96 protein-coding genes, 1 tRNA gene, 1 other RNA gene, 5 pseudogenes and 1 CRISPR repeat array (1 of these 104 running past the window's edge) are annotated in these 115,343 nt (G+C 45.4%); of the genes and pseudogenes, 49 read left to right on the plus strand and 54 right to left on the minus strand.

What is annotated here, in order from left to right; translation table 11 throughout:
• Positions 1 to 176: 176 nt before the first annotated feature.
• On the minus strand, positions 177 to 1,655 hold the full coding sequence (locus tag QT984_RS03885; RefSeq protein WP_333373242.1) for a bifunctional orotidine-5'-phosphate decarboxylase/orotate phosphoribosyltransferase: 1,479 nt from the start codon (positions 1,653 to 1,655) through the stop codon (positions 177 to 179).
• A 269-nt stretch (positions 1,656 to 1,924) separates the two neighbouring features.
• Between QT984_RS03885 and QT984_RS29725 the strand changes: the two genes are divergently transcribed.
• From QT984_RS29725 to QT984_RS03900, 5 genes are all read left to right on the plus strand, one after another.
• Positions 1,925 to 2,002, plus strand: coding sequence for a pentapeptide repeat-containing protein (locus QT984_RS29725; protein ID WP_445305855.1), 78 nt, complete (start codon positions 1,925 to 1,927; stop codon positions 2,000 to 2,002).
• 12 nt (positions 2,003 to 2,014) lie between these two features.
• On the plus strand, positions 2,015 to 2,200 hold the full coding sequence (locus QT984_RS29730) for a pentapeptide repeat-containing protein (protein ID WP_445305854.1): 186 nt from the start codon (positions 2,015 to 2,017) through the stop codon (positions 2,198 to 2,200).
• Between the two features lie 91 nt (positions 2,201 to 2,291).
• Positions 2,292 to 3,002 (plus strand): DUF547 domain-containing protein, encoded by a 711-nt coding sequence (locus tag QT984_RS03890; protein ID WP_333373245.1) that lies wholly within the window; start codon positions 2,292 to 2,294, stop codon positions 3,000 to 3,002.
• 67 nt (positions 3,003 to 3,069) lie between these two features.
• Positions 3,070 to 3,234, plus strand: a complete 165-nt coding sequence (locus QT984_RS03895; RefSeq protein ID WP_333373248.1) for a hypothetical protein — start codon at positions 3,070 to 3,072, stop codon at positions 3,232 to 3,234.
• A 399-nt stretch (positions 3,235 to 3,633) separates the two neighbouring features.
• The gene (locus QT984_RS03900; protein WP_333239944.1) at positions 3,634 to 4,092 is read left to right on the plus strand and encodes a hypothetical protein; all 459 of its coding nucleotides are present in this window, start codon (positions 3,634 to 3,636) and stop codon (positions 4,090 to 4,092) included.
• A gap of 164 nt (positions 4,093 to 4,256) precedes the next feature.
• On the opposite strand, the gene QT984_RS03905 is transcribed toward QT984_RS03900, so the two are convergent.
• From QT984_RS03905 to QT984_RS03915, 3 genes are all read right to left on the minus strand, one after another.
• Positions 4,257 to 4,409, minus strand: coding sequence for a hypothetical protein (locus QT984_RS03905; RefSeq protein ID WP_265237021.1), 153 nt, complete (start codon positions 4,407 to 4,409; stop codon positions 4,257 to 4,259).
• Positions 4,410 to 4,952: 543 nt separating this feature from the next.
• Complete coding sequence (locus QT984_RS03910) at positions 4,953 to 5,588, minus strand: Uma2 family endonuclease (RefSeq protein WP_333373252.1); 636 nt, start codon at positions 5,586 to 5,588, stop codon at positions 4,953 to 4,955.
• 80 nt (positions 5,589 to 5,668) lie between these two features.
• The gene (locus QT984_RS03915; protein WP_333373255.1) at positions 5,669 to 5,908 is read right to left on the minus strand and encodes a ribbon-helix-helix protein, CopG family; all 240 of its coding nucleotides are present in this window, start codon (positions 5,906 to 5,908) and stop codon (positions 5,669 to 5,671) included.
• Between the two features lie 49 nt (positions 5,909 to 5,957).
• On the opposite strand from QT984_RS03915, the gene QT984_RS03920 reads away from it, so the two are divergent.
• The 4 genes from QT984_RS03920 to QT984_RS03935 all read left to right on the plus strand — a co-directional run bounded on the left by QT984_RS03920 (position 5,958) and on the right by QT984_RS03935 (position 10,756).
• The gene (locus tag QT984_RS03920) at positions 5,958 to 7,118 is read left to right on the plus strand and encodes a transposase (RefSeq protein ID WP_333373259.1); all 1,161 of its coding nucleotides are present in this window, start codon (positions 5,958 to 5,960) and stop codon (positions 7,116 to 7,118) included.
• A 79-nt stretch (positions 7,119 to 7,197) separates the two neighbouring features.
• On the plus strand, positions 7,198 to 8,598 hold the full coding sequence (locus QT984_RS03925; protein WP_333373262.1) for a DUF2157 domain-containing protein: 1,401 nt from the start codon (positions 7,198 to 7,200) through the stop codon (positions 8,596 to 8,598).
• Between the two features lie 98 nt (positions 8,599 to 8,696).
• On the plus strand, positions 8,697 to 9,395 hold the full coding sequence (locus QT984_RS03930; RefSeq protein ID WP_333373265.1) for a GDYXXLXY domain-containing protein: 699 nt from the start codon (positions 8,697 to 8,699) through the stop codon (positions 9,393 to 9,395).
• Between the two features lie 236 nt (positions 9,396 to 9,631).
• Positions 9,632 to 10,756, plus strand: coding sequence for a hypothetical protein (locus QT984_RS03935; protein ID WP_333373267.1), 1,125 nt, complete (start codon positions 9,632 to 9,634; stop codon positions 10,754 to 10,756).
• A 143-nt stretch (positions 10,757 to 10,899) separates the two neighbouring features.
• Here the strand turns inward: QT984_RS03935 and QT984_RS03940 are convergent, their stop codons facing one another.
• Positions 10,900 to 11,088: a hypothetical protein gene (locus QT984_RS03940; RefSeq protein WP_333053671.1), complete on the minus strand. Its 189-nt coding sequence runs from the start codon at positions 11,086 to 11,088 to the stop codon at positions 10,900 to 10,902.
• Positions 11,089 to 11,180: 92 nt separating this feature from the next.
• Here QT984_RS03940 and QT984_RS03945 point away from each other — a divergent pair, with 92 nt between their 5' ends.
• Both QT984_RS03945 and hemH read left to right on the plus strand, forming a co-directional pair.
• Positions 11,181 to 11,396, plus strand: coding sequence for a hypothetical protein (locus QT984_RS03945; RefSeq protein WP_333231801.1), 216 nt, complete (start codon positions 11,181 to 11,183; stop codon positions 11,394 to 11,396).
• A gap of 113 nt (positions 11,397 to 11,509) precedes the next feature.
• Complete coding sequence (gene hemH / locus QT984_RS03950; RefSeq protein ID WP_333373270.1) at positions 11,510 to 12,673, plus strand: ferrochelatase; 1,164 nt, start codon at positions 11,510 to 11,512, stop codon at positions 12,671 to 12,673.
• Positions 12,674 to 12,881: 208 nt separating this feature from the next.
• Here hemH and QT984_RS03955 read toward each other — a convergent pair whose 3' ends face one another.
• Positions 12,882 to 13,493: a DUF4126 domain-containing protein gene (locus QT984_RS03955; RefSeq protein WP_333053673.1), complete on the minus strand. Its 612-nt coding sequence runs from the start codon at positions 13,491 to 13,493 to the stop codon at positions 12,882 to 12,884.
• A 420-nt stretch (positions 13,494 to 13,913) separates the two neighbouring features.
• Between QT984_RS03955 and QT984_RS03960 the strand changes: the two genes are divergently transcribed.
• A complete protein-coding gene (locus QT984_RS03960) occupies positions 13,914 to 15,200 on the plus strand; it encodes a Glu/Leu/Phe/Val dehydrogenase (protein WP_333208160.1) in 1,287 nt (428 codons plus the stop codon).
• 82 nt (positions 15,201 to 15,282) lie between these two features.
• Here QT984_RS03960 and nrdJ (QT984_RS03965) read toward each other — a convergent pair whose 3' ends face one another.
• From nrdJ (QT984_RS03965) to QT984_RS04025, 14 genes and pseudogenes are all read right to left on the minus strand, one after another.
• Entirely contained in the window at positions 15,283 to 16,356 is a 1,074-nt protein-coding gene (nrdJ, locus tag QT984_RS03965; RefSeq protein WP_333231792.1) for a ribonucleoside-triphosphate reductase, adenosylcobalamin-dependent, read from the minus strand.
• Positions 16,357 to 16,361: 5 nt separating this feature from the next.
• Positions 16,362 to 17,396: an NUMOD3 domain-containing DNA-binding protein gene (locus QT984_RS03970; protein WP_333053676.1), complete on the minus strand. Its 1,035-nt coding sequence runs from the start codon at positions 17,394 to 17,396 to the stop codon at positions 16,362 to 16,364.
• Between the two features lie 104 nt (positions 17,397 to 17,500).
• Positions 17,501 to 18,745, minus strand: a complete 1,245-nt coding sequence (nrdJ, locus tag QT984_RS03975) for a ribonucleoside-triphosphate reductase, adenosylcobalamin-dependent (RefSeq protein ID WP_333338486.1) — start codon at positions 18,743 to 18,745, stop codon at positions 17,501 to 17,503.
• Positions 18,746 to 18,953: 208 nt separating this feature from the next.
• Positions 18,954 to 19,241 (minus strand): hypothetical protein, encoded by a 288-nt coding sequence (locus tag QT984_RS03980; protein ID WP_333053679.1) that lies wholly within the window; start codon positions 19,239 to 19,241, stop codon positions 18,954 to 18,956.
• 422 nt (positions 19,242 to 19,663) lie between these two features.
• Entirely contained in the window at positions 19,664 to 21,826 is a 2,163-nt protein-coding gene (locus QT984_RS03985; RefSeq protein WP_333053680.1) for a DUF4394 domain-containing protein, read from the minus strand.
• A gap of 822 nt (positions 21,827 to 22,648) precedes the next feature.
• The gene (locus QT984_RS03990) at positions 22,649 to 24,343 is read right to left on the minus strand and encodes a hypothetical protein (protein WP_333053681.1); all 1,695 of its coding nucleotides are present in this window, start codon (positions 24,341 to 24,343) and stop codon (positions 22,649 to 22,651) included.
• A gap of 193 nt (positions 24,344 to 24,536) precedes the next feature.
• Complete coding sequence (locus QT984_RS03995; protein WP_333053682.1) at positions 24,537 to 25,490, minus strand: ABC transporter ATP-binding protein; 954 nt, start codon at positions 25,488 to 25,490, stop codon at positions 24,537 to 24,539.
• 667 nt (positions 25,491 to 26,157) lie between these two features.
• Positions 26,158 to 26,661 (minus strand): annotated as a pseudogene (locus tag QT984_RS29735) (DUF6745 domain-containing protein); the annotation flags it as partial.
• A gap of 561 nt (positions 26,662 to 27,222) precedes the next feature.
• Positions 27,223 to 27,936: pseudogene (locus QT984_RS29740) on the minus strand (leucine-rich repeat domain-containing protein); the annotation flags it as partial.
• Positions 27,937 to 27,997: 61 nt separating this feature from the next.
• Positions 27,998 to 28,573 carry a hypothetical protein gene (locus QT984_RS04005; RefSeq protein ID WP_333271980.1) on the minus strand — a complete coding sequence of 192 codons (576 nt, stop codon included), beginning with the start codon at positions 28,571 to 28,573 and terminating at the stop codon, positions 27,998 to 28,000.
• Positions 28,574 to 28,782: 209 nt separating this feature from the next.
• Positions 28,783 to 28,983: a hypothetical protein gene (locus QT984_RS04010; RefSeq protein ID WP_333208170.1), complete on the minus strand. Its 201-nt coding sequence runs from the start codon at positions 28,981 to 28,983 to the stop codon at positions 28,783 to 28,785.
• Positions 28,980 to 29,279 (minus strand): BrnT family toxin, encoded by a 300-nt coding sequence (locus tag QT984_RS04015; RefSeq protein ID WP_333208171.1) that lies wholly within the window; start codon positions 29,277 to 29,279, stop codon positions 28,980 to 28,982. The genes QT984_RS04010 and QT984_RS04015 overlap by 4 nt, the downstream gene beginning before the upstream one ends.
• Before the next feature lie 94 nt (positions 29,280 to 29,373).
• Entirely contained in the window at positions 29,374 to 30,414 is a 1,041-nt protein-coding gene (locus tag QT984_RS04020) for an ABC transporter permease (RefSeq protein WP_333053685.1), read from the minus strand.
• A 232-nt stretch (positions 30,415 to 30,646) separates the two neighbouring features.
• A complete protein-coding gene (locus QT984_RS04025; protein ID WP_333040475.1) occupies positions 30,647 to 31,159 on the minus strand; it encodes an adenine phosphoribosyltransferase in 513 nt (170 codons plus the stop codon).
• A 237-nt stretch (positions 31,160 to 31,396) separates the two neighbouring features.
• Here QT984_RS04025 and QT984_RS04030 point away from each other — a divergent pair, with 237 nt between their 5' ends.
• On the plus strand, positions 31,397 to 32,563 hold the full coding sequence (locus tag QT984_RS04030) for a pyridoxal phosphate-dependent aminotransferase (protein WP_333231777.1): 1,167 nt from the start codon (positions 31,397 to 31,399) through the stop codon (positions 32,561 to 32,563).
• 123 nt (positions 32,564 to 32,686) lie between these two features.
• On the opposite strand, the gene QT984_RS04035 is transcribed toward QT984_RS04030, so the two are convergent.
• Positions 32,687 to 33,460, minus strand: a complete 774-nt coding sequence (locus QT984_RS04035) for an RNA polymerase sigma factor SigF (protein WP_333053793.1) — start codon at positions 33,458 to 33,460, stop codon at positions 32,687 to 32,689.
• A gap of 462 nt (positions 33,461 to 33,922) precedes the next feature.
• Entirely contained in the window at positions 33,923 to 34,765 is an 843-nt protein-coding gene (locus QT984_RS04040; RefSeq protein WP_333053687.1) for a photosystem II manganese-stabilizing polypeptide, read from the minus strand.
• A 401-nt stretch (positions 34,766 to 35,166) separates the two neighbouring features.
• Here QT984_RS04040 and QT984_RS04045 point away from each other — a divergent pair, with 401 nt between their 5' ends.
• The gene (locus QT984_RS04045) at positions 35,167 to 35,529 is read left to right on the plus strand and encodes a hypothetical protein (protein ID WP_333053688.1); all 363 of its coding nucleotides are present in this window, start codon (positions 35,167 to 35,169) and stop codon (positions 35,527 to 35,529) included.
• Positions 35,530 to 35,596: 67 nt separating this feature from the next.
• Here QT984_RS04045 and QT984_RS04050 read toward each other — a convergent pair whose 3' ends face one another.
• The 4 genes and pseudogenes from QT984_RS04050 to QT984_RS04065 form a co-directional block, all read right to left on the minus strand.
• Positions 35,597 to 37,267, minus strand: coding sequence for a calcium-binding protein (locus tag QT984_RS04050; RefSeq protein WP_333053689.1), 1,671 nt, complete (start codon positions 37,265 to 37,267; stop codon positions 35,597 to 35,599).
• A gap of 355 nt (positions 37,268 to 37,622) precedes the next feature.
• Positions 37,623 to 39,419: pseudogene (locus QT984_RS04055) on the minus strand (GAF domain-containing sensor histidine kinase); the annotation flags it as partial.
• A 456-nt stretch (positions 39,420 to 39,875) separates the two neighbouring features.
• Positions 39,876 to 42,704 (minus strand): annotated as a pseudogene (locus QT984_RS04060) (ATP-binding protein); the annotation flags it as partial.
• Between the two features lie 161 nt (positions 42,705 to 42,865).
• Complete coding sequence (locus tag QT984_RS04065; RefSeq protein WP_333373285.1) at positions 42,866 to 43,849, minus strand: AEC family transporter; 984 nt, start codon at positions 43,847 to 43,849, stop codon at positions 42,866 to 42,868.
• 359 nt (positions 43,850 to 44,208) lie between these two features.
• Here QT984_RS04065 and QT984_RS04070 point away from each other — a divergent pair, with 359 nt between their 5' ends.
• From QT984_RS04070 to QT984_RS04080, 3 genes and pseudogenes are all read left to right on the plus strand, one after another.
• Positions 44,209 to 45,165: a hypothetical protein gene (locus QT984_RS04070; protein ID WP_333312637.1), complete on the plus strand. Its 957-nt coding sequence runs from the start codon at positions 44,209 to 44,211 to the stop codon at positions 45,163 to 45,165.
• A 128-nt stretch (positions 45,166 to 45,293) separates the two neighbouring features.
• Complete coding sequence (locus tag QT984_RS04075; RefSeq protein ID WP_333231769.1) at positions 45,294 to 46,883, plus strand: hypothetical protein; 1,590 nt, start codon at positions 45,294 to 45,296, stop codon at positions 46,881 to 46,883.
• Positions 46,884 to 47,311: 428 nt separating this feature from the next.
• Positions 47,312 to 47,446, plus strand: a pseudogene (locus tag QT984_RS04080) (IS630 family transposase); the annotation flags it as partial.
• A 73-nt stretch (positions 47,447 to 47,519) separates the two neighbouring features.
• On the opposite strand, the gene ssrS reads toward QT984_RS04080, so the two are convergent.
• Positions 47,520 to 47,707, minus strand: a non-coding RNA gene (ssrS, locus tag QT984_RS04085) — 6S RNA.
• A gap of 50 nt (positions 47,708 to 47,757) precedes the next feature.
• Positions 47,758 to 49,020, minus strand: coding sequence for a 5-(carboxyamino)imidazole ribonucleotide synthase (locus tag QT984_RS04090; protein WP_333231766.1), 1,263 nt, complete (start codon positions 49,018 to 49,020; stop codon positions 47,758 to 47,760).
• Between the two features lie 338 nt (positions 49,021 to 49,358).
• On the opposite strand from QT984_RS04090, the gene purD reads away from it, so the two are divergent.
• Both purD and QT984_RS04100 read left to right on the plus strand, forming a co-directional pair.
• A complete protein-coding gene (purD, locus tag QT984_RS04095; protein WP_333208178.1) occupies positions 49,359 to 50,639 on the plus strand; it encodes a phosphoribosylamine--glycine ligase in 1,281 nt (426 codons plus the stop codon).
• Positions 50,640 to 50,809: 170 nt separating this feature from the next.
• Positions 50,810 to 52,975, plus strand: coding sequence for an ATP-binding protein (locus QT984_RS04100; RefSeq protein WP_333053697.1), 2,166 nt, complete (start codon positions 50,810 to 50,812; stop codon positions 52,973 to 52,975).
• Positions 52,976 to 53,095: 120 nt separating this feature from the next.
• On the opposite strand, the gene QT984_RS04105 is transcribed toward QT984_RS04100, so the two are convergent.
• Complete coding sequence (locus tag QT984_RS04105; RefSeq protein ID WP_333053698.1) at positions 53,096 to 54,451, minus strand: O-antigen ligase family protein; 1,356 nt, start codon at positions 54,449 to 54,451, stop codon at positions 53,096 to 53,098.
• Between the two features lie 33 nt (positions 54,452 to 54,484).
• Between QT984_RS04105 and QT984_RS04110 the strand changes: the two genes are divergently transcribed.
• The gene (locus QT984_RS04110) at positions 54,485 to 55,915 is read left to right on the plus strand and encodes an SLBB domain-containing protein (RefSeq protein ID WP_333053699.1); all 1,431 of its coding nucleotides are present in this window, start codon (positions 54,485 to 54,487) and stop codon (positions 55,913 to 55,915) included.
• Between the two features lie 21 nt (positions 55,916 to 55,936).
• Entirely contained in the window at positions 55,937 to 58,168 is a 2,232-nt protein-coding gene (locus QT984_RS04115; protein ID WP_333373289.1) for a polysaccharide biosynthesis tyrosine autokinase, read from the plus strand.
• A 349-nt stretch (positions 58,169 to 58,517) separates the two neighbouring features.
• Here QT984_RS04115 and QT984_RS04120 read toward each other — a convergent pair whose 3' ends face one another.
• From QT984_RS04120 to QT984_RS04140, 5 genes are all read right to left on the minus strand, one after another.
• Entirely contained in the window at positions 58,518 to 59,417 is a 900-nt protein-coding gene (locus QT984_RS04120; RefSeq protein WP_333053701.1) for a S1 RNA-binding domain-containing protein, read from the minus strand.
• Between the two features lie 181 nt (positions 59,418 to 59,598).
• Positions 59,599 to 60,843, minus strand: coding sequence for a transposase (locus tag QT984_RS04125; protein ID WP_333053702.1), 1,245 nt, complete (start codon positions 60,841 to 60,843; stop codon positions 59,599 to 59,601).
• Between the two features lie 83 nt (positions 60,844 to 60,926).
• Entirely contained in the window at positions 60,927 to 61,685 is a 759-nt protein-coding gene (locus QT984_RS04130; protein ID WP_333312626.1) for a dienelactone hydrolase family protein, read from the minus strand.
• Positions 61,686 to 62,876: 1,191 nt separating this feature from the next.
• Positions 62,877 to 64,904: a CRISPR direct-repeat array (repeat unit 37 nt; unit sequence GCCGGAAAAAACCTAAAACCCTATCAGGGATTGAAAC).
• 86 nt (positions 64,905 to 64,990) lie between these two features.
• A complete protein-coding gene (locus QT984_RS04135) occupies positions 64,991 to 66,217 on the minus strand; it encodes a glycosyltransferase family 4 protein (RefSeq protein ID WP_333373292.1) in 1,227 nt (408 codons plus the stop codon).
• Positions 66,218 to 66,636: 419 nt separating this feature from the next.
• Positions 66,637 to 68,955, minus strand: a complete 2,319-nt coding sequence (locus tag QT984_RS04140; RefSeq protein ID WP_333208181.1) for an IMS domain-containing protein — start codon at positions 68,953 to 68,955, stop codon at positions 66,637 to 66,639.
• A gap of 507 nt (positions 68,956 to 69,462) precedes the next feature.
• On the opposite strand from QT984_RS04140, the gene QT984_RS04145 reads away from it, so the two are divergent.
• The 4 genes from QT984_RS04145 to QT984_RS04160 all read left to right on the plus strand — a co-directional run bounded on the left by QT984_RS04145 (position 69,463) and on the right by QT984_RS04160 (position 72,651).
• The gene (locus QT984_RS04145) at positions 69,463 to 70,650 is read left to right on the plus strand and encodes an RNA-guided endonuclease TnpB family protein (RefSeq protein ID WP_333053707.1); all 1,188 of its coding nucleotides are present in this window, start codon (positions 69,463 to 69,465) and stop codon (positions 70,648 to 70,650) included.
• A gap of 84 nt (positions 70,651 to 70,734) precedes the next feature.
• Positions 70,735 to 71,772: a pyruvate dehydrogenase (acetyl-transferring) E1 component subunit alpha gene (gene pdhA / locus QT984_RS04150; RefSeq protein ID WP_333053708.1), complete on the plus strand. Its 1,038-nt coding sequence runs from the start codon at positions 70,735 to 70,737 to the stop codon at positions 71,770 to 71,772.
• A 242-nt stretch (positions 71,773 to 72,014) separates the two neighbouring features.
• The gene (locus QT984_RS04155; protein WP_333053709.1) at positions 72,015 to 72,266 is read left to right on the plus strand and encodes a hypothetical protein; all 252 of its coding nucleotides are present in this window, start codon (positions 72,015 to 72,017) and stop codon (positions 72,264 to 72,266) included.
• Positions 72,267 to 72,357: 91 nt separating this feature from the next.
• Positions 72,358 to 72,651: a hypothetical protein gene (locus tag QT984_RS04160; RefSeq protein WP_333231758.1), complete on the plus strand. Its 294-nt coding sequence runs from the start codon at positions 72,358 to 72,360 to the stop codon at positions 72,649 to 72,651.
• Between the two features lie 249 nt (positions 72,652 to 72,900).
• Here the strand turns inward: QT984_RS04160 and QT984_RS04165 are convergent, their stop codons facing one another.
• The 3 genes from QT984_RS04165 to QT984_RS29745 form a co-directional block, all read right to left on the minus strand.
• A complete protein-coding gene (locus QT984_RS04165) occupies positions 72,901 to 73,116 on the minus strand; it encodes a hypothetical protein (protein ID WP_333053711.1) in 216 nt (71 codons plus the stop codon).
• Between the two features lie 122 nt (positions 73,117 to 73,238).
• Entirely contained in the window at positions 73,239 to 73,886 is a 648-nt protein-coding gene (locus QT984_RS04170; RefSeq protein WP_333053712.1) for an IS607 family transposase, read from the minus strand.
• A gap of 609 nt (positions 73,887 to 74,495) precedes the next feature.
• Positions 74,496 to 74,636 (minus strand): MrcB family domain-containing protein, encoded by a 141-nt coding sequence (locus QT984_RS29745; protein ID WP_445243015.1) that lies wholly within the window; start codon positions 74,634 to 74,636, stop codon positions 74,496 to 74,498.
• A gap of 345 nt (positions 74,637 to 74,981) precedes the next feature.
• Between QT984_RS29745 and QT984_RS04175 the strand changes: the two genes are divergently transcribed.
• The 7 genes from QT984_RS04175 (at position 74,982) to QT984_RS04205 (ending at position 79,920) form a co-directional block, all read left to right on the plus strand.
• Positions 74,982 to 75,125, plus strand: coding sequence for a hypothetical protein (locus QT984_RS04175; protein ID WP_333272014.1), 144 nt, complete (start codon positions 74,982 to 74,984; stop codon positions 75,123 to 75,125).
• Positions 75,126 to 75,134: 9 nt separating this feature from the next.
• Complete coding sequence (rpmI, locus tag QT984_RS04180) at positions 75,135 to 75,332, plus strand: 50S ribosomal protein L35 (protein ID WP_006634164.1); 198 nt, start codon at positions 75,135 to 75,137, stop codon at positions 75,330 to 75,332.
• A 19-nt stretch (positions 75,333 to 75,351) separates the two neighbouring features.
• Positions 75,352 to 75,708: a 50S ribosomal protein L20 gene (rplT, locus tag QT984_RS04185; RefSeq protein ID WP_333053713.1), complete on the plus strand. Its 357-nt coding sequence runs from the start codon at positions 75,352 to 75,354 to the stop codon at positions 75,706 to 75,708.
• Between the two features lie 272 nt (positions 75,709 to 75,980).
• A complete protein-coding gene (locus tag QT984_RS04190; RefSeq protein WP_333231755.1) occupies positions 75,981 to 76,511 on the plus strand; it encodes a tetratricopeptide repeat protein in 531 nt (176 codons plus the stop codon).
• Positions 76,512 to 76,748: 237 nt separating this feature from the next.
• Positions 76,749 to 77,126: a response regulator gene (locus tag QT984_RS04195; protein WP_333053715.1), complete on the plus strand. Its 378-nt coding sequence runs from the start codon at positions 76,749 to 76,751 to the stop codon at positions 77,124 to 77,126.
• The gene (locus QT984_RS04200) at positions 77,123 to 77,731 is read left to right on the plus strand and encodes a chemotaxis protein CheC (protein ID WP_333053716.1); all 609 of its coding nucleotides are present in this window, start codon (positions 77,123 to 77,125) and stop codon (positions 77,729 to 77,731) included. The genes QT984_RS04195 and QT984_RS04200 overlap by 4 nt, the downstream gene beginning before the upstream one ends.
• The gene (locus QT984_RS04205; RefSeq protein WP_333272019.1) at positions 77,728 to 79,920 is read left to right on the plus strand and encodes a diguanylate cyclase domain-containing protein; all 2,193 of its coding nucleotides are present in this window, start codon (positions 77,728 to 77,730) and stop codon (positions 79,918 to 79,920) included. The genes QT984_RS04200 and QT984_RS04205 overlap by 4 nt, the downstream gene beginning before the upstream one ends.
• Positions 79,921 to 80,271: 351 nt before the next feature.
• On the opposite strand, the gene QT984_RS04210 is transcribed toward QT984_RS04205, so the two are convergent.
• The 4 genes from QT984_RS04210 to QT984_RS04225 form a co-directional block, all read right to left on the minus strand.
• On the minus strand, positions 80,272 to 80,754 hold the full coding sequence (locus tag QT984_RS04210; RefSeq protein WP_333053718.1) for a hypothetical protein: 483 nt from the start codon (positions 80,752 to 80,754) through the stop codon (positions 80,272 to 80,274).
• A gap of 580 nt (positions 80,755 to 81,334) precedes the next feature.
• The gene (locus QT984_RS04215) at positions 81,335 to 81,493 is read right to left on the minus strand and encodes a hypothetical protein (RefSeq protein ID WP_333211215.1); all 159 of its coding nucleotides are present in this window, start codon (positions 81,491 to 81,493) and stop codon (positions 81,335 to 81,337) included.
• Positions 81,494 to 81,638: 145 nt separating this feature from the next.
• Positions 81,639 to 83,357, minus strand: coding sequence for an ATP-binding protein (locus QT984_RS04220; RefSeq protein ID WP_333053720.1), 1,719 nt, complete (start codon positions 83,355 to 83,357; stop codon positions 81,639 to 81,641).
• Positions 83,358 to 83,448: 91 nt separating this feature from the next.
• Positions 83,449 to 83,862, minus strand: coding sequence for a hypothetical protein (locus tag QT984_RS04225; RefSeq protein ID WP_333053721.1), 414 nt, complete (start codon positions 83,860 to 83,862; stop codon positions 83,449 to 83,451).
• Between the two features lie 102 nt (positions 83,863 to 83,964).
• On the opposite strand from QT984_RS04225, the gene QT984_RS04230 reads away from it, so the two are divergent.
• Both QT984_RS04230 and QT984_RS04235 read left to right on the plus strand, forming a co-directional pair.
• Positions 83,965 to 85,011, plus strand: coding sequence for a M42 family peptidase (locus tag QT984_RS04230; RefSeq protein WP_333373298.1), 1,047 nt, complete (start codon positions 83,965 to 83,967; stop codon positions 85,009 to 85,011).
• A gap of 87 nt (positions 85,012 to 85,098) precedes the next feature.
• Positions 85,099 to 85,171: transfer RNA gene (locus QT984_RS04235), tRNA-Glu, on the plus strand.
• 242 nt (positions 85,172 to 85,413) lie between these two features.
• Here QT984_RS04235 and QT984_RS04240 read toward each other — a convergent pair.
• Complete coding sequence (locus QT984_RS04240) at positions 85,414 to 85,905, minus strand: helix-turn-helix domain-containing protein (RefSeq protein ID WP_333373301.1); 492 nt, start codon at positions 85,903 to 85,905, stop codon at positions 85,414 to 85,416.
• A 326-nt stretch (positions 85,906 to 86,231) separates the two neighbouring features.
• Here QT984_RS04240 and QT984_RS04245 point away from each other — a divergent pair, with 326 nt between their 5' ends.
• The 3 genes from QT984_RS04245 (at position 86,232) to QT984_RS04255 (ending at position 88,431) form a co-directional block, all read left to right on the plus strand.
• Positions 86,232 to 86,591: a hypothetical protein gene (locus tag QT984_RS04245; RefSeq protein ID WP_333373304.1), complete on the plus strand. Its 360-nt coding sequence runs from the start codon at positions 86,232 to 86,234 to the stop codon at positions 86,589 to 86,591.
• A gap of 178 nt (positions 86,592 to 86,769) precedes the next feature.
• Positions 86,770 to 87,648 (plus strand): GTPase, encoded by an 879-nt coding sequence (locus tag QT984_RS04250; protein WP_333373307.1) that lies wholly within the window; start codon positions 86,770 to 86,772, stop codon positions 87,646 to 87,648.
• 48 nt (positions 87,649 to 87,696) lie between these two features.
• Positions 87,697 to 88,431, plus strand: a complete 735-nt coding sequence (locus QT984_RS04255; RefSeq protein WP_333373311.1) for a GTP-binding protein — start codon at positions 87,697 to 87,699, stop codon at positions 88,429 to 88,431.
• 173 nt (positions 88,432 to 88,604) lie between these two features.
• On the opposite strand, the gene QT984_RS04260 is transcribed toward QT984_RS04255, so the two are convergent.
• From QT984_RS04260 to QT984_RS04285, 6 genes are all read right to left on the minus strand, one after another.
• Positions 88,605 to 89,723, minus strand: a complete 1,119-nt coding sequence (locus QT984_RS04260) for a beta-glucosidase (RefSeq protein WP_333373314.1) — start codon at positions 89,721 to 89,723, stop codon at positions 88,605 to 88,607.
• Positions 89,724 to 90,068: 345 nt separating this feature from the next.
• Positions 90,069 to 91,952, minus strand: a complete 1,884-nt coding sequence (locus QT984_RS04265) for a glycoside hydrolase family 2 TIM barrel-domain containing protein (protein WP_333373317.1) — start codon at positions 91,950 to 91,952, stop codon at positions 90,069 to 90,071.
• A 199-nt stretch (positions 91,953 to 92,151) separates the two neighbouring features.
• Complete coding sequence (locus QT984_RS04270; protein ID WP_333053731.1) at positions 92,152 to 92,508, minus strand: STAS domain-containing protein; 357 nt, start codon at positions 92,506 to 92,508, stop codon at positions 92,152 to 92,154.
• 104 nt (positions 92,509 to 92,612) lie between these two features.
• Complete coding sequence (glf, locus tag QT984_RS04275; RefSeq protein WP_333053733.1) at positions 92,613 to 93,842, minus strand: UDP-galactopyranose mutase; 1,230 nt, start codon at positions 93,840 to 93,842, stop codon at positions 92,613 to 92,615.
• A 129-nt stretch (positions 93,843 to 93,971) separates the two neighbouring features.
• Positions 93,972 to 95,273 (minus strand): glycosyltransferase family 1 protein, encoded by a 1,302-nt coding sequence (locus QT984_RS04280; protein ID WP_333053735.1) that lies wholly within the window; start codon positions 95,271 to 95,273, stop codon positions 93,972 to 93,974.
• A gap of 831 nt (positions 95,274 to 96,104) precedes the next feature.
• Positions 96,105 to 97,142 (minus strand): aldo/keto reductase, encoded by a 1,038-nt coding sequence (locus QT984_RS04285; protein ID WP_333053736.1) that lies wholly within the window; start codon positions 97,140 to 97,142, stop codon positions 96,105 to 96,107.
• A 422-nt stretch (positions 97,143 to 97,564) separates the two neighbouring features.
• Here QT984_RS04285 and QT984_RS04290 point away from each other — a divergent pair, with 422 nt between their 5' ends.
• The 3 genes from QT984_RS04290 (at position 97,565) to dtd (ending at position 100,264) form a co-directional block, all read left to right on the plus strand.
• Entirely contained in the window at positions 97,565 to 97,966 is a 402-nt protein-coding gene (locus QT984_RS04290) for a fasciclin domain-containing protein (protein WP_333053794.1), read from the plus strand.
• A 535-nt stretch (positions 97,967 to 98,501) separates the two neighbouring features.
• Positions 98,502 to 99,653 carry a GTP-binding protein gene (locus QT984_RS04295; RefSeq protein WP_333053737.1) on the plus strand — a complete coding sequence of 384 codons (1,152 nt, stop codon included), beginning with the start codon at positions 98,502 to 98,504 and terminating at the stop codon, positions 99,651 to 99,653.
• 155 nt (positions 99,654 to 99,808) lie between these two features.
• The gene (gene dtd, locus QT984_RS04300; protein ID WP_333053738.1) at positions 99,809 to 100,264 is read left to right on the plus strand and encodes a D-aminoacyl-tRNA deacylase; all 456 of its coding nucleotides are present in this window, start codon (positions 99,809 to 99,811) and stop codon (positions 100,262 to 100,264) included.
• Between the two features lie 225 nt (positions 100,265 to 100,489).
• On the opposite strand, the gene QT984_RS04305 is transcribed toward dtd, so the two are convergent.
• On the minus strand, positions 100,490 to 100,741 hold the full coding sequence (locus QT984_RS04305; RefSeq protein WP_333053739.1) for a hypothetical protein: 252 nt from the start codon (positions 100,739 to 100,741) through the stop codon (positions 100,490 to 100,492).
• A 43-nt stretch (positions 100,742 to 100,784) separates the two neighbouring features.
• On the opposite strand from QT984_RS04305, the gene QT984_RS04310 reads away from it, so the two are divergent.
• The 4 genes from QT984_RS04310 to QT984_RS04325 all read left to right on the plus strand — a co-directional run bounded on the left by QT984_RS04310 (position 100,785) and on the right by QT984_RS04325 (position 104,946).
• Positions 100,785 to 102,020 (plus strand): HetZ-related protein, encoded by a 1,236-nt coding sequence (locus tag QT984_RS04310; protein WP_333053741.1) that lies wholly within the window; start codon positions 100,785 to 100,787, stop codon positions 102,018 to 102,020.
• An 895-nt stretch (positions 102,021 to 102,915) separates the two neighbouring features.
• Positions 102,916 to 103,827, plus strand: a complete 912-nt coding sequence (locus QT984_RS04315; protein WP_333270929.1) for a DUF2382 domain-containing protein — start codon at positions 102,916 to 102,918, stop codon at positions 103,825 to 103,827.
• A gap of 88 nt (positions 103,828 to 103,915) precedes the next feature.
• A complete protein-coding gene (locus QT984_RS04320) occupies positions 103,916 to 104,131 on the plus strand; it encodes a hypothetical protein (protein ID WP_333240660.1) in 216 nt (71 codons plus the stop codon).
• On the plus strand, positions 104,128 to 104,946 hold the full coding sequence (locus QT984_RS04325; RefSeq protein WP_333053743.1) for an ion transporter: 819 nt from the start codon (positions 104,128 to 104,130) through the stop codon (positions 104,944 to 104,946). The genes QT984_RS04320 and QT984_RS04325 overlap by 4 nt, the downstream gene beginning before the upstream one ends.
• Before the next feature lie 18 nt (positions 104,947 to 104,964).
• On the opposite strand, the gene QT984_RS04330 is transcribed toward QT984_RS04325, so the two are convergent.
• The 5 genes from QT984_RS04330 to QT984_RS04350 form a co-directional block, all read right to left on the minus strand.
• Positions 104,965 to 105,933: a TIGR03885 family FMN-dependent LLM class oxidoreductase gene (locus tag QT984_RS04330; RefSeq protein WP_333053744.1), complete on the minus strand. Its 969-nt coding sequence runs from the start codon at positions 105,931 to 105,933 to the stop codon at positions 104,965 to 104,967.
• Between the two features lie 238 nt (positions 105,934 to 106,171).
• Entirely contained in the window at positions 106,172 to 107,026 is an 855-nt protein-coding gene (locus QT984_RS04335; RefSeq protein ID WP_333053745.1) for a DUF1206 domain-containing protein, read from the minus strand.
• Between the two features lie 212 nt (positions 107,027 to 107,238).
• Positions 107,239 to 108,291, minus strand: coding sequence for an AI-2E family transporter (locus QT984_RS04340; protein WP_333270925.1), 1,053 nt, complete (start codon positions 108,289 to 108,291; stop codon positions 107,239 to 107,241).
• A gap of 13 nt (positions 108,292 to 108,304) precedes the next feature.
• Positions 108,305 to 109,168: an HAD hydrolase-like protein gene (locus QT984_RS04345; RefSeq protein WP_333373322.1), complete on the minus strand. Its 864-nt coding sequence runs from the start codon at positions 109,166 to 109,168 to the stop codon at positions 108,305 to 108,307.
• 264 nt (positions 109,169 to 109,432) lie between these two features.
• Positions 109,433 to 110,854 (minus strand): Nramp family divalent metal transporter, encoded by a 1,422-nt coding sequence (locus tag QT984_RS04350; RefSeq protein WP_333373325.1) that lies wholly within the window; start codon positions 110,852 to 110,854, stop codon positions 109,433 to 109,435.
• A 69-nt stretch (positions 110,855 to 110,923) separates the two neighbouring features.
• Between QT984_RS04350 and QT984_RS04355 the strand changes: the two genes are divergently transcribed.
• The 5 genes from QT984_RS04355 to QT984_RS04375 form a co-directional block, all read left to right on the plus strand.
• Positions 110,924 to 111,046: a hypothetical protein gene (locus QT984_RS04355; protein ID WP_333053750.1), complete on the plus strand. Its 123-nt coding sequence runs from the start codon at positions 110,924 to 110,926 to the stop codon at positions 111,044 to 111,046.
• 572 nt (positions 111,047 to 111,618) lie between these two features.
• A complete protein-coding gene (locus QT984_RS04360; RefSeq protein WP_333373328.1) occupies positions 111,619 to 112,479 on the plus strand; it encodes a formate/nitrite transporter family protein in 861 nt (286 codons plus the stop codon).
• 239 nt (positions 112,480 to 112,718) lie between these two features.
• Positions 112,719 to 113,333, plus strand: a complete 615-nt coding sequence (locus QT984_RS04365) for a hypothetical protein (RefSeq protein ID WP_333053753.1) — start codon at positions 112,719 to 112,721, stop codon at positions 113,331 to 113,333.
• Between the two features lie 247 nt (positions 113,334 to 113,580).
• Entirely contained in the window at positions 113,581 to 114,621 is a 1,041-nt protein-coding gene (locus QT984_RS04370; RefSeq protein ID WP_333211187.1) for a hypothetical protein, read from the plus strand.
• 347 nt (positions 114,622 to 114,968) lie between these two features.
• A protein-coding gene (locus QT984_RS04375) for a hypothetical protein (protein WP_333373331.1) crosses the window boundary here: on the plus strand, positions 114,969 to 115,343 show its 5' end (the start). The gene runs 465 nt beyond the window's last position; only the first 375 of its 840 coding nucleotides appear in the window; the start codon lies at positions 114,969 to 114,971; its stop codon lies beyond the right edge, outside the window.

Here is a 115,343-nt window from a genome sequence, read left to right on the forward strand (position 1 = left end):
GTGAATTATTCGTTGGTGGGGGCGGGTTTATGATGATTTTTTGTGAGTTTTATAGATCCGGGCGAACCCGCCCCTACTGGAATTGATGTGAATTATTCGTTGGTGGGGGCGGGTTTATGATGATTTTTTGTGAGTTTTATAGATCCGGGCGAACCCGCCCCTACAGGAATTGGGGTTTAATGTTCCGCTGTCAAAAGATTGAATTGCTCGGTATCAATGCGATTTGCTCGATACAAAACTTCAGCTATTTCCGAAAGCGCTAACACAGAATGTGCGCGATAACCATTAGCCTGCATCTTATCTTTGACTCCCTGTTCGTGGTCGATTAATACCACGATATCTTCCACATTCAAGCCAGCCGATTTTAACTTAGCCGCGCCTTCCATCACGCTTTTGCCACTAATCAAAATATCATCGACTACGACAATCGTTTCTCCTGCCTGAAAATGCCCCTCAATCAATTTGCCCGCCCCGTAAGTTTTCACCTCCTTGCGCGGGAAAATCATCGGGCGTTCCATCCGCAATGCTAAACCCGTTGCTGTGGGTAAAGAACCGTAGGGAATTCCGGCAATGCGATCGAATTTTAAATCCTTGAGAATGTCTGCATAAGCGCTGACAATTTGATGGAAAATTTGCGGAATAGAAATTATTTTCCGCAAGTCGATGTAATATGGAAATACGGCTCCCGATGCTTGTACGTGGTCGCCAAAAACTACGCAGCCGATGTCATAAAGTTGCAAGATTAAATCGCGGTGAGGTTCCGGTTGCAAAAAGCAAACATCGGGCAGCCACAATTCGCAAGTGGGACTACCTTCGATCGCCCGCAGCCTCTGTTGATTAATACTATCCCGCAATTTCTCAATTTCTGGGCGTGGCTCTTTTCCCGCTAATAAACTTGGGGGGACTGGCAGCAGCAAACCGTCACCATTTGTGCTTAAACCGGCCGCCAGCAGTTGTGCGAGGTCGTTTTCTTCTGTGAGGTCATTTTCTTCGGGGATGTCTCCTTCGACTAAAATTAGGCGTTCAGGAGCTTCTTTGCGGATGCGGGCTAACATATCCGGCATTACTCCTACTTCTAAACCGACTTTTTCGGGAGTTCCCCAAGTTTGAGAGAGTCGGACTAATTGCAAGTAAAAAGGGTTGTTTTGCGTCGGATATTCTTGCAAAGCAGCCCCTGACGGGTTGGCGGTGGCACAGAGGACAAAAACAGTTTTTCCAGCGTATAACAAAAATGGCGCTACTTGGTCGAATCCGGCATAGGGACTTAAAGTAATAGCGTCCACGCGCCAGTCTTGAAATACAATTTTGGCAAACACTGTGCTGGTATTTAAATCGCAGTGTTTGGCATCTAAAATTACTGGCAGGTGAGGGGGAATAATTGTTAAAATTTCTTGCAGCAATGCCCAACCGGGAATACCGAGAGATTGGTAAAAACCGAGGGTGATTTTGCAGGCACAGATTAAATCTGCTGTTTGGTCGATCGCACTTTTTAGCTTAGCAAACAAATCAGTTACAAAACTTTGAGTTTCTTCCCCAGTCATGGAAACCTGCGGGGGCAAGGTTTCTGGGTCGGGATCGAGGGCTAAATACAGCAAACTTTGATTGGTTTCAACAGCCGCTAACAGTTTATCGAAAAAGTTGGTTCGATCCGTCATAGTGTGTTATGGAGGTAAGGGGAATTTAAAAAATTGCAGGTCAAAGTGGGATTGGTGTTGTGCCGGAAGAAACCGATCCCCGTTGAAATTGAAAGTAAGAATCTTTTAAGATTGTAGAATGTAAAGAGCAGGAAATCTGTAACTTTGGGAGCAGTTTTATGAGGAATGATTTTCGGGTTGGCTACACCGGTGATTGCACCTAACCTGCAGCAAATCAATTAGTTGCGGTAAACTAACCAGTGTCCGGGCGGCGATTTGAGCGGCATTCCGTGGGGAAGGCGAGTTTAGCAAATGCGGATTTGAGAGAAGCAAATTTTAGGGAAGCTAATTTATCGGGGGCAAATTAGAGTGGCGCTTCTTTGTGGCAAGCTAATTTACAAGGCGCTAATTTGACTCCAGTTAATTTAATCCAGAGCCCGTTTGACGGGGTTAATTTAAAAAATACTACCGTTGCAGGTGTTATTTCGATTGAGGCTAGTATTAAATATAGAAATCCTTGCAGGAGTCGTAAATTTTTTACCCCACCCCAACCCTCCCCTTGCTAAGGGGAGGGAGTAAGAAATTCACAAATGATTTAGGATTGCTATAGAAGCAGAAGTTAAAGCAATGCCGGCCTTATATTATGGATAGTAATAAATGAGCGCTACGATCGACTTTACGATTTGGGACGAGTTGCTGCAACGCTACGTTGACGATTTGGGCCGCGTCAATTATCGGGGCTGGAAAGCTGAGGGGGCTGATGTTTTGAGGGGGTGGCTGGAAAGTTTGGCCGATGTGGATTTGGCGGATGGTACTGATGCGGATGCGCGGCTGGCGTTGTGGCTGAATGCGTATAATGCGATCGCAATTTCTCAAGTTCTGGAAGTATATCCGATCGCGTCCATCCGTCCCAAAGTTTTGGGAATTCCCAACTGGCTGAGTTTTTTGGATTTTTTCACTCGTTCAAATGTGATTATTGGCGGCAAAAAGTACAGTCTCAATCAAATCGAACACGCAATATTGCGGCCGGAATTTGCGGAACCGCGCATCCATTTTGCATTAGTTTGCGCTTCTGTCGGGTGCCCGCTGCTGCGCCGGGGGGCTTATTTCCCGGAGTCGGTACGGACTCAACTAGAAGCGGATGCCAACCGTTTTATTCACAATCCTGATAAGGTGCGATCTGATGCCGAGAAAAAGACGCTTTATTTGAGCAAGATTTTTAAGTGGTACGGCGAGGATTTTGTAAAAGCGGCGGGTTCGGTGGCTGAGTATGTGGGCGGTTATTTGGGGCCGGAGGCGGCTGTGGGTGATGGATGGGCGATCGTTTTTTTGCCTTACGACTGGAATTTGAATCGGGTTGAAGGTTGAGATTTGCGCCTGTGGGTAGGTGTTTTTTTGAGGGGTGATTTTTTTCGGCTGTCGTTACCCCTTCAAATTGCCAGATTCAACAGGGCGATCGGATGACTCCGAGGCAACACGGCGATCGGACGGCTGGCACGATCGGACGGCTGGCACTGGCAAGCTGGCAAAATACAGCTATCTAGAGCGTTGTGGGGAGTTTTGGGGTGATTGGATGTCTGGCACGGCTGGTACTGCCTAAATCGCATCACAGGCACGGCTGGCAAGGTGGCAACGTCGCATGGTCGCAGCGCTGGCACGGTCGCAAGATCGGAGCGGTCGCACTGGCTGGCACGGTTGGAGCGGTCGCACCTTGTTACGGTCGGAGCGGTCTAGATTTTTTGCGTCACACTCGCACCTGAGAACCCACAGCTTTTTAAAAACTGGATGTGAGGGGGTGAGGTTGCACGGTCGGAGAGCGGTGAGAGCGGTGAGGGCGGTGAGAGTGGTCACAGACAGATAAAACCTTACATAATTAAGGTTTTGAGACTTTTAAGCTGTGTTTTATGTAAATAGTTTACGTTTACCCTTGCACATCTCTTTGTGTGTGGGTAAGAATGAAATTGAGACAAGTTACTTAATTTTTTGGGTAAATAATATAATGGATCAATTACAAGCATTAATGAATCAATTACAAGCATTCTTTATTCTTGGTGCTTTTTTGTATTTTATTGGAGTGGTTTTATATCTCACGCTATGGTCACTTAATGAGGGTTTAAAGGCTGCTGGTAAGAGTAAATATTCTTTTTTTATATATGATGATGATCCAAGGACAGATAAAGAACTACTAAAGAGTGAAATCATCCATATATTGTTTTTATTTCTACGTAAGGTAGTAGGTTTTTTCTGGACAATTTTTTGGTATAGTATAAAACATATTTTTGTTTTTTTTACTTACTTTGCAATAACTTATTTTATATTTCTTTATTTACCAAGTCGAATCATACCCCCACAATTTTTAATCAATATGAATACCATAAGTATTCTAATGATTGTCAATACAACACTACTTCTTCAGAGTACAAAAGAAAACGATGATAGTCCAAAATTAAATGATTAGTATCTTTTTTTTTTCGATGTATCGGTAAGGTTTACAGGGCTTAGGCGGGGAAATGTGACTATCCCCGCCTATCTTTATTTGAGGCTCTAAATCAGGAAATGAGCGAATCCTAATGAAGTTACAACATTGTAAGCTGTAGATGGGAATCCCTCGCCTATCTACGATTAATCCTCTTTATCTAGGAGTTTTTTCACATATTCAACTAGAGTTATACTCAGTGCTGCCTTTTCTAGCTGAATACTGCTTGAAGAAGCGGGCAAGAAGTTCAACGCAGCAGTTAGAGTAATAGTAGAGATTAAGTACAGACTTTTGTTCATGGTTTAATTCTTCTAGTTTGATTGTGCAACACACTCTCCTTTCGTTTGGAAACAAGCAAAAAAAAAAGGCGCTCCTTGAGGAACGCCGGCTAAGCTTATTCTTGTATTTTGAGAGAGTATAATTGCTGGTTTGATACAGCCGTTCTTACTTTGTAGAAAACAGCAAAAGCTATATTTTTACAAGTGGTTGGCTGACTCTTAGATTATAACGTAATAAAATTGAATCTGCAATCGAGCGAGATCTGCCCCTTCTCCAAATGTTGGCTCAGGATATGGGCGTTTTCTGATGTGTAAGGGTTGCAGCCTTTAGGTAGGCTGGGAAATAGAATTTTCCCCGCCTAGATTTATTTAGCAAAGTAAGGTTGGTGATATTCTCACGTCACTATCTAAAAAGGGTGTGACTGTTAGCGAAACTTACAGGTTGCAATCAACCTAAATCCCTATCAGGGATTGAAACATGGCCTCAATCAGGTTGAGGGTGGAGATTTTCACTAATCGGTAGGTGGTTAGATGAATGCTAACCAATTAGCTATTGATCCGCCATTAAACCTCTCCACTCAAAATCTGTTGAACCGTCAAACTTAGCTGTGGAAACATCGGAGATACGATCGCCTCTCCATCCCGAAACACCCCAACCTCAACATATTGCCCATCCTCAAGCCGCAAAACTGTCACTACTTCTTCAATTGGATCGATAACCCAATACTCTGCGATGCCCCGCGCTGCGTACTGAGCTCGTTTGCGTTGGCGAAGCCCTCGAAGAGGATCGTAATCCCGATCGCTGCCCACTCTACCCGGACTCACTACCTCCACAACAAACCGAGGAGGCAGCATATCGAAAGTGATAGTTAGCCTGATTGCTGTCAGCGGAATATGTTCAGGTTCCAGAATTATCAAATCGGGGTAGCGGTTGGCGGCATCTCCCGATCCTCTTCGAGGGCTTCGCCAACGCAAAACGGCAACTTGAACCTCGCAATTATGCGTTTTAATCAGTCTGAGTGGCACTAGCCCGCTGCTAGCAAGATAGAAAAATAGATAATTAGCAATGAAATTATTAGGTTCAGATTCTGGTGGCAAAGCTATTAACTCCCCATCAATTAACTCATAGCGTTGACCCGTATCATGTGAGTAATTAAGGTACTCGTCAAAAGTTAATTTTTTAGAGTGAGCTTGTACCATAATATTACATTCCTTAATTTATTCGTTCCTTTCTGCTGGGAGTTTGTTTATCTAGAAACGGTTTCAACAGCCGAAGGATATCAATCAAATCTGCTGTGCAAGTTCAGCAGGTGTCCCAGCCTCCATCGACAATCGAGCCACAAATGACCAAAACTAATGGGACACAAGCCCCGTCCTTCGCTCGACGGCTTTTTCTTCGTTTTCAGGCTTCTAATTAACTCTCTCAATACATCAGACTTTGTTCGTTTGGTTTGCTTGCAGTAATTTTCGATTTCCGCAAACTCCTCGTCAGTCAGTCGAAAAAATATGCTCTTTTTCATGGCTATTGTGTATCTATATGATATACAATGATAGCAGGAGGATTGAATAATGAAAGCAAGGTATCAGTACAGATTCTACCCAACAAACCAGCAACAACAGAGTTTAGCTCGGTTGTTTGGTTGCGTCCGTGTTGTGTATAACGATGCTTTGGCTATCTGCAAGCAATCCGAAAAGAAGCCTAAATCCGCTGAACTCCAAAAGATTGTTATCACTCAGGCAAAAAAGACTGAAGAAAGGGCGTGGTTAAGTGAAGTTTCAAACATTCCATTACAGCAGTCTGTAGCCGACTTAGAGATAGCTTTTCAGAACTTTTTCGATTCCTGCAAAGGCAAGAGGAAAGGGAAGAAAATTGGTTATCCCAAGTTCAAAAAACGAACTAATAGCCAGTCAGCAAGGCTTACCCGTGGGGGATTCTCTATTAAAGGGGATGGAGTATATCTAGCAAAAATTGGTCTTGTTAAGCCAATCTGGTCTAGAGAATTGCCGTATGAACCTAGTTCGGTCACAATTATCAAGGATTGTGCTAATCGCTACTTCCTAAGCTTTGTTGTAGAAGTAGAACCTATTCAAGTTTGCGCCAAAAACCAAAGCGTTGGAATTGATTTAGGGATTAAAACTTTTGCCGTGATGAGCAATGGCGAGAAAGCGGTGAGTCCTTCCTACAAAGCCTTAGACCGTAGGGTGCGTAAGCTGCAAAAGAAGTTAGCCCGTCAACAAAAAGACTCAAAACGACGAAACCGAACCAGGATTCAGATGGCTACGCTACACAACCAAATTGCTGATACCCGTAAGGACTTCTTGCACAAATTGTCCACCAAAATCGTTAGTGAAAACCAAACTATCGTTTTGGAAGATTTAAACGTGTCAGGGATGGTTAAAAACCGTAAGCTGTCTAGGGTGATTAGTCAACAAGGTTGGAGAGAGTTCAGAGTCTTGGTTGAAGCAAAGTCTCAGAAGTATGGGAGAAAGTTTGTAGTTATCAGTCGATGGGAGCCAACAAGCCAAAGCTGTTCTGATTGTGGGTTCAAGTGGGGCAAAGTTGATTTGTCTGTTCGTTCGATACTTTGCTTAGGCTGTGGTAGCGAACACGACCGAGATGAAAACGCCTCAGTAAATATAGAAAAAGTCGGGATAGGGCATTGCCACGACTCTAAACGCACGTCGAGACAGAGTAAGACTACCTCGGTAGCGTCAGTCAATGAAGCGTGAAGAATCCCCGTTGCTTCAGCGCGGGGAGTATGTCAAATATTAAAAACTATCACAGTTCAAATCCTCTGGAATATTAACAATGATTTCAGATAAATTTCGGCGCGAGTTGCGAGAACAAGCCAAACTCTGGCAAGCAGAAGGACTCATCGAGACTTCATTCTACCAACAACTTTCCGAACGCTACCAATTCAACACACTCGAAACCGCCTCCCGCAACCGATTCCTCAGCATTCTGATGAGTCTCGGCGGCATTCTCCTCGGTATAGGAGTCATCACCTTTGTAGCCGCAAACTGGCAAGTTTGGTCGCGCGAAGTGAGAGTTGCACTGCTGCTAAGTCTTTTCGTAGCAGTCAATGCAGCAGGTTTCTATCTGTGGCGAATTCCCCCATCCCGAAGTCAAAACTCCAATCCCAATATGCCCGCAACAAAAGGGCGAAACAAACTCCTAGGTGAAGGATTGTTGCTATTAGGAGCTCTGATTTTAGGAGCAAATATGGCATTGATGGCGCAAATGTTCCACATTGGCGGTTCTTCCTACGGACTTTTCCTTGCTTGGGGAATCGGCGTGCTCGGAATGGCTTACAGTTTGCGGTTGACTTCCTTGGGCGTTTTGTCCGCACTTTTAGTCGGTTTAGGCTATTGGGTTGCCGGGTTAGATTGGTCTTCCAAAGTCGAGTTTTCTTGGCTGGAACTTTTGGTGCGGCAAATGCCGATCGCAGCGAGTATAATGTTTGTGCCGCTGGCTTATTGGTGTCGATCGCGTGCTATTTTTGCCATAAGTGCGATCGCGATAATTTTTTCCCTACAAGTTTCTATCGTCCAAGGGTTAAATCAAACCTGGGCTGCTGCAATTTTTTGTGCCCTACCGCCCGCTTTGCTGTGGGGATACGACGATGCAATCTGGCCCAAGGTACGCAGCAAGCTGTTTCAACCTACCGCCCGCAGTTTAGCCCTGCTGTTTCTCGCCGGTGTGTTTTATGTTCTTTCTTTCCACTGGTTTTGGCAAGATTTGCCGAATCCTGCGCCAACGGAGTCGGATTGGGTTTTGCTGGCAAATGTGGCTGTTTTGGGCGGTTTCACGGTGTTTGAGTGGCTGCGCTTGGGACGTTTGGAACTGCGGCGACCAAGACAAAAAGCAGTGGATTTGACTACAAGTGCGATCGGCATTTTAATCCTCGCCAGCGCCTTAATACCGCTTATTCACCTCAATTTTACTCCCCTTCCTCAATTAGCAACTTTTCTGTTCAATGTTTTATCATTTTTGCTCGCTGTCGGCTTAATCCGAGAAGGTTTAGCATTAGGAAACCGCCGGACTTTTTGGGGAGGCATGGTATTAATCACCCTGCAAATTATCAGCCGAGTCTTTGAATATAACACAGGATTGTTGCTCAAATCTTTTGTATTTGTTTTGTGCGGAATAGGCGTAATAGCTGCTGGTTTGTGGTTCGAGCGCCACTTCGCAAAAATCCCCGATGAATAGAAATTATTCATCTCTCTCTTCTCTCACTCAGCGCCCTCTGCGGTCTCTGTGGTTTAATCCTTCCGAAACAACGGTAAACAATAGAACCCATACATAACATGAACACAAACAACATGGACTTATTAGTTAACAATCCAGATACAACAAATGTGTTTCAGCTTCCCCCGGAAGCAAAACGCCTTCCTGCGTGGAGGCTGTGGGTTCCTTTACTCTTGCAAATCGGACTAATTGCCGCCGTACCCGCGACCGCAGTTTACACTTTTATTACTGGCAAAACAGTTGTCCTGCAAACAGCACCAGTAGACCCTTACGACTTTTTGCGCGGATATTACCAAGTTTTGAGATATGATATTTCCGATCTCACAAATCTCCAAAAACTCCCCGACTGGAAAGATTTACCTACCGAAAAAAAACCTTGTCCGCCCGGAATTGTTTGTCCAAAAAATACGCACAATCTCAAACCACAAACCAGTTTTTATGTAATCTTAGAAGCGCCAAAAGCCGCGACTAATCCCGGCCGCCCCCAAGCTTGGAAACCCGTCCGCGTCAGTCTGGAAAATCCCGTTAATTTGCCCGCCAACCAAATCGCAATTAAGGGCAAATATAACGGTTGGCAGATGGAATACGGCTTAGAAACTTATTATATGCCAGAGGATGAAAGGGAAAAAGTCAATCAGGAGATTAGCGAAGCTCAAAGGAAGCAGCGACAATCATTTTTGGTAGAAGTAAAGGTTGACAAAACAGGCCATGCTGTGCCTGTGAGTTTGTGGGTGCGCGATCGCAATTATCGATTTTAGCCAATTTAGCCAAAAGGTCGATCGGTCTTTTGCCCTTGTTTTGAGTATTTGGGCTTAGGGAGGGGGCCGAGGTTGGGCGATTCCCTACCGCAACGGGCCCGCAGGCGCAATGGGGTAGCTTCGCTCGCGCGGACATTTCAATTGCCGACAACCCAGAAGAATCTATTAAGATATATAAGACTTGCAAAAATCTTGCCAGTTCAAGGGCGCAAGTCATGACTCTACTGGAGCTTCTCATGTTAGCCGAGCTAATCTCTGCCAGACGAATACTCAAGACCAAACTCCTCGACTTCTTAGGACTTCCCGAAAATTGCCAAGACCAAACAGATCATCTCGTCAACCGAATTGTATCCCTGCTGGAAGCAAATCCCGCCGAACAAGAAAGATTTTGGGAGACATTCAAAAGTGAATTAGCGGTCGATCCGGTAGAATTAGAAAAAATACTCAAGTGTTCGCCAGCAGAACGCCAGCAGTGGATTGAACAAGACAAACTTCCTATTTTAGAATACCGCTCTTTCCGCAAATCAGGAATCCATCTAGAATATCCCGTTCACGACCGAAGATTCATCTTAAGTCTAACGCCAACCGATATTAATAATTGGCGCAAAGAGCCCAAAGGGCTGATTAAAAATAATCGCGAAATACCCACCCCAATCAATACAGAAAAGCCTGAAGAAAACGAACAATCACGAGTAGCTTTTAGTTCCGAGTGGGAAAAAATCATTGCCGACTGGAAAGAACAAGGTTCGGCGGAAATTTCAGCAACCTTCCAGCTAGCTTACTGGACAGTTTGGGCGTCGCGCTGGGCCAAAGAAAATCAGCTCAACAGCTTTAAAGCAATTAATAAATATAAGGAAGTCTACGAGACTCACCAGCAGGAATGGTATCAGCGAAAAAATCAAGCAGTCAAGTTACTGATTGAAATGCCCTACGCCATGCTTTACTTCTACCGTCCGGCGGATTCTGACAAATTATATCTCGAACTGTGCGACGACCACCAGGAAATGATGAAAGATGGCTACTATTGGGATAAGTGGGACTTTTTCTATCAGAACCGCAAATTGGTAAATAAGTGTCGCGAATGCGTGTACTCCGACATCAAAGATTATTACTCGCTTTACTATCTCGAAATCAAAAGCGACAAGTTTCCCGATTTTAGTTTTTCTTTCCACACGCCGTACCCAATCGGCAGAAAATTTTTGCCGCATCCAGAAACGCTGCCTTATGTAGACCACGTAGAACAGGACGGCATTTTTCGCTTTGGCCGCCCGCTGCTGGAACAAGAGAAAGCTATTCACACAGAAAAGGATGTATTGCTCAAGTTTGAGGCGGCTTTGGCAGAAGCGAAAAAGTTTGTTTAGTCATTAGTCATTAGTCATTAGTCATTAGTCATTAGTTGACAAGTATAGTAAGATGCGCGCGCCGACCTCAGAAACCGGGTTTCTCCCGATATTTATCGTCACTCAACCCAAAATTCGTAGAAACCCGGTTTCTTCCCCGCGCGCTAATGACAACTGTCAACTGTCAACTGACAACTGTCAACTGACTTTTGAACTTGGATTACTTGAATGCTGCCGTCAGCATAAAGTTTTGGTTGTGGAGTTCCTTCGGAATTGTACGATCGCCATCCCACCTCTGCCAACAAACTCCCCAAGTCAGTTTCAGTCTCAAACAACCACAAAAATACAGCCAACCCTGACCTAAATACCGGATTTGTATGCAGAGGAAAATCTACCCAAATGAATAGACCACCGGACTTGACCGCGCGGTATACTTCCTGAAAGATTGTCGCAATTGCGCCAGTTGCATTTCGTGCATCGCAACGCTGCTGTGTACTCCTGTCAAACTGACAGTCGGCAAAAGCTTCTAAATAATAATTGGCTGATGGTACATTTTTCCTTGGCCGTTGTGACCCAAACGAGCATTGCCGCCTACGCTCAAAGCAGCCAGAGGTGCGATCGCAATCCTAGAGACACTGATACCGATAACTTAAATCTCTAAAAATTGTTGCTATAGTCAAAATTATGTATACCTTGCTATCGACTTAAGATATTATTAAGTTATATCATAAAGATAAGTAACAGAACTGAGACGATGGGAGAGCTGTAACCGCTATGGGTCGTGTGGGAGTATTGCTATTAAACTTGGGCGGGCCAGATCAAATCGAGGATGTCCGTCCTTTCCTGTTCAACTTGTTTGCTGACCCGGAAATCATTCGCATTCCGTTTCCGTGGATGCAAAAACCGCTCGCCTGGTTGATTTCGACCCTGCGCTTTCAAAAATCCCAGGAAAACTACCGCCAAATCGGTGGCGGCTCTCCTTTGCGGCGAATTACCGAGGAACAAGCCGCTTCCCTGCAAGAACTCTTGCAAGAAAAGGGACAAGATGCTCGAGTATACGTGGGGATGCGCTACTGGCATCCTTTTACCGAAGAGGCACTCGCCAAAATTAAGCGCGATCGCATCGAACATTTGACAATCTTGCCGCTGTATCCTCAATTTTCCATCAGCACCAGCGGTTCTAGCTTCCGGCAGCTAGAAGAAATGTGGGGCAAAGATCCAGCCCTCAAGGATATACAATATACCGCGATTCCTTCTTGGTATCAGCGGCCTGGTTACATTCAGGCAATGTCGGAATTGATAGCCCAACAACTAGACCACAATCCCGATCCCGATCGAGTTCACATCTTTTTCAGCGCCCACGGCGTCCCCCTCAGCTACGTAGAAGAGGCTGGAGACCCCTATCAGCGCGAGATTGAAGATTGCACTCGTCTGATTATGGAACATTTGGATCGATCGAACGAACACACTCTAGCTTATCAAAGTCGGGTTGGCCCGGTGGAATGGCTCAAGCCTTACACCGAAGACGCCATTACCGAATTGGCAGAAAATGGAGTCCAAGATTTGTTGGTAGTTCCGATTAGTTTCGTTTCCGAACACATCGAGACTCTTCAAGAAATTGACATGGAGTATCGAGAATTAGCAGAAGAATCGGGGATTAAAAATTTCTACCGAGTGCCCGCACTGAATACTCATCCGGTGTTTATTGAAGCCTTGGCTGATTTAGTCATCGAGTCGATCGAATCTCCCAGCGTTAAATTCTCCGATGTTATACGCCCTTCCAAAAAAGTGAAAATGTACCCTCAAGAGCAGTGGGAGTGGGGCTTGACCACGGGGGCGGAAGTCTGGAACGGTCGTGTGGCGATGATTGGTTTTGTGGCACTATTGCTAGAGTTAATTACGGGTCAGGGCCCGCTACACTCGATCGGATTGCTTTAAATTGACAGTTGACAGTTGACAGTTGACTGTTGACTGTTCACTGTTGTTAAAAAGGACTAATGATATAAAATCCGTTGGTATCGGAATTATTCATCTCTCTCTTCTCTTCCTCTGCGCCCTCTGCGCCCTCTGCGGTTAAATCATTCCGAAACAACCGTAAACGATATGACTAATCACCAATAACTAATCACCAATAACTAATCACTAATTAATCAGGATCGCGCTTGCGGCGGCGGGGATTTCCCCTGTCGCCCGGTATTCCCTGACTTTTATACCATCGATACCACTCTTTTGAACTGCGAATTGCCAGCCACAGCAGCATCATCGCCACTAACCCTCCCTGCCGCGGTGCGTCAAAGGCAAACAAAACCAAGGAAATGCACAGAACATCTTGGAGGAAAATCACCCAAATCGGCAAACCCCGCAGCCGATAAAACCATCCTGCTTGTACCAGTTGCAGCACTAAAGCCAACAAACCTCCGACAATACCAATTATCCACAGCATCCAAGGGTGAGCAATAATTTCCTCGATCGAACTTACTTGAGCGATCGCAATTCCCATAATTGCTCCTACAATAGGGCTGAAAATAATTTGCACAATTTGCAGTACCCGCTGTCCTACAAAGGTTTTAGAAGCAAATAACTCTAACAGCGACCAACTCACTAAAATTGCTATCACCACCTGGGGGTGAAGCCCAGACAATAGAGGTATTTCCGACCAAAGTTTGTCAATCCGCAACAAACCAATTAACAGCAGGGGCATGGCAATTCTCATACCCCCTGCCGCAGACGCAGAGAGTGCGGCTAGGAGTCCAAGCATAATAATAATAATTCAGTTTCTAACGTCAGCTAAAGCCTCGATATATTTCAGAATTTAATTCCCCTGATGGCTGGCACTGATTTGAGCGATCGAACTCAAATTGTGGCTTGAGCTTAAATATCACCCTCTATTGTAAGTGTATCTGCTTAATAGCTGCTTGGCACTGCTCGAAAAGTCGATCGACACAAGGCAGTTTGTAAACAGTTAACCATTGACAGTTGACAGAATTCAACCTGGATTGTGATTAAATTAAAATGTATAGGAAAACCAGTAGATCAGCAGAGACACTTAAAATTAAGATGTCAGCTATTCTTGCTTCTTCCCTCTGACTTCAAAATCTGACGGACACTAAATAATTAATCCGTGTATCCGTGTATCCGTGTCAAAATCCGTGTCGTGCTTTCCTTCTTCCTTCCAATTATGTCTGAATCATTATTTGCCGATGCCAGCCGCCGATTAGAACGAGCCTTAAAATATGTGTCCCTTTCCGAGGATACGATCGAAAGGCTGAAACACCCCAAATCCAGTTTAGTGGTATCGATTCCCGTGCGGATGGACGACGGTTCCCTGCGAATTTTCCAAGGTTATCGAGTGCGCTACGACAATACCAGAGGCCCGTCTAAAGGAGGAGTGCGCTATCATCCGGGAGTAACCCTTGATGAAGTGCAATCCTTAGCATTTTGGATGACGTTTAAATGTGCAGTTTTGAACTTGCCATTTGGAGGAGCCAAGGGCGGAATTACTCTCAATCCCAAGGAATTGTCCAAACTGGAATTGGAACGTTTGAGCCGGGGCTATGTCGATGCGATCGCAGATTTCATCGGCCCCGATGTCGATATTCCCGCGCCGGATGTCTACACCAATCCCATGATTATGGGTTGGATGATGGATCAGTACAACATTATTAAGCGACAGCTTTCTCCAGCGGTTGTGACTGGAAAACCAGTGACAATCGGCGGCAGTTTGGGCAGAGATACGGCCACAGCAATGGGTGCTTTTTTTGTAGTACAAACTATTTTACCCAAATTTGAGCTAAATCCTCAAGATACAACTGTAGCAGTACAAGGTTTTGGTAATGCCGGTGCAGAAATAGCAGAACTGCTCTGGAAAGCAGGTTACAAAGTTGTTGCTGTCAGCGATTCCCAAGGGGGAATTTATGCTAAACAAGGGCTGGACATCCCCAGTATTCGAGGTTTTAAAGATTCTAACAAAGGTATCAAAGCTCTTTACTGCGAAGGTTCGGTTTGCAATATTATCGAACACGAAATCTTGACAAATGAACAGCTTTTAGCATTAGATGTAGACGTGCTGGTTCCAGCAGCTTTGGAGAATCAAATAACAGAAGCCAATGTTAATGATATTAAGGCTAAGTTTATTTTTGAAGTAGCTAACGGGCCGATTGATTCTGCTGCTGATTTAATTTTAGAATCGAGGGGAATTCAGGTAATTCCTGATATTTTAGTCAATGCCGGAGGCGTAACGGTTAGTTATTTTGAGTGGGTGCAAAACCGCAGCGGACTTTATTGGACGCTGGAGGAAGTCAACCAGCGGTTGAAGCATAAAATGGTCGAAGAAACTGAGGCAATTTGGAAAAAATCTCAGGAATTGTCAGTTTCCATGAGAACTGCTGCTTACGTGTACGGGTTAAATCGACTCGGAGAAGCGATGAATGCGAAGGGAACGCGGGATTATTATGTGAAGGGTTGAGAAATAAAATCCCCGACTTCTTCTGGTTATTTTCGTGAAATATCGAAGTAATTTCAGAAGTCGGGGATTTGGCTATTGGCTATTACATAGCCTTAGTCTCCGGCATCAAACACTTATCGGAATCGCAGCCCGCCGGCCCCGAATCCATCATTTCACCTAAGTCATAACGACTTAGTGCCGCATGAAAAACATCTATTTGGCGACGCGCTAAAGTCTCTTCCACCATCTTGGTGTAAGTTTCCTTGCTTATCGGTTCAAAGGGCAGACGCGGGAAAGTTTCAAGAGCATCAAACCGAGCTAAAAGCGCTGCGGAAATGTAGCCTTCATCATCGCGAATCGCTTCATAAATCCGAGTCCCCAAACTTTCCACTTCATTTTCGCGCAGTTCAATCGTGGCAGAAGTGTTATGTCTGACATAGAACTTTTGCACTTGCATATAAAAGTCCATTTGTGCCGCCGCTGAGAATTTGTTAATGTCAATTTCATCAGCACCGGGCAAGTCAGCCCAACTTACCGCAACAGGTATTTCTACCAGCCATTCTGTACAGCGTTCATCGAAGGGATTGTTCAGCAAATTGCCGTTTTCATCTTTGTCAGATTGAGACGGAATCACGTTGTATCCGTAGTCGATGCAGGCGAGGGCTACGGGGTCGTTTTTGCCGAAAGTGATTCGGCGAATGAAACGCTGGGCTTTCGGCGGATGCCAGCCGGGAGAAGCACCTGTCAGCAGAGATTTAGTACCCGATGGTTGAACCGTTGTGCAGCGATTTGGGCGTTTTAAGGAATGGCGATCGCAATAATCCCATACTACCCGATTCACAATCTCGCGCCAACCACTCAAATACTCTTCTTCCCGCTGTTTAAAAGCGATTCCTTGCGGAGTTTGCGGGCGACCTTCCACCCACCAGCGCAGCCACTCAACGCCAAAAGCGTGAACGAAGAAATCGAACAATCCCGTGAAAGAGACGCCGACAATCGGGTCGAGTTCGCGGCTGTATTGATAGCGGGGTTCAAGAAATTTGTGATTGAGAAGTACCGCCACAGATAGAGCCGCAGCCTTGAAAGCTTCCTCCTGTTCTTTGAAGTTGTAAGGGTCAATTTGATTGAGGTGAACCTCCGCCAAATTACAGTGAAAGTTAGAACCGATAATTTCCATTTTTGTTATCCTAAAGGCTTTTTATCCTCTAGTTCTACTGCTTTATTTTTCGCAGTAGCTCCGCGTACCTTTTGCGCGTATTCCCTCAAATAATAGAGGAGTTCCTTTCTGCTACATGGTTTACCTGTAACAATCTGACATATTGTTCGGATATCCAGAATGTTATTTTCTTTTTGTATTGAGTCCTGTAAAGCTTGAAAAAGCTCTTTTAGGTTATTCAACTTTACAGATAAGAGTGTCTCATAATTATCCAAGGCAAAAGCATGAGCTAATGTTTGAATATCAGAATTAGTTGTTGAAGTTTTTCCATGCTGTGCCTGAACAGAGCAATTTTTGGAGCAAAAACGACGCTTCGATACTTTGTGTTGTATAACTTCAAAACTGTTCTGACAAAATTCGCAAGTAAGAATAAATCTAGGTACTAATGCACCTGTTTTCTTGCCCTTGCGTGACTCATGGTATGCTTTTCGCTTGGCACTATTGACAAACTTTTCCTTGAAACTAGGATCTGCAAATCTTGCCTTCGCCTTAGCTTTGATTTTGGCTTTGGTGGTTTCAGATTGAGTAACGCCATACATAGGGTTTCTCTTTCCGAAATTATCCATGCCTCTTACCTTAGCATGAGATTTCCATTCCTGTTTCAAATGCTCAAATACAAAAGGAGTATCCTTAATGAGTTGTCTTAGATCTTTTTCTTGAAAAATAGTAACTTTTACATTGTACTCAGACTCAAATCGCTGAATTTTTGGCAAGTCGCTTTGATAATTAAAAACGCCTTTAATTTCGACATACTCACCATTTTCTAGAAGGAAGTCTGGTTTGTACCGAACTTCATTCGAGAGTAGATAGGTTTTATCTTCGTATGTCCAGCCAATTTCCATGTAGTCCAGGTATTTCGCGTAAATGTACTCAAGACTTGACCTTAAACAATGCTCACCGTAGAAACCTGAGTAGCCATAAAAGGTGCTTGTCATACGCGCCCCCACACTCTTGGAGAGATTATATTCTAGATTGCTTTTTTCATTGTAATCTAGCTTCACTCTCTACGCTGTACGGTGTCAAAAGCTTTTTAGTTCTTCTGATTACCACGGGATTAGCATTTCAGCTTTCCCCGTATTTGCGAGGTTTTTAACGTGAGGCAAAATTACTTACCACACGGGTTTAAGCCCAAACGAACTGACCGGTGTTCTAATTCTTCCGCAGTCATGTCAGGATAGCGTTCCTGGAACCACTGTTTAGCTTTTCCTTCGTCGTAAGCTTTCAAAAACTCAAGTTTAAGACTCGGTGTTGAAAGTAAATCAACGTTAGCTCTAGCTACAGCTTCACCAGCCCATTGAATTGCACCTTCACCAGAATAATACTGTTGGCGAACGGCATCAATACACTCTTCCCGCGTCGGTTTATGATGAAAAACGCGAGAGTGATTTGCCATTCTCAAAGCATCTCGATCGGGGTCGATTTTCCAGTTGCCATTTTCATCTTGCTGCCACAAATTATTTTTAGCATTTGCGCCCAGTTCATCACTCGAATCAAATTGACGAATCCCCGCGCTGCGCCTAATGTTGCCGGCGACGATCGTGACCGCCGCTTCATCAATCAACACGCAGCATTCAACTGAATTTAACTGCCGCCCTAAAGCTTTATTCAAAATTGCCGCGCAGCGCTGATAAAGGTCGGGCAATTTCACCGGATTTGCTACTCCGCCAAAACCTTTTAAAGGTTCTCCCACCGGGCGAACGTCGCTCAAATCGATGAAAACTTGAACTTCTCCGGCAAATCTTTCATCTGTGGATAATTCCAGCAAACTTTGATAGGAGCTTACCCAACCTTGGCGAGAATCTCCGACATAAATAGTTGCGGTTTTTTCTGCTATTTTTACTTCTGTTTCTTGACGGCGCGACTGGGCGGGTGTGGAGCCGATTTCGCCTTGCATGGTTAGGGTTAAACGGTTGCGGATAGGTGGCAGTTGGTTGATATATTGTGGTTCCAATACTGCCCCAGTGCCGCAGCCCATCATTGCCAAATCCATTAACAAACCAAAGGAACGCCAGTCGAGAATATTTGTTGAGGAGCAATTATATGCGCCGGAAAAATTCTCTGGTTGCTCGATCCATTTGCTGCCACCTACCCACAGCCAGCGGCCTGAAGCGAGGGTTTTGAGCTCGTTTTGCATCCGGTGCAGGAGTTGTGTTTCTTCGGGGGTGAGGTTTCCCAGCTTTTGCAGCCCTTTGACTGTTCGATCGCACACTTCGGCCCAAGTCTCCCTTCCCGTCTCGGTACGGCGGCTGTAAGTCCTAAAAAATACGGGATTGGCGGCGGGTGCTGTTTCGGGGAAATCGGACAGGTTGCGTTTCTCGTTGGCACTCGATCGCTCTAATTCTCTAACCATAGGTTGTGTACTGACGTGTCGGAATAAATCAACAGACTACGAATATACAACAGGATTCAGATTTAGGGTAAAAGGTTAATATATTTGACAATTTGCACTAGATATGGGGCACAGAACTGTACAAACTCGATCGGGCGATCGGCTCAAAACTTGACAAAAAAACCCGATTTCTTCCAGAAACCGGGTGAAGCGCAAATCTTGTCAATTGTCAATTATTTGTCAATAAAAACTCAATATTCGGTAACAGCGGGTCTTGAACAACCCCCACGCCGTTAAAGCCCCAACGTTCGAGTAGCTTTTTTACCTGAGAACCGGAAATCGATTCTACTCCGAATCGATCGGCAACATCAGCAGCGTGGGCATTGAGATAGCTCAAAGCGTCATAGTCTTCGCGAAACATCAGCAGGTAACTCACTGCCGCATCTGGATTGGGATTCGCGGACAGATATTTGCCGTCACTGCGGGAACGTAGCAAGTAAAAAACTTGAGATAACATTTTATGTTGTGTCCGATCGATTAGTGTTGCTATGGGCGGGGGCGGGTTGATGAATTTGTTGGTTTTGAGGGAGAGAATACTGGTGAACCCGCCCCTACAAGATATGGCATTATATTATAATGGATCGACCCGACTTGATATTATTATCAAATTAACGATGAATTTATTTGATAGCGGATTGCGTGCGTGTGAGGTACATTCTCGATACCTTCCAACTTTCCTGAAGAAAAAAGGCTGTTCCATTCTCCCGAAACCCGCCAGGGAATGAATTCCCTGGCTAATAGCAAAAGTCGGTTAAAAACCGACTCAAATTCTAATTTTTAGTTGCTAATTTTTAGTCCTCTTTAGAGGACTTTCGCTATGAGACAGGGGTTTCAACCCCTGTCGGACTGTTGGACTGCGGGACTGTCGGACTGCACCATTTAAATCAAAGTTAGTGCTAAGCCTTTAATCCCTTGCCCGTCACCAATTTGACCGACAATCGAAGCTTGACCAGTCGTCAAATTGATATTGTATAGACTGGAAACTCCGCCAACATCGATCGCAGCCAAAGCCGTCTCGTTACCGTCAACACTCCTGATATCAAAGCCGAGAACAGTACCAGCATCAATTCCCAAAGATCCGATCGTATTCAACACCCCATTATTCGGCGGATCTTGCCGCACCAAAATGTCTAAATTGGTGTCAATTGCAAACAGTGTCGTCGAAGCTGCCCCTGCAAAGTTATTCACATACGCAGCAGCCGCCGCCGCGCCGGGATTGCCAAAATTGCGATCGCCCGCAGCATAAGCCAAATTCCCGTCGAGTTGAACTCCCCCCGTCAGCGTGTCAACATCGACAATTGCCCCCGTATCCGGGTTGAGGCGGGCGTTTTGACCGGCTTGATTGACAAAGCGAATTCGATCGACTGTCGGATTGAAATCAAAACCCGCAGCCCCCGGAGTTAGGGGAACAGCAAACTGCCCGCTACCGACGGCACTGGCTTGCCCAGTAACTGGATTAATCGCGTACAAGCGATTGCTAGAACCCACACCGTATAGCACACCGTTAGCGGGGCGAAAATCAATTCCCAGCAAACTTTCTCCGGGCTGCAACCCTGTAACTGACACGTCACTGAGAATCGCCCGCGGTGCCGCTTCGTTAAAACCGACAATTGTTTCAGCGCCATTTCTGACAGTTAAGGCGTAAGCTGTAGGCAAAGGCAAAGCCAAACCGTTAATCTGTCTTCCGTCGGCAATTTGACCGACAAAGGAAGCTTGACCGCTGCTTAAATTGATATTGTACAAGCCGGAAATGCCACCGACTTCCAGCGCCGCCACAGCCACCTCGCGGCCGCCAATACTCCTGATATCAAAGCCGAGAACGCTATTCGCATCAACTCCCAAAGATCCGATCGTATTCAACCCTCCATTATTCGGCGGATCTTGTCGCACCAAAACATCCAAATCGCTGTCAATTACAAACAGGGTTGTCGAAGTTCCCCCGGCAAAGTTATTCACATACGCAGCCCCTGCTGCCGCCGGATTTGACCCAAAATTGCGATCGCCCGCAACATAAGCCAAATTCCCGTCGAGTTGAATTCCCCCCGCCACCGTGTCAAAATCCACAAGTGCCCCGTTATCCGGGTTGAGGCGGGCGTTTTGATCGCCTTCATTGACAAAGCGAATTCGATCGACTGTCGGATTGAAATCAAAACCTGCAGCCCCCGGAGTTAAAGGAACAGCAAACTGCCCGTTACCGACTGGACTTGCTTCCCCAGTCATCGGATTGATAGTATACAAGCGATTGCTAGAACCCACACCGTAAAGCACACCATTAGCCGGCCGATAATCAATTCCCAGCAAACTTTCTCCCGCTGGCAATCCAGTTACGGGCAAATCTGTGAGGACACTTCCGGGATTGGAAAGACTAAAACCGACAATCCGATTAGCAGGAGTTAAAGCATAAGCCGTTGTCCGCGCTGGAGGCGGGGGATTGGGAACAACGCTGCTAATATTATTAGTGAAACTTGCCTGGTTAATCGCACTTTGTCTCACTCCTTGGAGAGTAGCGAGAAATTCTCCTGTTACCCGGTCTTGAATAACAGTATTGTTTCCAGCTTCCAAAATATTTAAGTCGCTAAAACTGAGACCTTCCCCCAAACCGATTAAATCTGTACCGGGTGTAAAATCGGCGATCAGGTCAGCAGTTGCCAAACTAACACCGCCACTGGTACGGAAAGGGTCAGCCTCAGCGTAGCGCCTCAAAACAAATAGGTCTGCCCCGTCTCCGCCTATCAGGATATCAGTATCTCGATCGCCCGACAAAACATCATTGCCGGAGTTGCCCGATATGGAATCGCTGCCTTTTCCGCCCACTAAAAAATCGTTACCTTCGCCGCCGTTAATAATGTCGTTATCTAAATCTCCAAAAAGCGAATCTTGACCAGAATTGCCATCAATTAAATCGCTTTGCTTACCTCCAAAAATACTGTCATTACCAGAGTTTCCGGCAATGGTGTCAGTGCCCATCAAACCAAAAATCAGGTCATCTTCTGGAGTTCCTGCTAGCAAGTCTGCTTGGGCGGTGCCTCTAATTTCTGCCATGCTCTAATCACCCTCTAAATTTGATACTTCTGTTGCCTAACGGCGGTGGTATTCTCAGTCAAAATATCACAAATTCGCACTTTTAGGATAGTTTTTATGATTTTCGGCTGTAGGGGGGGGCTTGCCATACAAGTATTACAGGCAGCTAAAATGATATATAAACCCGCCCCCGGATTCAAATAAACCCAGTCCTAAAGACAGATCGCTTAGCCGTATTTTATAGTTGGGTGTGTAGCTGGCGGGGGAGCGCGGCTCAACTCCAAACAGGCAAGCTGAAATTTTTAGCGGTGCGAACCTATGAAATTTTGTACTGCGTTCATTAGTAATATACGCTGACTCTATAATTTTGGATCTGTAAGCTGTGGAGCATTTAAACGACTAACGAACCAGGTAAGGTGCGCCATTCGCGAACACTTACGCTTACAAGGGAAACGCTTATGTACGCTGGGCACCCTACAATCGTCCTTTAAATGTCGAACAGCTTACAGTCAGATTTTTTTTTCAACTTTAATCTTAAAGCCTGCGAAGGTGAGCTTTGTATGTAGCGGCGACCGCTATCGCTTAATATAAAGTCGAGTATAAATGCGGAATTGGCATAATAAGGAATGAGAATTAAATAACTTCCACTCTTGAAAGTGGGATGGGCGTCCCGCCCGTCATGAGTGGACGGGCGGGACGCCCATCCCACAATAACAATTAAAATTGTAAGTTATTTAATTCGCGCTCCTAAGTTAGTTGAACAGTCGTCTGAAGACGACTTAAGGTTTCAGGCAGGGGTTTAAATCCCGGCCTGAATCGGAGTTTCAAGTTTCCCCTGCTTTTTCAAGCTTTCAGCAGTGCTTTAGAAGCTGATTCCCCTGCGAGTCTCAGTTGCGATCGCAATTTGAGATTCAACAACAGCAACACAGTCCACTGACTGAGTATCGAAATCAAAATCGTAGTTCCAGATCCTATGTCAGGCGAAAAAGACCAAAAAATCGGAAAGGTTGAAGATAGCCAGAAGACAGGATTTTTTTCTGGAGTGAGCAAGAGCATAGATAAAATCACAGGTGGTAACAAGATAGCACCGCTGATAGTACCTACGGCCCAAATTTCCTGATTGCGGGTTTTGAGAAATAGGAATAGTTGGGTGATGGTTGCGTAGATGAGGATCAGATTGATACCGAGAATTACATTCCAAAATATGCTTGTGTGAGACTTTTCAAACTCGCCCCGATCTATTAAAATTAGTCCGCTGAGTAAAATGAAGGATGAGCTGAGAAGATTAATCGCGATCGCAACTACAGCCGGACTTTTTTCGCTCCAAACCAAATCGAGTAGTGGGTAACGTCGCCACAACTTGTGACCGCTGGGAACAATTTGTTGCCGATACCTTGCCCAATCATACAAAGATTGTCTCTCAGATGTTAAAGATGCTATTACAATTAAGAACATCACCAAATTCAATGTTAGCAAAGGAAAAGTTTTACCGTAGGCTAGGGGGTCAGATTGGAGTGCAAAGCCTAAGATAATGGGCTGACAGCAGATAACAGCAAAATAACTTTGTCGCTTGCTCAAAACTGTAGTAGTGGGATTGGGAAAACGGCGCTGCCATCCCTGCCACATCCAATAGGTTCCGATACTACAAATTGACAGAGACAAAATAATGCCACTTACAATATTTTTACCGATGGGCAAGTAAAACCATTGTAACTGGTGTATGTCTGCACCTAATGAATTAAATTCATAGTTATCCATTCTTCCAACAATTAGATATCTTAGGATGCCAATGGCAGATACAAATGTTCCTAAATCCCCAGCAGTTACTGTTAACTTCATGGTAGAGATTACAAACACAAACAAAGCGATACCGCTAGCCAACCAAGGTTGAAATCCTCCCAACCAACTGGTTGTCAATCCAAATAGCATCGCAGTGCTGTAGAATAAACTACAACTGGCTGCAATCGCCATGTAGAAGCATAAAATTTCATTCAAAGGTATTTGAGCAGCTAATCCACTGTATAGATGTAGTGGTATCGCCAGAATTGCTGCTAGATACACTAAAATAGGGACACCGAGAATTTTGCCAATAAAAATGGTGTTGGCAGATTGGGGACTGAGGCGAATAAAGTTGAGCGTACCCAGGCGTTCCTCCTTGTCTAAGTCACTGACGAGCATATAAGTCCCTGCTACTAATAGGACTAACACGCTAAATATACTCAGCCAAATAAATATTTCTACCCACCACTTGGGCCAATCAATTACTATATTACCCAAGGCATCTGTGAGACATTGTGTTCCTTGTTTCGTGTTAGTGGTCGTCTTTAAAACACAAAATCTGTTATAAATCGGTTCAGTACGATCGACATTACGAAGGGCAACGGGTAACTGGGCGCTGTAATACATGAACAGCAGCAGTTGAGGCCCTAACGAGAAAGCAGATGCGATCGCCATATTGCCAATATTCAAGCGGCCTTTGATTTCTCGAAATAACTGGGGATTCCAGTTGCCGACTTTGTCCAGTAAGTTGAGTGTCATGGTTGATTAGTTATTGGTAATTGGTAATTCTCTCTCTTCTCTTCCTCTGTGTCCTCTGCGCTCTCTGCGGTTAAATAATTCCGGTCCAACCGTAAAGAATATAACTCAGTTATAACTCACTGTTGAATTATTTTCAATAACGGGAAAGATGCCCGTTCCACAAAGAATTAATTTGATTATGGAAACGACTAAATTAAGATGCTTGCTGGTGTCCCATCTTGAGGAAGATGGTTTCTAAGTCTTCTTGAGTGCAGTGGAATTCGGTTAGGGGAATGTTGGCGGCGACGAGTTCGCGTAATAAATTGGCTGCATCTTCCGGGCTTCCTGAAAAATCAACGCACACCTGTTGAGTTTCCGGGATTATTGCCCAATTTTCTATCCAAGGAAAGTTTTTTAACTCGGATATTAGCGCTTCTAATTTATTTCCTAAAACCGACATCAAAATTTGCTGGCGGCTGAGGCGTTTGTAAAGTTCTTGTAAAGGTGCGCTTTCGACCAGATATCCGAGTTCCATGATACCAACCCAGGTACAAAGTTCGGCTAAGTCGCTGAGGACGTGAGATGATATGACTACAGTCATGCCCACTTGTTGCAAAAGTTTGATAATTTCGCGGAACTGCATTCGGGCGATCGGATCTAAGCCAGAAACCGGTTCGTCTAACAACAACAATAGCGGTTCGTGGATAATAGTTCTCCCCAAACTCAGGCGCTGTTTCATTCCCCGCGAAAGGGTGGAAATTAAGCTGTTGCGCTTGTTGGTTAGTTGCACGAGTTCTAACACGGAGTTGATTCGCTCTCGGCGGCGCGGTTGCTGGAGGTTGTAGAGTCGGGCAAAATAGTCTAAATAATCCCAAACAGTCAAGTCGTCGTAGAGGGGAAAGTCATCGGGAAGAAAGCCGATGCGCTGTTTGAGAATCGGGTGCGATCGATCGCGCAATAACCTATCCCCGTTGATGTAAATTTCCCCTGTAGTCGGTTCCTGGGCCGCCGCCAACATCCGCAGCAAAGTAGTTTTCCCGGCACCGTTGGGGCCGATCAGTCCGCATACTTCGCCTGCTGCTACTTGCAAATCGATGTCATTGACGGCTATATGGCGATCGAATTGTTTCGTCAGCCCGCGAGTTTCTATTGCTAGTGGTTTTGCCATGTTTGGAGGGTGAATGAAATTTTATCTGTGCATTCCTGGGAATAATAGGAGTTATATCGAGTCCGATTGACTTGAGGGGATTATTCGTGGGGGAGGGCGGGTTTATTTAACCTGTCTGCAAACGTTTAAGCCTACTGGCGAACCCGCCCCTACAGCTAATGGAGAATGCTGCAATATCTCAGATAGATCCGATCCGTTATTACAAACGCCATGTCTTGTAGGGGCAGGTTCACCGACAATAATTGCCGAAAACCGACAATCTCATAAACCTGCCCCCTCGACGACAAATCGCTAATCTACCGCACAGGATATTACGCATCAACACCAAAGAAACCGGGTTTTTGTCGCTTTTGGGTGCTATAATACCAATTTAATGTGAAGTTGCACATATCTCGATCCCCCTAAATCCCCCTTAAGAAGGGGGACTTTGATCGGAATCTTGTCCCCCCCTTATTAAGGGGGGCTAGGGGGGATCGGATTCTATGCAACCTGATAAAAAATTGGTATAACACGTCTTCTCAGAAAAAACCCGGTTTCTGGCCACCCGTGCGTAAATCCCGATCGAAATAGATGTCTACAGCTAGCCTAGCTCGTTCTTCCAGGAATTGTCATCTCGTTTCTGAAATTAAAACAAGGACATTCTCGATCGCTGAAATCCTTGCTAATATCAAGTTTGCACGGAAAATTCCTCTGGATCGATATCCCAATTTACCCAGCGAATTGCCTCCCTCGCTGATGTCAGGTTAGGTGGAACTCTCAAAGCGTGAATGAATCCCGTACTCGGACAAGTCATTTTTAACAAACAAATCGGCTCGACATCGGCGTTATCTATTTGTAATAGTGCATATTCCTGCCAACTATCTATTTGTTTTGCTTGCAACTCTTGACAAATGCGATCGTAACCAATTCCTTCAATTAACACTCGCCGAAGTTCGGCATTCTCTTCTGTTAAAAGCCATTGCGATTGCCATTTATTTGGGTGGACTTTGCCGTATTCTTCAGGCAATCTGACGCCGTGATAATAGTAAAAATTCCATCCATCCGCAAACTCGATCGCAGGTTCTGCTTCCGCGTGCAAGCGGTTTTGACTGTCAAAGCGAAGGTGGCGGGGGCGATCGCACACCGCGCAAATCTTTTCAAAGGGAAATATCCAACCGCAATGCTCGAAAAGCAGCTTTTGGTAGTGATGTATTTCTTGTGCCTTTTGGGAAAGATTGACGCCTGAAGATATATACAATTCAGTTAAATAGATTTCTTTAAACAAAGTCGTGGAGGTTTGAGGGTAGTTAAGGTAGAACAAATCTTTGAAAAAAACATTCCATATCGTTCGTTCCGATCGCATATAGCTGTCAACCACTTTGTACATTGCCGAATTCAGTGTGCTGTCGGCTTCGGACTCGATCGTGATCCTATCGAGCTCATACTCCCACACCCACGAAATTGCAAATTCTTCCATAGGGGATATCCATATCTGGTTTAAATTTTCCCCCAATCTATTGCTGTATTCGTCTGAGCAGTTTTGTGAATGCTCGCGTTTGAGCCTTTTGAAGATTTGGGGACAAACGTCGCGGGGACTGCTGCAAATAATAACTTCGGGTTCTTCTAGGCCAATAGCGGCATAGACAACTTTGATGGCTTCTGTGGCTTTTTGACCATCAATTGGTCTAGTCGAGAGAGTAAGACGTTTCTGTGCGAGGAGGCCTAACACGCACAGATCGGCGGTAATTTGATTACCCTCGATATTCAGTTGTGTCAGATTGGTGAGCTTACGCAAGGCGCTGATATCGGTAATTCTATTCTCGTAGAGATTGAGTTCTGTCAGATTGGTGAGCTTACGCAAGGCGCTGATATCGGTAATTTCATTGTTGTTGAGATCCAGTGTTGTCAGATTGGTGAGCGAGCCTAGGAAGCTGATATCGGTAATTTGATTGTAGTTGAGATTGAGTTCTGTCAGATTGGTGAGCGAGCCGAGGAAGCTGAAATCGGTAATTTCATTCTTGTCGAGATCCAGTCTTGTCAGATTGGTGAGCGAGCCGAGGAAGCTGATATCGGTAATTTTATTGTAGCCCAGATGCAGTGTTGTCAGATTGGTGAGCGAGCCGAGGATGCTGATATCGGTAATTTGATTGTAGTTGAGATTGAGTGTTGTCAGATTGGTGAGCGAGCCGAGGGAGCTGATATCGGTAATTTTATTGAGGGTGAGATTCAGTGTTGTCAGATTGGTGAGCGAGCCGAGGGAGCTGATGTCGGTAATTCTATTGCCGCACAGATTCAGTTCTGTCATGCTTGAAAGTATCTGCTGGGCTGCTTCAGGGTCATCAGTGCCAGCCTTTTTTAACAACACTTTAACTGTGTGCCTTGCCCATTCTGAAAGACTGTCAATATGCCTGCACCAGTCGGCAAAGCTGCTAAAACTCATTGGCTCGTTTGGTTGTTTTTCTGACATAAAGCACTCCTAGATGGGGAATGGTATATGGGCATGGGGCATGGGAATATCGATCGCACTTTTAGGGTAGTTTATCGCGCAGTAAAAGCCAAGTGTTGAGTTTTTCATCTAAAACATATTTATCCGTATCAGAAAGTGCTGCAATAACTTTCAATCGATTTTTAAGTTTTCTTAACTCGCGAATTTCTGTAATAGGTAGCGTTTGCCAATTAGCTACCTTTTTTTCGACATCTTCCTGCGACTCTTTGATGTTATCCCAAAACCATTCTAAAATTAAGTTAACATCGAGAACAGGATGATCGGAAATTACTTCCTGTTTTTCTATCATCGCAGCCCGCAACATCATTGAGGAAATCGTAAAAGACTCGCCACTACCTGGTTTTTTCCGATCGGCATCACCGGCCTTGCGATCGTAAATTGCGATCGCGACTTCTGCCCATTTGCGATCGCACAAACCGGAACCATTTTGACCTTTTCGAGCCTTAGCCGAGGCAACATCCGCTAATAATAGCCAGTTAAACCCTTGTGGTTCGGTGGTTTGACCTGAAAATATGTTGTTCGCCCAAATCAGTACAGATTCGGCATTTTGTTCGAGAATGCGATCGAGGGATATTGTCGTAGGAGATTGAGTCATCATTTATCTACTCTACATATTCGATATCAGCATTATTTGGATCGACTCCGCCAAATAAACCGGGTTTTTATCTAATTTGCGAGCTGAAACGAAGTATTCAAGGGAAAAACCCGGTTGCTGACTATCCCTGCGTAAGTTCCTATCTCCTTTTGCGGTCGATCGCGATCGAACACTATCAGGCAAGCCACTTGAGAAAAAAATGGGTTTTTCACCTACTCAACACTTTGAATTAGTTTCATGTTATTTCTCAGCCATTCATTGACCAAAGCTTGAACCTCAATCTTTTTATGATCGGCAATTTTAGTCACAAAGTCCTCGACATCGGGTTCGAGATAAATGGGATAATGAAACGTAGCATCAGGATGGTAAAACTTGCCTTGCTCTGATGAAGAAAACTCATACTCTGATTTCATAATTTCCTCTCTTGATAAGGTTGGGTTTCAGTGGAATTAGCTTTGCGGGCTGAAATAATCCGAATTACACAGGAGGTGCGATCGGTTTGTTCAAAGGTATGGACAACAACCCTTAAAATTCCTGTTTCATCTAAACCTATGGTAATCCATCTATCTTCATCTTGACTGTGTTCTTCATCATAGATTGTTAATTGAGAACGATCGCGGAAAACAGTTGATGCCAAACGAAAATTTAATTGATGTTTGCGAATATTTTGCTTTTCTTTGGCTGGATTCCAATCAAAATTATAATCCAAAGCAATTTATCAGGTTAAATCGAGGTACTATCAAATTATAACACCAATTATAAGTTAGGGTTTTTCACCCCGCGTGCGTCCAGGACTAATTCTACTATTTCAAATCTTCCAGCTTAATCCGAGGATCGACAGCTTTCAGCAGCAAATCCGCCAACAAATTCCCCACAATCAACATCGTCGCACCCATCATCAAACTTGCCATTACTAAATACAAATCTTGATTGTTCACCGCCTCCAAAGTCAGCTTTCCCAAACCCGGCCAATTAAAGAAAAATTCCGCAATAAACGCACCGCTCAACAAACTAGCAAACTCAAAACCCAACAGCGTAATCAACGGATTAACAGCATTCCGCAAAGCATGAATGTAAATTACTCGATCGTCCGGCAAACCTTTAGCCCGCGCTGTTCGGATGTAATCTTGACGCAGCACGTCCAACAATTGTCCGCGCATCAATCTTTGCAAACCAGCAAAACCAGTAACGCTGAGGGCGACAGTTGGCAAAATTAAGTGCCAGCCGTAATCGAGGATTTGACCCCACCAAGGTAAGTCTGCGTGGTCGATACTTGTCATTCCTCCGACGGGAAACAGAGGCGAAGTATTCTGAGCAAAAAATAGCAGCAGCAACGCTGTGATAAAGCTGGGAAATCCTTGTCCGGTGTAGCTGACTACTTGCAGAACTCGATCGACTGTGCGGTTTTGATTGACGGCCGCGACTATTCCCAAGGGAATCGCGATCGCCCAAGTTACAATCAAAGATGCGATCGCCATTAATAACGTCGCCGGTACCCGTTCCCACAGCAGCGAAGCTACGGATCGCTGATACACAAAACTCGTGCCAAAATTCCCCCGCGTCACAATTTGTTGCAGCCACAGCCAATACTGCACAATCGCTGGTTTATCTAAGCCGAACTGCTGTTCGAGTTGCTTGAGTGTCTCCGGCGAAATCTTGGGATTTTGGCTCAATGTATCCAAGTAATTTCCCGGTGCTAGCTCAATAATTGCAAAACAAAGCATCGATGCCAAAAATAGGGTTAAAAGTGCCTGCAACAGTCGCTTGAAAATATAAGTAAATGTCTCGCTGCTAAACAGAGAACTCAACCCTCGCCAATTTTGATTCAATTTAAGAGAAGTCATAGGATTTTAGATTTTAGATTTTAGATTTTAGATTTGAAGAATTGTGAATGATATTAATGCCGGTTGCATCGGAATGATTTAACCACAGAGAACGCAGAGAACGCAGAGAAAGAGAAGAGAGAAATAAATAATTGCGATGCAAAGGTCAAGGATATTATTTGTCAGGAGTTTTTATTCAACTGTCAGCAGTCAACTGTCAACTGTCAACTGTCAACTGCCAACAGTTAACTAACTAATATTCCACTAGCGTGACGATCGGCACATCGGGCAATTTCTGCCTGCCGCCCAAGGCCTGCAATTCAATGATAAAAGCAAAACCGACAAGCTCGCAGCCAGCTTGCTCTAACAATTTAGCCGTCGCTGCTGCTGTTCCGCCAGTGGCGATTAAATCGTCCACAATCAGCACCCGGCTGCCGGATGTCATGGCATCTCGGTGCATCTCCAGTCGATCGACACCGTACTCCAATTCGTACTCAGCAAAATGAACCGCACCTGGCAGTTTCCCCGGCTTGCGGACAGGAATAAAGCCTATTCCCATTTTATAAGCCAACGGCGCGCCAAAGATGAAGCCCCGCGATTCCATGCCCACCACATAGTCAACAGACATTGCAGAGCATTTTTCCGCTAAGCTGTCAATGGTGTAGCTCAGCCCTTGCGGGTCGCGCAGCAAAGTTGTAATGTCTCGAAACAGAATTCCCGGCTTGGGGAAATCAGGAATGTCGCGAATCAGAGATTTGAGATCCATAAGCTTGCAGATCGGCGTTGAGGGTAACGAGGCATCAAAAATGCTACAATAATAACGTCAAAATTGAAAAATTAAAAAATAAAAATTAAAACTAAGAGCTTTTTTAATTTTTATTCTTTAATTGCTTAATCCTTTACGTACTATGTAAACAAATGTCATAATTCCCTAACAACAGGGTTGAATATCACGATTTGTCGCCCTATGATCTAAAGTCAAAAATCTAATATCTAAAATCCAATGATTAAGTTGGCAGCACGAGTGGGTGAGGTTACTCCTTCTATAACCTTGGCGATCGCCGCTAAGGCTAAAGCTATGAAGGCCGAAGGGATTGATGTCTGTAGTTTGAGTACGGGAGAACCCGACTTTGATACCCCCGAACACATTAAAGCAGCGGCAAAACAAGCTCTAGACGCGGGGAAGACTAAGTACGGCCCTGTGGCTGGGGAACCGCAGTTAAAAGCTGCGATCGCCCGCAAACTCCAATCCGACAACAATCTCCACTATCAACCAGAAAATATCATTGTCACCAACGGCGGCAAGCATTCCCTCTACAATCTGATGATGGCTCTGATCGAGCCGGGAGAGGAAGTAATTATTCCGGCTCCCTACTGGCTAAGCTACCCAGAAATGGTCAAACTCGCTAGCGGCAAGCCAGTAATTGTACGGACTGATGCTTCTACAGGATATAAAATTACACCGGAACAACTGAGTCGAGCGATTACTCCCAAAACCAAGTTATTTGTACTGAATTCGCCTTCTAATCCGACGGGAATGGTGTATACTCCGGCGGAAATCAAAGCATTGGCCGAGGTGATAGTCGATCGAGATATTTTAGTCGTTGCTGACGAGATTTACGAAAAAATTATATATGACGACGCCCAGCACGTCAGCATCGGTTCCCTGGGCAAAGAAATCTTCGATCGCACCCTGATCAGCAGCGGTTTTGCTAAAGCTTACTCGATGACAGGCTGGCGAATCGGTTATTTGGCCGGGCCGATCGAATTAATCAAAGCCACCAACACCATTCAAGGTCACAGTACCTCAAATGTCTGTACCTTTGCACAGTACGGTGCGATCGCAGCTTTGGAAAGCAGTCAAGAGTCTGTCGAAACAATGCGTCTAGCTTTTGCCGAAAGGCGTCAGGTAATATTTGAATTACTCGATGCTGTCCCTGGAATTAGCTGTATTAAACCAGACGGTGCTTTCTATATGTTTGTCAACATCAGCAAGACTGGAATGAATTCTTTGGAATTTTGCGACGCTTTTTTAGAAAAGCAGCAAGTAGCAGTTATTCCGGGGATTGCTTTTGGCGCAGATGACCACATTCGCTTGTCTTACGCTACCGATTTAGGCACCATTAAAAAAGCCGTAGAAAGGCTCGATAAATTTGTCCGCAGCATCTAAAAATTAGTCTGTTGACTGTTAACGGTTAACTGTTAACTGTTAACGGTTGACTGTTAACTGTTAACTGTTCACAACTGACAACCAACAACTGACAACTGACAACCAACAACTGACTAATAATAACTAAAGCTGTTTAGTCATAATCTCTTTGAGCAAATCCAGCCCCTTCTTAACTCGCCGAGAAACTGTCACCGCACTGATACCCAAGCGTTCAGCCGTTTCCTTCTGAGTCAAATCGTAGAGAAAAACAAACTCCAATATCTCGCGAGTCCGTTGTTCCAACATAGCCAAAGCTTGCTGTACGCGAATTTGATCCTCTTGCGCCAACTGAAAACTCCGATACTTGCTATCGGGTACCAATTCTCCCAGACAAGTCGCCCCCTCGTCTTCATCTTGCATCGGCGCGTCCAAACTCAGAGGCGATCTGTTGAGATGGGCCAACTTAATTTCTTGCCATTCTTGTACAGAAACCTCAAGGGCTGCTGCTACTTCAGCATCCGTAGGTTTCCGGTTTAACTGCACCTGCAACTCCTTGATCGCTGCTACTGATTTGCGTTCCAGGGACTGCCAGTGGCGGGGAAAGCGCACCGAAGGGCTTTTGTCGCGCAAGTAGTGTTGAATTTCGCCCCGTATGTAGGGAATTGCAAAGGAACTAAAAGCGTGTCCCTTGGCGATATCAAACCGCTCGATCGCCCTGATCAACCCAATACATCCGACTTGCAGCAAATCGTCGTAGCTTTCACCGCACTGGTTGAGCCAGTGGTAAACTTCTTTTCTGACCAGTCCAACATTCAGTTTAACTAACTGATTGCGGATTTCATTCGATCCAGAAAGTTGGTACTCGCGCAACAATTGCAAATTTTCGCTTTTTAGCTCGTTCGGCACTGTGGTAGACATGGTGACATAAGGGTTGGTAGAGCAGAGGACTGAAGTTGCTTTAGATATAGTTTCCAATCTAGTCTAAAAAAATTCACTTTTAGGTAGTGTAATCCTAGCACTTAATCGGTGTGATAGCGGACACACCCGTTTAACTTTCCGAAGGTGCAGGGATTTAGCTGAATTATCCGAAGGTTTTCCGCATAAGGCAGAACTTTATCAGGTAGAAGACTTTCGAGACAAGCCAGAATTAAACCGGGATTTTGCCCAAGTATATTATAATCTGAAAGCGGTTTTAATACAATACTTTAATTAATTAAAAATTCCAACTTAATAAGTTGCGAATGACCACAGTTTAACCATAAATTTAGTCATTAGTCAACAGTCCTAAGTTATATTGCTCGAGACTGTTGGCTAATGAAGAGGGAGCAGGAGCTTTACGGCCAGAAACTGCTCAAATTCGATCGATCCTGAAAGCCAATTTTATGACACAGAAGGCTCAATGCGAGCGTAAAACAAACCCCGAATTTTCACGTCCAGAGCCGGTCTAGCTCCCAAATCAGTATCAGAAGGCTGCGTGCTCTCAAAAATCCCGCCAACTTCGCCTGTGGCGCTGTTGACTTTAGCAACTTGGAGAGAAATTTTGCCGGCCTTGGTGCGAGTGTCAGCAACCTTAACATTAGCCCGCACCCGTTTGGAATTGTCACTAGCCGGAAGCGCTACAGCATTGTCGTAGCCAGTCGATACCCCGCGGGCTTTAGGGTCTAAAAAGCCTGCGCTGCGGTAAGAAGGAACGTTAAACTCCCCTCTCAAATCGGTGGAAGTATTGATAGCAACCACTCCGGGTTCGGAACTTGCCACTAGCTGTTTAATGGTAAACAAGAAAGGTACTTGCTCTCCGCCCGGTAATTGAATCGTAATAGCTTGAAAATCCAAGCCGTCTTCTTCTGTGAAAGTCAGAGTTCCATCAGTACCGACCTTGAGCGTACCTTGAACTTGGTCAATGCTCGACGTGAACCGGGTCAGCAATTTACCAGGCACAAATTCCGCTTCTTGGCGTTTGTTTGCTGGTTCTTCCTTCACAAAATAAGTTGTGGGCTGCAAACACAAACCAGTCAGTTTATAGGTGGCGCCCGCTTCGATGGGGATCGATCCCCGAGAAGTTTCTGCCAAGCTAGGGCAGTTATTAGCCAAGCCAGTACCTCTAATCTGGTCGTAGGTGAGCAACTCAGTAGTTGCCACCGTCGTGTCAGAAGCAGAAGAACAAGCAACCAGCGCACTCATGCAAAAAGCTAAAAGTGCAACAATTAAAGCACGATATTTCATTGCAAACCTCAATATCCAACATCGGATTATATTAAGAAAAAGCCCTAGTTCGAGCAAAATATAATTGCCCGCCGGCAGGCTAGGCCAGCGCTTAGGGTAGCATTTAGATCCTGATCCCTCGCTTCACCGAGACCGGCATTGACTCAAAAAATCAAGCTAGTGCGTCGTGAAAATAAGCATGAACTTATGATTTCTCAATCATGTTCGGATCGCAGCCCAATACACATGGTACGACGGGTTGTGCTCTTTTCCTGACTTGGACTGCAAATTAATATTGCTTAAGTCAACCTACTTAAGTTACTTTGCTTATGACCCCGAATGGCGATCGCGACTAGCTCGATTAGTCGGTTGACCAAAAGGCTGGGGACAAAGGCCTTGTAGATTTCAAAGGAAGCAGCAGTATGGACAACGGCAAAGATTTAGAGTCAGAAAAGTTGCAGTCTCAAATGCAATCGCTGACAGAGGCGATTCGGACTTTAGGCGAAAGTTGTCAGGGAGACAGTCTGCTGCTTTTGGCCCTGCTGCGGAGGCTGGAAGCTTCGCACCGGGAAATTCGGGACGGTTTGTTTCAAGCGTCTTTTCCCGACAACCGCCAAGCACTTTACAAACTGCTCAGGAATATTGAAGCCAATGGCGGCTGGCCTTACATCCACCGCATGAAACTTCGATCGCTCTTGGAGTATAGCCAACAATTATCTCCCCTAGAAGATTCTCCAGCCGAGTCGCCAGAAGACTCGGCCGAAACTCCCCAGGACGTTAAATAGTTTTGAGTTATGAGTTTAGTGAGTTTTACATTAACTCATAACTCATCACTAAACTGCGCGATCGCACCTACAACCCGAAAGGTGGAGGGACAGGTGTAGGAAAAGGTATCAGGTTCGGCACCGTCGGGAATATCGGCGTCTGGCCCGGCATTGGCAATAGTCCGGGAGTCGGAGTCGGGGCCAGAGAACTCATTGACACCAGAGGCGAATCATCAGGCGGGCTAACTGTCGGTGCAGTAGGAATCCTCGCAGCAGTTGGCGTCGGAGTCGGAGTCGGTGCTGCTGTGGGAGTCGGAGTCGGCGCAGCAGTTGGCGTCGGAGTCGGCGCAGCAGTTGGCGTCGGAGTCGGCGCTGCTGTGGGAGTCGGAGTCGGTGCTTCCGTGGGAGTCGGAGTCGGTGCTTCCGTGAGAGTAGGCGTCGCTTCGTCCGTGGGAGTTGGAGTCGGTGCTTCCGTGGGAGTTGGAGTCGGTGCTTCCGTGGGAGTTGGAGACGGAGTTGGAAGTGATTCTGTAGTTGAAGTTTGAGGTTGAGTTGGATCTGTAATTGTGCTTGTAACTGTAGTTGTAGTTGTAGTGGTAATGGTGGTTGGCCTGGGAGTAGCCGTCCCAGTCACAGCGATAAAATCATTCGCTTCGATTAGCGCCGCCGGAGTGTCGATCAAAATTGCTAAAAGCTTGCCGTCGAGCGTCGTAATTACTGTATCCCTGACATTTGCACCGTTGCCTTGGGTAACTAGCAGTTGAGCGAAAGATAAATTGCTCGGCAGTCCAAAGAAATCCTCTGTGTCATTGTAATCAGTAATTAAAGCCAGACTGCCAGGCCCGGCTCCCAATCCAAAGACATCGCTGCCGCTGCCGCCAGTCAGAGTATCCGAACCCTCGCCTCCGATTAAAGAATCATTACCCTCTGCTCCAAATAAATTGTCATTGCCGAAACCGCCCAAAATTGTATCGTCGCCGATACCTCCAGCCAAGGAGTCATCGCCAAAACCGCCGTCGATACCATCATTACCTTTGCCACCAAACAAAAAGTCATTGCCTTCATCTCCCAGTACCGAGTCGTCGGCTTCATCGCCGCGAAGGGTATCGGAACCGGTGCCGCCAAAAACTGTATCGTCAGCCTTGCCGCCGAATATCTGGTCATTACCAGCATCTCCGAAAAGCGAATCGTTGTCAGCATTGCCGTACAAAGTGTCGTCGCCGTCGCCGCCGGTCAAATAATCGTTGCCCTCAGCGCCCAACATTTGATCTCTACCACTGCCGCCGTTGAGAGAATCGTTCCCCGCATTCCCGTAGAGAAAGTCGTCATCAGCATTGCCGAACACGGAATCGTCGCCGTCATTCCCTGTGAGGGTGTCGTTACCAGTACCGCCGGCAATTACATCAAAGCCTCCGTTGCCAAAAACTAAGTCGTCCCCGGCGTCTCCCAACACGCTGTCTATCCCGTCGTTGCCTTCGAGGATGTCGTTGCCCAAACCACCGCGAATTGAGTCGTCGCCGTTTCCGCCGGAAGCAAAATCGCGGCCTTGGTTGCCAATAAGTTCGTCATTTCCTTCACCGCCAATCAGCGAATCTGCTCCGTCACCTCCCAGAAGCTGGTCGTTGCCGCCGTCGCCCTCTAGGGTGTCATCTCCTCCCGCACCCAGGGCCGTGTCATCGCCATCTAAGCCGCGAATTCGATCGCTCAGCGGAGTTCCTAGAATAAAGTCGTTGCTGTCTGTGCCGATCAGGTTTGCCATACGGGATACACCGCTCCTAAATCAAATAAATTGTTTGAAATTATATTAATCACCTTCGTGACAAGGGATTGCTGCTTGCCTACGTTAGCATAGTTGAGATTGTGGGGATCAGGCGAAGGGGCGCGGGAAGTTTTGTCCCTGTTCGGAGTTGCGATCGGGGCTGGTATAAGGCCCGATTAGTCATTAGTCATTAGTCATCAGTCATTAGTCATTAGTCATTAGTCATTAGTCATTAGTCAACGGTTAACCGTCAACAGTCAACAGTCAACCGTCATCAGTTAACAGTCAACACTCCTCAGTCATCAGTCAACCGTCAACCGTCAACCGTCATCAGTTAACAGTCAACAGTCAACTTTTATTCGGTAACAGGTAACACTATCTCAAATTGAGTTCCCTCTCCCTGATGGGAATTCACCTCAATTGTTCCGCCGTGGGTTTCGACTACAATCTGGCGGGCGATCGCCAATCCTAACCCAGTGCCTTTTCCTACTGCCTTCGTTGTGAACAGATGGTCAAAAATCCGCTGTTTCACTGCTTCGGTCATGCCCGCCCCGTTATCGGCAATCTGAATTTTGATGTGTCGATCGCCCGACTGACTGGTACGAACTGTGATACAGTGGGGATAGGCTTTCAGAGCCTCGAAACTACCTCCTTGGCTTGATTCTTCTAGAGCATCGATCGCGTTAGCAAGCAGGTTCATAAAGACTTGGTTCAGTTGACCGGGAAAGCATTCGATTTGAGGGAGATTGCCGTAGTCTGTGACGACTTCGATCGCAGGATGGTGTTCGTTGGCTTTCAGCCGGTGTTTCAAAATTAAGATAGTGCTGTCAATGCCCTCATGGATATTAAACGGAACTTTGTAGTCTTTATCGGCTCTGGAGAAGGTGCGGAGGCTGGTGCTAATGCCGCGAATGCGATCGCACCCCACTTTCATCGACAACAGCATCTTTGGCAAATCTTCTAAGGCATATTCTAAATCAATATCCTCAGCATCTTGTTCAATTTCATCGCCAGGGTCTGGCAGTTTTTCTTGATATAATTTTAAGTGGGCAATCACATCTTTAATCGTGGTGGTTGCTTCCTCAATATTGCCGCTAATAAAGCCGACAGGATTATTAATTTCGTGGGCTATTCCTGTGACTAAATTGCCCAATGTGGACATTTTTTCGCTTTGCACGATCTGTAACTGTGCTTGCTGCAAATCAAAGAGCGATCGCTCTAATTCTTGTGCATAAGCTTGAGATTGCTGGTACAATCGAGCATTTTCTATAGAGATAGCCGCTTGGGCGCACAAAAGTTGGATGAGATCAGTGCGATCTTCTGTAAATGCACCAATTGTCAAGTTATTTTCTAGATATAGCAACCCGATTAATTTACCCTGATTTAAAATTGGCACGCACAGCACACTTTTGGGCTTTTTCTGCATCAAATACGGATCGGCAATAAAATCGTTTTGTACTGCAGCATTATCCAAAACCACAGTTTTCCAAGTCCGCTTAACATAGTTGACCACAGCAGCGGGAACCTCGTCGCTGGCTGACAGCGGTACAGATATTGAGATGACATCTTGATGGAAGGAGGCTACAGCTTCGATCGCGAGATTCCCATCCTTAAGCAACAGGAGAACTGCTTTTTTTGCTCCGGCATTTTCCATCACCACAGACATCAGTCCAGCTAGCAATTTTTCTAATTTAATTTCACTCGATAGAGTTTGGGAGGCTTTGAGAATAGCCGCGAAATCGAGGGTTTCGTAAATACTGTCGCACCTCGATAAAATTCGTGGGAATGTTTGAGGTAAGATTGACGATTTATTGATTGGGTGGAGGCGAGTTTCGCTGATTGCCAAACGGTTTTCTATTGCGTGCAATAGGGGAGCAAGAAGTTGGGGATAGCGTTTTTCTAAGTCATCGATTTTGGCTTTTGCACCCCAGCGATCGTAACAGTAATAAGCCTCTTGCATATAGGCTTGGGCCACTTTTTCTTTGCCCCAGTCGAGGTAGAATTTAGCTGCTAGTTCGTTAGCGAGGGCTTCTTCTTGGATGTATTTGTTTTCTTTCGCTCCAGAAATAGCGCGATCGTACATTTCAATAGCTTCTGCCCTCTGTCTGGCAACTCGGTATTTCTCTGCTTCTACCAACTGCCACTTATGCAATTGACACTCCCCGACCTAAAAGTGCGAGGATTCTTAATTCAGCGACTAACCTTTAAGTGTTGCGTCATGAAAGGCAATATTCAGACCTTTTAACCGTAGAAAACTACCAATTAACGAGCCTGATTCGCAGCCACCCCAGCGGGTCTATCTCCAAAAGCGTACTAGGATATTTACCTAGAGTTTGGGTATGCCCTACCCTACTTAACAATCCTAAAAGAATAGTTTGTTTTAACTGGTTTAAGGTTTAATTCAACCTCTAGCTGTTTAAAGAGTTTTCGCTGCTCTGCGTCCCCCGGTTTATACCTAAAAGTGTGTCTTAACTGTTTCACGATGGTAAAGGAATTAAACCTTGACTTTTATAGTATATCACAAATATAGGAACTTACTGGACTTGTTGAAAGAAGTTTTAAGAAATTAAAGCCGTCCTAGAAGGACAGGGTTTTAAACCCAAATTTTTGATAAATTTACCTGTAAGGCAGTCACCAACGCAAACAAAGACGAACCGACCACATAACAAACTGACACCATACTTGCCGCCACTTGCATGGTGGCCAGTTTTTGGGCATCCACTATCGCTGGCAGCTCGAATAACTCTTCAATCGGTCGATCGCCGATCGAGCTATTAATTTCCTGCACTGCTTGCTGAATATCTTCTGATGTAGGGCGATCGGGCAACTCAACTCCTAGTTCTTTTAGACTCAACAAACCGATAGCAATTGCTTCTAAAAACTTGTTCTGGGACGATAATGCCTGAATTTTGACGATGTAAACGCTCACTCGCTCTAGGGGAGTTCTGGTATGATAAATCACAGTGTCAATCCACTGATTCATCTGGTCAAAATCACCACAGAGTGAAGCCACTTCTGCTGCTATGTCGTGCAAGTTCAAGGTCATCTCGTACTGTCGTTGCCAAGCGCTCTCTCCCAGCAAATTTAGCCCGATCGCAGCATAATCGCGAGCAGCTTGATAAGCAGTAGCGCCTCTGGCTTTGCGGCAAGCCGTGAGGTTGAGTTGCGCCAATTCAGATCGTTCTGTTTGGTTTTCAATCAGCGCAATACCATAATTCAACTGATTGACAACTGAAAAAATTTCCTCTTCTATAGCTGCGGGTGAAATTTGCTGGATCGGCAATTGTCCAATCTGATAGTGAACGCGCGATCGCTCTTGTTCGGGAATTAAAGAATAGGCAGCTTGCTGAACGCGATCGTGCAAAAACTTGTAATTCACCACCTCCGAATTTTCGGCGTCCTCCTGTCTTTCTCGCCCCATATAAAACTTGTAGACTTCACTTTCAGGCAGGATTAACCCCTCTTGCAAAGCCTTCCACAAATCCGCCGCCGTTTCCGTTTCCAATTGCTCGGAAACAACTGCCAAAGTCCCCAAATCAAACTGATTACCAACACAAGCAGCCAACTTCAACACATTCTGAGTCGCTGGCGGCAATTTTTGCAACTGCAACGCCATAAACTCGACCACATCATCCGTCAGCGCTGCCTCCCTAACTCGCACAATATCGCACTGCCAATAACCAGCAAGCCGATCAAACTCAATCAGCCCATCCTGATGCAGTGCTTTGAGAAACTGCGTTGCAAAAAAGGGATTTCCCTGGGTTTTTTGTGCCAGCAAATCCGCCAACGGTTTTGCCCAATATGGAGCACAATTGAGCGTATCAGCAACCAAATGATTGAGACTTTCTGAACTCAACGGTTCCAGCGTCAGAGTATTCACCGTCGCCCCAGCTTTTGCCATTGCATCCAGTGTCAGCATCAACGGATGTGCTGCAAACACTTCATTATCTCGGTAGGCACCAATTACTAATAAATAGCCGGTTGCTGACTCGGAAACCAGCAGTTGCATTAACTGCAGCGAGGCGGAATCTGCCCACTGCAAGTCATCCAAAAACATCACCAGGGGATGTTCTGGTTTTGTGAACACCTTAATAAAATTTTGAAACAGCAAATCCCACCGATTTTGGGCCGCCGTTCCTGATAATTCTAGTGCGGGTGATTGTTGGCCAATAATTTTTTCGAGTTCGGGAATTACTTCAATAATGACTTGTCCGTTATCACCCAGTGCTTGCAATATTTGAGTTTGCCATTTTTTCAACTCCTCGTCACTTTCGCTCAACAATTGTCCCATTAAGTCTCGAAATGCTTGCACAAAAGCTGAGAAAGGAATGTTGCGATTAAATTGGTCAAATTTACCTTTGATAAAATAGCCGCGCTGGCGGACAATTGGCTTTTGAACTTCATTCACAACTGCCGTTTTTCCAATTCCAGAAAAACCACCTACTAGCATCATTTCAGTTCGGTCACTACTGACGCGATCGAAGGCTTCGAGTAGGGTTTCTACTTCTGTTTCGCGACCGTAGAGTTTTTCTGGTATAGTGAATCGATCGCCAACATCCCTCTGGGCGATCGTAAAACTCTCTATCTTACCCTTTTCTTCAAGTTGCTCCAAACAAAATTCTAAATCGAATTTCAGCCCCGACGCACTCTGATAGCGGTCTTCGGCATTTTTCCCCATTAATTTGCTGACAATCTCCGAAAGTACGGGCGGGATTTCAGGATTGATTTGATGCAGTGATGGTGGTTGCTTAGCAATATGACAGTGTACTAATTCCATCACATCGTTGGATTGAAACGGCAATCGTCCCGCCAGCAATTCGTAAAAAGTTACGCCCAAAGAGTAAAAGTCACTGCGGTAGTCAATGCCGCGATTCATCCTTCCCGTTTGTTCGGGAGACAAATAGCCGAGTGTTCCTTCCAGTACGTTAGGATTCATCAGGGTTTGAGTTTCTCGCGGCAGCAAAGATGCAATACTAAAGTCAATGAGTTTGACTTGTTTTGTATGCGGATTAATTAAAATATTGGCGGGTTTAATGTCTTTGTGAATTATCCGGTGGCGATAGAGTATATCTAATGTATCACTCAGGTCGATCCCAACTTGCAAAAACTCCATCAGAGACGGCCCAGTTTCCCTTTCTTCCGTCCATTCTTTTAGAGAAATTCCCCCAAAGTCTTCCATTACCAACGCATAGCTGTTGTGGTAGGTTTCTAAGCTGTAGGTTTCGATGATTCCGGGCAAGTTGAGGTTTTTGGCGATCGTGTACTGATTACGAAATTGCACCAGTTCGCTGAAGCTGGGATAATTATTCCGCAAGACTTTGATGGCGACTGGCTGTTTGTCGTCAATACGGAAAGCTCGATAAACTAGGGTGCGAGTTCCTGAGTAAATGCGATCGAGAATTTGATAACCTGTCAATGTAAAATTTATACTTGCCATACTTTGATTCTTCCCGTCCTCAGCGGGCTATTTCCACATTAGCAGAAGCCAATACAGTTTCCCAGTCCAGTGATTGTTAAATTAATATGACATAGAGCGCTCAACATTTGTGATGGGGATCACTGAAATACACTTTTAAAACTGACCCAATCCTATTTTTATTAAAAATTAAAGAGCCTCATCCATATTGGAATAGTGAATAATAAACTAACGCAGCCGAGACCGATCGCTGTTACGGCTAATTCGCGATCGAGATTGAAAGCTTCTGCCAACAACGTAGTACCAAAAGCAGGAGGCATCGCCATTTGCAGCACTAGCACGAGTCGCGGCGCGCCCGCGATGCCAAAAAACGTTAATCCCGTGCCAATTACCAAGGGAATAAACAGCATTTTAATCGCCAGACAAGCCAAAACTGGTTTGAGGTTGTGCAAGGAATTCAACTTGCTCAACTGCATCCCGATCGTAATTAAAGCTAAAGTAATTACAGTCCAAGCGCCTGTTGTTAACAATTCTGCGATTTGTGCCGACAGCGGCAAGCTGCGCGAGATAAATCCTAAACCAAAAGCCCACAGTGCCGGATTCTGAAAGATTGCCTGCAGGGGTGTTAACCAACCCTGACGGCGATCGCTTTTACCGCAGTGAGAAGCAATAGCAACTCCCAGTATATTCATTCCCATCGTAGTGCCTAGCAAGTCGTAAAACAACGCCCAGGCAAAGTGTTCCGAACCTAATAAGGACAAGGTGACGGGAATGCCTAAAAAACCCGTATTACCCAGCATCGTTGCCAATAAAAAGCTGCCTTGAGTGGGCAAACTCCAAGCGCTGGTGTGTTCCGGGCTATTTTGGGCCGGATTAAGACTCTTGAAACGTTCCTCGCCGACACCGAAATTTATCAAAATCCCAGCGAGTCCTCCACCTGCTAGAATTGCCGCCCAAGCTATCAGCGGCGCCATCCAAATAGCGCCCGACAAATTGGCGCTGCGGATAAAAGCAACAATGCTCAATGGCGTGCCAAAGAAGAAAAGAAACTTGGCTAAATATGTAGAATAGCTTCTCGGTAGCAGGCGGCCGAGAATGAATCCCAACGTCACCCATCCGATTAGATTTAGATAAAGTTTGAGCACCGGATTTTCTAAATAAACCATGATTGACTAAATATTTTCTAAACGACTTATACCAATTTTTTATGAGCCTCCATAGAATCCGATCCCCCCTAGCCCCCCTTAATAAGGGGGGGACAAGATTCCGATCAAAGTCCCCCTTCTTAAGGGGGATTTAGGGGGATCGAGATATGTGCAACTTCACATTAAATTGGTATTACGCAGATCCACTACTTTTGCCAAAACAGCCCACCTTTAGCCTATCGCCGCAGTTTTCCCTGGCATCGCAGGGCTAAATATTAATGATTATTCAGCCTCGCACATAATTTTCCACACAGGCCTTGACATCCACAGAAGCGCGTGTCATGATTAAGTTGATGAATAAGTCAACATAGGTGAAAACTATGGCACGGCAAGCAAAACAATCATCTCAAGTCAAACGTTCCAGCAGCCAAGCAGCCTCCAATACTCGCACCAAGTTTACCCTCTACAATTTTGCCGGAAACGCCAAGGCATTCTATCTAGTCGATCGCATTAATTTAGAGAGAACACCAGGCGATATCCCAGAAAAATCCGTCGCTCACAGCATCATCATCATCGATCGTTCCGGCTCAATGTATTATGACTTAGAACCGCTGAAAGAAACCCTAATCAAGCTTTTGACCTTAGACGAATACAACAATTACCAGCTAATTGTCAGCCTGATTTCCTATGCTGGCAATGGGGACGTAATTTGTCATTTCCAGCGAATTCCCATTCAAGAAGTGCTGAAGCTTGACTCTCCATACGTCAAAGAAATTCAAAAAATCGACACGGCTGGCTATACCTGCATATCGCAGTCGATGCAACTTGCTAAATCTCTGGTTAAAGCGGGAGAAATGACAGCTATAAATTTGCACACAGACGGCTATGCAAATGACCCCAGTGCCAATTCGGAAGCTGCAAAACTAGGGGAAATTTGCGAAGAACTCAAAGACATGGATGTGTTTGCTAACACGATATCCTATGCCTCTGCTGACTTCAAACTTCTCTCCAAAATTGCCAATACATTATCGGGAAATTGCATCCGCGCGGGCGAAGTTAAAATGGTTTATGATGCTCTTTACGACAGCACAAAACTGTTAGGCAGTTCCGTTGCACCGCCGCTGGAAGAACCGTTAATTAAGGAATATGATTATCAAGTTTTTGTTTCCAAAAGTGGCAAGAAAATCAACGCTTCATCGAGTACGCTGAAAATCTGCGGGCTGAAAGCAGACGATCGCGGACTGTTTTACAAATATCAGAAAGTCGCCAAAGATGAGTATGACAAATTAGATGTTCCCGTTGCTCAAACTGATGAGTCATTCGATTTTAGATTTTAGATTTTAGATTTTGGATTGACCCCAGGGATAAATGCGGGGGCAATAAGTGATTTTCGATTTTCGATTTGGGATTGATTCCACGGATAAATCACGTGGCGGGTACCACATGAAGAAATTCGTGGTCGGTGTTGGCTTTTGCGAAAGCTAACCTCGCTGACGGCAATTTAAATACGGCTAAGTATGCGCTGGCGAGCACCTTCGATGCTACTTTGACGGAAAAACACGCGAAAGCTTTGACAAATGCCCAAATAGCCGAGTTTACGGAAGATTTGGAAGAGGCTGTTTTTGCGCCTGATGTGTTGAAAAATCATGAAATTGGCGATCGGGTAAAAGTCAGCGATAAAATTTCCCTGCTGGAGTTAATCAAGATATTGGAGGAAAACAGCAACAGCATCATCATCAACTTGAAACACTTGCAAGAAAATTATCAGCGAAAAGGTTTGAAGCGAATTGAAGGAAAGCGAGACGAAAACGGCAACCTTGTCAAGCCTTGGCTGAAAACTGAATTCTTAGATGGTGGCGAATACGTGCAAATGGGTTCATTTGCCATCAATCAAAATACCGCTACCATCAATATGCTGATTACCCGAAAAGCTAAGCTGGTAAAAGTTGAGGATGAAACTTTAATCGCCGAAGTGGCGGGAATTCTAGTTACAGACCTCAATACTTTCAACAATTATACCATTGTCAGCGACGGCGAAGTTAATATTAAGTCGCTGCGAACCAAAATCAGCAGCAAACCTGTGTTTGATTTGCTCAAAAAATGCGGTCTCCTTGAAAAAAACGGTTCGCCCGTGCAAGAATTTGACTTCCGTTCCGAGTACGATATTAAGTTAGATACTTTGCCCCTCGTGCCTTTTGACGGGCGTTACGGCAGCATTGACGGAGTGTTTGAGGAACTAGCAGAAATCAAAATTCTCTCTAGCATTCTCTCGGCTCATTTGAAGGAGGAATCTGAGGCTTACACTGCGGAACAATTGGAAGAAGTGAAACAGCATTATCTGTCAAAAAGCCTTTACATCAACTTTCCGACGACGACAGAATACACAGATTTAAAAAGTGCGATCGCCAACGGTTCAGTAGATTCGCGAGTCAGCTACAAAATCGACATCGGCAGCAAAAACATCCTCAACTTCGGCAAGTTGCACTCGGCCAACAAATTTCTCGATCGCCTTTATGAAGTTTACCACAAAAACACGGGCGAAAAGCTAGCAAAACCGACATTTGACATCACCTTAGATGAGCCTGTTGTCTTCGCCCACAAAACGCTGTCATCCCGAACAAAAATCACCAAAGTTGACGACTTGATGAAACTGATTTTTGATGAGTTTTTGGGGTTGGAGGATAACGGAATTGTTAGCGCTACTTTAGCCAAAGTGGGTGCAGATAGTTTGCTGCGCCTTTTGCAAGCGAAATGGCAGGGAGAAGATGTCAAGCGAGACGAATTTGTCGCTGCTTTAGCTAATGCGAATGAGCGACTGGAAGCTTATGCTGAAAAAGTGTACAGGGAAAAAGTTTCACCGCTGGTTTTCTATATCGGTTCTACTGGACTTATCCCGGATGAAATGGAGGCAAAAGCGGCGACTGCTGAGGAAATTAATTCTAAATACGGCAACTTGCAATTTTCTAAAGATGAGCAAGAGGGGATGTTTTTTGAAGTGGGAGACTGCATTATTAGCGTGTATGCTAAGAATGAGTATTTCACTGTAGGGAAGTAGGAATTAGGGTGGGCTTTTGCCCACCTTGGTTAAATATTTTTATTGGAAGGGCGATCGATTCCACGCCGGAGATTTTGCTGAGAGTTGACCAAGAATTTCAAAGGTGGTACCCGCCACGTAATTTATCCGTGGAATCAATCCAAAATCTCAAATCTAAAATCCTCAAGCCCCCGAATTTATCCGTGGGTTCAATCCAAAATCCAAAATCTAAAATCTAAAATAGAATGACTGCTTTACTGCATCAGTTTGTGGAAATTATTACCAGGGCGATCGCAAGATGATTGGGAACATCTCAAATTTGCAAATAGACTGCTAAGCTGTCGCGCATTTAAATTGTATATTCAGGGCGGGCGGGACGCCCATCCCACAAGAACCATCACGCATTCTAAGTTATTTAATTCTCATTCCATATCCGTTATTTTTCGATAAAATATATTGCAAATCGACTTTTTACATCTATTGAAGAGCTGGAGTATTTATTGCAGATCCTCTTAAATGAAGGACAATTAATAATTAAATGGGGTCGCCAAATCAAAAACAAGGGTAATGCTTGTATAGTTTAAATATGCAACAGCTTATCTCAAAAAAAAATAGGCTAGCCATATTTCACAGCGCCTATCTCTATCCAAATTTTAATGGTTCCCCGCAACGCCGTCTTACCTCAGCTTTTGACCTGGTATTTTACCAGGTGGGTACCGTTGGCTCGGACTTAAAGTTTCTGGGTACAAGCCCAGTTTACTGCTGTCCAAACATCTTGATTCCCGAGAGTTAAGAGTTATAGATCAAAAAAACATTATTGGCAGTCACCAACGTCGCAGTAGAACCTTTATTAAATATATACCAACTAACCCGATTTTGGCAAGCTTCGAGCAATTTAACTTGCATACCAGATGGATTCTACGGTTTGAGCGATCGCCAGTGCTTGCGATCGCCCCTGAGCCACCAAGTCCGCGTCGAGCACAACTGTAACGTGACCGAGTTTGCGGCCCGGACGCGATACTTCCTTACCATACCAATGGACAAAAGCACCACTAATTTGTGCCAGTTGTTGTCTTTTTGCTAAATAATCGGACTGGGCAGACTCGTAGCCTAGCAAATTTACCATCACAGCGCCTGCACATTTCAGAGCCGAATTACCTAAAGGCAGTTGACAAACTGCGCGCAAATGCTGTTCAAATTGGGAAGTTTCGCAAGCATCGATCGTAAAATGTCCCGAGTTGTGAGTGCGGGGTGCAATTTCATTGACTAACAGCTTATTGTCGGCGGTTAAAAATAATTCAATGCCGAATACGCCGACAGCTTGCAAACTGTTGAGGAGAGTGCGGGCGATCGCACAAGCTTCATTTTTCACCTCTAAACTAATATCAGCGGGCGCAATCACCAGATGACAAACCTGATTTTGCTGCTGAGTTTCCACGATCGGATAAGTCGCAATTTCCCCATTTGCCGATCGAGCTGCAATCACAGCCAACTCGCGATCGAACGGCACAAACTCTTCCACTAGCAAAGACTGACCTTGGAGTGTAGCACGAATTGACTCAAAACTCCCCCGATCATTAACAATAAAAGTACCTTGGCCGTCATAACCGTGGCGGCGAACTTTGACGACAAAGGGAAAGTCGATCGATCCAGCATCCGAGTCTCCTGCAATCTGCACGCTGTCGGAAACAGAAATTGCCGGAAAGTCGATCGCCACCGAATCAAACAATTCCGGGGGCAAATCCGCGCTGCAATCCCATTCCCAAAACCTCGGAGTTGGCAAACCCAAACCTTGTAAATAACAGCGCTGAACGTACTTATCCAACAAAGGAGAAAGCGACGACAAACTCGGCTGAAATAACACACCTTGCTGTTCTAGTGGCAGCAAACCATCTAAATTTACAAACTCATTTTCAAAAGTAATAACATCGCATCCAGCCGCCAATTGAGCCGTAGCCAAAACATCATCAACAGCAGCCAAAACAGCACCAGCAGCAACAGAAACGGCCGGGTCAGTAGCATGGGGAGTTTGCACTACCAATTCAATACCTAGCGCCCTAGCAGCATCCCCCATCATTCCAGCTAGCTGGCCGCCGCCGACAACGCCCACCCGCTTAAATTTGGCAGACGAACTCGCAGCGGTTTGATTTGATTTCATGTGAGTAAAATTCCGCAGAGTCAACCTGCCTATCTTATCGCTATTTGTCGCCGGATGAATTACAGTAATTGCAGAGTTAAAAGCCAGAAAATAGTTTTAATTGCAGGATTAAATCGAGGCAGAACCTAGAAAAATTGGGCAGCTAAAGTCTTTAATTATTGCACGCTCCCAGCCATTGAGAAACAGCCGTCGAACCCCACTCCTCCAGAAAAGTGCCACATCTAGCAATTCCCTAGCGCCAAGCATGGCATAATTGACAGCACTGCAAAAAGCAGATAGACAGATGCCAACACTGAAAATCAGACATTCAGGGAACACAATTTATAGGTGAGGATACTGTGAAAGTTTTAGTTGTGGGAAACGGAGGTCGCGAACACGCGATCGCAAAAAAACTGCTAGAATCTACGCGGATTAAACAAGTATTCTGCGTGCCTGGGAACGGCGGCACAGCTACCACCCCAGGCTGTCAAAATCTGTCGCTCAACATCGACGACTTCCAAGGCATCGAACGCTTTGCGATGGTCAACAACATCGGATTAGTCATCGTCGGCCCCGAATTGCCCCTATCGCTAGGCATCGCCGACTATTTCCAACAGCGAAAAATGATGATTTTCGGCCCCACCAAAGCCGGCGCCCAAATTGAATCCAGCAAATCCTGGGCCAAAGAACTGATGCTCGAAGCAGGCATCCCCACACCCAAAGCTGCCGTATTTACAGACGCAGAAGCAGCCAAAGCATACGTTCTGGAACAAGGAACCCCAATAGTCATTAAAGCAGACGGACTCGCATCAGGCAAAGGAGTCACCGTTGCCACCACCGTCAAAATGGCTCACAGCGCCATCAACACCATTTTCCGAGGCGAATTCGGCACCGACAACATCCGAGTCGTCGTCGAAGAATTCTTAACCGGTCAAGAAGTCTCGATTCTCGCCCTCACCGACGGCATCACAGTGGAACCGTTGCTGCCGGCCCAAGACCACAAAGCTATCGGCGAAGGCGACCAGGGAGCCAACACCGGCGGTATGGGAGCCTACGCCCCAGCGCCCATTGTCACCCCGGAACTCATGGAAAGGATTCAAGAAGAAATTCTCGAACCCACCCTCTCCGCACTGCAAAAACGCAAAATCGACTACCGGGGTGTACTCTACGCAGGTTTAATGATTACCCCCGACGGAGAACCCAAAGTCTTAGAATTCAACTGCCGTTTCGGAGATCCCGAAACTCAAGCGGTTTTGTCACTGCTGGAAACGCCTTTAGAAGATTTGGTGCTCGCCTGCTGTCAGCAGCGTCTCGGTGAATCTTCTATTCGCTGGAAGTCGGGGGCCTCTGTTTGCGTAGTTTTGGCTTCTGGGGGCTATCCTGGAAGTTATCAAAAAGGCAAAGTTATTACAGGTATCGAGGAAGCTGAAGCCAAAGGAGCAGAAGTCTTTCACGCCGGCACCCAGTTGAAGCACCAGCAGTTGGTGAGCGACGGCGGCCGGGTTTTGGGCGTCACCGCAGCGGGAGAAACTTTGGAACAAGCTATCTCCACAGCTTATGCAGCAGTTGATTGCATCCAATTTGAAGGCGTCTACTGCCGTCGGGACATCGGTCGCCGAGCTCTGGGCGATAAAAATTAGGAATTGCGACATCGACCGCCATCCGAAAGCCAAGCAATCTCAATGTAGAAATGTAACAATGAAGTTTGGTATCTCTGCGGTGGCGGTAGCGGACAAGTCGCATCAGAAAATTTTATCTGAAGCCAACTGAATTTATCTTGCTTTTAATATTGAACGGGTGAACTGGTGAAATGCTGGCCATACTAAACAAAATCGGAGAAATTATTGCCCGCTGGTGGTCGGATTTTACCCTCCAGACCCGCCTGATGGCCGCTGCTACCCTCGTAGTGTCGTTAATTATGAGTGGCCTGACATTCTGGGCCGTGAATACTATCCAGCAAGACGCCCGACTTAACGATACTCGTTACGGCCGCGACCTCGGCTTGCTGTTGGCAGCAAATGTGGCGCCGCTGATTGCCAACAACGATCGCTCCGAAGTCGCCCGCTTTTCCCGCCAATTTTACAGCAGCACCTCCAGCGTCCGCTATATGCTTTACGCAGACGAAGCGGGAGATATTTTTCTGGGGATACCCTTTTCGGAATCCGAGGTGGAGACTTCCCTGACACTGCGCCGCCAGATCAAACTTCCCGATAATTTTCTCGCCGATATTGAGGCGAGAAATTTAACTTCTTTGCCTTTGGTGCGGCAGCATTTGACCCCCGATGGAGAAGTTACCGATGTATTTGTGCCGTTAATTCATGAAGACAAATATTTGGGAGTTTTGGCGATCGGCATTAACCCAAATCCCGCAGCAGTTATATCTTCAAATCTGACTAGGGATGTCACTTTAGCAGTATTTGTGACTATTTGGGTGATGGTCATTTTGGGGGCTGTATTTAATGCCCTGACAATTACTCAGCCGATAAAACAATTAGTCTTCGGGGTCAAAAACATTGCCAGCGGGAATTTTAAGCAGCGAGTTGACCTGCCTTTAGGCGGAGAATTGGGCGAGTTAATTGGCAGTTTTAATGAAATGGCCCAGAAACTCGAAAGTTATGAAGAACAAAATATTGAAGAACTGACAGCGGAAAAAGCTAAGTTAGAAACTTTGGTATCAACGATTGCTGATGGCGCGCTTTTATTAGACGCAAATTTGCAGGTGATTTTAGTTAATCCGACAGGGATGCGGATTTTTGGATGGGAAGGCAAAAATGCGCTTGGAGTAAATGTTCTCAACATTTTGCCTTCGGAAGTGCAGCAGGAGTTGGCTAGACCTTTGCAGGAAATAGCTGCGGGCGATCGCGACGGCGGCGAATTTCGCATCTCCATGAGCGAACCAGTTAACCGTACAATTCGCATTGTTTTAACTACAGTCATTCTGCACAAAGCGCCCGGTGCCGAACCGCTGTGCAGAAGCTGCATCCGCCACGAGCAAAATACCTGTACCGAACCACAACGCCCGGTAGCTGTAGAGTGTACTTTCTACGAGCAAACCTCCAAGCATCAAGGTTCCGGAAATTACCGAGAAAGTCTCAAAGGCATTGCAATGACAGTGCAGGACATTACTCGGGAAGTAGAACTAAATGAGGCTAAAAGCAATTTTATCAGCAATGTTTCTCACGAATTGAGAACGCCTTTATTTAATATCAAATCTTTTATCGAGACTCTGCACGAGTACGGAGAAGACCTTCTAGAAAGCGAGCGCCGGGAATTCCTAGAAATTGCCAATCGAGAAACCGATCGACTAACTCGTTTAGTAAACGACGTGTTAGACTTGTCGCGACTGGAATCCTGTCGAGTTTATCACTTGGAAGCTGTTGACCTACCGCAAGCTGTGGAACAAACCCTGCGGACTTATCAGTTAAATGCTAAGGATAAAGGCATTGAATTAGAGCAAGAAGTTGACCCGTATTTGCCGCCTGCTTTAGGTCATTACGATTTGCTGCTGCAAGTATTTGCAAATTTAGTAGGAAATGCCTTAAAATTTACTGAGTCCGGCGGCAAGGTGGCAATTCGAGCGTATTTGCTAGAGTCGGAGACGCCCACCTACAAAGACGGTCAATCCGTCAACCAAAACTTGTCACCGGATGCTAAACATTTTCCGGTAGTGCGGATCGAAATTTCTGATACTGGGATTGGCATAGATCCTGAAGACCAACAAGCAATATTCGATCGCTTTTTCCGGGTAGAAAACCGAGTACACACTTTAGAAGGAACGGGATTAGGTCTTTCTATTGTCAGAAACATTATTGACAAGCACCACACTAAAATTAATTTAGTTAGCGAAGTTAATGTGGGTACGACTTTCTGGTTCGACTTGGCAGTTTATCAGCCGCAACAAACAGTAGAGATGGAAAATTCTTGGCCCGTGGAAGCAACGGTGGAGAGTGAAACAATTGCGAGTCATATTAAGTGAGCCCACTTAATTAAACGTAAAACGCGATCGGTGTTAAAGCCCCGACTTCTTTAAGAAGTGGGGGATATGCCTATTCTTTGTAAAGATTCTCCTAATAGGCCTGACCAAACGCTGACATCATCAGGGTGGATTATCCTTAGCTGTCCTATCTAAGCTCAATTTTACCGATAAAACTACATACCAACACCAATAAGTACCAACCCCCAATAGTCCCCCCTCTGTCAAATTGGTCATTAGCATAAATGTTAATAAATACAAAGGCAAACCTGACTCTGGAAAAGGTCCTTTAACTAGGTACTTTATACCTCTAAATATATTATTCAAAAATGACCCAATAAACAACAAGAGTCCGGCCCAACCCAGTTCGCAAAGTATATCAATAAAACCATTGTGAGAGTGGGGTGGCACAAAACCAGTTTTAGCTACTACAATTCCGTAAGCGGGATTTTCCGAGCGACGCCACCACTGCCAAAATCCTTGTATTCCATAACCAAATATGGGATTGTTTTGATTAATTCGATCAATAATTAAAGGCCAAAAATCGGTTCTACCTGTTAAAGTCATATCTTTTTTCAAACCATCCACAATAATAGCCTCTAAATTATTTAATACCAAAATACTTATACCTATACTACCGACCAAAAATAAGATAAAGCAGAGAAAAGCCCATTTTACAGGTAATTTTTTTAAGAGGGCTAAATAACTCCACAAACTGATTAATACCACTGTCAAAATCCGACTAGCACCACTACAACCTTTTTGCAATCCTACTAAAGCTATTAAAGTTATAAATAATGATAAATATCGATACTTACGATCCTTAAAAGCATATAAAAGCCATAAAGAAGCTGTATTAGCCATTTGAAAAGAAAAAGGGTTTTTATGACCTAAAACTCCTGTCCAACAACCGTCTGGCGCTGCATTTGTTTTCACAAGTGACCATAAAGCTAATAAACCAGTTAGCCATCTCAATAATCCATAAATTTCTAACCAACTATACACTTTCCCTACATAAATAGAAGCCAGTGTTACTACCCAAATAGCAAAAATAGCCCTAAAAGTAATTTCAGGAGTTTGTGACCACAAGCCCGATAAAGTCATAATCAACAAAAACAAACCTAAAAAAATGTCTCCTGCTATCCATTTAATGCACATAGAAACTGTTTTTTGGGTAGTTTTAGTTAAGCGGGGAAATAGCATTAATATCATGCCCCCATAAATGGCAATTTGAGCAATCATCGTTGGGGGTGTAGTTTCTAAGTTGTAGAAAACGTTAGGATGGAGTTTGGTAAAGGGCATTGCCGTGATCCCCGAACCACCAGTGATGGTAAAAAAAAGTATGCCCACAAAAATCTTTTCTAATGTGCCACTCAATTTCGGATGGCGTGCAGCTAAAATATAAATAGTCACAAACACGATAAGCGTTAAACACAATAGCATCAACGCAAACATCGGCATTCTTAAAATATCTTTCATGGCTTTACCTCTATCATAAATTTGTTACTACCTATGAAATGGCTTACTCTCCGTGCTTTACAACTGCCACTGCTGGCGCTGGTACTCACTCTCTCCTACCCTCAAACCAACCTCGCTCAGTCGCCAGCCCCCGCAACAAGTATTAATACTGATTACTATCTAGGTGGTGGAGACAATATTAAAATTGATATCTACGATCTGCCTCAGCTTAGTGGGGAGTATCAAATTCCCGCTGGGGGAGCTATTCAAATCCCCATTATTGGTAGTGTTTCCCTTCAAGGATTAACTTTAGAACAGGCAGCCCAAGTTATCACTAGAGCTTATGGTAAGGTCGTAAAAAGACCTTTAGTTACAATCAGCTTACAAGCTGCCCGCCCGCTTAATATTTGGTTATCGGGTGAAATAAGTCGTCCGGGCTCTTACTTATTACCCCTAGCTAATGGAGGTGGAACTAGACCATCGATTCAGTTTCCCACGCTTCCTCAAGCTTTAGAAAAAGCTGGGGGTATTCGAGCTAGCGCTGATATTCGACGAGTAATTGTGCGGCGTCGGCTTACGGCTAACAAAGAAATAACTATCACTTATAATCTGTGGGATTATTTACAAACTGGTCAGAGCAGCCAAGATATCACGTTGCGAGATGGAGATCAAATCTTGGTTCCCCCTCAAGAAACCATTAATTTAGCAGAAACAAATCAACTTAGTGAATCTAATTTTTCTATACCAGCAGATCAACCCCGTACTGTCTCAGTATTCGGAGAGGTGAAGCGTCCGGGTAGATATGTAGCCATTGGTGGTGATACCCGAAATGGTGAAAGAACCAGCGGACAACCGACCATCATTCGATCTCTACAACTAGCTGGTGGCATAACATCAATCGCTGATATTCGGCAAATCCAACTCCAACGTTATACTAGAAGTGGCCAACAACAAATTAGAACTATTAACCTCTGGCAATATTTGCAAGAACAAGATACCTCTCAAGATACTATACTACAAGAAGGGGATATCATCTTTGTCCCGACAGCGACGGCGATCGACCCCGGAGAAGTTTCTGTTCTAGCTACTGCTAGCTTTGCTCCGGCGACTTTGCAAGTAAGTGTTATCGGAGAAGTCAATGCTCCGGGTGGACTCAAATTACCTCCTAATACTACCTTAAATCAAGCAATTATGAGTGCGGGAGGTTTTCGACCAAATCGCGCTAACTCTAGATATGTGGAACTGATCAGGCTAAATCCTAATGGCACGATATCTCGATCGCAAGTATCAATTAACTTTAATCAAGGAATCGACGCTCAAAGCAACCCACTGATTCAAGATAATGACATAATTATAGTGGCACGATCGAGGACTGCTATATTCGTAGACAACATTAATACTGTTTTCTCACCAGCTAGTAATATTATTGGTGGAATTCTCGTTCCCACCCGACTGATAGAGCTACTCAGACTATTCGGAAATTAGGAATTAAATAAGATTCTTGCTATGGATAAAAAACTGTTGTCTTCCATCAAAAATGACCTTAATGGTCAATATTTGTCTGCTCCCTCCGCTAATTACCTAGCTAGTACCCCAGCAGAGGATGACCAAGTTCTTGATATGAATTGGGTACTAGCTGTCATCAAACGTCGCCTTCTGGTGATGGGCATAGTAGCTGCCAGCATAGCTACTTTAAGCGGTAGTTTCGTGCTCAGGGCTGCCAAAAACTCTATTACTGAGTATGAAGGAAAATTCACAGTTTTAGCAGAACCGATTACGGCTGACGATCGGCTATCAAAACTATTGGTTCAAGCTCAAAATAACAGTTTAGGCATCACAGACTTGAACAAAATTAAATCATCAGCGGAAGACGGTTCCTCGGTGGATTATCAAAGTTTAGCGCGGGTTTTAAAAAGCCCAGAAGTGTTACTACCATTAGTCAATAAATTGCAAACAAAATATCCAAAATTTGACTATAAAAGTCTCAGTAGCCGCTTGACTATCCAACGTATTACTTTCTTGCGAGATGGGAAGCAGGGTGGTACTAAACTCATAGATATTAGCTATCGCGATCGAGATCCAAAGCGCATCCAATATGTGCTGGATGAAACTGCAAAATATTACCTAGAATATATGGATAAAGAGCGTTTGAAAGTTAGCAAACAAAGTATTGATTTTATAGATCGACAACTGCCCCCACTCCAGCAGAGAGTCGATAAATTGCAACAAGAATTACAAATGTTAAGGCTTCAGTATAACTTTAATCAACCCGAAGTACGCAGCCGCAGCCTATCAGATCAGCTCGATAATTTAACTAATCGTCGCCTAGAAGTGCAAGCACAACTGGCAGAAAGTAGGCTTCAATATGAAAGCTACAAAAAAAGAGCGTTAACGGGCGATAATCGTTGGATTGTTGATATTAGCCCCAAATCCTATGAAAATTTAATTAGCAAAGTAAATGAAATAGAGTCGCAATTAGCTTTAAGCTCTACTCAATTTTATGAAAATAGCCTTCCCATTCAATCTTTGCGGGAAAAGCAGCAAAGTTTGCGTGATTTAATCAAAAAAGAAGCTGATATTGTCCTCTTGCAGATGCAATCACAACTAAAACAGTTGGAAGCTCGCGAGCGATTGATAACTAATAGCCAAAATTCACTGCAAGCAAAAATCACTCAAATGCCTCAAGCTCAACTTCGCTATGATGACATACAATTAAAACTAGAACTAGCTAAAGATAATCTCAAACTCTTCCTCGAAAAACAAAAAACTTTACAACTAGATGCTGGTCAAATTGATGGCTCTTGGCAAATTATATCTAAACCACAGTTAATCACAAACGAAAATGGTGATTTTTACCCAGTAACAGAAAAACCAACCCGTCGCCACCTAGCCATTGCGATCGTTATTAGCACTTTACTAGGCATTGCTATAGGTTTCCTAGTAGAAGTTTTAAATACTGTTTTCCATACTCCCGAAGAAATTAAATCAGCAACTAAACGCCCTATTTTGGGAGTCATTCCGATCGCCAAAGCGATGAAAATTAAATCTGGTCGAGGTGAACGTGTTCCAGCTAAATTCACTAGCGTAAGTTCAAATACTAACAGTGCAAGCTTAAAACGAATAATAGTTTCAAATTACAAAGATTTTCCTGTAGTCGAGGCATTTCACTACTTATACACAAATATTCAATTATTAAATGCTGAACACCCAATAAGTTCTTTAACCATCACTTCGACCATTAAAGGTGAGGGTAAGTCCACTGTAGCACTTTATTTAGCTAAAACTGCTTCTGCTGTTGGTAAACGAGTATTATTAGTGGATGCTAATATGCGTGTGCCTCAACTGCACACATATCTTGGCTTATCAAATATGAAAGGTTTAAGTAATGTTTTAAGTTCTGATTTAAGCTTAAATGAGGCTATTCAGCGATTACCCGACGATGACAATCTTTTTGTCCTGACTGCTGGTACTATTCCCTCAGACCCAATTACATTACTTTCTTCGAGAAAGATGCACTATTTAATGGAACAATTTCTAGCGTTATTTGATTTAGTGATTTACGATACGCCACCTTTAATTGGTTTAGCAGACGGCCATTTACTAGCGTCTCAAACTGATGGTACAGTGCTGATAGTAAAAATAGAAAAAACCGATCGCGGGATGGTAAATAAAGCTTTAGATCAACTAAATGTAGCAGATTTTAAAGTCTTGGGAGTAGTAGCTAATGGGGTTAAATAACGAACGCTAAAAATGGAGTTAGATAGGGAAAGGAAGACGTAAGACTATTTGGGATTTTTGATGGGCGAGAGGTATTAACTTACTGGATAGGGGTTTGGAGTTAGCCTATATAGCAATCCTTGCAGGAGTCGTAAATTTTTTACCCCACCCCAACCCTCCCCTTGGTAAGGGGAGGGAGTAAGAAATTCCTAAATGATGCGACGATTGCTATAGTGGGATTCTTTTGGGAAACTGGTATAAGAAGTCGATGTAAAATGCAAAATAAGTAAATCAACTTAATTAAACGTAAAACGATCGCACTCTTACCACCCCGACTTCTTAAAAGTCGGGGTGGTAATTAGATCAAGACTTAAGAAAGAGTCTTTCTAGCACGTTCCGATCGCTCTTCTGCAGTCTCCATAACATCCGCCATCTTATCCACCATTTCCCCTGGGTAATTTTCTAGTACCCGGGTAGAAAGTGAAATTCGGCCACGACTTTCATCGAGGTCAAGCACGATCGCTTTCAGGGGTTGACCGGGAGCAAACACCTTGCCAAGGTTATCAATATATTTTTGGCTGACTTGCTTGATGTGCAGCAAACCGCTAACTCCTTCCAAGTCCACAAACACGCCAAAAGGCTTGATGCTGCTGACTTTTCCTTCCACCAACTGACCAATTTGCAAGTCCTTGAAAGCATTCGATTGAGTGGCCATCCGCTGGGAAAGTACGAGTTTTTCCCGTTCGCGATCGACCTCCAAGAAATTAACGCTCAAAGATTGACCGATCAGCGATTCTAGGTTATCGCGATCGACTAAGTGCGATCGGGGAATAAAGCCGCGCATTCCCTGAACATCTACAGTCACGCCGCCCTTATTTGCGCCAGAAACCCGCACCTGAAGAACTTTACCGGTTTCCTGCAATTCCACTAAATCTTCCCAAGCTTGCTGAATTTGTAACTGCCGCAGAGACAAGGTAACTTGGCCATCGGCATCTTGTTCGCGGATAATCAAAAAGTCCCGTTCCTCGTCCAGCGGAACCACTTCCGACAAATCCGTTACTGTTCTCAAAGCAGCCTCTTCGATCGGCAAAAAAGCCGAAGACTTGCCGCCGATATCAACATACGCGCCGTTTGAGTCGTACTCGAACACTTTGCCGCGCACTACTTGTCCCTTCTGGAATTCGTAATTGTGCTGTTCGAGGGCTTTAGCAAAATCATCCATTGAAAAGGATGGTTTTGCGCTTTGAGAACCTGTAGATTTGGAATTCATGTCAGTTTAGTTGTCAGTTGTCAGTAATTTAGTTGTCTGTTGTCAGTAGAAAAATTTTCCCACCCGGACCATCGGACTATCGGACCATCTCCCCATCTCCCCATCTCCCACTCTCTAAGCTGGTTGAAGTTGCTGTTGACACTCCCCTGCCTGAAGGCGAGGGGATTCTTAAGAACCGCAATCAAGCGTGGATCTTGATTCGTAATGGCTGTGCCAAACAGCCTCTAGACAGTCCGGTAAAACCATTCTGCTTACTTTTTCTGCCAATATTTGCAGCACCATTACAATCAGCGTTAATCAAATGTCCTTCCCAAGTCCGATACAATCCGCGCTTAACACGCTTGCCAGAAAATTGGTAAGTTGCTGGTTTGCCGGCATTGTAGACAGGCAAATCGTCACCATCCAAAGCGCTAGCTTTGCTTGTATACGATTCTTCCTGTTCAAGGTAGAGCAAGCCGTAACGCTCACAAAGCGATTTCAGCTTACCTCTCAAAGTATGAAAAGGAATTTGGACAAAGTTCTGATTGTTGCGACTGCTAATATTGATTTCCTGCTTCTGGCCCAAATTGAACCCGACAATCACGCGCTCAATTTTCTGGGCAATGCAATGGTCAATAATCAGCCTTGCCGTTTTGCTGAGATAGTCCCTAACTTGATTGTTTCGATTGACAAGCAATCTAGCTTGACGCTCAGTTATCCGCTCAATCTTTTGTCTATCTTTGATAGATTGCAATCTGGCATTTTCTTTGTTGAACCACTGGTTAATAGATTTAAGTTTACGACCATCCACAATAAAGGATGCCCCATTGGTGTCAACGCAAGTAGCCAAATTGTCCAATCCCAAATCAATGGAAATAGCGCTATCAACGACTGTTTCAACAGGTTCTGGTTCAACCTGGGAAACAAACTCGACTTCAAAGAATCGAGCATTGTACTTAGAATGTATCCGAACTTCTTTGATAGCTTCAGGATTAAGTCTCTCAGGGAATGGAATAGATACCGCTCCAAACAGCTTCTTGAAAGCATTTGACATCGGTACATTAAACCGTCCGTCCTTAACCACGATCCGAGGAATTATCAATACAAAGTAGCCATCTTTGGGTAAGTAGTGAGGCAATCTCACCTTCGGTTGATAGCGGCCAGATTTAACAGCGCTAATCAAGGCATAGAAACTGTGAAACGTTCTGTCTACTACTTTCAAAGTCTGTTGAGCAATATCCGTGTTTAGCAAACGATAGTTCTCGTTTTCTTTGCACAGATGGTAGGCAGATTCGTAACGCAAGTGTTTGCGCTCCTGAAAGTAGTATTGTCGAACAGTGTAAAGCCCTACATTGTAGAGATTTTTGCTAAGACGACACAACTCTCGCAGTGCCAAAAACTCAGACTTGTTTAGATTGCGGATTTGGTTCTTTTGAGTCAGGTACATCCTATTGGTCTCGCTGCATATTCTATTCTACAGCGAAACCTCTCAACTTTCTGGTTAAATTGCGGTAAAAAGGCAAAGCCGTCCTAGAAGGACGGGGTTTCCACCCATATTTTCTGATGAAATAGCTGCTTCACCTGCCTCCACGAATCGGCTGCTGCCGTAGCGTCGTAACTGCCGCGGTGGTCGCAGAAGAAGCCGTGATCGGCATTGTAGCGGAAAATTTGGTGAGAAATACTGTGTTTTTGCAATTCGGCGGCGATTTGGTCAACTTGTTCTAAGGGAATGCTGGGGTCTTGAGTGCCAAAAAAGGCGTAGAGAGTGCCTTTAATGTCTGCTGTGCGGGCGATCGTGGGGGTGCCGCCGCCGGGGGTTTGGGTGGCGATACCGGCGCCGTAGAACGACGCTGTAGCCTTGATTTCGGGCAAAGTAGCGGCAAGGTAGGCGACGTGCCCTCCAAAGCAGAAACCGATGCAGCCAAAACTTTCTGGTTTGACAGAGGGTAGAGTTTTGAGGTAATCGATGGTGGCTTGGATATCGCCGAGAAGTTCGGAAGCGGTGGTTTTTTCTTTGTATTCTCTGCCGATTTGGATGGCTTCGGGTGTGTAGCCGGTTTCAAAGCCGGGGGCTTGACGCTGGTAGATGGCTGGGGCGATCGCCACATATCCTTCTTTTGCTATTCTTTCAGTAACTTCGCGGATGTGCGAGTTGACGCCAAAGATTTCTTGAATCACGATAACTGCGGGAAATTGCCCTGGGGAGGCTGGCTGGGCTAGGTATGCAGCTATTTGTAAATCCCCGTTAGGAACTGTGATGTTTTCGGTGCTAATTTCGGCTTTTGTCATAAGTAATTTTAAGGTAAATGCCACTCTACTAATTTTAAGTTAATTTGGGGATTTTGTATGCAATTTACCAATAATATTTTTCGGAACCGCGAAGCGTAAAACCGCAAATATGGCAGGTAAAAATTCGCTTATTGTTGAAGGTTTAGGTTTGGCTGAACAAGTTGGGGCAAATCACTCATAGGAATTAATTGGAGATTCAATTTCGGTAAAATATAAGTTTTGGTCTGTGATTTTCTAAAGCCTAGATTTTGATAAGTCTACGACTTGGCAGTTTTTATATGGCTTTTTCGTGAGATTTTAGAGATAAGTGTCTAAGCCGTTAGCTGTTGAATATGAGCTAATTTTTTTTGATAGATCGGAGTTGTTTTTTAATCGCTTTGCTTTCTGGTTGGCGGAATAGTTTGAGGAGATTGATTCCGGCTAGGACTCAAGTCTAAGTTACGATCGCCACGCCGAACAAGGTCATCCAACCAGTTGAGGAGATGGATGGAGGCTAGGACTCAAGTCTAAGTTACGATCGCCATGCCGAACAAAGTCATGCAACCAGTTGAGGAGATTGATTTCGGCTAGGACTCAAGTCTAAGTTACGATCGCCCCGCCGAACAAAGTCATTTACTCGGGGCGAAGCCTATTTCGCAGCCCAAAAAGTCTAAGTTACGATCGCCATGCCGAACAAAGTCATCCAACCAGTTGAGGAGATTGATTCCGGCTAGGACTCAAGTCTAAGTTACGATCGCCACGCCGAACAAGGTCATCCAACCAGTTGAGGAGATGGATGGAGGCTAGGACTCAAATCTAAGTTACGATCGCCATGCCGAACAAAGTCATCTAACCCAAGGAAGACAGTATTTGGTTTTTTCCGCTGTGCGCTTGCTGTCAGGGTAAGATTGAACGCATTGGTGGGCTAGTGCCAGTCGATCGCACAATATTTTTTGCCTAGTTTCCGTGAACCGGTAGGTGTTAAAATAGGGGCATCAAATTTTTCGGCTCAAACTCATGTGCAGCAAGAGTTTGATGCCCCTCGTCTGAAAAAAACATTCACGGAAAATCTGTAAGCTTTACAGGATAAGGTTTTGGAGTGAATATGAAATTTTTGGTATTGACAACCCGAAGGCTGGAATGGTACTTTTGTTTTAGATTCACGGAACTGCACCTTGAAAACCAAATACACCCTGGCTTCTGGAACGGGCGGCCGGAAAAAACCTAAAACCCTATCAGGGATTGAAACAATATTGACCAAGAATATGCTGATGTACCAGTTGTAGAGCCGGAAAAAACCTAAAACCCTATCAGGGATTGAAACCAAGCTGTCGCCGACTTGACAGGGCTGTCCGATTCGTCGCCGGAAAAAACCTAAAACCCTATCAGGGATTGAAACCAATTGAAACTCTAGCCGTTGTTTCTCAAGGTCAGAGCCGGAAAAAACCTAAAACCCTATCAGGGATTGAAACGTACTGCCGACAAATGGTTCATAGCTATCAAGTACGAGCCGGAAAAAACCTAAAACCCTATCAGGGATTGAAACCGGGATGAGTCCAATTGTTGTAGTAAATAATTCCATTTTGCCGGAAAAAACCTAAAACCCTATCAGGGATTGAAACTTCATCCCAAATCAAGCTCCTTTAGCTCCCATTCCGCCGGAAAAAACCTAAAACCCTATCAGGGATTGAAACGAAAGTAATTCCTGAGTTTTGCTGCACTTGAACGATATTCGAGCTCATAGCCGGAAAAAACCTAAAACCCTATCAGGGATTGAAACCTGGCAGAAAATGACCGACTTGACGGGTTTCAGTGCGCCGGAAAAAACCTAAAACCCTATCAGGGATTGAAACCAAGAGCAAATAGCCCGGTTTTATAAGGATTACCCGCCGGAAAAAACCTAAAACCCTATCAGGGATTGAAACTAAGGAGATCCAAGAATTCCGACAACTGCTTAAAGCCGGAAAAAACCTAAAACCCTATCAGGGATTGAAACGAGTATATCCTAAAGCGCTTGCTATGTCTTCATACTTCCGCCGGAAAAAACCTAAAACCCTATCAGGGATTGAAACTCACCAACTCAGTAATACTTTCCAGGTAAGGTGGCGCCGGAAAAAACCTAAAACCCTATCAGGGATTGAAACATCGAATATATACCTTAAAACCAAATGCCAATAATAATGCCGGAAAAAACCTAAAACCCTATCAGGGATTGAAACGAGTGCTTCCCGCAGGATTTGGTAGCTCAAACTGTGCGCCGGAAAAAACCTAAAACCCTATCAGGGATTGAAACTAACAGTGGCGATTTCATTAGGCAGCAAGCTGAAATCTTCTTGCCGGAAAAAACCTAAAACCCTATCAGGGATTGAAACCATTTGGCGCATCAGGCCCGTAACGAGCATCTGGCCGGAAAAAACCTAAAACCCTATCAGGGATTGAAACGAGACAATTAAGGATGAAGGTATCAAGAATTTTGTTGAGCCGGAAAAAACCTAAAACCCTATCAGGGATTGAAACACTGCGAGCTCTCAGCATTACTCCTGCCACAGACCAAGGCCGGAAAAAACCTAAAACCCTATCAGGGATTGAAACACAGCCGCTCTTTATTTCCCACCCACCAACCAATGAGCCGGAAAAAACCTAAAACCCTATCAGGGATTGAAACAAATATGATCTGCTGTTGGAGCGGTCGATCGGATTGGGCCGGAAAAAACCTAAAACCCTATCAGGGATTGAAACAGCCGGCGCGTCATCAGGCCACAAATCAAACTCAAGCCGGAAAAAACCTAAAACCCTATCAGGGATTGAAACACAGATTTGGGCTTCACTGCTGTAACCGATCCGGGCCGGAAAAAACCTAAAACCCTATCAGGGATTGAAACCCTTTGCTCATTTGATTCTAACTATGCCACAATCGCCGGAAAAAACCTAAAACCCTATCAGGGATTGAAACGCGCAATTACCTTCGATCGATTATTAGCAAGGGAAGCCGGAAAAAACCTAAAACCCTATCAGGGATTGAAACAATTGCAATTCAATCAAGAAACTCGCAGCAACCTGCCGGAAAAAACCTAAAACCCTATCAGGGATTGAAACTCTGTCGGCACTTCGTAGTATTCAGCCATCTGTTCGGGCCGGAAAAAACCTAAAACCCTATCAGGGATTGAAACCAAACACCTCCACCATAAGGTTCGTTAGGTAAAGCCGGAAAAAACCTAAAACCCTATCAGGGATTGAAACGGAATTTTGATTAATCATCTTGACACGACAGTAAAAGATACGCCGGAAAAAACCTATTTCCCCATCTAGGGCTTGAAACGCCCAAACTACAAAATTATTGGCTCAAAAATAGACCTCTCCTCTCTCTTTTTATCTCCTCCCATAACCTCAAGCAATCGATCGACTACACGCCTCCAAGTAAAATTTTCAGCCACAAAAGCCGGGCCCGCAATCCTGGCCTTCGCAGCGATTCCAGGCTGTTCGATCGCCCTGCACATCAAATCAATCAAATGTTCCCCCTCTGGAGCTAAGATAAATAACGTTTCCCCGTCACTTACCACACTCATAAATTTACTTTCAATCCGCAGTGCAAAGTCCGATCGCGTAAAATCATCTGTAGCGCCGCCCGCCGTGCAAATAACCGGCAAACCACAAGCAGCAGCTTCCAACACCGGCAGATTAAAACCTTCTGCCAAATAGGGAGAAACATAAGCATCGGCTGCTTGGTAAAACTCAGCTATTTGAGCAAAAGATAGCTGGCTACCAGTATAAATTAATCTCGGTAAAACCCTCGCTCTTTCGGCATCGTTGAGCATAACTCGGCTGGCTTCAGCAATCTCATCTCTCGACGGATAAAGCAGTTCAGAACCTTTTAAAACTAATCTCGCATGGGGGTATTTGTCAACTACCGCAGCGAAGGCTTTTAATAAAGGGCGAATACCTTTGCGATCCGTTTGTCCTCCGATGTTTAAAAATATAAAATAGTTTGACCAGCCGAAACTTTCGCGCAGCGATTGACGCCGATCGCCCGCAGCAGGATAATAAATCTTAGGATCGACTCCCAAAGGTACGACGGCAATGCGATCGGCCTCAACACCGCTGCGAATTAAGCCAGCTTTTGACCAAGCTGAAGGTGTAATAATTTTCGTTTCTGAGTTAACCGCAGTTTCGGCGATCGACTTAACACCCATCCCCTGTAATACTGAACTCGTAATAATCCCCCATTCTGTAGCTGCAAATACCCAAGTTTGAGCGCTGCTGGATGCCGAGAAGTCCCACGGGCAGTATATTCGCAGGGTAACATCCGCTGACTGATTTACCGCAGGGCTCTTAATGCTGCGGAGTAAAGTTTCATTTGGGCGATCGAATAAACTAATTTTCGTCTCCCAAGCTGGGTCAATGTAGGGCATATCGCGGTGAAAAAGCTCAATTTGTCCTCGCGGGCGATTCCCTACGGGATAGCTGCGCCGCGCGTGCATTTCCAGCAGTTGAAATTGATTGGCTACGCAATAGGAATGATAAATAAAACGCCAGCCTTCAACAATAATCTGCAATTCAAAACTCCCGCTTTTGGAATTAAAAATTCACCTAATAATCAGAAATTGGTAATTAGTAATTAGCCAGCATAAATTACCAATTACGAATAATTCAGGAGCCAGAATCCAGAACAGTTTCTGTGGGACAGGATGGAGAATCGAGCTTTAAATCCCGCGATTTTAATCGTGGACACCAAAAAATTCTTTCCGTGACAGTTACCCCTGACTTCAGGCATAGGTATGCTTAATCCAGTCTTCTTTCTTCTGATATCATATCGGATGGATATCGAGCGATTAAAAGGGCGGGTTTTTGAGATTGTCAATTATTGGCAGATATTTTTCGTGAACCCGCCCCTACCTTATTAGGCGTAATCTACTCGACATAATATGACTTCTGACTTCTGACTCCTTCTGCTCAATTACTAATTACCAATTCCTTACTTAATCACTTGCCAATCCATAATCCGCCACTGTCCCTCTTGGCGGATCAAGTCGTAGCGCACCCGCAGGTTTTCATTGCGGGAAGAAACGAGTTGAGAACGATCGAACACTTCGGCTTTTTCCGCGACTTGGGCATCTACTTGGGCGCGATCGGGATTAGTCGGATTTGTGGTAACTCCATTAACTTGCAGCTTGTGTACATAACGCTGGTGCGCGTTGTTACGCTGTTGAGCTTCTGCCATTAATTGCCAGCGAGACAAAGCCGGTTCTGTGAGAACTTGCTTTAATTCTTCGACAGCGTGATTGGGGCCCAAAGCCGCTGCTTTCGCCGATAGCCAGCTTTGAACTATTTGTCCGGCTGATTCCTCAGTGATTGCTCCCGATACTGCGCCTGTGGCGCTCGGTTCTGGGGTTGGGGCCAAGGCAGGGATTTCTATGGGCGGTTCTTCCAGGCGAACGAGGGCTTGCTCTCCTTGGAGGGGGCCCGATAGGGCTTGCATCGCGCTAGCCAACAGACTGAGTATTAACCACAGGAATAACAGGCTCAGGACACCTGCCACTAGAAGCAAAGCCAGCTTGTTTGGAGGCATGGACTTGACTTGGGCGGTAATTTCTGTTGCCTTGGTGCGCGCTCGATCGACAAAATCGCCCTTTAGCCCCTTGCCACTTGCTCCGCTGCGCCCTGAATGTTGGCGTCTGCGATGTTTGGAAGTCGATTCTGCAGGGTGTGGCACTGTAGCTATCGGGAGAGAGACGGGGGCAACAGCGCTAGGCGCGGCCACCGTTGCCGGGGATTTCGCGCCAGAGGCTGCGGTGGAATCCGCGCCCGGTACGGGGGTCAACGTGACCGTACTGGCTCCCTGCTTGGCTGTGGGTGCCGGTGTGGGTATGGCAGCGGGCGATCGGCCTGCTGTCGGTTGCAGTCGCCCTGGAAGCTTGCCGGAGCGGGGCTGCACCACGACCCATTCGTTGGCGGTTTCTGCGTCCTGTGGCAAAGCTTCTAGGTAAGCTTGTACTTTCGGGTCAGCAAAGTAATCTTTCAAGGACACTGACTCGTTGGCCAAGTCGCGGAAGTGGGGAAACACTTCTTCTTGTAGCCAGTGTTCGGCGTACAAGCACAGTCCGGGCAACAAGTCGGGTGAATCTTGGGAATGTTCGCGAATGAAGGCCAGGGGTTCTTTTTCCGAACTCAGTTCCAGGGCTCTGCTGGCTTCTTCTGTCTGGCCCAGCAGCAGGGAACAGACGGCTTTTTCCAGGTGAACGTCTTGGCGGCGACCCAGTTGCATCAGCATCAGCTTGGCCCGACGGATCATCGATGGCTGTCTGGCGGCAAATCCTTGGGCTAACAAGGTGTAGACCGAGAGGTAAGTGGCGACTGCGGAGGGGCGGCCGGCTTCGGCTTCAAATAGCGCCTGCTGCTCGCTGCTGGTTAGGTGTTTACGCATTTGCTGCACGAACCGGAGGAAGTCTTCTATTCCTAAACCCGATCGATCGTCTCCCGAACCGTCGATACCGCCTCGTTCTTGAAGCATTTCTCGCAGGATTTCCAGTCCCTTGCGACGCTCAGCGACTTTTTCTTCGGGAAGTGATAATAGCTCTAAAATGTTGTACGGACGGAGTTTGTATATGTCGGCTTGCATTTCACCCCTCACGCTTGCAAATAGGCTTTCGCGCAGCAGCAATTCTTGACCTGCTTCTAATGATTTTGCGGCATTTTCGTACTGACCTTGCTGCCACTGTTCGCGGCCGAGTTCTAGACAGGCAAGGCTGACGGTTAAAACTATATCTGGCCTCACGAGCTGCGGGTCGCCGAAACGACCTTCTGCGATCGCGATGCTGCCATTGTTAAGATACGGGCGACCCAGCTTCTGTACGAGTTCGTATTCTCCCAGTTCTTGCAGTATGAGCAGGGCTCCTACGAATTGGTTGTCATCGATTTCAATACTTGGAGTGTGGGGGTCGGGAGCAGCCTCTAAAGCCTTGGACTCTGCCGGAACGGTTTCTCCTGCGTCTTGCAGGAAGGTGGCCGGGCCTGCTGAGGTTTTTGACCTCTGGTGCTTGGCTTCCTGTGCCGCTTCCGACTCTCGATCGTAAGTTTTGGCTAAAAAACTGGCATCGTAAGCTTTGCGCCCCTCTGAGTCTGACAGAACGGCGCAGGCTTCATCGAGCAGTTGTTTGCGGGCGACGATCGCAACTTCGGAATACTCCCGGCGCGGAAGCTGTAAAGTTCGATCGCGGTGAGCCTGCTGCAACTGTTCGGCAGTAGCTTGAATCGGTAGACCCAAAATCCGGTAGTAATCTAGTGGAATTAACACTGTCCACTTCCCCAAAGCGCTAGCAACTGAATTAGCCTATCTTAAGTGACATACTCCCGCAAACCAAATCAAAAATTCTGGTGTTGGCTTCCAACCGCCCCCTTCACGGTATGTTGGACTTGCCGTAGAGATACTCTGATTTTTTTCCCTCTAGGGCGTTTTACAGTGAGGAAAATGCCAAGGCCCATTGCCCGTCAGCTAAATGAGTGGTTTGACTCTTGAGCATTTTCGGGTTTGAGAGTAATGGAATTATATCATTCGTGTGCATGGGGTTTAGATGGGAGTTTGTTCTCCGAGTCCCGGCAATCCGCCCCGAGGGCCAAACTCATTTTAACTTTTGAGGGGGTTTGGGGCAGCTCTAAGTCCCACCCTGTACCCGTTGGGTCAGCGTTGGGATACATGGACTCCCCCAAGCAAATTTTATCTGGTCAATCAGGCGTAAAATTTGCAAGCTAGAGGGAATAATTTTATCAGAAATATATATAATTCTAAAGGGATGTGAAAACAATGCAGCATCAAGCCGTCAAAGTTAGGCTATATCCGACAACCCAACAGCAGGGGATACTAGCTCAACACTTTGGCTGTTCCCGCTGGTGGTGGAATTACGCACTAAATATGTGTATTGAAACCTACAAAGCCACGGGTAAAGGCTTGACCCAAGTTGCGTTAAACAAACTCCTGCCAAACCTTAAAAAACAAGAAGAAACACAATGGTTGTCTGAGTGTTACTCTCAGGTTCTGCAAGCTACTACGCTTAACCTGGTAACTGCTTACAAGAACTTTTTTGAGTCTAGGCCAAAATACCCTAGATTCAAATCCAAGAAAAATAGGCAGTCAATCCAGTACCCGCAATCAGTCAAACTGGTTGACGGCTCCCTCAAGTTTCCCGGTCGTGTCGGCCTTGTCAAAGCCAAGTTACATCGACCGATTGAAGGAACCATCAAAACTGTAACAGTCAGTGTTACTCCTTCGGGGAAATACTATGCCTCTGTGCTGACAAAACTCGAAGGAGATAAACCAGTTGCTTGCACCGATGGAAAAGTTGCCGGAGTTGACTTGGGATTGAAAGATTTTGCTGTTGTTAATGATGGCATCAAGACATCCAAGTACCCTAATCCCAAGCATTTAGCAAAACATGAACGCAACCTGAAAAGAAAGCAGCAAAAATTAGCCAGAAAGGAGAAAGGAAGCAAGTCTAGAAATAAAGCCACGAAACTGGTGGCTAGGGTTCACGAACGAATTAGCAATGTCCGCCAAGACTACTTGCATAAGCTGTCAAGAAAGCTTGTTGACGATAACCAAGTCATCGTAGTCGAAAACCTTCACGTTAAGGGCATGGTTCGTAATCACAAACTAGCTCAAGCAATTTCTGATGTAGGTTGGGGAATGTTTGTCAATTTCTTGCATTACAAACTTGACCGCGAAGGTAAAGTGTTAGTAGAGATTGACCGATGGTTCCCTAGCTCGAAACTCTGCTCAAATTGTCACTATCAGGTGAATGAAATGCCATTAGGTGTTAGGGTATGGACTTGCCCTAGTTGTGGTACTCATCACGATAGAGATGGCAACGCTGCAACCAATATCAGAGCAGAAGGAATCAGAATGCTATCGGTCTTGGGAACCAGGACTGCTGCTGATGGAGGGGATGTGAGTCCGAGACTGGGACGCAAGTCCAAGTTGACGCAATCCCCGTAGAAGTCAGAAGCTCACGCTGTACCTTTATGTCAGCGCTGGGTAGTTCACATGTCTAGGAAGCCGATCGTCGGGTATTAATTATTTATGGTTCAGGAACGGACTTTACCAGTTTTTGACGCGCAAAGCGTAACCATTTCTCGGGATGAGGGCTTAATGCTCTACGAGGATATGGTCTTGGGGCGCTACTTTGAGGACAAGTGTGCTGAGATGTACTACCGGGGCAAAATGTTTGGTTTTGTCCACTTGTACAACGGTCAGGAAGCTGTGTCTACTGGCGTGATTCGATCGATGCGCCGGGATGACACTGATTACGTTAGCAGCACCTACCGCGATCACGTTCACGCTTTGAGCGCGGGCGTGCCGGCGCGGGAGGTAATGGCGGAGTTGTTCGGGAAGGAAACGGGTTGCTCGAAGGGCCGCGGCGGTTCGATGCACATGTTTTCGGCAGAACACCGACTGTTGGGAGGTTATGCTTTTGTGGCTGAGGGAATTCCTGTAGCTACGGGTGCGGCTTTTCAATCGAAGTACCGGCGCGAAGCTTTGGGGGATGAGAGTTCCGATGGCGTGACTGCTTGTTTTTTTGGCGATGGTGCTGCAAATAACGGGCAGTTTTTTGAGTGTTTGAATATGGCGGCTTTGTGGAAGTTGCCGATTATTTATGTTGTGGAAAACAACAAATGGGCGATCGGGATGGCCCACGAGCGAGCTACTTCTGACCCGCTAATTTACAAGAAGGCTCATGCTTTTGGCATGGCTGGTTTTGAGGTTGACGGGATGGATGTTTTGGCGGTGCGGGAAGTGGCGAAGGAAGCTGTGGCGCGGGCGCGGGCCGGCGAGGGACCGACTTTGATCGAGGCTTTGACTTATCGCTTTCGCGGGCATTCTTTGGCCGATCCTGATGAGTTGCGTTCTAAGGAAGAGAAGGAATATTGGTTCCCCCGCGATCCGATTAAGAAGTTGGCTGCTGAGTTGATCGATCGAACTTTGGCAACGGCTGAAGAATTGAAAGAGATCGATCGTAAGATTCAAGCAGTAATTGACGATGCAGTGGATTTTGCTGAGAAAAGCGCTGAACCAGATCCTAGCGAATTGTATCGGTTTATCTATGCAGAAGATGAGTAAGCTGTTGTGCATTTAACTTGTATGTTTAGGGCGGGCTCTTAGGCCCAACCCCTACTCCCCACAAGAGTGATAGAAGCCCGTAGGGATACGGCGAAAGCCTTTGTCCCTACTGCACTTCCTAAACCAGAAATACGCTGTAAGACTTACGTACAAACTCTACTTGTAGGGTGTGCATTGCGAACCTTACAACCATCAATTAGGGCTAGAATCAAAGGTAGACTTTCTAGACGAAAAGAGGCGATATGATAAATCTCGATCGCGCTCAAACTCAATCCCGCAAAAATATGGGTGCAGTTCGAGTCAAAGTCAAGCTAACGAATGCCATTGATGCAGAGGTAGTCCAAAGAGGATTGCTCAATCCAAATCTGTTGCGTGTGTACGAAGCAGAAGCACTCATAGATACTGGTACGGTACGCACAGCTATTCCTGTAGAAGTCCGCGAACACCTGGGTTTAAGAATTAGGAGTCAATCGATTTTAGATTTTAGATTTTAGATTTTAGATTTTAGAGGCGACCCCACAGATAAATGCTCTTTATTGAGGATTTTCGATTTTCGATTTTGGATTGATTCCACGGATAAATCACGTGGCGGCTACCACCTTTGAAATTGGTGGTCAGGAAATAGCAAAATATGCTGATAGCCGACAAGAAACAGTGGGTTTTACTGGGCCGATTATCATTGAAATGCAAGGGCGCGAAACGATTGATGCGGTAATGGTTTTAGGCGATATCGTATTCATCGGTCACACTGTGTTAGACACTTTCGATTTGCTAGTAGATTGCAAAAATCCGCGTCTAATTCCCAATCCCGAAAATCCCGAAAGGTTTGTATTGAGAGTTCACTACTATATCCAACTTAAATACCTCCCCGGAGGCTAAGCTGTTCGACCTTTAAAGGAGGATAGTAGGGGGCCCAGCGTCATTCGATTTTAGATTTTAGATTTTAGATTTTGGATTGACTTGCGCGAGATAAATTCGGGGGACGCAAGGATTTGAGATTTTAGATTTTGGATTGATTCCACGGATAAATCCGGGGGCTTGTACCATCAAGAAATTCTTGGTCAATAAGCGTTTCCCATGTATAGTAAGTGTTCGCGAATGGCGCACCTTACCTGGATCGTTAATGGTTTAAATGCTCCACAGCTTAGCGAATTTTGGATAACCTGCTTTTCCCGAACGATATCGACTAAACGCATCTTTCAAGTCAATCAAAGCATTTTGATAAACTCGACTATACAACTGGTTCATCCAAACGAATTTAGGCTGTTTCTTGACGTGGTTGGTGAGAATTTTTTTGACTTCGTTGAGTACCTTGGAGTCAGAAAGCTTCCCATTGCTATACATTTGGGTTCTCCGGCTTAATCCACAATTAAATACTACGTGCCAAAATCCTAGGTGTTTGGCCACCAAGGTTGCTTCATTGTTATTCAATTTTAGCGATAGTTTGACGCCAAATATAGTTAAACTTACTTGGAGCTGCTTACTTGATTCACTATAGAGGAATCCGAACAAGGATCTATACCCTCTACAATATTCTTAACTTTAGCTTTGTATTTCCGCAGTCCGTAGAGGCGGGAAGAAAAACAGTGGATTATCGAAAGCAAGTCTTGAGTCAATTCTTCATGCGGTGAAAGGCTTTCGGCGTTGGCGACGATAATTGTCCCGCCATTCCACTCTAGAATTTGCTCGACAAGTTCAAAACCAAATCGGCACAGGCGATCTTTATGGGCCACGTACAACACCCTAACATCGCCCAGCATCGCCCATTGTAAGATTTGCAGAAATTTGGGACGTTTGAAATTAAGTCCACCCCCAATCTCCTGAATGGAGTCTGTGATAGCAACTCCTTGCGCCAAGCAGAATTGTTCCATAGCTTGTGTCTGACGAAGTAAGTCTTGTTTTTGTCCAGTGGACGAGACGCGACAATATACGATCACCCGATGGGGTGGCGTTTTACCGGTTTTGAGGTTCCGGACTATATTTAGGTGACTTTCTGAATAAACACGCTGGTTACCCAGTGTCCTCTCAGGGATTAACTTGCCTTCCTTTTCCCAGCGCCGTAACGTAGAGCTTGAGACTCCCACTAATTTTGCGAATTCTGCCACTTTCCACATAGAACTTTCTCTCGGCGATTAACTATGGACAAGTTTAGCAAATTATTTGACACTTAAGTCTTGCTCAAATGCGATAGTAACCCCTAATCATAAGGATGGTCGCATCGGGTGAGCGACATCCCCTAAGCTGTGGAGCATTTAAACGAGTAACGAGGCTTAGGATCGGGAATTAAATAACTTACAATTTTAATTGTTATTGTGGGATGGGCTCTTATAGCCCGTCCAAAAAGGACGGGCTATAAGAGCCCATCCCACTTTCAAGAGTGGTAGTTATTTAATTCTCATTCCTTATGTGGTGTTAATCGGTAGGGTGCGGATCTGGTTCATATTTGATAAAGATTGTAGATTGACGGGTGTATCTGCACCTTACTCGCGTCTCTCTTCTTGTGTGTACTACATATACATGGAATATGCTGTATTTCTTTGATCTGCTATTCCTTGATTGAGAGAAGGATAAATTTCCGAGAAGTAGGCGCGAAATAAACACAGTAAAACCGGGAGCATCTCAATGAAAGCAGCTAAGCTAGAAATTGGAGTTTTGAGGCTCTCTTGCTGCGGAGCAGGAGGCAGGAGGAAAGAGTCAGAAGGAAGCAGCCAGAAGAAGTGTTTTTACAAATATGAGATGCTCCCGTAAAACCACGACTGGAAACTCTCAGTTACAAGGTTGTTAAATATTGCTATCCAAGGAACTTTTGCCCAAGAATCTTTCCCGGCTGAAGCTTTTACGCTATATATTTCGGGTAATTCCAATTAAGCACTTATTGATTTCGCCAGTACATTTATGACATATAGCCTTTCTCAGAAAGATGGAGTACGCCAAAACCCTGTGTTATCAAGCTTTTTTAGTGGAATTGTGTACCTCATTTACCCCAGAACCGCTATAATTAGCAAAGTAATGTCCGTTGAAGTTGTCATTACTGAGCAATGGATATTTTCCAGGGATTTTTTCCATGGGATATGTAAGCGCCCGAATCAATAATTAAGGTTGGATATTCAATTTAATTATCCTGCCTCACGAACAGGTTTCAAATATTAACTCTGTTGATAAGCCTTTATGATACCGCAACGGCAGTATAACATTTTATACTATTTGTTATGCAGCAAACAACCACAAGATTAGCCGATCGCCCGATCGCCCCTCCTGTATATCGCAGTAAATACAGTGCCGCCCCCAACCCGCAAATCTCCCTTGCAGAAAGTACCACAAATGTGATACGGTTGAAGCTTGTGTCCAAATAACACCAGTCCATGCCAAAACTCAAAACTCGCAAAGCAGCCGCAAAGCGCTTTAGAGCGACCGGCAGCGGTAAAATTGTGCGCCGCAAAGCTTACAAAAGCCACTTGCTACAGCACAAAAGTTCAGCTCGCAAAAGCCGTCTCTCTAAGCTGGTCGTCATCGACGAGACCAACGACGCTAACGTGCGGTTAATGCTTCCATACTTGTAAAGTTTAACGGAAATTAAAGATGACACGGGTAAAACGCGGTAATGTCGCCAGAGCGCGCCGCAAAAAAATTCTCAAATTAGCCAAGGGTTTCCGAGGCGCACAGTCGAAACAGTTCCGCACAGCTAACCAACGGGTGATGCAGGCCCTGCGTAACGGTTATCGCGATCGCAAAAAACGCAAACGCGATTTCCGCCGCCTGTGGATTGCTCGGATCAATGCTGCATCGCGCCAGCACGGCACGAGCTACAGCAGACTGATCGGCAACATGAAAAAAGCCAACATCGAAATCAACCGCAAAATGCTGGCACAAATGGCGATCGTTGACCCGGCAACATTCGGTAAAGTCGTGGAAATGGCTAATCGAGCCGGAGGCTGAAAGTTAGCTTGATTTTCAGAAGGCAGAAAGCAGAAGTAAGAAAGATTTAACGGTCTGCCAGAGAAGGAAAACTCCTGATAAATTTAGGAGGTTGAGACAAACTTTCCTTCTTTGTTCTTACTTCTGGACTCTTGCTTTTTCAGAAATCGCGATCGGGCCAGTCGATCGCTATTTCGTTGTTTTTTATACAGTTGCAGAAGCAGATATCAGAGATTTCTACTGCCTTAAAATAAATAAAACCTTCCACAGACCTACCTAATTTTAAGAAAAACATGGATAGTAATTTGCTCATTATTTACTTGTCAGTCCTGCTCGCTATACTCGGCAGCACTTCCTGGTTTGTGGTGCGCCAGATTCTCAAAACTCGGAAGCTGGAAATGTCTCTGGAACGCTTAGAAAATAAGCTGACCGTAGAAAAAGGAACAGCGCAGGAATACTACGAATTAGGAAGTATCTATCTAGATAAGAAGCTTTACTCCCAGGCGATCGTACTGTTTCAAAAAGCCCTGAAAGCCAAAGACTTAGAAGGCGAAGAAAATCAAGCTGTTATCTACAACGCCCTCGGTTTTGCACACTTTGGCCAAGAACAGTACGACATCGCCATCCGCAACTACAAAGAAGCCCTGAAGTTGCAGCCAGAATACGTTACATCTCTCAATAATCTGGGTCACGCCTACGAGCGCAAAAAATTAACAGCTCAAGCCTTGGAAATCTACGAACAAGCTCTCGCCTGCGAGCCAGACAATACCACGGCCAAACAGCGAGTAGAGTCCCTCCGGAAGCGTTTGGTAATCTATAATTGAGCGCCCATGTTAGGAGCAATAGAGATCCCGCAAACCTGGTTTCATTCAGAAACCGGGTTTTTTCTTCACATAGTCCAAGATACTAAACTATCCAATACATTAATGCGTTAGTTTTTAAGAACAGGAATTGCAAGTGAAGCTCGATCGCACACCGTCTCAGCACTTTAAATTACTGTCAAGATAAAAGCAGTACCTGCAACGCCGGTCAGTCCTAAACAATAGAAGGAGGAGAACGTAGTGACATCAATTCTCGTTGTCGAAGATTCGTGGTTGACTCGCAGGGTAATCTGCAAAATCCTGCGAGCAGAAGGATACGAGACTTGGGAAGCATCCAGCGGCCCAGAAGCTCTAGAACTGCTCGGCACTAAAACCCCAAACTGTATGCTCTTGGATTTGCTGATGCCGGAAATGGAAGGTAGGGAAGTCCTGCAAGCCATGCGCGATCGAGGATATAAAATTCCAGTGATCGTCATTACCGCAGACATCCAAGCCAGCACACGCTCCGAGTGCATGGAACTCGGAGCCCTAGCAGTCATTCACAAAATGCCCAACTCAGACGAACTAATCGGGTGGATCAAAAAAGCTCTCAGTGTCAGCGAGGAGAACACCCAATGAAATTAAGCACTCGACAGCTCGATGCTTTGCAGGAACTCGTCAACATCGGGATCGGTCAAGCCGCAGGGGTTTTGAACGACATGATCGACTCCCCGATTCGCTTGCAAATTCCCTACCTTCAGATTCTGACTCCCATCGACGTGGCAGAAGAGTTAGAGCAACACCTCAACGGCGAGCAAATCGCCGCTGTCCAGCTCAAATTCACAGGCTCCTTTGGAGGCATTGCCCAGCTAGTCTTTCCCACAAACAGCGCTGCCCTGCTGGTGACAATGCTGACAGGGGAAGAAGCTGGAACTCAGGATCTCGATTCAGTCAAAATTGGTACGCTGAGTGAAGTGGGAAATATTGTAATTAATGGGGTCATGGGTGCAATCAGCAACGTACTTCAGCAGCGCCTGAACTATTCAATTCCCACTTATAGCGAAGGGACGATTGCTAGTTTGCTGATATCTGGCGGTTTAGCTACTGATACAGTTGTTTTATTAGCCCAGACCAGTTTCATGATTGAAAGGCTTCACATTGAAGGAGATATCATTCTTATTTTCAATGTTAATTCCTTTGACACCTTGTTGACTGCTATCAATCAACTTGCCGGGGGTCTATGATTGAGGAGAGCAAAAGTATTAAGGAAAAGTTTGGGGTTCTCGACAGCGTACCAGTCGGCGCCTGCTTGCTGCAAGAGGATTTTGTGGTGCTGTTTTGGAACACTTGTCTCGAAGAGTGGACTAAAATTTCCCGCAGCCAAATATTGGGAACAAAGATCACAACCCATTTTCCTCACCTGAGTCAGTTAAAGTACGCCACTCGCTTCAAGCAAATCTTTGCAGGAGGCCCGCCAACAATTTTTTCTTCTCAAATTCACAAACACCTGATTCCGGCAACTTGGCAAGACGGCCAGCAGCGAATTCAGCAAACTACTGTGACTGCTGTGCCGGCCGTAGAGGCTGGCATTGAAGAACAGGAGATTAGAGACTGGGTTCTCCATACTCTTGAGTTGGAATCAGACGGTACTGTCGGCTCCCGATCGTCAAGAAGTGCTTTTGTGTCTAGGGAATCTCCACCCTCAGTTTCGTCATCAATATGGCCGGGGGTCAATGCCCCATCGTTCTACGCGCTGCTGGTGATTCAAGACGTGACCGACCTCACCCATCGCATCCAAGCTTACCGCACAATGCGGGATCAAGCTGTGGAAGAAGTGCAAGTGCGTCAGCGGGTGGAGGAAGAATTGCGATCGAGCCAGCATTTCATCCAGCAGATTGCTGACGCGGCGCCTTATTTGCTCTACATCTACGATTTGACTCAACAGCGCAATGTCTACGTCAACGGTCAAGCTTCTAAATTGCTGGGCTACACTCCCAAAGAAATTTTACAGATGCAAACTGCTTTGTACTCGAGTTTGGTGTACCCAGAAGATTTGCCGAGGCTCAAGGCCCACCAGCAAAAATTTCCCTCGACCCAAGACGGGCATATTTTAGAGTTGGAATATCGCCTCAAACATCGATCGGGCGAATGGCGCTGGTTTCGCTGTCGCGACCAAGTGTTCGCCCGCACAGCCGACGGCTGCCCCAAACAAATTTTCGGCACTGCTCAAGATATCACCGAGTACAAGCGGGCAGAAGAGGCGCTGCGGCAGCAGAACGAACGAGAACTGCTGATGGCGACGATTACTCAGCACATCCGCCAGTCTCTGGATTTGGGGGAAGTGCTCAGCACGACAGTGACCGAAGTGCGTCAGTTCCTTCAGGCAGATCGAGTGATGATCGTCCGCTTCAACCCCTGTACCGGCAGTCTGTGCGCGGGCCCGGCGACGGGGGCGGTGACAGTGGAATCTGTAGCTCCCAACTGCCAGCCCATGTTGGGGGAAACCCTGGAAAATTTCTGTTTTGACCAGTTCTATCTCGAAGCATACCAACATCGAGCGATCCGACCGATCGCCGATATCTTGGCCGCGGATTTGCCGCAATATCAAATTGACTTGCTCGCACAATTTGCGGTGAGAGCTTATTTGGTTGTGCCTTTAGTGCAAGGAGACGAGTTGTGGGGGCTGCTGATGGCCCACCAGTGCAGTCCCCGGCAGTGGATGCAGTTGGAAGTAGAGTTGCTGTCTTCTCTGGCCACCCAGTTGGCGATCGCGATCAAGCAAGCAGAACTATACCAGCAGTTGCAAGCGGCCAACCTCAAGTTAGAGCGCTTGGCAACTTTAGACGAACTCACGCAGCTAGCCAACCGCCGCCGTTTCGATCAGTATTTAGAAATGGAGTGGCACAGACAAGCCAGGGAACAAACGCCTCTGTCCCTGATTCTCTGCGATATTGATTCTTTTAAAAGCTACAACGATACCTACGGGCATCAAGGCGGAGACGAATGTTTGCGACAAGTCGCCGCGGCGATCGCCGATGCAGTCAATCGGCCAGCAGATTTAGTAGCTCGCTACGGAGGCGAAGAATTTGCCGTTATTTTGCCCAATACCGCGATTCAAGGCGCGGTGTTGGTAGCCGAACACATACAGCTCAAAATCGCAGCTTTGGAGCTGCCTCACGCTGGTTCTCAGGTGAGCCCCTACGTCACTCTCAGCCTGGGCGTAGCGAGTATTGTTCCTGGATCTGAATCGGGAGCCGAAATTCTGATTGCTGCAGCCGACCAAGCGCTGTATCAAGCTAAACGACTTGGGCGCGATCGTATCCAACTTTACCAGCCCGATCCTGCTGGCAAGCCGAATGGCACAGGCACTTCGATACTGCCTGTAGATTTTTCTCTACCTAACACTAATTTACCCTCTCCCACTAGCGCTTGACGAATTGCCATATTTGTGGATTCCGAGTAGTTATGCCACTCCGCAAAAAAAATGCCACTGTAAGCCCGCGATCCAAACCCTGATCTCCCTCTGCTGTAACTTATCACCACAACTCCAGCACAACCAACTTTCTTTCTGAGCTCCGTTACATCAGAAGAAAGCGAATCCGTTGCCGAACTTCCTTCTTCAACATCTGCTATATCCTTGAGGGTTGCAGGTTCGGGATGCTAAAGAAAGGTTTTGCACAAGTTGCCAAGTATCTCGATCTTCAAATAACAGCCATTCTGCACCTTCGCAGTATAATTTGGCTAAATCGACGCTACCACCAATTCGCTCGATCGCCCTACGAAATTATATCCTTGGTATTTCGCCGCTTTCGCTAACTGTCGATCGGGTTTTTGCCGAAACTTCCCGAATGTCGAGGACTACTTTACCATCTCGACATCCTACTGCTTCCATAAAATATGTAAATTTTGCGATTTGAGATTGATGTTTGAGATAATTTTCTAGGTATGGAGTAGCTTCGTAGGCGTGAATTACGGCTTGGGGAAATCTGTTCCTCGCAGCAATCGGAAATAAGCCGACATTGGCTCCAATATCAATAATTGTCGTCAGCAATTCAGATAATTTCTCGACTCCGTAGCAGTCGTCTAAAAGCACTTCTATAAATTCTCCGTCCATGCCTTTCTCTGAAGGCACGTTTACTTGATGCAGTTTTCCTTGCACAATTAATTGTTCGGGTAATTGAAAGTTAGCAACTCTGTTAAATTTAATCCCTAAATTTTTTGCTCTAATTTGGCCCTGCACGAGTTGCTGAAGTTTATGGACAAGCATAGGGAGAGATGGAGATTTGTTTTCATTTTTTTAACATAACGTTCGATGATGGAAAAGCCTCTAAGGATCGCGAATTAAATAACTTACAATTTTAATTGTTATTGTGGGACGGGCGGGACGCCCATCCCACACACTTGTGGAAGTTATTTAATTCTCATTCCTAAGTAATAAGCTGTTCGGCATTTAAAGGGCTTGCGTAAGGTGCGTCAGCATCTAAGGTTTTCCGTTTCAGCGTAAGGGTTCACTCCTGACGCACCCTACTAGCCTCGTTACTGGTTTAAATGCTCCACAGCTTAATTCACATTTTGCACCGCTTGTAAATCTAGTTGAACTATGCAAATTCAACCTGAAGGCGATAGTTTTAGTCAACCAATCCGGCTGATTCGGAGTTTGTTGAGAAGGCGCTAGATATCATGACAGAGAGTTATTTTTTTGTTCACAAGAGTAAATATGCTTTAATATATGTCAAAAGGCGCTGCAAAACACGGAATTGAAAAATGTTAGAGTGCGATCGACTGCTCCCAACAATTGAACAGTTAGTAAGGCTCCACTTCGCCAGGGCTGCGGAGTCGGAAATTAACTAGCGGTTGAGGGAAAAATTCGCCAGCCCGCGAGTGAATGCTTGGCTCGATCGTGCAAACAATGCGATCGCCCTAATTCCCGACCGCAATCCCCAAAAGTCGATCGCCCTTACCGCTGGCAAAGATGAAATTCGCACCCTAGAGAATCTAGCACTCATGCAGGCTCTACTCGATAACCACTCAGAGTGCTTCCTATCCTGGATACAGTAGACTTGTTGCCTGAATCAAGTTAACAGAGGTTTGTGCTGCTGACAAAAAGCCCATTATTCTCAAACGCAACATTTGTTCTTGAACACCTGGGTTTTAGCACCTGCTTGTACGTCCGGTGAGGCTGGCCACCACCGCCACTAACTCGGCAGCATCTACGGGTTTGGTCAAATGCATCTGAAAACCTGCTAATAGTGCCTGCTGACGATCGTCATTCCGGGCATAAGCCGTCAGCGCGATCGCGGGTAGCCTACCGCCCCGCAGCGCTTCAAGTTGACGCAGCTTGCGGATCAGGGAGTAGCCATCCTCATCCGGCATCCCAATATCGCTCACTAAAACATCGGGGCTGCGATCAGTTGCGGTTTCGATAATGCTCAAAGCCTCCTTTACCGAAGCCACAGCCATGACATGAGCACCATACTTTTCCAGAATTGTGCTCAGCAACTCTAGGGCGTCAGCCTCGTCCTCTACCACTAAGATTTGTAAGCCTTCAAGGGTGGGCGAGGCCTGAAACCTCCCATTCGCCTCGACGATCGAGTTTAATGGCTCTGGATCGCTCGGTGGTAGATGGATAATCATCACCGGCAGTTTGACTGTAAAAGTCGTCCCCTGTCCTATCCCTGGACTCACTACCGTTACAGTCCCGCCATGTAATTCAACTAATTGACGCACAATGGCTAACCCTAAACCCAACCCCCCATAACTGCGAGTAGTCGTGCTGTCGTGCTGGCTGAAGCGATCGAAGACAAACGGTAGAAAGTCCGAGCTGATGCCTGCTCCAGTGTCGCTGACAGTAATTTCAACATGGGAATTAACCCGCTGCAAACGAATCTGGACTCGCCCGTCTTTAGGGGTAAATTTGAGGGCATTAGAAAGTAGATTCCACACAACTTGCTGCAACCTATCGGCATCACCCAAGAGCGGGCCAGCTTCAGAATCGAGCACGCTTTGCAGGCGAATAGACTTTGCCTCAGCAGCCAATTGTACAGACTCAATCGCCGATTCAATCACCGGCACGAGGTTGACAGGCCGGACTCGGAGGCGCAGTTTACCTGTGATGATGCGAGAAACATCGAGGATGTCTTCGATGAGCTGGGCTTGAGACTTTGCGTTGCGCTCGATCGTCTCCAAAGCCCGCGCCACCTTATCCTCACTCAGGTTTTTTTGCCGTAACATCGTTGACCATCCTAAGATCGCGTTGAGAGGAGTTCTGAGTTCATGAGAAAGAATCGAGAGAAACTCATCCTTGGCACGGTTGGCGGCCTCTGCCTCTGCCCGAATTACTTGTTCACGCTTCAATAATTCGTCTTTGGTGCGATTAGACGCTTCCAGTTGGGCAGTGCGTTCCTGCACCCGTTGCTCTAGCTCCACATTAATCGCCTGGATACGGCGGCGACTATTTTCTAGTTCCTGGTTTGTAAGGGCAAGTTGAGCTGGACTGGGCGTATCGAGTGCCACTGGAATTAAGGGAATCAGTAAAAAAGTGAACGTATAGAAAGACCAAACACCAGTGACAGCTTTGATCAGTCCTGAAACCCAATAAATGGGGTGCCAAAGTGTCACTATTCCCATTAGGTGCGTCGTGCCACATAAGGCAAAAATAAAAAAGAAACCCACCAGCAGCATCACGGTGTGAGCAGGCAGATCCTTACGCTCATTCGTAAAGTAAACAATGGCAAACGCCACCGAGTAATAAGCGAGGGTAGTCAAGGCATCGGACGTTAAGTGCAGCCAGACTAACCCCGGTTTCCAGAGGTAACAATGCCCGTGAGGAATGAAATTACTAGAAAAGAAGGTGCTCAAGAGGTTAGGCATATTAGTTTACGGCACTGTCAAGTTAATTTAGGGGGTGTCATCAATTCAACCCGATGACGGCAGCAACCAGAAGAATCGCACGCCGGAAAGTTCACCGCCTAGGGTGATAGCGCGTCGCGATTCCCTGATACTGCTTCAGCTTGGGAAAAAAGTTCTTAATCAAATGACGGGCTTTGTACAATTGAGCATCGTAAGTTTCCAGGGTCTTGCAATTGCGGCGAGGTGAAATGACGGTGGTCTTCCCCTCGGCATTGAGGCGGTCAATCACGCGCTGATCTGGATCATAGCCCTTGTTAGCCAGCAGTGTATCCGCCACCAGTAATGGCTGCAGTTGGTCGCCTCCTGCTCGCGTCACCAGTTTGTCGGGGGGTGAGGTGAAACTCCAACGGATTGCCCAACGCATCCACGCGATCGCATGAATCTTGTTACTCAATGGCCCTTTACTGCCTCCAATTGCTTCATTCCTAAGCTCCTCAAAAAGCTCAGCAGGAAGATGTTTTTTCAAGTGGGAAAATGCCTGAATTGAAACTAAGTGTACCGCCGGGAAAGAGTGAGTAAATGTGCTTTAATATATGTCAAAATTCGCTCCTAAAAACGAAAATAAAAAATGTTAGAGTTCGATCGCCTGTTCCAAACAATCGAAGAATTAGTAATGCTGCACTCACCCAGCGGTGCGGAATCGGAAATTAACCAGCGGTTGATGGAAAAATTCGCCGCCCTGGGAGTGAATGCTTGGGTCGATCGCGCGGACAATGCGATCGCCCTAATTAAGGGTCGCAATCCCGAAAAGTCGATCGCCATTACCGCCCACAAAGACGAAATTGGCGCCCTAGTTAAAACAATAGGCGAGAGTGGCCGCGTGGAAGTCCGCAGATTGGGCGGCTCGTTTCCTTGGGTTTACGGCGAAGGCGTGGTGGATTTGCTCGGAGACAAGCAAACAATTAGCGGCATTCTCAGCTTCGGTTCCCGCCATGTTTCTCACGAATCTCCTCAGAAAGCTCAGCAGGAAGATGTTTCTTTAAAGTGGGAAAATGCCTGGATTGAAACTAAGTGTACCGCCGAGGAATTAGCCGAGGCCGGAATTCGACCGGGCACGCGGATGGTGGTGGGAAAGCACCGCAAGCGCCCGCTGCGGTTGAAGGACTGGATCGCGAGCTACACTCTGGACAACAAGGCTTCAGTGGCGATTTTGCTGGCTCTGGCGGAATGTTTGAAAGAGCCTGCGGTGAATGTTTATTTGGTCGCGTCGGCGAAGGAGGAGGTTGGGGCGATCGGAGCTTTGTATTTCACCCAGCGCCAGCCGTTGGACGCGCTGATCGCTTTGGAAATTTGCCCTCTGGCGCCGGAATACCCGATTCGTGACGGCGAAAACCCGGTTTTGCTGGTTCAGGACGGCTACGGAGTCTACGATGAAGGATTGAACGCCCAATTGCGCGCAGCCGCCGCAGCAGCCGATGTAGAGGTGCAGTTGGCGGTAATTAGCGGTTTTGGGAGCGATGCTTCGATCGCCATGAAGTTCGGCCACGTAGCCCGCGCCGCTTGTTTGGCTTTCCCCACCCAGAACACCCACGGCTTTGAAATTGCTCATCTCGGGGCGATCGGCAATTGCGCTCGTATCCTCAAAGCCTACTGTGACGTGCTTTGGGACGACTAGAAAAAAAAGTTTCGCAAAGTAGTTGACAGATTGGGAAAGATTAGTTAAGGTAATAAAGGTGCGGAACACAAGCAAACGCAACGACGCGCCCCCATCGTCTAGAGGCCTAGGACACATCCCTTTCACGGATGCGACGGGGATTCGAATTCCCCTGGGGGTATTGAAAATTTAAGTCTGATATCCAAGTGATATCTAGTATGTGGGGTGGGCATTTTGCCCGCCCTTATTGCTATTGGGTCTAACATTAAGTTGATGCGTTCGATCGCACATCTTGGACCATTCTCAAGAACAGGCAAGATGCCTGTTCCACAAAGAGTGAATTTTCTTGTGGAACAGGCATCTTGCCTGTTCATAAACAAGTAATTGAGAATGGTGCAACATCTCAGTTCGATCGCACTTTCCTTAGTTTGCACCATTGCCATTGATATCGAAGTTTTCTATAATGGGAATTTCTGAAGGTGAGGAAGCTACGATTCGCAGGTTTATATCAACTATGATTTGATTTTTCTCAAGAACTACATTTGCTTTTTTTATTATAATTTTTGCCGATAAACAATCGCCTGATTCAGGTTCGGGAGACGGCTGAGTTTTATATCCTGCGTCCTCCAGCCATTCACAAATCTTCCTCCAGTTTTCTACCTTTTCATCGGCTTTACCTACAAGATTTTTCACATATTGGTATAAAGTATTACAGAAGTCAACGGCAATTCCCTTGGGGTTTTTACTGAGCGTTTCGGCAATTTCGGCGGGACTGTAGCCGCAGAGTAGACCCCGTAGATGTTGTTTCTCTGTGGGCGTGAGCCGCTTTCCCTTGGCGGATGCTAGGTCTGTGTAGAGTGTTTCTAAGTCCCAGTCGCGGGCAGCTTCGGGGAAGCGATCGTTAGAGGATGCCATTGCAGGGGATAGGTTTCTGGATTTTTTATAATCAAAGTCTAACACGATTCCTAATGCTTATTAGTTTCTTTGTTAAAGGTAGTTAGGTTAGGATCAGGGAAAGCAGGATCGTGATTAATTTTACACAGGAAATTCCGGGAAGGCTCACTTCTTGCGGGGTACAGTTTTCTGCTGAGCAGAGTTATTAAGCCATCGAAGACTTCAATTACCGAAATATCTAAGTCTAGTCCTTTCAAAGACCTGGCTGATTTGACATCTGTCAGAGCAGCCCTTGACTATCCAGGACATGAATGGAATTTTTAATTAAAAGAGTGAGGTATCGCAAAATGGATAAATTGGTTGGAAAAGCTGCTGCATTGGGATTACCCGCAATCATTCTGCTAATTGTAATGGCAACTACAGGCTTAACAGGTGCGGCTGCAATTACAGCAGCTTTAGCATTGTTAGGTGTCCCACTCGCCGCTGTAGGTGGTCCAGCAGGTATGTTAGGCGGAATAGCACTGCTTGGAATCATCGGTTTAGCTACAGAAACATTGTCTAAGTATGGTCTTGAAGCAGTGCTAATTGGGATTTACAGACAGCGCCTTCAAAACGGAGAATCAAGATCGCGTCTGTGCGGAGAAATTCGGAATTTACCTCTCTCTGGGGAAATGAAACGCAAACTTGAGGAAGATTTGGGCCGTTAATAGATAGGTAGAATTAGGCTTCGCAAACCATCTCTTTTTAAATACGAACAGGATTTACGCACGGGAGCTATCTCTTTGAGAAGAGTAAAACATTTTAGATTAATAAGATACTTGTTTGCTCATTCTCCGTGGGAACCTTAATCGTTACATCGTTACTCGGATTTATGGAGGCAACAAAATGAAGTTTGATTATTCGGATTTTTTTGATTCACTTACACAGACAGGATTACTCATCACTGATGAACAGCGTCAAACAATTACTGAAAAAATCACCCAAGTATTATCCTATGAGCCAAAAATAGGTATTTTTGGTAAAACAGGAGTAGGTAAATCCAGTTTGTGTAATGCTCTTTTTGGTCAAGATATAGCTGCTATTAGCGATATTGAAGCTTGCACGCGAAATCCCCAGGAAATACTATTAAAAATAGGACAGGGTAATTCAAAAGGTATTAAGTTAATTGATGTACCTGGAGTAGGAGAAAGTCAGGAACGAGATAAGGAATACGCACAGCTTTATGCGAAGCTATTACCAGAATTAGACGTTGTGTTATGGCTGCTCAAGGGTGATGATAGAGCATTTACCTCAGATGAAGTTTTTTACAAAAATGTGGTTAAGCCACATCTCGATCAAGGGAAAGTATTTTTTATAGTGGTCAATCAAGTTGACAAAATAGAACCTTTCAGAGAATGGGATGAAAAAAATCACAGACCCGGCCCAAACCAACTGCAAAATATAGAGGCGAAATTATCGGTTGTGTCAAGATTTTTTTCAACACCCGTGTCTAAAATCATTGCTGTTTCTGCGGAAGAGAAATACAATTTAGTTCGCTTAATTGATGAAATCGTCTTTGCGTTACCCAAAGATAAAAAAGTTACATTTGCCAGCAATGTAAAAAAAGAAAATGTTTCAGAACCAACAAAAACCAAAGCAGAAAAAGGATTTTGGGATACTGCTTGGGATATTGTCACAGAAGTTGTTCCAGCAGTAATAGAGTCTATTCCCGTAGTTGGTTCATTCTATAAAGGTGTTAAAAGCATTTTCAAGTGGTTCTTTTAAATCGCTCGCCTCTAAATTATTTCGAGATTATTTATATAAGATGACAACATGGATATAAATGTTAATGTAAGATATGAAGCCTTGCTAGACAATTTGCTGATGAAATACCCATGTTTTTACTTTCTGAAAAGTCAAAATTTGAAACATTCAGATAGAAGAAAATGGCATCTCAAGAGTGAAGACAGGCTAATATACTGCCTTCAGGTCATATTTATTGGCAAAACTGGTTATGGTAAATCTACAACTGTCAATCATATTCTGGGACAAGAGATATTTGAGTCAAGTGATATTGAAAGTTGCACAAGAGAGTGCCAATCTGCTATGTTCCAAATTCATGAAAGCACCGATCTATATTATTTTTCCCTAGCCGATTTACCGGGAATTGGTGAGTCAATAGCTTTAGATAAAAAGTATATTGAATTATATTCCGAATTTTTAGAATTCAGCGATACTGTGGTTTATTTGTTGCGGGCAGATCAAAGAGATTTAGCTGTCGATCAAGAGACATTTAGGCGTTTGTTTGCAACTAAAAAGCAAAGAGATAAAGTAATTATTGCTGTGAATTCAGTTGATAAAATTGAACCTATAAACCGGAGTCAACCATTTAAACCGAGTCAAGCACAGCTAGAAAATGCTAACAAAAAAATGAAAATTATATCTGATTGTTTTGGAATTTCCGAAGATAAAATCTTGTATTATAGTGCAACAGAGGAATATAACTTAGACAGTTTAATGACAGCGATTGCTCAAAATTTGAAAGCACGCATAGACAAGTGGGCATAAAAGGTTAATAAATAATAATCCTGCTTTAATACCCCCTAAATTTCTTAGTCCGCGAAGGCGGACTTTGTTTGTGTAGAAGCGGTTTCAACCGCCGAGTCTCTAAGAAAATTTTAACGCAGATTTATTATAAGGTGCGCCCCAGCGCACCCTAAAGAATTAGATCGCCCCGATTGTCAATTCTGCAACTTCAGCAACGGTTCAATCTGCTGCCGTTGAAACTGCAATTCATCCGCCAAAGGCTGGTAAATTTCCCGATCGCCCGATTCATTGCAATAATCCCACAAACCATTGTAACAGTGCCTGTCGTCATCCCAACCCGGATGGTTAACAATCGGATACAAGCAGATTCCCTCTATCGGAACCCCTGCTTTCATCGCCGCCGCTACCTCAGTGCACACATAATTAAACCAGACAGGTCTAAAATCGTCTTCAGTGCCTGTTTCTGCTATGAATAAGGGGCGGCCGTAGCGCTCAAACACTTCTTGCAGCATTTCGCGAAACGGGCGGTACAGCGGATCGGTGTATTTCATGGGCTCTTCATTGTGAATCCACTGATTGCGATCGTAATAATTCACCCCAATAATATCGAGATATTTTTCCTTACCGCCGAGTTCGGGGCGAAAACGTCCAGCCAACATATCCCAAGCTTGATATTGAGATAAGCGATAACCTTCCGCCGCGTCCCGATCCTCCGGTTTGTCAGGGTCAGCAATAATGTTAATTGTGGGGTCGATTTGAACGATCCGGGTGTTGGGATTGACTTCCCAAACTGATTCTATCGCGGCGATCGAAGCTTTGATTAACTGGATTTTTAGCTCGTCTCCCCGCCCTTTCGCAAACGGATTGATGTAGGCGACATCGCCGCCGGCCCAAGCAATAAATGAAATTTCATTGACAGGTGTTACAAAAGGTGTTTGGTCTGTTTCTTCAGTTAGCACTTCCATAAAAGCGCGCACCATGCTTGCAAACCTGGACACAAATTCGGGGCTGAAAATATCAATATCGTCTGGCCAGCCGTAGTGAAACAAATCCCAAATTACCTGCATTTTCATGTCGCGGGCGGCCCGGATAATTGGCAGGGAACTGGAAAAATCATATTTTCCGGGTGTCTGTTCAATTAAGTGCCAGCGGAGGCCTTCGCGGACTGTGTAAATGCCTTGTTCCTGCAAGCGTTGGTAGTCGGCTGCTGCAAATTTATCGTGACCGGTGGCGGCTGTGACATCGAGGCGTTTTCCCGATCGCAATTTGTGGGTAGAGCACTCAAAACCGCCCATGAAAAAACTTTGAAACATCGTTGTTAAATAGTTGATAGTTGACAGTTGACAGTTGACAGTGAGGTTTTAAGGTTCGTAGTAATGACTTTAGTATCGTAGGGTGCGTCGCCCTCGACTAGCTTCAACTCAAAGCAAAAATCTCAGTAGCGACGCACCAGACTAAACCTTAAGTTACGTCAGACTTATGGCGTTATGGTGCGTCGCTAAGGAATCTTTGTAAATAGCTGAGATTGTCGCAGCGACGCACTCTACTTTTAGTTATGGCGTTATGGTGCGTCGCTAAGGAATCTTTGTAAATAGCTGGGATTGTGGCAGCGACGCACCCTACTTTTACTTAAATACCCTCTTGATTCTTTAGTCTATTTAGCATTGAGTAATAGCTTGCGGCTGTGAACTTTCTTCGGGAATATCCCAGCCGAGAGTTGCCGCCGCGATCGCCTCTAGGGGAAACTTGGGAGTGCGATCGGCATACAGCAAACCGTTAGCTTCTTGGAAAGTATCGGTTAACTGCGTGTAACAAAATCCGCTGAACATTTCCACTCGGTTTACCACCTTCAACAGCGCGCTGTAGCGCCTTTGCAGTTCCTTCGTGTCCGACGCGCGCACGTAGCCCCAAACCCTGTAAAAATCAGGGTTTTCGCGACCGGCGCAGGCGATGCCGCCGAATTCTGTCAGCATCATCGGCTGTCCTTGGTGCGGGTGGCCGTCGAGGGTGAGGACTCGCCCGCCGGGACGCCCGCGATCGAACAAATCGGCTAGCTGGACTTCGGGCCCGTAGCGCTTGGCTAGGGTTTGCGGGTTGTTGTCGTAGTCGTGAATCGCCAGGATGTCGGTATCGATGCTTTCCCAGCCGTCGTTACCGATGACGGGGCGAGTCGGATCGAGGGTTTTGGTCAAGAAATACAGCGCTTGCACGTAGTTGCGGTGGGCTGCGGCTTCGACTAAATTCGGAACTCCCCAGGATTCGTTGAACGGCACCCAGACTACGATACAGGGGTGGCTGCCGTCGCGCTCGATGACTTCCGTCCACTCCCGCGTCAGCCGTTGCACGGCTTTGGGAGTGAAGCGGTAGGCGCTGGGCATTTCTTCCCAAACTAGGATCCCCAGCACGTCAGCCCAGTACAAAAATCGGGGGTCTTCGATTTTTTGGTGCTTGCGGACGCCGTTGAAACCCATTGCTTTGACTAATTCGACATCGTGCCGCAAAGCTTCGTCGGAAGGGGCCGTCATCATGGTGTCGGGCCAGTAACCTTGGTCGAGCACCAGTCGCAAATAGTAGGGGCGGCCGTTTAGCATGAAGCGATCGCGCTGGATGCTAACCGTCCGCATGGCGGTATAAGATTTAACCTCGTCGAGTAGTTTGCCGTCGGCCCACAACTGCACTTGGGCGTTAATTAGCGTCGGTTTTTCGGGACTCCACAGCAATTCGTTACGGTAGTCGTCGATACCAGGGTCGGAGAGGGCGATGCGACGGTGGATTTCGCCGTTGAGGACTTCGTAGGTGTCGTTGACTAGCAGCAAACAGCCGATCGACAGTTTAACTTTAATTTGGATTCCCGACTGGCGATCGCCCGCGACAAACGCTTCAAAACCGATTTCCCAGCGTTCAAACTGGGGAGTCCAGCGGATGCGCTCGATATAAGTGTGAGGCACCAATTCTACCCAGACTGTCTGCCAAATGCCCGTCGTGCGCGGATACCAAATACTGTGGGGCTCTATTTGCCAGTCTTGCTTGCCCCGCGGTTGCTCCAAATCTTGCGGGTCGTCGTGGGCCCAGACTGTCACCCGCTGCATCCCGTTGAGGTTCACAATTGCTGTAATGTCTGCGGTGAAAGGAGTGTGTCCGCCTTCGTGTTCGATGACAAACTGACCGTTCACCCAGACGCGGGCGCGGTAGTCTACGGCCCCAAAGTGGAGGAGAACTCTGCCTTCTGTGTGGGGTACGTCAAATTCGCGTTCGTACCAGCAGTTGGCGTGAAAATTCGTGTCGCCGATCCCGCTTTTTGCCGATTCTGGAGCAAACGGCACTTCTATAGTGTGAGTCCACTCAGAAATATCGATCGGCTGCACGCAGTGGCCCGCGTCATCGTAAGCAAACCTCCACTTACCATTGAGACAAATCCAGTTGCTCCGGCGCAGTTGGGGGCGCGGATAACCTGTTTTGCGTCCTTGAACTGTCACCTTACTATCAAGAGTTGCAGACTCTTCTATCTCGCAATTTTCTAGTTCTCTACCTAACCAACTCATCGGCACATCTACCCAAAGTTATATTTATAGGTTAGCTACAATTACCCCCACTTTGACAAGTTTTTTGCTAATTAATTTGCCAAAGTTCTGCACATTAAAACAGCCTCATCTAAAGGCTGTCTTGTGCTGAAGTCATTAGTCAGAAGAAGGAACAATAAACCAGGAAGATTTTTCCTATCCCCCCTCTCTCCCTCTCCCTCTAGCTAGCAAGACTTGGCAAACCTCCTAACTGTTCAGTTAGCTCACTTGTGAGAGAAAATTCTTCGGCAAACGGCAAACACTGAAATATTTGCTGTAGTCCCGTGAGTTCAAATAGAATTCTAACTTGTTCGCTCATGGCAGAGATCAAAAGTATACACTGGCTGTCTCTCACTAATTTCACGATCGCCACTACAGCCATTAACTCGGAATTTTTCAGGAAATTTATTTTTGAGAAGTCCAGCATCAGAATTTTGCCACCGCTTTCAATGAGGCGCTGTATTTCTTTCTGAAACTGAGCAAACTGAGAAATTTCCAAAACCTCATGAGACAAAACAATTTTAACTAGAACGTTCATTTTTACCTCAATGCTTGTTTGAATTATTAAATAACTTTTGATGAAAACCGAGTAAGGTGCTCTATGAGCACCTTACCTTTTTACCCGTAACTCGCAGCTTCCAGCTACTTACTAGGAGATTTGCCGTTGCCGTTGTTGACAGCAGCGACTTCTAGAGAAGCTGCGGCTGGGCGATGGGCGACTCCATTGGATGAGCTGACATTAGAGGCAGAACCGTTAACATTTTCTACCAATTCAATCATCGGCTTGGTAGTAAGTTGCGTGTAAGTTGTTAGAGCTTGAGCGACTACTTGATCCATGTTGTAATACCTGTAAGTCGCCAGCCTTCCCACGAAAGAAACTCCCGGAGTTGCATCAGCCAAAGCCTTATATTTCTTGTATATTTCGGCATTTTCTGGACGCGGAACCGGGTAGTAAGGGTCTCCCTCAGCTTGGGGATATTCGTAGACAATGCTAGTTTTTAGATGCTCTTGTCCGGTGAGGTATTTAAACTCGGTGCAGCGAGTATATAAATGCTCGTTGGGGTAATTTACCACCGGTGCTTCTTGGTGTACAGGTACGTTCAGTGTTTCGTGCTTAAATTCCAAGGAACGGTAAGGAAGTTTGCCGTAGCAATAATTGAAATAGGAATCGACTGGCCCGGTGTAAATCATTTCCCCGTAAGGAATAAAACCCTCAATCTCCCGGTAGTCGGTATTCAGCATCACCTTGATGTTTGGGTGAGAAAGCATCTTTTCAAACATCCGAGTGTAGCCGTGCAGGGGCATTGCTTGATAGGTATCGGTAAAATAGCGATCGTCCCGGTTAATGCGAGTGGGTACGCGCGCAATCACTGAGTTGTCGAGTTCCGACGGATCCATTCCCCACTGTTTGCGGGTGTAGTTGCGGAAGAATTTCTCGTAAAGTTCGCGGCCGACTTTGCTGACAACGACATCTTCGGAAGTGCGAATATAATCCTTTGGTTCTGCTACTTTCGCGAAGAAATCTTCTACTTCAAATGAGGTGAGATTCAGTCCGTAAAGTTTGTTTACGGTGTTGAGATTGATCGGAATTGGCAGCAGTTGACCGTCAACGCTGGCGAGGACGCGGTGTTCGTAGGGCCGCCACTCGGTGAAGCGCGAAAGATACTCGAAAACAGGGCGCGAATTGGTGTGAAAAATGTGGGGGCCGTATTTGTGTACGAGGATGCCATGATTGTCGTAGTGATCGTATGCGTTACCGCCGATGTGGTTGCGGGTATCAATTATCAGAACTGTTTTTCCGGCTTCATTTGCTAGTCTTTCGGCAATGACGCTACCTGCAAATCCGGCTCCGACGATTAAATAGTCAAACATGGAAACACCTCTGATTGTGGGTAAGGGTAAGGGTAAGAAATAATTGGTAATTGGACATACAGCGAGGAGTGTTGAGTGTTAATTTTTGAATCCGTAACGTGTAACTCTTTAACTTCAACCTCAACATTCCTAACTTAAAACTTTCATCCTGCCTTCAGCTTTCTGCTTTTTATCGTCGATCGCACTTTCGATCAACCCCAGCATTTCGCCCCAGGTATTGTCCCAAGAATTGTCTGCTAAAAAGGCATCTACTTCACTCAGCCACTTGGTGCGAACGTCCGAACTTTCGTTAAGGATTTCTTCGGCACAAGCAACGAATTCTTCCCAATTGCTAGCAATCCGAACCAAGCCGTTTTCTCCGTAGGGCCGCACCACGTCGCGGATAGGAGTAGAAATGACAGGTTTGCCGGCAGCGAGGTATTCTGGAGTTTTCGTCGGACTAATAAACTTAGTCGATTCGTTAATCGCAAAAGGCAGCATGGCGATATCCCATCCGCCAAGATACGCTGGCAATTCTTGATAAGATTTGCCACCGAGATAGTGAATATTGGGGTGAGTTGGCAGAGTTGCCGGGTCGATTTTCACCACCGGGCCAATGATGACTAAATGCCAGTCTGGCTTTGCTTGGGCCATGCCCGCCAGCAGTTCGATATCCATGCGTTCGTCTATGACGCCATAAAACCCCAAACGCGGGTGAGGAATGTCTTTTTGATCCGCCGGTTCTTCTGAAAGGTTCCTGGCTGTCGCAAAGTGTTCTTTTTCGATGCTGCTGGGGAAGGGGTGAATGTTTGGGTGCTGGTGCTGTTTGGCTTCGTAAAGGTTGTGTCCTCCGGTAAATACTACGCTGGCGCGCTTTAATAGTTGGTTTTCATTGGCTTTTAAATCGGGGTGTGCGCCTTTGAATGCTGACAATTCATCCATGCAGTCGTAGACTACAGCTAGCGGCTTTAAGTGGCTTGTGAAGCTGACAGCCATTGGTGTGTAATACCACAGAATGTACTGGCTAATTTCTGCCGCTCGAAACAAATCATCTAGCATGGCTTGCTGAGCAGTTTGTGCTGTTGCTTCGCTGGTTCCTTCGCTCAGGTGCGGTACTATTACCCAGACTCCGCTTTCGTGGATGCTGACATCAAGCCACCAATCTGTAGCTGCGCTAAAAACAGGTTCTTCTACAAAGAATACGCGACGAGTTTTGGCACAACGACTCAAGAGATGTTGCGGACGCTGATAGACAAAATTCCACCGCAAATGAGACAAGCAAACTAAATCTGGTGCTTCTACAGCCTCAGTTTTTGATAAGTTGGCGCGCACTGCGGGCGAGGGAGCGAATTGAGAGGGGGATTTGGCGGGATCTATAGAGGTAAATCGGATCTCCCATGCTCGCTCTTTATTGCTATAATTATTGTTGACTGAGTTTTCTGGGGGCGACATATTAGCCTCTGGAATTTGTCAATGAAAAATTGTCAGTTAAAATTGGTCAAGAGGATATATTTCTCAGCAGGGTCTTACTGAAAGTCGCAAGCATAAATGTGAGAAGTTTTACGAGCAAGCGCCGCATTCAGTGAGCCAAACAAAGAAACTGTTTAGCTGCGGGAAAAACCGGCTTATCTGCTTTTTTCAGAATTGAAACTTTGAGATAAGTTAATATTGTTAGATTTGCTATTGTTGTTAAATGTAACCCAGTTTTTCTGCCATAACTTCTATCTGAAGGATGACTTTTCTCTCAGGAGACACCTAGCTTGCACGCTGGGTTCAAAAGCCTTTAAAATGCCGATCGACCTTGTAAAATGACTCTTAACTGGCAGGTACGGGGTGAAAAAAGAGCGAGTTTTATTGCTTTATTTGAAGATGAGAGAAAATTTGCCATCAAGTTTATGTTGCTTTTTGATTTGACAAACCTTGCTTTTTTTAACTCATCCGATCGCTAACTTGGAAAATTTGTATCCGAATATACAGAAGATTGACCGACATTTCTGACTTCAGATAGATTAACAATTGACAGTTTATAGAGTGGGGGTAAACTCACCGAAGAAAACCTATCTCAACAATAGCAAAGACACCAGGCAACCGCAACGATAAACCTAAGATTTTGCGCGAGTATATGCCAAGAAACCAAGATGATGACATTTGCGCTGTGGGCGTCAGTTTAATCTCGCGCCCACAGCACCAATGTCAATCATCCCTCTAAGGGCGGGTTCGCCGATATCTGCAATCAAACGCCAAATATCCACGTAAACCCGCAACTAGAAAATAGCAGCAACTTTACAGTCGGCGGCTGTCAATTTTGGCCATTCCTCCTCCAAAGGCAAAATCTTGCACCGTCGAACTCTTTAAGAAATCGTGAGGGAAACCCAATTCAATTGCACTTACTTTGTCTAACTGCTGCATTTGTTCGGGGGTTAATTTAAACTCCAAACAAGCCAGATTTTCCTGAAGTTGCGAGAGTTTGCGCGAACCCACAATTGGAATAACTTCGACTGGCTGTTGGATCAGCCAATTTAGGGCTACTTGAGAAGCAGGTTTGCCAATTTCGGCTGCTATTTTGCTAACTTGGTCAGCTATTTTGAGGTCGCGTTCGTTAATTTTTCCCGATTCAGGTGAATTCAGCCGTTTAGCTTCGCTGGCTGTTTCTGAAGTGTTGTATTTTCCTGTTAGCAAACCGCCTGCTAGGGGACTCCAAGCTGTGACGCCAATATCAAAGGCTTTTGCCATAGGGATCAAGTCCCGTTCAGGAGTTCGCTCTTTTAAAGAATACTCGATTTGCAAGCCGATAAATGGTGTCCAACCGCGCAGGTGGGCGATCGTATTTGCTTGAGAAATAATCCAAGCCGGCGTATCGGAAATGCCGATGTAAAGAACTTTGCCGGCGCGTACCAAATCGTCAAAAGCGCGCATTACTTCTTCGACGGGTGTGGTAAAATCCCAAGCGTGCAGCCACAGCAAATCTATGTATTCGACTTGCAATCGCTTCAAACTGGCCTCTACTGCTTGCACCATATTTTTGCGGTGGTTGCCAAAACCATTGATTTCGCCATTCTTCATGTTGAGGCTATACTTAGTGGCAACTACCCATTTTTCGCGATCGGCTGCGATGAACTCACCGACATATTTTTCGCTAGTACCGTTGGTGTAGAGATTCGCGGTATCAATGAAATTGCCGCCCGCTTCTGCAAAGGCGTCGAACATTTTCCGGCTTTCGTCGTAGGAACCGCCCCAACCCCAATCTTCGCCAAAAGTCATGGTTCCGAGGCAGATTTCCGAAACGCGAAGTCCGCTGTGACCTAGTAGTTTGTATCTCATGTCACCCTTCCGCTAGTTAGTGGTTGTTAACAGTTTAGATCGGGATTTCCCAAACTGTTGCCATCAGTCGGGGTGGCAGGCTTTTGTAATGTGTTAGCGCTGCGCTGAAGGTTGAATGTTTTGCCAAGTCAATCAAAATGTCGTAGCAGGGGCGATGCTGTCTCGCCCCTGCGTTTAGTTTAAACAGCGCGCAGGGGCGATCGGCTTACCAATGTATTTAGGATTACATTTCTAAATTAAAATACAGTAAAATCGGTAAATTATAATCTACCTTTAGGTAGGTATTTACTGACATGAGTTATATATAAAAAAATGTTCTATTTTATATAAGAAAACCAAACTGAACGAGAAAAAATATCTGTAGCTAAATTAACTTTTTAGCGTTATAGTGATTTACAGATTACAAAAACTAGGTGACTCACTTGGCTGACATCGTTGATACCGCCGTTTCGGCAGGCTCTTTTACTACCCTAGTTGCTGCCGTCCAAGCCGCTGGTTTAGTAGATACTCTTAAAGGCGCTGGCCCCTTCACTGTTTTTGCGCCTACTGACGAAGCTTTTGCTAAGCTTCCCGCAGGTACTGTAGAAGCACTGCTTAAGGACATTCCTAAGCTGACAAAAATCTTGACTTATCATGTCGTTTCTGGCAAAGTTATGGCCGCTGATGTGGTCAAGCTGAAATCTGCCAAGACAGTGGAAGGTTCAGAAGTTAAAATTGATGCTTCCAATGGCGTCAAAATCAATGATTCTACCGTTACAACAGCCGATGTTGCTGCTGATAATGGCGTCATCCACATTATTGATTCAGTCTTGCTTCCTGCGTAAGCACAGACTTAGATAGCGCAATACTATCTTGAGGGCGGTGGCTGTTGTTAGCCACCGCCCTGTTTTCGTTGAGGTTTAAATATTTTAGGCTGCTCAATAATTAAAACTATTATATAGCCATCCTTGCAGGAGTCGTAAATTTTTTACCCCACCCCAACCCTCCCCTTGGTAAGGGGAGGGAGTAAGAAATTCACAAATGATTTAGGATTGCTATAGAGTAGGGGGAATTGGCCGATCGCACTGGGCTTGAGTCTGTCCCAAATTTGTCGCTGCTGGAGTTAGTGGCAAAAACTGCGACAGGTACTCTGGACAAAATTTTATCAAAAAAATAAAAAAGTGCGATCGCGTTAGCAATTGCCGATAATTAGCGGCCCACTTATTTTGCACTCTCGGGCTGATTCCCGGTTGATGCGTAGATACCATGCCACCAAACCCAACATTTCTCCGAGAAACTGGGTTTACCAGGCCTTGTCCTAATTAAGATACAATAAGAGCCACAAAGAAAGTGCGATCGACATTATTTGACATTCAAGCTATGCAATCTACAACTCAGTCCGAGACAGAACCGGCGATGGACGCTCCCAAACACGGCTTACCCGTTACCATCATTACAGGATTTCTCGGCAGCGGCAAAACAACCCTGCTCAACCACATCCTGACCAACCAGCAGGGTTTGAAAACAGCAGTTTTGGTAAATGAATTTGGCGAAATCGGCATCGACAACGAACTGATTGTCACCACCGACGACAACATGGTTGAGCTGAACAACGGCTGCATTTGCTGCACTATTAATGAAGATTTAGTTAATGCAGTTTACAAAGTTCTGGAACGTCAAGAAAATCTCGATTATCTGGTAGTCGAAACAACCGGACTCGCCGACCCGCTGCCAGTAGCAATGACTTTTTTAGGCACAGAACTGCGCGACCTGACTCGTCTCGATTCGATAGTTACAGTAGTAGACGCAGCCAACTACAGCTTAGATTTATTCAACTCTCAAGCAGCTTACAGTCAAATAGCTTACGGCGATATAATTATCCTCAACAAAACTGATTTGGTTGAAGAAGCAGATTTAGATTTGTTGGAAGTTAAGATTCGGGATGTCAAAGAAGGTGCTCGAATTCTGCGAACAGTAAAATCGCAAGTTCCCCTACCGCTTGTCCTCAGCGTCGGATTGTTTGAATCGGACAAATATTTCCAATCTGAAGAAACTCCTAGCAGTCACGACCATCACGACCATCACGACCATCACGACCATCACGACCATCACGACCACAGCCATCACGACCATCACGACCACAGCCATCACGACCATCACGACCACAGCCATCACGACCACAGCCATCACGACCACTCCGACCATTTAGAAAATGACGGATTTACCTCAATTTCTTTCCTGAGTGACAAGCCGTTTTCTCTGAGAAAATTTCAATATTTCTTAGACAAACAAATGCCAACAAATGTGTTTCGCGCGAAAGGGATTATGTGGTTTGAAGAAAGTCCCAAACGGCATATTTTTCACTTGAGCGGCAAGCGATTTACGATGGACGATGACCAGTGGAAAGGCGATCGCAAAAACCAGCTTGTTCTCATCGGTCAGGGTTTGGATACCGAGACTTTGCGATCGCAACTCGAAAACTGTCTTTGTATGCCTTCAACCAATCGCGGCAAAGGTTTTGGGAAAAACTAAAGGTTACTGGTTCCCAGGCTCTGGCCTGGGAACCGATGTAAGCGAGGCTCTGCATCTCTGGTACTTAGGAAGATAGGAGGCAGAGCCTCTGGATCTGCGTTACCAGGCCAGAGCCTGGTAACGAGTAATTACCTATTACCAATTACCGATTTCCCATGCGAGTCATCATCCAGCGAGTAAAATCATCTCAAGTCGAAATTGACGATCGAATTATTGGCAAAATTGGCCGCGGACTTAACTTGCTTGTAGGTATTGCAGACACCGACACCGAAACAGAACTCGATTGGATGGCTCGCAAATGCCTGGAATTGCGTTTGTTTCCCGACTCTGCCACGGATACCGGGCGCTGGGACAAGTCAGTACAAGACATTGGCGGCGAGTTGCTGGTTGTCAGTCAGTTTACTCTCTACGGGGACTGCCGCAAAGGTCGGCGACCTTCCTTTGACCGAGCAGCGGCTCCTGAACGAGCCGAAATTTTTTATGATAAATTTGTCGAAAAGTTGCGCCAGAGCGGCTTAAAAGTCGAAACAGGCTTGTTTGGAGCGATGATGCAAGTCTCGATCGAGAATGACGGGCCGGTGACTTTGGTATTAGAGAAAGAATCAGGGTGAATTGTTTGCAAACAAAGCTCTGTGTGCTTCTTTCTGATTCCTTCTTCCTTCTTGGATAAGATCAAATTTTCAGATTAACCGGGTTTCCTAACTGCTGTTGCGTAGGTTCTGAAGACATTGCAGATAGCTACACTCTGCCAAGTCTCGATTCCACAATCTCTAACGGCCAAAACCCCCTCAAATAGCCAGTTATTAGATTGTCCACTCAGCGGCCTGGCAGCACCCTCAGTTTTCCTGGCGATCGCCCCACGCACATAACAGCTCAGAATGCTTGTAAAGTAAGGCTTTAACGGCAATAAAACCAATCTTCCACAGCCAGCGATTAGAATCAGATTCAGCAGCCAAAAACTGTTGCATGAGAGAGTGGAACACTGGCATAACTACGGTTATCTCTACTTCCGTAACATTCAATGTATAGAGAGTTGAATCAGCACAGCAAGCGAAACCGCCAGCAACTGCCGCCTCACACTCTGACAAATGTCCTCGCACACCCGCTGTGCCCTACCACCCGATAAATGCCATGACTGCCAAAACTGCCACCACCGTCAACTGCAACACCGCTTCTGGCTTCAACTGCATTCCGGCTACCTCCAGCGAACCAAACGCCGAAATCAATACTGTTCCCAGCATCGATATCCTCGCTTTGGCTGACTTCGCCCTCAAAGAATTGCAAGGGGAAATGAAAACTGCCAGCCGCAGCGCTCAAGCAGTGGCGATGCGGATTGCTAAGGAAGTTGAACGGATTTGCCAAAAAAGCGATCGCATCCAAATTTCCGGCGAAGTTGAAGCTTGGCAAATCACCTTGGCCGAGCACCGGTTGCAAAAAACCCTGCAATACTACCGCCTCGGTTCCAAACAAGGCCGCGTCGAACTGCATTCTCACCTCGCGGCGATGATTTACCGCCATGTTGCTTCTTTCCGATCGAACTTGAACTTCCAAGCTCGCTACAACATGATTGAAGACTTTTTGCAAGGCTTTTACATCGAATCTCTGCGAGCTTTCCGTCGCGAACATCAACTCGATGTCACCTACCAGCCCCGCACGCAGCTAGAATTGGCTGAGTACATGGCTTTTACCGAACACTACGCCAAGCGCCAAATCGGTTTGCCCGGCCGCAACCGCCAACGCCTGATCGTGTTGCGCGCTCAAGGATTTGCCAAGGGCCAGCCTCCCGAAACTGCGATCGACATTGAAATGGCTGTAGAATCCGGCAAGGGAGAAGATGCGGAAATTTACAGCCGCTCTCCGGCGCTGCAACAAGTGCGCGAGCAAATGGTATCGGAAACTGTCGATCCTGCTGATGCTGTGCTGCGCGATCGAGTAGTCTCGGAATTGATCGCCTATCTGGAATCGCAAAATCAGCCAGAATGCGTGAATTACTTAACTTTAAAATTGCAAGACCTTTCGGCTTCGGAAATTGACCGCGTGCTCGGTTTGTCTTCCCGCCAGCGCGACTACTTGCAACAACGGTTTAAGTACCACGTCGAAAAATTTGCCCGCACTCAAAATTGGAAACTCGTCCACGAATGGCTGGGTGCTGATGTCGATCAAAAGCTGGGAATGACTTCGGACAAATGGGAAGCTTTTCGCGCTCAACTGTCGCCGGAAATGCAGCAATTGTTAGAAATGAAGCGGAATCAAGAAAGCGACAAGGCGATCGCCACCGCGATCAAATGCACTCCCAAACAAGTCCAAAAACGCTGGGCGCAACTGTTGGAGCTGGCTAGCCAGACTCGCAACAGCAACCAAGCTTAAGTGGTACTCAAATATGAATGCAACTGTTTTCTTGAGACTGGAAAATGCGATCGGGTGCGGCATCTACACAGGACTGCCCGCCCCGGCGTCCGCTCTCAACTCAACAAGGGCTGCTACTAATTTATCGCCGCTTATTGGCAAATTCAATTTATTAAAACAACATTACTTTTTTTAATATCTTTCGTTCCCTGGTTAGACCGGGGAATTTGTTTTTATTAGTCAGTAGTCAGTAGTCATTAGCCATTAGTCATTACTCATTAGTCATTAGTCATTAGTCATTACTCATTAGTCATTACTCATTAGTCATTACTCATTAGTCATTAGTTAGGACAAATTGCTTGCTGAAGAGGCTACCGGGCATATATTCATAATGATTTTAAACATAGGGTGTAGCATAATCAAGGCAAAGTTTTTCAAATGTGTTTGCCCCAAATATCTCACCTAAAAGTCTATTTTTAAAGTAATAAATTATGTATATAGCAATCCTAAATCATTCATGTAAATTTGTAGGGTAGTGCTACCCCTACTCCCCGTGCCTACCCCCTATCTATCGGGGCAACCACGGGGAGTAGGGGTCGGATTGCCCCTACAATAATTACGCGAATAATTTAGGGTTGCTATATATTTTTTTGCTCCGTTAATGTACAGTATCAAAGTCTAATTTCTAAAAGTATTTTTCTATATAAATAGTTAGAAACCGATTGTGAAACTTGAGGGTGCGGAAGGTGGATGAAAAATTAAAAAGTCATCTATCCAAAGACAGAAAAAAATTAAAATAAATATACTCATCCTACTATTTTGTTTCACTTAATCCTTCATAAGAAGGAAGCATCAAATTTGAGATATATCTAAAATGGGGTCATAAGTTGATATAGATAGAAAAGGAAGGACTGGTATGTTACTTTACAAAATTGAAGATTTTAATCCCAACTACCGCGAAGCTGCTTTTAATGGCGAAGATATCAAAGGTCTGGATATCTATGCTGGAAATACAGATGAGAAGATTGGCTCAATTGATACAGCGCTAGTTGATGAGACAGGACGTTTCCGATATTTTGTGGTTGACACGGGTTTCTGGATATTTGGCAAGAAGGTATTAGTTCCAGTTGCACTTTGTCGAGTTGAGGTTGATGCAGAACGCATCTACGCGACGGGTTTGAGGAGTAAAGACCAAGCAGAAAGACTACCCAGGTATGAGGATGGGATGGTGGTTGATTACGATTATGAAGAACAAGTGCGGGGTGTTTATCGTACTCGAACTGTAGAAGGGTCTGCACCTGTAGAAGCATCATTGCCTTTAGAAACCTCATTGCCTGTACAAGCATCTGCACCAGTTTCTATGCCGCGTTCTGTCTCTAACCAAGCTAAGGCTGCTGGTTATGACCGCAACACATACACTTACGAACAAGAGCCTCAATTGTATCAGATGAACGATCGCGAGCATCACAAGTTCCGACTCTACGAAGAACGACTGGTTGCAGAAAAAAGCCGTCACAAAGCTGGCGAGGTAGCAATTGGCAAGCGAGTTGAAACCGAAACGGCACGAGTTTCCGTTCCTACAGAAAAAGAGCGAGTTGTAATTGAGAGTATAACTCCAGAAAAGGCAGGTGCGCCAGTAAATCGAGATACTCCCTTCCAGCAGGAAAAGGTGATGCGTATGGAAGTTTACGAAGAAACGGCTGATATCAAAAAAGAAGCTTTCGTCCGCGAAGAAGTTAACATCAGGAAAGAAGTTGAAACGGAGATTGTTGAGGCAAGGGAAACACTGCGTCGTGAAGAGTTGGACGTGAAGAGGGAAGGGCGTTAGAGTGCGAATGAATTTAACAAGGGTTTGTAGTTAGTTGCGCTGTCTTCGCCCACATGAGCTGGGTCAGCTAAAAAGCTGGCAGGATACTTTGTTTTTAGGATGGTTTGGTTCAATGGGTGTGGCAGCGATTTTCTATGCCATGCTGGCGCTACGTAAAACGGGGTTAGAGTCAGCTTGGGTCATTGGTAGCCTAATTATTTGCGTGTCAATAATAGCCCACTGGTTTACTGCTGTGCCATTGGCGAAACCTTATACTAAAATGCAGCGTAAAAGACAAACTTTTAATGATTTGGTAGGTAGATGAACAACCCCAACCTAGCCAAAAAACAAGCCATAGAACAAGAGCAAGGCGAAATTTTGCAACAGCTAGAAGATTGGCTGGAAGCTCCCATGCTGGTGCTGGCATTTGTGTGGCTAGCCCTATTTATTATTGAATTAACTTGGGGATTAAATCCACTGCTAGAAGTCGTTAGCACTACTATTTGGATTATCTTTATTGCCGATTTTCTAGTTAAATTTGCCTTAGCTCCGCGCAAAATTTCCTATATTAAAAGCCATTGGATAACGGCTTTTTCTCTGCTGTTGCCTGCTTTGCGTACCTTGAGGATTGTACGAGTGGTGCGAGCATTCAAAACAGCACGGGCTGTGCGAAGTTTGCAGTTGTTGCGAGTTATGACTGGTACGAATCGAGGGATGCGGGCATTAGCTGCGAGTGTTAGCCGTCGCGGATTTGGTTATGTCGTAGGACTAACGATAATTATTACCTTGGTAGGTGCAGCAGGGATGTATGCTTTTGAAAAAGATGTCGCCGATGGTTCCTCCGGGTTAAATAATTACGGCACAGCGTTATGGTGGACGGCAATGCTAATGATGACAATGGGTTCGGAATATTGGCCCAAAACGCCAGAAGGTCGCATACTTTGCCTTGTTCTGGCACTCTATGCGTTTGCGGTTTTTGGTTATGTAACTGCGACCATCGCCACATTTTTTATTGGTCGCGATGCAGAGGATGACGAGGCAGAATTAGCAGGAGCGAAATCAATTGCAGCACTTCAAACGGAAATTGCTGCCTTGCGGGCTGAGATTCAGCAATTATTAAATCAGAATTCAAAGTCTTGAATTAGGTAGATGCCAACATCAAGTTTTTGTCAGCACTGGCACTACTTTTTCGCCAAACGCCTCAATAAACTGCTCTTGCGATCGGTTAACGTTGTGCAAAATTAGTTCATCAAACCCCAATTCCATATCTTGTTGCAACCACTCAATATGCTGCTCTTGGTCTGCCGAAATGCGGACGTGTTGATATAACTCCTCTGGTTGCACAAACTCCCCGGCCGCATCAAATTGATCGGGTGTTATCAGTTCTGTCAGCATTTTACTTTTGAAGATATTACTACGCCATTGATGATGAGCGCCTTGTAGTGCTTTCTCTGCATTACTGTTATAGGAAAGCTGCACTTTCAAAATCATTGGTTTCCCTTCTCCGCCACCGCGACGAAACGCATCGACGACTTTTTTTAACTTTTCAGGTGGGCGAGAAGTAGTAATTAATCCATCTGCCCAACTGCCCACCCATTCTGCGGTTTCTGGCGTAACTGCGGCGCCGATAATTAATGGGAGAATTTCCGGGCGGGTATAGAGTTTTGCATCTTCTACGCACACTAAACCGCGATGGGTGACGGTTTCTCCTGCCCAAAGGGCGCGGATAATATCGACACATTCTTTGAGGCGCGCGTTGCGATCGCTCTTAGTAGGCCACTTATCCCCAGTAATATGTTCGTTCAACGCTTGACCGCTGCCAACCGTTAGCCAAAAACGATTGGGAAACATTTCTCCCAACGTTGCCGCAGCTTGGGCAATAATAGCCGGATGATACCGCTGTCCGGGAGCGCAAACAACCCGATAGGAAAGCCTCGCCGTTGCTTGCATTGCTGCACCCAACCAAGACCAAGCAAAACCACTTTGTCCTTGCGCTTCACTCCAAGGATGAAAGTGATCGGAAGAAAGGGCATGGGTAAAGCCAGCTTGTTCTGCCATTTGGACATATTTCAGCAGTTCGCTGGGCTTAAACTGTTCGTGGGAAGCATGATAACCAATTTTTGCCATAAGTTTTTAGGAGTTTTGAGTACAGTAGGGGCGGTGCCAAGAGTGCCCGCCCTGAGTTTTGAGTACAGGGCGGTGCCAAGAGTGCCCGCCCTGAGTTTTGAGTTAAAATATCCAGACTTAAAAGCAGGTGATTTAATCAGGACGCCTTGTAAAAGTTTTGAGCTTTGAGTTAGATAAGTTTTTAATTCAAAAAAATTGTTGTACTCAAAATTCATAACTTTCTGCATAACGGGCAAGCTTATGAACCGAAAATTCGCCGATAGCGAGCTTCAATTACCGAGTAGATGCCATAGGCAATTAAACCCAAAGGTACTAGAGCCAAAATCACTGGACTAAAAGGCTGTTGTGCCACAATTCCCAACACATCGCCCAATCCTTTCGTTTGACTGGCATCCGATAGCCTTGCTGCTTGAATTAAGAAAAAACCGATTATAACGAAAACAACTCCACGGGCAGCAATTCCGAATCGACCCAACCGTGTCGCCCAAGTTTGCTCGGTTTGGCTCATTTCATTTAGCTTGAAATGGCGGCGAAATTTGGCTTTATATGCTTGGTAGAAATAAGAAAAACCGACACCAATAACAATTGAGCCTGCCAATCCTACCAGCCATTCTCCAAACGGTTGCGCTAAAATTTGGGCTGTCAAATCTTCGGTTGTATCGCTCTTACCGCCGCCGCCTGAACCCATTATCAGTTTTACAGCCGTTAAAGCTAAACCTGCGTAAGCTAAAGCACTTAAGGCGTAGCCAATGCGTTGGGCAATTCGCTTGGCATCCATTTTCTGTCCTTGGTTTTCTGGGTCGAGAATTGCCTGAACGATACGCAAAAGGGCATAACCAATAATGCCAATCGTTACAAGAAATAGCAGAAATTTACCGAAGGGTTGGTTAACAATTTCTGATAATGCACCGCTAGTATCGGTTGTCCGGCCGCCCATACTGAAGACGGCTTGTGCTGCTAAAAAACCGACAATAAAGTAAACTAAGCCTTTGGAAGCATATCCCAATCTTGCCAGTCGCTCAAACCAGGGATGAGAAGCTGCCTGTCCAATTGAGTCTTTAATGCTGTCGGTGGGTGAGTTGTCCCGTTTCATATTTTTTGACAATTTAGTTGTTAACGACTGCTGCCATACCCAATAGTGCATTCCTGTCCAGCTAACTGAGTTCTTAAACAGATAATTTATGTGATTATTTATTAATTTAAAGATTAGCTTGTTTAGATTTTTTTAAAATCTGTCTTGAGCGGGAGTCTCATCGGTTGATTGAGTAATAAATTTCACATTTATTGGGCTTGACAAATATAGCTTTAGGGGCTATGAGATGGCTTCCATGATGGAGGAGTCTGCCAGCGGTCTAGTATATCTTTGATTAAAACTTCTTTAACCCAAATTTGAATAACAATTAGAATTGGTAGCGCTAAAAATAATCCCAAAAAACCAAAGAAAAATCCGAATGCTGTCACGAGAGCTAAGGTGTAAGCGGGAAGCAGAGATACCTGCTTTTCCATAATGATAGGTGTGACCAAGTTGCCTTCAATTTGTTGAATTAGGAAATAAAGCAACAACACCGCGCCTGCTTTTGAAGGCGAATCTAATAAAGCCAGCAGCAACGGTGGAATTACGCTTAAAATTGCGCCCATATAGGGAATTAAGGCTAATATGAATGCCAGAAGCCCGTTCACAAAAGGCAGGGGAACTTGCAAAACCAACAAACCAATAATGCTCGTAATACCAATAAAACTCATGCTTAATGCAACGCCGGCCAACCAACCCATTAAACCCTCTTCGCATTTTGAGAGAATTTCATCGGCTCGCTGACGGTAAAAAGCCGGAAAAAGGCTGATAATTGCGTGGCGGTATGGCATCGGATTTACCAGAAGCATGATTGTCAAAACGGTAATTAATAAGGTATTGATAATCAAGGTTAGATAGTTGGAAAACCACAGATAAATATGCGAACTTGTCCACCGAAAAAGCGTTTTAATTTCTTGGGTTAAATCGTCAATACTGGGAAGGTTATCAACTATTTGTCCGGGTAATCTTGCTTGCAACCAATTGCTCCAAAGTCGCAGTTGTTCTATTCCTAGCGGGACGAGTTCGGACAACTCTTGAAATTGATTGCTCAGGCGCGTTACGATGAGAGTTAGCAAGACAGCGCTCGCTGTGACTAGAATCGCCGCTGCTAAGGCGATCGCCACTCCCCGCTTCGCACCCGACTGCTGCAATCTTCGCACTAAACGGTTGAGAGCGATCGCTAAAATTACGGCGGTAAAAAACAGTAAAACAATCGTTCTAATTTTCCACAAAATATAGAGCGAGGCTACCAAAGCAAAAAAACCGATCCACTTTCCTAAACCCACAACAAAAGCCTCTCTATTCACCAACACTTAACTGGAGCAGGGAGATTTTTTTGGCTAAACTTTCTACAGCGAGAGTGAGCGATCGCATCAATTCCGAATCCTCACTGTATTCTGCAGAAGCCAAATTCATCAGCCGCTGACTTTGGCTAATTTCTATTTCCTGGCTCCAATCTTGTGCGGTACTATCTTTATAAACCCCAATCGTTATTCCCTGTTGTTCATTCAAAAGCGAAAAACAAGGAATATCTGATGCCCCATCACCCACATAAATGACTTGTGTTAGCGGGATGTGCAATTCTTCCGCCGGAACATCCCGATAAACAAATGTTTTGCCATCGTCTTTTGGATTGTTGTCAACGCCTTTGGCAAGTTGAAACAAATAGCGAGTTTTTTCCGTGTGAGTTACAATTTTTTTGACAAACTCAATCTCGCCCTCTTTACCATAATGGAACTCGCAACCCCACATCGCCTTAAACTTGGGGGCGATGCAATTATTACGGGCAATTTCCACCATGCCGCAGCTAATTATATAAAATTCAACTTCCACTTTGGGGTTGATTGCATAAGCGCTTTGGCGTAGGCGATCGAACATTTCTGCAACGCCATCAAAAGGCGCTAATTTTTTCCCAAAATTTGCTATATATTCCTGGGTTATTTTGTTCCCTTGACGCTTAGATTCCTCGATAATTGCGTAAAATCTGGCTAGAATATCGTCCCAACCGCTATCAATTAAAGGTTGAATTCGATCGCGACGAAAGGCGAGGGCATCAATATTGAGGCTTTCTAACAGACTATCGACGGTATCCGGGACAAGGGTATCGTCGAAGTCAAACACGACGGCGATATAGTTAGATAAAGGTTTGGTTGCGAGAGTCATAACAATTTGAAAGTGAAGGTTAACTAACAACAGCAACTTGATAGTTGCGATTTTCCCAATTTTGGGAAATAGTCTAGAAAAAAGTAAAGTGAATCCCAGATGTTTGATTGCGATCGATTGCAATATCTAAAAATTCTATTCCGATTGCAGTTGAGGGGGAGTTTGTATCTGTTACAGTTTGCCAGTTATCGCCAGACAAATGTAACTATTATTTTTGCGAAATTATGGCACGTTTACCTCCTAACGCCACTATAAAAACCCTGTTTAACTTCCTCCTCCACTCGTGCCAATTATCCCGGTCAGTTGTAAAAGATAGATAACTGCAAAGCAAGCAAAAAAGATTCCTGCAATTACCGTTCCACCCCAGATAAACTTCGAGGGTCGCAATTCCTTGGGCAGCATTCGATGATTCACATAAAGCGTTAATCCAGTCACAATGGGAATGTGAGCTGCTTCAATGCCTCCAGCCATTTGTAACAAGGAAACGGGTTCGCCGAAAATCAGATAAATCGCAATGGGTAACGCAGTTAACAGCACTATAATATAAAATCGCTGCAAAAATTTTTCATTCGTCCAACGACCCTGCACGCCAAATCCTTGCAGTAAAATTTGCGTGCCATCGGCAAACATCCGCCCAAAGCCATCTTGGACTGAAAGCGTGGTGCTACAAAAAGTAATAAAAACAATTGCCACCATAAACCAAAAGCCAAATGGCCCCCAAAGGTCGCCTAGCAAACTACCCAAAATTTCGGCTACTTGTTGTTCTTTTGGCACTAATCCTTGGGGACGCAACAACTCGCCACCGAGAATCAAAAAAGCGAGTGCCGCTAACAGCGCACCTACGACTGCTAAGGTGTTGGAGAAACTCATTAAAGTCACCCACCCCTGCAACCTTTTTACTTGTTCGTGGCCGATTTCATTAAAATCAAGGGGTTGTTCTTGTTTGAGGGAAGCAGCACCGTATCCTCTGGCTTCCACCCAATAGGAATACCACATCAATCCTGCTGCCCCTGCTAGCATAAAACCCAGCCAAGGTAGGATTTCTTGATATTGCACGTTTTGGGGAATTTGAGGTACTAACCCCGCTGCGAATTGTCGAAGGTTGGGAAAAACAAAAATCGCCGCGGCTACCACGGCCAACGTGCGGCCGATGCCGATAATTGAGGAAATTTTCTCAACAACTTTATACTGCCCCATGAACACAATTGCTGCCGTCACAGCGATAATGATCACTGTCCAAAGTTTAACTGTTCCTCCTGTTACTAGAATCAGTGCTGTAGCGGCGGCACCTGCAAGTCCGGCAACTGTGGAAATTGCTACTACCACCTGCGGCAATAAAATCAGCCAAATCGTCCAATTTTTCGGTCCAGGAATTTGCTTAAAACCTTCTAAAATTGTTGCACCCGTACAAACCGAAAACCGCCCGACTTCGTTGTTGATAAACCACTTGAGGATAACAGCCGCTAGCAGCGCCCACAACAGCGAGTAGCCGTAAAGTGCTGCAATTCGAGGTGTAAATAGTAACTCACCAGAACCAGCAGCCGACAGCATCCATAAAAAACTCGGCCCCAACCATTTAAAGCGATCCCAACCCTCTGGTGGCTGCGGGATTTGTTGATTTGTATTTTCACCCTGTTGGTTAGTTATTTGTGCAGAAGAACTGCGATCATCGCTATCTCTATTCATTGTTATTACTAGATTAGTAACTGGTCAACACCGATCGATTTACCCACGATTTATGGTGAGGTTGAAATTGTGGATTTTCATATTCCGGTGCTTCACACTTCGTTAAAACGACGCTTGCTGGTGGCTTTTCCCCAAAGCCCGATTAAACCAAAGACAATTGCGATCGCCAGCAAAAACGTTACATTGAACTGAATGTCAAAGCCACTTGCATGATTGTGCCAACGTAAAACTCACCGCAGGTCTTTGCCAATTGCAAATGAGGGTACGCGCAAAGCCAAAAAAACTGCTGCTAGTCCCAAAAAAACGGCAATCTCCACGACGAATGCGATCGCACTCAGGCTTGACTAGGTTCTCAAATTTGAGAGAGGAGTTTTCCTTCCCAATTACAGCGATCGAACCAGCTAGAAGCCTCCACAATCGCATTCGTGGTTGAATTTTTGAATGGGTCAGGTTTTCTTGTACTCAAGGAATTAATTTTGTACAAAGATGCCTCCTAACACTGCCACTCTTACATTTTCACCCTACACCTCTGTATGGCAAAGATTGTGCAAAATTAAAGCAAATAGCGGAATATCTTACTTAAGATATATTGCTTTTACATTCAATTTTAAAATCACCAAACTTAAGATAGATGTTGCACAACTATTTTTTCTCTACAGACACTTTTTAGAAAAACCCAAAGCTCATTCTCAGGTTAGGCGCGTCGCTATTGTTTAGTTTGTATGCTGAGAACTACGAAGTTCATATAATTTAACAAGAGCGAGATGACACAAAATAGCGATCGAGCCAGCCAAGCAATAGAATTGCTGGGTCAACAAAAGTTGGAACTAAGCGATCGCGATCGTGAAGAGATCATTGAGCGAATCCGTCCCACTGCCTTAATCATTCACGAAACGATTAGGATTGAGGGTGAAAGTGAGTTGTTGCGTCCAGTTTCAGCCCTAGCTTGGTCTGGATTAGCTGCAGGACTATCTATGGGATTTTCCCTGGTGGCTCAAGGTGTACTCCAAGCAAATTTACCCCAGCAATCTTGGAGTTCTATCATTGTCAGCCTTGGGTACAGTATCGGCTTTGTCATCGTGGTGATGGGGCGTCAGCAATTGTTCACTGAAAATACTCTGACAGTCATTCTGCCTTTGTTAAACGATCGCAGACCCAAAGTTTTTATGCGAGTGCTGCGATTATGGGGAATTGTCTTAGCAAGCAATTTGTTCGGTGCATTCATATTTGCCTCAATAGTTGCACAGCCTGGAGTCTTCCCGCCTGAATTTCAAAAAGCGTTTGGCGAAATAGGTTTAAGAGTTATCGATGGAGGATTTTGGATAACTTTATTGCGGGCAATCTTTGCGGGTTGGTTAATTGCTTTAATGGTCTGGCTTCTCCCCGCCGCTGAGTCTTCCCAACTGTGGGTAATTGTGATCATCACTTCCCTGGTTGGGCTAGGTGAATTTCCTCATATTATTGCCGGATCGGTGGAAGTTTTCTATGCAGTGGCAATTAAAGCTGTTTCCTGGCCAGAATATTTTGGCAAATTCATGATACCTACCCTAATTGGTAATATTTTAGGCGGAGTTACCTTAGTCGCTGCCTTAAACCATGCCCAAGTTGCTCAAGATGACCTCTAGAAATTGAGCTAAAATAAACGACATTATACCAATTTAAGGTGAAGTTGCACATATCTCGATCCCCCTAAATCCCCCTTAAGAAGGGGGACTTTGAGAAGAATCTTGTCCCCCCCTTAATAAGGGGGGCTAGGGGGGATCGAGATATGTGCAGCCTCATAAAAAATTGGTATTAAGGACATGGAGAACCCCGATTTCTCTAAGAAGTCGGGGAGGTGCGATCTTAATATAGAAGGAGAGTGATGATGACTACAAACTGGCGTGGCTATCGAGTTGCAGCTTGGGTAGGACAGGCGTTATTAACAATAGCAGTAATAGGTGCTCTGAGTCAGGGAAAATGGCAAAATGCCTTGGGGTTAGCCTTATTCTTAGTAGCATCCCTGGCGTTTGTGGTGATGGTCGATCGCTTGCCAACGCTGTTTGATTTCCTGTTTGTGCTTGCTGCCTTACTCAACGCCGGAGGCTGGGTTTTCGGACTGTTTTACCAACCGGGACCTTATGATGAAATTGTTCATGCTTTCACGACTTTTGCCGTGACTTTAGCATTGAGTTTTTTAGCATACAGTTCAATGCTGACTATTTTTCGCAACCATAAACTGCTGTACTTGCTAACAATAACCAGTTTTGGGATTGCGATTGGTGCTTTGTGGGAAATTACCGAGTGGACGGCTGGTATTGTTCTCTCAACCGAAGTGATTGGGAGCCTGGATGATACGATTATTGATTTAATTATGGATAGTTTGGGAGCTGCAATAGCTGCCATAACGGGCTTATGGACGTTGCAAGAATGGATGCGCCCCAGTGCGACAGTGGGGAATCAAGCATCTATCGCCAATAGTCCGAGCGATCGCACTTAACTGAACTGAAAGGAATATTATCATTTTTTCTTCAATCATCTTTCATCAGATAGATATTTTCTTATTGCCTCCGACAGATGGCAAGCTTTGGAGACTTGAGGTTAAATGGATATATAAGCAACATTTTGAAAGAATGTAGAACGTAGAACACAGACAATCGACCTTGAGCCAAAGTAAATTTTTAATAATTTAAATTTTCTTTTCACATTACTGCAAGAGGTTGGTTGTTGCGATTTAGGAGGATTTTATGAAAATAAAATCATTTTCAACGGCAATTGGACTGGTTCTGTTGGGTTCAACCATTTATTTACCGGAAATTGCCCTAGCTAGCGCCAAACCCTCTATCCAAGTAGCTCAACGAAGAGTAGTCGGCTCGGATATAGACAGTTTTACCGCGTATCCAGTACAGCGATTAGATCCGGGAACTCAACTCTTTTTCGTGCTGCGAGGAACCCCGTATTCTAGAGCTACCTTGACTATCCCAAATGCAGTGCAAAATCTGCCGATGCGGGAGGTTCAACCCGGAGTTTACGAGGCAAACTACATGATTCGCGAGGGCGATCGTATTTCCGAAAATACAGTTGTGCGGGCAAATTTGCAACAAGGCGATCGCATCAGCAGCACCCGCTTGCAACAACCTCTAGTAGCTGGTTATAGCGATCGCCGCTTTCAATCTTTGTCTATTAACCGCTTCACTGCTCAATCCGTACCGCAGTTAGAGCCGGGAACCACGCTCAATTTCAAATTGCTCGGCACTCCCAACGCTACAGCTAATTTCTCCATTGAAGGAGTTGCTTATAACATTCCCATGCGGGAAGAATCCAACGGCGTTTACACAGGGGAATATACGATCCGCAGCCAAGATTATTTCCCCCCTGCAGGTGCGGCGGTTACTGCTAGTTTGCAGTCGGGAAATCAAGTTATTCGTTCCCGTTTAGATCGAGAACTAATTGCTGGCGATGATGGCAGTTCCAACACTGCCGAAATCCCGCTAGAAATTATCACTCCCGAAGAAAATGCTCGCGTCAGCGGGACGGTTGAAGTGGAAGGACGCAGCGCCCCAAATGCGACAGTTAATGTCAACGTTCAGGCTACCTCTTCTGTGGCAGGTTTATTTGGAGTTGAACGAAATATCCTCGAACGCACAATTCGGGCGGATGAACAAGGTAAATTCAGCTTTGCTTTTAAGCCGACCATTTCTTTACCAGGAACCCGATACGAGGTGAATCTCACTTCTAGCAGAGGCGATCGCACCAGCGAAGAAACTTTGGTACTGTTTCAAAATTGAGCGGTGACTCGCGACTATTTGCCCGCGCAAAATCGGGCACACCTGACTAAATTTGAAAGATTCCATCAGGAGATATCTATGTATCAACTAAAAAATCCCTGAAAAAAAACGCCAGGGATATTACAAATCATCTCTGGCAGTTTATTAATCGGTATGCCAACCATGCCTCTTGTTGCATCAGCAACTCCTCAGATGAAACGACTAAATAGGATGGCAATTAAGGAGTTTTAAGAGTTCACCCTGACGGTCAAGTGTTTTTGAATTAGGTTATAAAAAGACCCGGTTTTGAGTACGAATTCTGTAGCTTCATCAACAAAATAAACAGAAAAAATCAAGGAGGTTTTTCAATGGTTAATAATCGTTTGAACAATTCCACTCAAAAGCTCTCGAATGCTAAGGGAGGAGCGATCGCCCTCGCACTAGCAGCTATCCTGCTTCCGGCTTGTACTACCCCACAGCGACAAGCAACGGCACCTGCACCTGCACCTGCAACACCCGGTACGGTTCCCACGACAACCGAGAATGTGGTTGATAAAACAGCACAACTGCTTGGCAAAACTGTGACCATCAGAAGCGAACCAGTCAAAAAATTGGGGCCATCGACCTTTACAGTTAGCGATAAGGAGTTTTTTAGCACCGAATCGATTTTGGTTGTCAATGCCACCGGCAAGCCCTTTGTGCTGCCGACTGAATCAGATCAAGAAGTTCAAGTAACAGGAACA

It is taken from the genome of Microcoleus sp. Z1_B2 (assembly GCF_036700325.1).
Classification (GTDB): Bacteria; Cyanobacteriota; Cyanobacteriia; order Cyanobacteriales; family Microcoleaceae; genus Microcoleus.

Excerpts from the sequence above, each read along its gene's own strand:
- QT984_RS03885 (WP_333373242.1), bottom strand. The coding sequence starts at position 1,655 with ATGACGGATCGAACCAACTTTTTCGATAAACTGTTAGCGGCTGTTGAA.
- QT984_RS03890 (WP_333373245.1), top strand. The coding sequence starts at position 2,292 with ATGAGCGCTACGATCGACTTTACGATTTGGGACGAGTTGCTGCAACGC.
- QT984_RS03900 (WP_333239944.1), top strand. The coding sequence starts at position 3,634 with ATGGATCAATTACAAGCATTAATGAATCAATTACAAGCATTCTTTATT.
- QT984_RS03905 (WP_265237021.1), bottom strand. The coding sequence starts at position 4,409 with ATGAACAAAAGTCTGTACTTAATCTCTACTATTACTCTAACTGCTGCG.
- QT984_RS03910 (WP_333373252.1), bottom strand. The coding sequence starts at position 5,588 with ATGGTACAAGCTCACTCTAAAAAATTAACTTTTGACGAGTACCTTAAT.
- QT984_RS03915 (WP_333373255.1), bottom strand. The coding sequence starts at position 5,908 with ATGAAAAAGAGCATATTTTTTCGACTGACTGACGAGGAGTTTGCGGAA.
- QT984_RS03920 (WP_333373259.1), top strand. The coding sequence starts at position 5,958 with ATGAAAGCAAGGTATCAGTACAGATTCTACCCAACAAACCAGCAACAA.
- QT984_RS03925 (WP_333373262.1), top strand. The coding sequence starts at position 7,198 with ATGATTTCAGATAAATTTCGGCGCGAGTTGCGAGAACAAGCCAAACTC.
- QT984_RS03930 (WP_333373265.1), top strand. The coding sequence starts at position 8,697 with ATGAACACAAACAACATGGACTTATTAGTTAACAATCCAGATACAACA.
- QT984_RS03935 (WP_333373267.1), top strand. The coding sequence starts at position 9,632 with ATGTTAGCCGAGCTAATCTCTGCCAGACGAATACTCAAGACCAAACTC.
- hemH (WP_333373270.1), top strand. The coding sequence starts at position 11,510 with ATGGGTCGTGTGGGAGTATTGCTATTAAACTTGGGCGGGCCAGATCAA.
- QT984_RS03955 (WP_333053673.1), bottom strand. The coding sequence starts at position 13,493 with ATGCTTGGACTCCTAGCCGCACTCTCTGCGTCTGCGGCAGGGGGTATG.
- QT984_RS03960 (WP_333208160.1), top strand. The coding sequence starts at position 13,914 with ATGTCTGAATCATTATTTGCCGATGCCAGCCGCCGATTAGAACGAGCC.
- nrdJ (WP_333231792.1), bottom strand. The coding sequence starts at position 16,356 with ATGGAAATTATCGGTTCTAACTTTCACTGTAATTTGGCGGAGGTTCAC.
- nrdJ (WP_333338486.1), bottom strand. The coding sequence starts at position 18,745 with ATGGTTAGAGAATTAGAGCGATCGAGTGCCAACGAGAAACGCAACCTG.
- QT984_RS03980 (WP_333053679.1), bottom strand. The coding sequence starts at position 19,241 with ATGTTATCTCAAGTTTTTTACTTGCTACGTTCCCGCAGTGACGGCAAA.
- QT984_RS03985 (WP_333053680.1), bottom strand. The coding sequence starts at position 21,826 with ATGGCAGAAATTAGAGGCACCGCCCAAGCAGACTTGCTAGCAGGAACT.
- QT984_RS03990 (WP_333053681.1), bottom strand. The coding sequence starts at position 24,343 with ATGACACTCAACTTACTGGACAAAGTCGGCAACTGGAATCCCCAGTTA.
- QT984_RS03995 (WP_333053682.1), bottom strand. The coding sequence starts at position 25,490 with ATGGCAAAACCACTAGCAATAGAAACTCGCGGGCTGACGAAACAATTC.
- QT984_RS04005 (WP_333271980.1), bottom strand. The coding sequence starts at position 28,573 with ATGATGACTCAATCTCCTACGACAATATCCCTCGATCGCATTCTCGAA.
- QT984_RS04010 (WP_333208170.1), bottom strand. The coding sequence starts at position 28,983 with ATGAAATCAGAGTATGAGTTTTCTTCATCAGAGCAAGGCAAGTTTTAC.
- QT984_RS04020 (WP_333053685.1), bottom strand. The coding sequence starts at position 30,414 with ATGACTTCTCTTAAATTGAATCAAAATTGGCGAGGGTTGAGTTCTCTG.
- QT984_RS04025 (WP_333040475.1), bottom strand. The coding sequence starts at position 31,159 with ATGGATCTCAAATCTCTGATTCGCGACATTCCTGATTTCCCCAAGCCG.
- QT984_RS04030 (WP_333231777.1), top strand. The coding sequence starts at position 31,397 with ATGATTAAGTTGGCAGCACGAGTGGGTGAGGTTACTCCTTCTATAACC.
- QT984_RS04035 (WP_333053793.1), bottom strand. The coding sequence starts at position 33,460 with ATGTCTACCACAGTGCCGAACGAGCTAAAAAGCGAAAATTTGCAATTG.
- QT984_RS04040 (WP_333053687.1), bottom strand. The coding sequence starts at position 34,765 with ATGAAATATCGTGCTTTAATTGTTGCACTTTTAGCTTTTTGCATGAGT.
- QT984_RS04045 (WP_333053688.1), top strand. The coding sequence starts at position 35,167 with ATGGACAACGGCAAAGATTTAGAGTCAGAAAAGTTGCAGTCTCAAATG.
- QT984_RS04050 (WP_333053689.1), bottom strand. The coding sequence starts at position 37,267 with ATGGCAAACCTGATCGGCACAGACAGCAACGACTTTATTCTAGGAACT.
- QT984_RS04065 (WP_333373285.1), bottom strand. The coding sequence starts at position 43,849 with ATGGTTTATTTAGAAAATCCGGTGCTCAAACTTTATCTAAATCTAATC.
- QT984_RS04070 (WP_333312637.1), top strand. The coding sequence starts at position 44,209 with ATGGCACGGCAAGCAAAACAATCATCTCAAGTCAAACGTTCCAGCAGC.
- QT984_RS04090 (WP_333231766.1), bottom strand. The coding sequence starts at position 49,020 with ATGAAATCAAATCAAACCGCTGCGAGTTCGTCTGCCAAATTTAAGCGG.
- QT984_RS04100 (WP_333053697.1), top strand. The coding sequence starts at position 50,810 with ATGCTGGCCATACTAAACAAAATCGGAGAAATTATTGCCCGCTGGTGG.
- QT984_RS04105 (WP_333053698.1), bottom strand. The coding sequence starts at position 54,451 with ATGAAAGATATTTTAAGAATGCCGATGTTTGCGTTGATGCTATTGTGT.
- QT984_RS04110 (WP_333053699.1), top strand. The coding sequence starts at position 54,485 with ATGAAATGGCTTACTCTCCGTGCTTTACAACTGCCACTGCTGGCGCTG.
- QT984_RS04115 (WP_333373289.1), top strand. The coding sequence starts at position 55,937 with ATGGATAAAAAACTGTTGTCTTCCATCAAAAATGACCTTAATGGTCAA.
- QT984_RS04120 (WP_333053701.1), bottom strand. The coding sequence starts at position 59,417 with ATGAATTCCAAATCTACAGGTTCTCAAAGCGCAAAACCATCCTTTTCA.
- QT984_RS04125 (WP_333053702.1), bottom strand. The coding sequence starts at position 60,843 with ATGTACCTGACTCAAAAGAACCAAATCCGCAATCTAAACAAGTCTGAG.
- QT984_RS04130 (WP_333312626.1), bottom strand. The coding sequence starts at position 61,685 with ATGACAAAAGCCGAAATTAGCACCGAAAACATCACAGTTCCTAACGGG.
- QT984_RS04145 (WP_333053707.1), top strand. The coding sequence starts at position 69,463 with ATGCAGCATCAAGCCGTCAAAGTTAGGCTATATCCGACAACCCAACAG.
- pdhA (WP_333053708.1), top strand. The coding sequence starts at position 70,735 with ATGGTTCAGGAACGGACTTTACCAGTTTTTGACGCGCAAAGCGTAACC.
- QT984_RS04155 (WP_333053709.1), top strand. The coding sequence starts at position 72,015 with ATGATAAATCTCGATCGCGCTCAAACTCAATCCCGCAAAAATATGGGT.
- QT984_RS04165 (WP_333053711.1), bottom strand. The coding sequence starts at position 73,116 with ATGTATAGCAATGGGAAGCTTTCTGACTCCAAGGTACTCAACGAAGTC.
- QT984_RS04170 (WP_333053712.1), bottom strand. The coding sequence starts at position 73,886 with ATGTGGAAAGTGGCAGAATTCGCAAAATTAGTGGGAGTCTCAAGCTCT.
- QT984_RS04175 (WP_333272014.1), top strand. The coding sequence starts at position 74,982 with ATGCAGCAAACAACCACAAGATTAGCCGATCGCCCGATCGCCCCTCCT.
- rpmI (WP_006634164.1), top strand. The coding sequence starts at position 75,135 with ATGCCAAAACTCAAAACTCGCAAAGCAGCCGCAAAGCGCTTTAGAGCG.
- rplT (WP_333053713.1), top strand. The coding sequence starts at position 75,352 with ATGACACGGGTAAAACGCGGTAATGTCGCCAGAGCGCGCCGCAAAAAA.
- QT984_RS04190 (WP_333231755.1), top strand. The coding sequence starts at position 75,981 with ATGGATAGTAATTTGCTCATTATTTACTTGTCAGTCCTGCTCGCTATA.
- QT984_RS04200 (WP_333053716.1), top strand. The coding sequence starts at position 77,123 with ATGAAATTAAGCACTCGACAGCTCGATGCTTTGCAGGAACTCGTCAAC.
- QT984_RS04205 (WP_333272019.1), top strand. The coding sequence starts at position 77,728 with ATGATTGAGGAGAGCAAAAGTATTAAGGAAAAGTTTGGGGTTCTCGAC.
- QT984_RS04210 (WP_333053718.1), bottom strand. The coding sequence starts at position 80,754 with ATGCTTGTCCATAAACTTCAGCAACTCGTGCAGGGCCAAATTAGAGCA.
- QT984_RS04215 (WP_333211215.1), bottom strand. The coding sequence starts at position 81,493 with ATGAGTGCTAGATTCTCTAGGGTGCGAATTTCATCTTTGCCAGCGGTA.
- QT984_RS04220 (WP_333053720.1), bottom strand. The coding sequence starts at position 83,357 with ATGCCTAACCTCTTGAGCACCTTCTTTTCTAGTAATTTCATTCCTCAC.
- QT984_RS04230 (WP_333373298.1), top strand. The coding sequence starts at position 83,965 with ATGTTAGAGTTCGATCGCCTGTTCCAAACAATCGAAGAATTAGTAATG.
- QT984_RS04240 (WP_333373301.1), bottom strand. The coding sequence starts at position 85,905 with ATGGCATCCTCTAACGATCGCTTCCCCGAAGCTGCCCGCGACTGGGAC.
- QT984_RS04245 (WP_333373304.1), top strand. The coding sequence starts at position 86,232 with ATGGATAAATTGGTTGGAAAAGCTGCTGCATTGGGATTACCCGCAATC.
- QT984_RS04250 (WP_333373307.1), top strand. The coding sequence starts at position 86,770 with ATGAAGTTTGATTATTCGGATTTTTTTGATTCACTTACACAGACAGGA.
- QT984_RS04255 (WP_333373311.1), top strand. The coding sequence starts at position 87,697 with ATGGATATAAATGTTAATGTAAGATATGAAGCCTTGCTAGACAATTTG.
- QT984_RS04260 (WP_333373314.1), bottom strand. The coding sequence starts at position 89,723 with ATGTTTCAAAGTTTTTTCATGGGCGGTTTTGAGTGCTCTACCCACAAA.
- QT984_RS04265 (WP_333373317.1), bottom strand. The coding sequence starts at position 91,952 with ATGAGTTGGTTAGGTAGAGAACTAGAAAATTGCGAGATAGAAGAGTCT.
- QT984_RS04270 (WP_333053731.1), bottom strand. The coding sequence starts at position 92,508 with ATGAACGTTCTAGTTAAAATTGTTTTGTCTCATGAGGTTTTGGAAATT.
- glf (WP_333053733.1), bottom strand. The coding sequence starts at position 93,842 with ATGTTTGACTATTTAATCGTCGGAGCCGGATTTGCAGGTAGCGTCATT.
- QT984_RS04280 (WP_333053735.1), bottom strand. The coding sequence starts at position 95,273 with ATGTCGCCCCCAGAAAACTCAGTCAACAATAATTATAGCAATAAAGAG.
- QT984_RS04285 (WP_333053736.1), bottom strand. The coding sequence starts at position 97,142 with ATGAGATACAAACTACTAGGTCACAGCGGACTTCGCGTTTCGGAAATC.
- QT984_RS04295 (WP_333053737.1), top strand. The coding sequence starts at position 98,502 with ATGCAATCTACAACTCAGTCCGAGACAGAACCGGCGATGGACGCTCCC.
- dtd (WP_333053738.1), top strand. The coding sequence starts at position 99,809 with ATGCGAGTCATCATCCAGCGAGTAAAATCATCTCAAGTCGAAATTGAC.
- QT984_RS04310 (WP_333053741.1), top strand. The coding sequence starts at position 100,785 with ATGACTGCCAAAACTGCCACCACCGTCAACTGCAACACCGCTTCTGGC.
- QT984_RS04315 (WP_333270929.1), top strand. The coding sequence starts at position 102,916 with ATGTTACTTTACAAAATTGAAGATTTTAATCCCAACTACCGCGAAGCT.
- QT984_RS04325 (WP_333053743.1), top strand. The coding sequence starts at position 104,128 with ATGAACAACCCCAACCTAGCCAAAAAACAAGCCATAGAACAAGAGCAA.
- QT984_RS04330 (WP_333053744.1), bottom strand. The coding sequence starts at position 105,933 with ATGGCAAAAATTGGTTATCATGCTTCCCACGAACAGTTTAAGCCCAGC.
- QT984_RS04335 (WP_333053745.1), bottom strand. The coding sequence starts at position 107,026 with ATGAAACGGGACAACTCACCCACCGACAGCATTAAAGACTCAATTGGA.
- QT984_RS04345 (WP_333373322.1), bottom strand. The coding sequence starts at position 109,168 with ATGACTCTCGCAACCAAACCTTTATCTAACTATATCGCCGTCGTGTTT.
- QT984_RS04350 (WP_333373325.1), bottom strand. The coding sequence starts at position 110,854 with ATGAATAGAGATAGCGATGATCGCAGTTCTTCTGCACAAATAACTAAC.
- QT984_RS04360 (WP_333373328.1), top strand. The coding sequence starts at position 111,619 with ATGACACAAAATAGCGATCGAGCCAGCCAAGCAATAGAATTGCTGGGT.
- QT984_RS04365 (WP_333053753.1), top strand. The coding sequence starts at position 112,719 with ATGATGACTACAAACTGGCGTGGCTATCGAGTTGCAGCTTGGGTAGGA.
- QT984_RS04370 (WP_333211187.1), top strand. The coding sequence starts at position 113,581 with ATGAAAATAAAATCATTTTCAACGGCAATTGGACTGGTTCTGTTGGGT.